Here is a 114,857-nt window from a genome sequence, read left to right on the forward strand (position 1 = left end):
GACCGTTCCCCCGTTATTTTACCAGTTCGAAGACTTGGAACATGGGTAGATACATGGCTACTAGAATAGAACCGACCATGCCCCCCAAAACCACGATCATAATGGGTTCCATAATGCTGGTCATGGCCTTGACAGCCTGTTCTACTTCGTCTTCGTAGAAGTCAGCAACCTTCATTAGCATTTTATCGATTTCCCCGGTTTCTTCGCCCACGTTAATCATTTGGGTTGCCAGTACGGGGAAGACTTTTTCTCTCTGCAATGCCAAGCTCAGCATTCCGCCGCTTTGAACTTCCCGCCTAGCTTCGTCGATGGCATTAGAAATGATTTGATTGCCCGCTGTGTCTCTCACAATTTCTAAAGCTTGTAAAATTGGGACTCCAGAACGAGATAGAGAACCAAACGTTCGACAAAAGCGAGCGACGGCTGTTTTTTGAATGAGATCTCCAAAAAGCGGAACCTTCAAAGAGAATCGGTCGATGGTTTCGCGGCCCGTACGGGTCGTGTAGTACTTTTTGAGACCAAAGACGACTCCCCCCACAAAAATCAGGAATGTAATCCCGTACTGCGGCGTCCGCAGAAAGACGCTCAAGTTAACCAGCACCTGCGTAAAGACTGGCAGTTGACCGCCGAGCTGCTTAAAAATGCCGTCAAAGATGGGAATTAGAAAGATAACCATCCCGAAGAAAATGGTGACGGCAATTAAGCTCACGACCACTGGGTATGCCAACGCAGACTTAATCTGATTGTTGAGTCGCGTTTGATCTTCAAGAAGTTTGGAGAGTCGATTGAGCACTTCATCGAGCACCCCTCCGGTCTCTCCTGCTTGGATCATTGCAACGTAGAGCTGATCGAAGGCCTGGGGGTGCGATCGCATCGCTTCAGAAAGACTCATGCCCTGCTGTACGTCGGCATTGACCTGTAGCAAAATCTTTTTAAACTTCGGATTGGTGCATTGATCGGCCATCACGCCCAGACCGCGAACCATTGCAACCCCAGCGTTAACCAAAGCTGCGAACTGCCTTGAAAAGATCGCCTTATCCTTGATTTTAATACTGCCTAGAAAATCCAGATTGATTTCAAAATTGCCATCGATCTTGAGCCCTTGGTCTTCTTTGACGTCCATGACCTGAAGCCCTTGACGTTGGATCGTCGTGCGAGCCTCCTTGAGAGAGCTTGCAGTAATTTTCTGGCTGCTGCTTTTTCCAACGGAATTTCTGGCACGGACAACGTAGGTTGGCATATCTCAAATACTCTTAGTGCGGGTCGACAAACTAGATGCAAAGGAACGAATTGAAGGCAAAAACGAGAAATCGACGATCCGAGGCGGAACTGATTCTGCTTTCTTGCAGCGCTTAATGCCGTCGTTGGTTGCCAACTGGCTCAGCGCCGACGGGACCTGACCCCATTAAGCGCTGCAACTCATCCGGTCGAGAAGTCTTTGAAACGGCAGACTCGAAGGAAATCAGGCCACCTCGATAGAGATCGGCTAGAACTTTTTCCAGGGTGACCATTCCGACCTTGCCTCCGGTTTGAATGGCGGAGTAAATTTGCGCTGTTTTGCCTTCGCGGATGAGGTTGGCGATCGCTGGTGTAACCACCATGATTTCTTGGGCCAGTGTCCGACCGTACTCTCCAGGCTTCACGTTCTTGCGGGGCACCAGCGTTTGGCTGAACACGGCTACTAAGGAACCGGACAGCTGAACCCGTACCTGCGTTTGCTGTTCTGGCGGGAACACATCTACCATCCGGTCAACGGTTTGAGAGGCGGAACTGGTGTGTAGGGTACCGAACACCAAGTGACCGGTTTCGGCGGCGGTGATGGCGAGCTGAATGGTTTCTAAGTCCCGGAGTTCCCCCACGAGGACGACGTCGGGATCCTCTCGCAGCGCCGCTCGAAGTGCATTGGCAAAACTGCGGGTGTCTTCCCCTACTTGTCGCTGGTGGATGACGCTCTTGATCGGTTCGTATACAAACTCGATGGGATCTTCAATGGTCAGAATGTGTTCGGCTCGAGTCATGTTGATGTTGTTGATCATCGAGGCTAGGGTCGTAGATTTCCCCGAACCGGTAGGGCCCGTTACCAAAATCAAGCCCCTAGGCTTCTCCGACATCTCCCGAACGATATTAGGCAGCCCTAATGTCTCAATGGTCGGAATTTTAGAACTCAGCGCCCGCAACGCTGCGGCGTAGGTACCGCGATCCTTATAGACATTAACCCGAAACCGCGCTAGACCGCGCACGCCGTAGGAACAGTCCAGCTCCCAGTTTTGCTCTAGGTTTTTGCGCTGGGTATTGTTGAGCATGCTGAAGATGAGTTTTTGGCACTGCTCCGGTGACAGCGGATCGCGATCTGTAGGCGTTAGCTTGCCGTTGACTCGAATGTACGGGGGCAGCCCAGCCGAAACGTGGAGATCGGATCCGCCTCGCTCCACCACTTCTTCCATCAAGTCTTCAATCATGTAGTCCATAGCCTTAGAACCCCCAATTATGCGATTAAGATCGTGCCGTTAAATTTCCATCGAATCAGTCGAGTCGCGCTACTCTTCAAATCGGGATGTCATGCAGTACGGACAATCCAGCCACTCCTGCTTCACATCTGCGCTGCAAACGCGGCAGGTCAAAGATGTTTTCCTCCGAGCCTTTAGTTCTGCTTCTAGCCCGGAGTCCGTGAAGGTCACCCGCTCGACTTCTTCTAGGGTAGTCTCGCCTCGTTTGACTAAATTGAGGCTGTAGGCCAATAGCGTCTTCATGCCTTCCTCGACGGCTACCTCTTTAATGCGCTCTGTAGGCGCACCCTCAGTAATGAAGCTTTGGAGCGTTTCGGTCACGCGCATGATTTCGTACACCCCGACGCGACCTTTGTACCCAGCTCCGTTACATTTGATGCAGACGGATTGGCTAGTTTGCAATTCCTCGGGAGAAATTGTGTTGGCGCGATAAAAAGTGATTTCTGTCCCCGACGAGGCAGATAATCCAAATCGGGATAAGTCCGTCGTGGAAGGCTGATAGGGAATGCGACACTCGGTACAGACTCGTCTCACCAGGCGCTGGGCGACTACGCCAATCAACGAAGCGGAGACCATGAATGGCTCTACGTCCATCTCGGCTAGACGGGCGATCGCGCTGGCGGCGTCATTGGTGTGTAGCGTTGTCAAAACCAGGTGTCCCGTCAACGCTGCCTCAATGGCCGTCTTGGCCGTCTCCTTATCTCGAGTCTCACCCACCAGGATGACATCGGGATCCTGTCGCAGAAACGCTCTCAAAATAGAGGCAAAATCCATCCCCTTGTCCCGAATGACCTGCACCTGGGTCAGTCCGGGCAATGTATATTCAATGGGATCCTCTGCGGTGCTAATGTTTTTGCCCGGATCGTTACATTCAGCGAGGGCCGAATAGAGTGTCGTCGTTTTCCCAGAGCCAGTCGGCCCCGTCACCAAAACCAGTCCGAAGGGGCGGCTGACCATATCCCGAACGATATCCAAGCTCTCTGGATCGGTAATGAGCTTATCCAATCCCAACTGGGTTGAGGAATTATCGAGAATTCGCAGCACCACCTTCTCTCCAAAGCGGCTTGGCAGCGTACTCACCCGAAAATCCACTTTGCGTCCCTGGAATAATCGGCGAATCCGACCGTCCTGGGGCTGTCGTCGCTCTGCAATATCCAGCTCCGCAATAATCTTGAACCTGGAGATCACCGCCGCCACAATTTTTCGCGGTAAGGGCGGAAAAGCATAGCCCAACACCCCATCTTTGCGAAAGCGAATCCGGAGATTTTCTTCTTGAGGCTCGATGTGAATATCGGAGACCCCTTCCTGTAGGGCTTTTGCCAGAACCTTATTGACCAAGGCGATAATGGGGGCTGTTTCTGCATCCTGAAGGGCGGTCCCTAAGTCTGTCTCTCCCTCATCAACGGATAGCTCTTCAAACCCAGCAATATTTTCTAGGTCGTCGGCCAGATCGATATTCATCATCTGATCGGCTTCGACCTTTGCCTGTCGCGCGGCATTTTCATCCAGGTAACGCTGGATCAATTGCTGGTAGTCGTCTGCCGCAATCACCATGCGACGGAGCATCGTGCCTTCGGGGCGCAGAAGCCGATTGAGTCGATCCTGCGCCTCTAGATTGTCGGGATTGACCATTGCCACCAATAGGGTGGGAGGGTCTACCTCTTGATTGAGGCTAATGGGAATCAATTCGTAGGTTCGACACACATCTAACGGGATGTAACGTTCGATGAGCTCGCCCACCTGATCTGTCGGAATTTGGTTGACCTCTGGATCGAGAGAGTCAATGCCGTAAATAATTTTGAGTTCGAAGAGCTGCTGCTGCTTGAACTGACGCAATAAATCCGGTGGTAATGGCCGACCGGTCAAGCCCTGAAGGACCTCAACCAGCGACTTGCCCGACTGGCGGCTTTCTACAGAAGCCTTGAGCATCTGCTCTTGATCGATATATCCAGTCTGAATGAGCTTATTCCCAAAGGGAGAGAAGCTTTGTCGGGTAATCAGGGCACGCCGCGAAGAAGAAGAGTTGACCATAAGGCTCCAACTAGAATCTCAAAATAGAGACAACGTATATGGTTAGAGGATATTCCAATTTCTTAAGGCAAGAATGGAAAAAAGCATACAGATTGCAGTCTTTCTCATCGTTCCCACTTTTCAGTCGTTTTTTAGCAAGATGCTATTGGAATAATTCTGACAAATTGGGGAAGAATAGACTGGTGAGTCTATTTTGACTCATATCTACCCATCTCTAGTCAAACAGCGCGATCAAAATATACAGATTGACGAATCAGTGTCGTACAGACCGGGATTTCTATAAGCCGACTGGTTAGAGGGACAGTGCTAAGCTTAGTCTTAAACCTCTACAGTTAATATTTTTTAGTATCCTATATAAGGTATTGAGACACATTTGGCAGTTTTGTTCGAAACATACACCTAAACCCTTCCTTTACGTCTTGAGCCATTATTAACCCTTTCTGCTGCTGAGGTGGCAGAAACGAACTCCATCCAAAGGCTAGAAACTTTTAGACTATGAACACTGACCAAACGGAAACTGTTACATACACTGAGACCATCATGAGCGAGGAAAATCAAGGAAGAGAAACGGAGCCGTCTGCGAACAGCGATGCAGCGATGGATGTCGAGCGTTCCGAATCTGACGCAAATGACGAGGCGGTCAATCTAGGTTTAGAGCAACAAAGCCTAGAGGTTGAGTCCAGCACCGATGCCGAAAGTCTCGATCCGACTGAAGTCGCTACCCCAAGCGTTGAGACTTCTATTGATGCGGAAGCCGATTCCGAAGCGCTGACGCGACTCGCGACCGAGGTTGAATCTTTGCGGCTTCAAGTTGAAGAGCGGACGGGTCAATGCGTCCGAATTGCTGCCGATTTTGATAATTTTCGGAAACGGACAGAGCGGGAAAAAAGCGAACTCGAGCTTCGGGTCAAGCGCGATGCGATCGGCGAGCTACTGCCCGTGATCGATAGCTTCGAGCTGGCAAGAACTCAGCTTAAACCTCAGACCGAGCAAGAAGTCAATATTCACAAGAGCTATCAAGGCGTTTACAAACAGCTCGTAGACTGCCTCAAGAGAATTGGGGTGTCGCCCATGCGGGTGGAGGGTCAGCCGTTCGATCCAAATTTCCACGACGCGATTATGCGCGAATCTACAGCAGACCATCCTGAAGGGACCGTGATCGAGGAGCTGCGTCGGGGTTACTTGTTGGGAGACATTGTACTGAGGCATGCCATGGTAAAAGTTGCGGCACCGTTAGAAAATACGGAGCCTGTTTCAGAAACCTCGATCTCTGAAGTTTCTTCAGAAGCATCGTGACGAGCGATGGGTCGGCGTTACATTCCCCAATGTTGGTAGATATCTTCCAACTCGCGGAAATTTTAGGTTCGGTTCAGACGACTTCAACCTAAATCTATAAAACTCCGTGAAATGAGTGGTTGGCTTTAGAATTTTCCGGGAATATAAACGCTCGATCCAACTCGTTTTACCCTTCTCCGTCAACGATGTAACTGTTATTTACGTGCAAATTTTTTATTTGTTTACATTGGGCTATGGGAAAAGTCATTGGGATTGATTTAGGGACAACAAACAGTTGCGTAGCTGTTCTGGAGGGGGGACAACCCGTCGTCATTCCCAATGCCGAAGGAGGGCGAACGACTCCCAGTATTGTGGGATTTGGCCGCTCCGGCGAGCGACTGGTGGGTCAGCTTGCCAAACGTCAGGCTGTGACCAATGCTGAAAATACGATTTTTAGCATCAAGCGTTTTATCGGTCGGCGCTGGCAGGAAACCGATATCGAGCGATCGCGCGTCTCCTACGACTGCGTTTCGGGTCGGGATGAAACGGTGGACGTTCTGATTCGCGGCAAGGCTTACACGCCGCAGGAAGTTTCTGCAATGGTACTCCAAAAGCTGAAGCAAGATGCGGAAGCTTACCTTGGAGAAACCGTTACTCAAGCGGTCATCACGGTTCCGGCCTATTTTAGCGATGCCCAACGGCAAGCGACCAAAGACTCCGGCACCATTGCAGGGCTAGAAGTCTTGCGCATTATCAACGAACCGACTGCTGCGGCCCTTTCCTATGGTTTAGACAAACAAGACCGAGAGCAGCGCATCTTAGTATTCGACTTGGGTGGCGGTACCTTCGATGTCTCTATCTTGCAGATGGGTGACGGCATTTTTGAGGTTAAAGCCACGTCTGGGAACAACCACCTCGGTGGGGATGACTTTGACGAAGCCATTTTGCGCTGGATGATTGCTAACTTTCAAGATCGAGAGCAGATCGACCTTTCCAAAGATAAGATGGCGCTCCAGCGACTGCGCGAAGCGGCAGAGAAGGCAAAAATCGAGCTGTCCAGCACCATTACGACCTCCATCAATCTGCCTTTTATTACCGCAGATGAATCCGGGCCAAAACACCTAGAAATGGATTTGACGCGGGCTAAGTTCGAAGAACTGGTGAAGGCTTTGGTGGACTCGACGCTAGAGCCCATGGAACAGGCCTTAAAAGATGGCGATCTCGAACCTGCTGCGATCGACCGCATTATTTTGGTGGGCGGCTCCACGCGTATCCCTGCCGTTCAAGAAGCCGTCAAACGGTTCTTTGGTGGTAAATCTCCCGATCGATCGGTCAATCCAGACGAATCCGTTGCCTTAGGTGCGGCTTTGCAAGCTGGGGTCTTGGGCGGGGAAGTGAAGGACTTACTCCTGTTGGATGTCACGCCGCTGTCCTTGGGCATTGAAACCTTAGGTGGCGTGTTTACTCGAATTATCGATCGCAACACGACCCTTCCCACCAGCCGCTCTCAGGGTTTTTCAACGGCCACCGACGGGCAAACCTCTGTTGAAATCCAAGTATTTCAAGGGGAACGGGCGATGGTCAAGGATAATAAATGCCTGGGCAAGTTCGAACTGACCGGTATTCCCCCGGCTCCTCGGGGTGTTCCCCAGATTGAAGTTACCTTCGATATCGATGCCAATGGCATTCTAAACGTGTTCGCTCAGGACAAAGGTACGGGTCGCAAGCAAAGTATTCGGATCTCTAATACTGGCGGCTTGAGTTCCCTCGAAGTGGAGCGAATGCGTCAGGAAGCCCAAATTTACTCCGATTACGATCGCAAACAGCAAGAAGTGGCTCAACTGCGAAATCATATCGACAGTCTGGTCTATAACTACACGTCAACGATTCGAGACAATGGAACTGCTGTAAACGCCGAACTTCAGAAGAGTGCCGTAGCGCTCATCGAAGAGATTAAGGCGATCGCCGCACAGACGGACCCGATGCCCGAAATGCTGCGCCAAAAAACGGATTTGCTCCAGCAGATTCTGCTCCAGATTGGCTCTGCCGTGTATCAGAGCGCGCCGGGGGCAGCTGTTGGAAGCGCCTTCCCTGGTACGCCCTCGGCTGAAACTGCTAACCTAGGTTCTACAACGGAATCGAGTTGGAATAGTATTGGCAATGAAGAAACATTCGTTGGAGACGATATCGACGAAACGGTCATTACAGACTATGAAGTCGTAGACTAGAAAAGCTTGTCGCCCACGTTAGCGCTGTAACCTACTCTTCACCCTATGGCCCGTGACTACTATGAAATTCTAGGCGTTTCAAGAAACGCAGATGCCGATGAGCTCAAGCAAGCCTATCGCCGCTTGGCTCGGAAGTATCACCCTGATGTCAATAAAGCGGCAGAGGCCGAGGATCGCTTTAAGGAGATCAACCTTGCCTATGAGGTGCTTTCCGAACCCGAAATGCGGGCGCGCTACGACCGTTTTGGCGAAGCGGGCGTGAGCGCCAGCGCGGGTGCAGGGGGCTATCAAGATTTTACGGATATGGGCGGTATTGCCGATATCTTCGAGAGCTTTTTTGGCGGTTTTGGCGGCGCAGCCGGACAAGGCAGCACCCGTCGACGCTCGGCACCCACGCGAGGGGATGACCTGCGCTTCGATCTCAAGCTCGAGTTTCGAGAGGCCATTTTTGGTGGAGAAAAGCAAATCCGCATCGCGCATTTAGAAAACTGCGGGACCTGTCAAGGATCGGGGTCCAAGCCGGGGACCCGCCCTCAGACTTGCAGTACCTGCCAGGGTGGCGGTCAAGTTAGAAGAGCGACCCGTACCCCCTTTGGCAGCTTTACGCAGGTTTCGGTTTGCCCGACCTGTAACGGGACGGGTCAAACGATCGCCGATAAGTGCGATACCTGCGGCGGTAAGGGCCAGAATCAGGTTCCCAAAAAACTAAAAATCACGATTCCACCTGGGGTCGATACGGGGACGCGCCTTCGAGTGTCGAATGAGGGAGATGCCGGACAGCGGGGCGGCCCGACGGGAGATTTATACGTTTATCTATTCGTCCAAGAAGATCCCGAATTCCGTCGGGACGGGATCAATATTTTGTCGGACCTTAAAATTAGCTATTTGCAGGCCATCTTGGGTGCTGAGATTGCGGCAAAGACGGTGGATGGAGAGCAGGTATTGACGATTCCAGCAGGGATTCAGCCGGGCACGGTTTTGACGTTAGAAAACCACGGCGTGCCTAAATTGGGGAATCCCGTGAGTCGGGGCGATCACCTGATTACCGTCGCGGTTGAAATTCCGACCCGCGTCGCTCCCGAAGAGCGCGAGCTATTGGAGAAGCTCGCTCAACTTCGAGGGGACAGCACGGGCAAGGGTGGCGGAGTGGAAGGTTTCTTAGGCGGGTTATTTGGTGGAAGATGAGTGAGTTTTCTGCGCTCATGCCCGATGCAAAAATCGATTTGCGGGGGACGCCTTGTCCCCTTAATTTCGTACGGACAAAGTTAAAGCTTCAGCAGATGCAGCCCGGCGAGCTGCTGGAGGTTTGGCTGGATCCGGGAGAGCCGATCGAGCAGGTGCCGGATAGTTTGACGATGGCTGGGTACAATATCGAGCGCCTGGAGGAGAAGACGGACTTTTTTGTGCTTCAGGTGAGAGCGCCCCTTTTTGCTCCCCCGACCGCATGACCTCTGCGGTCGCTATCCAGCCGATTGTCGGTACGGTGTTGGCGGTACAGGCCAATTTTTATCGGGTGCGGTTAGGGTTAGAGGCTGGTGGAACGTCTTTTCCTCAGGTTGAGTTACTCTGTACCCGTCGCGCTCGGCTCAAAAAAATGGGCCAGCAGGTGATGGTGGGCGATCGCGTGGTCATTTCAGAACCGGACTGGCAGGGGCAGCGGGGTGCAATCTCTGAGGTGTTGCCGCGCCGCAGCGAGCTAGAACGCCCTCCTATTGCCAACGCTGACCAGGTGCTACTGGTGTTTGCGATGGCCGATCCCGTCATTGATGTGTATCAGCTCAGCCGATTTTTGGTGGCGATCGAGGGGACGCGTCTCAAGATTTTGATTGGCCTGAGTAAGGCCGATTTGGTGTCTACTGAGGTACAGAAAGACTGGTGCGATCGCCTTCTCACTTGGGGCTATCCTTCAATCCCCCTCAGCATCCGTACAGGGATAGGGATTGAGTCGATCCGCCAGCAGCTTCAGAATCAGATTACGGTTTTAGCGGGACCATCGGGAGTGGGGAAATCTAGCCTGATCAATACCTTGGCCCCGGACCTCGACCTACGGGTGGGCGAAATTTCAGAGCATTGGCGCAAGGGCAAACACACGACGCGCCACGTCGAGCTATTTGAGCTGCCCAATGGCGGCCTGTTTGCGGATACTCCAGGGTTTAGTCAGCCTACGATTCACTGTTTGCCAGAAGAGCTGATTTACCATTTCCCAGAGGGGCGATCGCGCCTTGCTGCCCACTCCTGCCAATTTGCAGACTGCCTGCACCGAGACGAACCCAACTGTGCGGTGAGGGGAGATTGGGAACGCTACAGCGATTATTTAGGATTTTTAGATGAGGCGATCGCCGCTCAAACAGAACGCCATCAGACCCGCAACCCTGAAGCCCGCACGAAGCGAAAAACAAACCGCATGGGCGCTGATAACGACGAACCAATGCTCGAATTCAAGCGCTACCGTCGAACCTCACGCAAAACTCAGCAGCAGTCTCTAGAGAAAATGTACGATGACCTTCAGGAATAGATCGCCAAAGATTGCAAATTGAAGTGAATTTAAATGGAGTTGGCCCTTAAAGGAAGTCTAGCCAGGTGGGGACTGTTGTGTTTTGGAGGCTGAAGTTATGACTGCTGAAGAGTTGTTGCAGCGATATGCCGCTGGGGAGAGAGATTTCAGTGGAACTCGTTTAAGCGGAGTTAATTTGGAAGATGCTGATTTGAGTGGAATTGACTTGAGTGGAGCTATGCTTCGCAGGGCTAGCTTGAGTCGAGCTAATTTTAAGTGGTGCCAACCTGAGTAATGCTGATTTGGCCAGCACCTGGTTGGAAGAAGCATTTTAGGAGACTGTTCAGAATTTTGTGTAAGCGGTCTAAAATCCCTACAACACAGGAGACCGCATTATGCCAAGAACAAAGAAAGAACCCAACCGTACAGATGAGCTGCTAGACGAATTGCTGTTAGATTATCGAACCCCCGACGACATCCTAGGGGAGGGAGGCTTACTCAAGCAACTGAGCCAACGTCTGATTGAGCGTGCCCTATCAGGGGAACTGAACCATCATCTCAAGCCAAACCCTTCAGCCCCCGAAGGCGCCGACCCGGGCGAACCGTCTCGTCCCAATAGCCGAAACGGATACTCCAAAAAGACCGTGCAGTCGCAGCATGGCGAAATGGAACTCTCTATCCCCCGCGACCGCAACGGCGAATTTGAACCTGTCCTGGTACCCAAACATCAACGGCGCTTAGCGGGCCTTGATGAGAAAATCCTAGCGCTGTATTCCCGTGGCCTGAGTACGCGAGACATCAGCGCCCAACTGGAAGAACTCTATGGAGCTCAGATATCAGTAGCGCTCATTAGTGACGTCACCGATAGCGTGAGCGAAGAAGTCAACGCTTGGCAATGTCGTCCCTTGGATGAGGTGTACCCGATCCTGTATCTGGATGCGCTCTACGTCAACCTCAAGGTATCTGGGCGAGTTGCCAAACGAGCCGTCTATGTGGTCTTAGGCATCAATCGCGAGGGCAATAAGGACTTACTGGGGCTATGGACTGGAGAAGCAGAAAGTGAGGGGGCAAAGTTCTGCTTAAAAGTCCTCACAGACCTCAAAAATCGGGGACTTCAGGATATCCTAATTGCCTGTGTCGATGGGTTGAGCGGCTTTCCCCAGGCCATTGAAGCACTTTACCCCAACACTCAGGTTCAACTGTGCATTGTCCATTTAATCCGTAACTGTTTGCGCTATGTGCCTTGGAAAGATAGCAAAGCGGTTGTGGCTGACCTCAAACCCATTTACCAAGCCGCTACCCTCCAAGAGGCCGAAGCGGCACTGGATGCCTTTGCGGCTAAGTGGGATGGCCTGTATCCTGGCTCGATCGTCTGCCTGTGATGCTCATGCCCAAAGGATTTTTGCTCCAGCCCATTCAAGCCAGGGAAGTTGCCAATCGCGTGGCGGAACTAGCGCTTTCAGCCCCTGCTGGACGAGTGACCGATATCGGAGGACCTGAAGTGTGGACAGCAGCAGAGCTTGCTAAAACTTATTTTCAAGCGATCGGGCGGAACCGGAGCGTCATCGAAATTCCTATCCCTGGCAAAGTAGCGCAGGTATTTCGGGCAGGCGTACATCTTTGTGCTGACCAGAAGTACGGCAACGTTCGCTGGAAAGAGTTCTTGAGTCAAATCTCCAACCCAAACTAACAGGAAAGGAAAATCCTTTATGAACAATCAATCCGATCCACATGGGGTACGTGGAAGCTGGTTTCAGGGGAGCTTACTGTTCTTGGCGATCGTTCCCCCGATCGTTGGCTTCTGGGCTTTTTTGCCCCGTCCCACTTTTATGAGATCTTCCCATTCCCTGGTAGAAATTGGATTTCCACCCTAGGTCCCTACAATGAACATCTGGTTCGAGACTACGGGGCAAACAACCTTGATTTCGGTGTGTTCTTGGCTGCAACAGCCGTTCTACTCGAACGACACCCGATCCAAGTTGCTCTGGGAAGTTGGCTTGCCTTTGCTGTGCTGCACTTCATCTTTCACCTAACGCAAACTCACCATTTCTCGCGATTTGATAATGTGACCCAGCTTAGCTCTCTAGGATTTGTGGTTGTATTGCCGATCGTCCTACTCTTTTTCGTGACAACTCAGAAGTAGTAACAAAGTGTGAGAACGTATCAGATCTGCCCTATCTCAGCGTCCAATCTCCGAACGGGGTTCAAACGCTAGGCAAACTTCTCCTGATGTAAGAAGTCGGAATCTAAATCGCGCTCAAGATCGAATTGTTCTACTGATATCTGAATCATGCCTTCCTACTTATTGATAGTTTTGCAGATTTTCCAGCATTCTCATGAGATTTAGCCTTAGCCATAGTAAGCGGGAGTCCCTTCTTAGGAACCCGACGATCTCTCATTTGAGCTTCAACAATGAAAATGCGGCCCAATTTCGTTAAGGCTAGCGCAGACGAGACATAAGATCGTACACTGGAGAGCCTGGGTCTTTTTTAGAAAAGGCCGAGTCTGACCTGCATTCTAAACACAGATTATGACGCAACGTACCCTAGGCGGCACCTGCCGCAAACGCAAACGGACCTCTGGCTTTCGTGCTCGCATGAGAACCAAAAACGGACAAAATGTAATTAAAGCCCGGCGTCGCAAAGGCCGTCATCGCTTAGCGGTTTAGAAAGCTGGGCGAGTTGGGAAATAGGTCTCAATGTTGCCCAAGCAAAATCGACTCAGAGCAAGGCAAGACTTTTCCACGGTTTACCAAAAAGGGATTCGGCTCAATCGTTTTGCCTTAGGTCTAAGAGCCTATCGCCATCCCATCGATGCTCGAGAGCAACCGCCCCTGCGCGTTGGGATCTCAATTAGCAGTAAGGTCAGCAAACGAGCGGTGGTGCGAAATCGCATCAAACGTCAGTTGCGCTCAGCCTTTCGGGAGCTTTTGCCCAAGCTTGAAAACGGCTGGGATCTCGTAATCGTGGTCTATCCCAATGCCCTTCAGTGCGATTATCCAGAATTTCTGCAACAATTAAAACAGTTATTGGCGCAGACGGAGATACTCCATGGGGATTAAAGAAGACGTTTATTTTGAGGGTGGCCCCCATGTTGGAGAGCTGATTTTTGGCCTTCTGCTGGGATTGACCGTAATCTGTCTGCCCATTACGGCAGGAGCCGTAGTCCGGGCGCTGTGGCTGCGCTACCGGATTACAAGCCGTCGCATTACGATAACGGGCGGATGGATGGGACGCGATCGCACCGACGTCGTCTATTCCCAAGTCGCCAAAGTCGTGTCCGTCTCCCGAGGCATTGGACTGTGGGGTGACATGGTCGTAACCCTCAAGGACGGCAGCAAGCTAGAGCTCAAAGCCGTTCCTAAATTTAGAGACGTAGCAGCTTATATCGAAGAAAAGGCAGGGATCGGCACTCCAATGGCCGCTGCCGCCTAAGAATTAAGATTGCCGTTGCGATCCCTTGGCTATAGTGTCGAAGGGACAAGTAAGATTAAGATTGAATGCCAGCGTACTGAGGTCAACTTTAAGCACAATGGATTTTGGGGTTGGATTTCTTTCTAATAACGTCATGCTGCCGATCCTGGATTTTTTCTATGGGATCGTGCCGAGCTATGGTCTAGCGATTGTCGCGCTGACGCTGGTGGTTCGATTGGCGCTGTATCCGCTCAGTGCTGGCCAAATCCGCAACATGCGGAAGATGAAAGTGGCGCAGCCGATCATGCAGAAGCGTCAAAAAGAAATTCAGGAGCGCTACAAAAACGACCCGACCAAAATGCAGGAAGAGCAGGCTAAGCTCATCCAAGAATTTGGCAACCCTCTAGCAGGCTGTTTGCCCTTGGTCGTTCAAATGCCGATCCTGTTTGCGCTGTTCGCAACCTTAAGGGGTTCGCCGTTTTCAGATATTAACTACACCGTCGATCTGCAGGTCGTCCCTAAAGAGCAAATCGAGCAGGTGGCTCAGGTGCAACCCGTCACGACAAAACCTCAAAATATCTACGTTGCCGATGGGGTCCACTTTCCAGTCTTGGCAATGGTTCCAGAGGGCAATAAGATTCCCGTCGGGAATTCAGCAACCTTAGATTTTCAGTCTGTTTCTGGCAAGCCATTTAGTGGATTGCTCAAAGAGTACTCCAATCCCGGCCTGCAGCCCCATTGGCAAGTCACAAAGGGACAAGACCGCATCAAGCTAAGCGATTCCGGTCGGATTACCGCACTTCAGCCCGGTGACGTCACCATTCAGGGCACGATTCCCGGTATTGCTTCTAAAACGGGCTTCCTGTTTATTAAAGCCCTTGGAGACGTGGGCGTGATCGACCCAGACGTTCCCGTCGCCGACGGCAGCTTCAACATCAACGCGGTTCGCTGGGATGTTTTGATCTTGGTCTTAGGGTTCGGAATTTCGCTGTACGTGAATCAACTTCTGTCGGGTCAAGCAGGCGGCGGAGCCGACGATAGCCCCGCGCAGCAATCTCAACAGGCCGTCAATAAGTTTCTGCCCGTTATTTTCTCGGGAATGTTTTTGTTCATTCCGCTCCCCAGTGGCGTTTTGCTGTACATGCTCATCGCCAATATTTTCCAAACCATTCAGAGTTTCATTCTGTCTCGGGAGCCGTTACCGGAAAACTTGCAGAAAATTCTCGACGATGAGGCAAAGCGAACGAAGAGTAGCAGCAGTGCGGACCTGAAAGCGCTCCCCTTTGAACCGAGCCGTTCTAAGAAAAAGCCGTCTAACTAGTCCCTTCCGTTTAGGTCTATGGCAGACAACACCTCGGCACAGACCGCCCAGCAGTGGTTGAGTACGTTACTCAACCACTTTTCTCTGGATGTTTCCATTGACACCACGCCTCCACAGGCCGCCCAGACGCGCTTGAAAGATTTTGGCGGGTATTGGCTGACGATTGACGCTCGAGCGCTCGCTCCAGAACAGGTGCAGTGCCTAGTGGGCGAAAATGGTGCGGTGCTCGATGCCATTCAATACCTCGTGAACGCAACCCTCAATTTGGGGCAAGATTCATCTTCTCAGGCTGCCTATACTGTCGAGCTGTTAGGCCGCCGCGAACAGCGCTACCTTCAGTTAGCAGATATGGCCGATGAGGTTGCAGCTCGAGTTCGAGAGACGGGTCAAGAGGTCGCAATGATGCCACTGCCGCCTGCTGAGCGACGGTTGATTCATACGATTCTGGGCGAGTTGGAAGATTTGCAAACCTACAGTCGCGGCCAAGAACCGCAGCGCTGTCTTGTGGTAGGACCCAAGCAACCAGACGCACCGAGCTAACCTATTGCTAACAGGCATATCGGAACATCAACGGTCATGGATCCAATTTTCTTACCTCAGTTAACCCGCGCCCCAGAGCAAACCGAGGTCATTTCAGTCAATTCTCCCTTGGTGGGGTTGGAAACTTTGACCCCCGTGCAGGGCCAAATTGAAGTCGTCCATCATGGTAACTACCTTCAGGTTTCCGCAACAGCTGAAACGATTGTGACCTTAACCTGCGATCGCTGTCTGCAAAGCTACAACCATCGGCTTTCAACTCAGACAGCGGAGCTGATTTGGCTCCAAGAAGCCGTCCTCGACGATGTTGTAGAAGGCATTACCTTCACCGGAGACTTAGAAGACCCCGCCCTCACTGAATCCATTCCCCCCAACGGGTACTTTTACCCTGAGGACTGGCTCTACCAGCAACTCTGCCTGGCGCTCCCCCAACGACAGCTGTGCGACGCGGCATGTCCCGGCATTGTCGTTGCAACAACCGAGGAAACAGAAAAACAGTCTCTCGATCGGCGATGGTCCGTTTTGGCCGACCTGAAACGCCAGCTCCAAAACGAGACCCCCTAGAGTGCGACTTTAATAAAGTCCTTTGGCAAGAGGAACTGCATGGGTTTGAGTATTATGAGGGTTAGATAGCGGTTTCAAACCCCCCAGCTCTTTGATAGTAAAGAGAGGGCGGCCCTTGACTTCTTCGTAGATGCGGCCAATGTACTCGCCTAAAATGCCGATGCAAATGAGCTGCACGGCGCCTAAGAAGAAGACGCCCATTGTAATAAGGGCAAATCCTTCGAGGCGATGGGAATTGGGAGAGCGGTCGAAAAAGCGCCAGTAAATGGTCAACACCATCATGAGACCTGCAAAGCCGGCTGAAAATAAACCGAGGTAGGTCGCCAATCGGAGCGGAATTTTAGAAAAACCCAAAATGCTGTTAATCGCCAGCGCCAAGGATTTGCGGAAGGTATATTTAACAGAGCCGGCAAACCGCCCCGGACGGTGAAACTGCACGGCAGTTTGCCGAAATCCAACCCAGGCCCGCAGCCCCCGAATATAGCGATTGCGCTCGGGCATCTGATTGAGGAGGTCCGCGACAGCTCTATCCATCAGGCAAAAGTCGCCGGTGTCGGCAGGAATCTCCACGTCCGATAGGCGATTGAGAAGCCGATAAAATCCATAGGCTGTCAGGCGCTTCAGCCAGCCTTCTTTGGTTCGGCTCAGGCGTTGTCCGTAAACCACGTCATATCCGGCCCGCCATTGCTCGCTCAGTTGGGCCACCACCTCAGGGGGGTCTTGCAAATCGGCATCCATGACGACGATCGCCTTGCCCGTCGCAAACTGCAACCCTGCCGATAGCGCAATTTGATGCCCAAAGTTGCGGCCCAAGCTCAGGTAGCGGACTCTAGCATCTTGCGCTTGGAGCGATCGCAGGATCGCCAAAGAACGATCGCGACTGCCATCGTCCACCAAAATCAGCTCGCTGTCGCCATCTAAAGACTCGAACAGGCGCGAGAGCTGCCGATACAGCTCTGGAAGGTTATCTTCCTCGTTGTAGAGCGGAATGACAAAAGAATAGGTAGGTTGCGGCACGGCTCAAATCAAAATTCGTCGCAGATGCGTCCTGGATAAACTAACACAACAATAGCGCGTTCGGAAGCGCTTGTATTTCTCGATCGTCGTGCTGTGAGAAAAAATCGAGAAGGCAGTGTCATTTACTGAGTACTCTCTGGGTCGATCGAGGGACGCTTCGCCGACAAGACTTCCAGGAAAGCCTATATGATGCGAAACAAATCTACATCCTCGATCTCGCAAACATCAATCTTTAACGTTGCGAACATTATAAAATTCGATACGGACTTTACCGCTTGTCTTAAGCCGCAATCCTTACAGAACAACGTTTCCCCTTCAGAGAACGCGTCCCTCAGTTTTCTTAAGCTCGACTGAGGATATGGAAAGGTTAAGAGGCAGTATTATTTTGTAGCCAAGGCTACATTTTTGTTTCAGAATAAATCCTTAAAATCACCCCGATACGTTTTACCAAAGCGGATCGACAGCGGATCCAAATTCACTGTTGCCGAACGTTTTACTAAAAAAGTGCGGAGTGCCATTTAAATGACTCGACCTTTCAAGAGACGCGATTTCCTACTGATGGGTTCCGCTGTCGCGGGTAGCCTATTGATTAAATCCTGCGGCGGTTCTCCAAGCGGAACCGAACCTTCTCCGGGCGGTACCGCATCGCCCAGTCCAGCAGCGGCAGGCGATGGCATTAAAGTTGGGATTTTACACTCCCTGAGCGGCACCATGGCCATTAGCGAAAAGAGCGTCGTCGATGCGGAGGAAATGGCCATTGAAGAAATCAATAATGCTGGCGGCGTGCTTGGCAAAAAAATTGTAGTCTTTAAAGAAGACGGTAACTCCGACTGGCCGACCTTTGCCGAGAAAGCGAAAAAGTTGATCGATCAAGATAAGGTTGTGGCTGTCTTTGGCTGCTGGACTTCTGCTAGCCGTAAAGCCGTGCTGCCCGTATTCGAATCTAAGAACCACATGCTCTGGTATCCGGTGCAGTACGAGGGTCAAGAGTGTTCTAAGAACATTTTCTATACAGGGGCTGCCCCCAACCAGCAAATTGAGCCTTCCGTAGACTGGCTGCTGGAGAAGTACAAGGGACAACCCTTTTTCTTGATTGGGTCAGACTACGTATTCCCCCGTACTGCTAATACCATTATTAAGGCTCAATTAGCTGCCAAGGGCGGTAAGGTGGTGGGAGAAGACTACATTCCCTTAGGGGGGACGGAAGTCACGCCTATCATTGCCAAAATCAAAGCAGCAATGCCCAATGGTGGCGTCATCTACAATTCTCTTAACGGGGATAGCAATGTAGCCTTCTTCAAGCAACTTCAGGGTGCTGGAATGGGACCGGATAAGTATCCTTCTATGTCCGTGAGTATTGCGGAAGAAGAAGTGAAAGCGATTGGAGTGGACTACTTAAAGGGGCATTATGCTGCTTGGAACTACTTCCAAACGGTTCAGAACCCTGCCAGCCAAAAATTTGTAGCAGCGTTCAAGAAAAAATACGGCGACGATCGAGTGGTTAACGACCCAATGGAATGCGCCTATAACGCGGTTTACCTGTGGAAACAGGCGGTTGAAAAAGCAGCCACTGCCGACGATCTAGAGAAGGTGCGGATGGCGGCGCTGGGCCAGACTTTTGATGCCCCCCAAGGCAAAATTACGATGGAAAACAGCCATCACCTCTCCAAATTCGTGCGCATTGGCGAAGTGGGCGAGGATGGGTTGTTTAAAATTGCCTATGAATCCAAAGCAGCCGTCAAACCGCAGCCTTGGAACCAATTTGTGGCCGATACAAAGGGCTTTGGCTGCGACTGGTCCGATCCTAAAAAGGGCGGGAAGTACAAGATCTCGTAGGTGAGTTCTATATTTTGGATCTTGGGCTACAGTTTTTCCGTAGTTCGAGATCCATAATCGCTACATTCATTCCGTCAATCACGTTAAGGAAGAGAACTTTGCTCGCAAACTTGCTGGATGGCCTATTCAACGGCGTTAGCATTGGTGCAGTCCTATTGTTAGCCGCTCTTGGGTTGGCCATTGTGTTTGGGCTGATGGGCGTCATTAATATGGCTCACGGCGAACTCATTATGCTAGGCGCCTACACGACGTTTGTGGTGCAAAACGTGTTTAAGGCTATGGGATCGCCTTGGTCGGACTTTTATATCTTTTTTGCGCTGATTGCTGCTTTTATCGTCACGGCACTGGTGGGTTTATTGCTGGAGCGTAGCGTCATTCGTTTCCTATACGGCAGACCTTTAGAGACGCTTCTAGCCACGTGGGGCGTGAGTTTGATTTTGCAGCAGTTTATTCGCAGCGTGAGCTGGCAGTTTTCGATTGGCGTAGGACTGTTCTGCGTGCTGTTTTTTGGCGCGATCGCCTTCATTGCCAAGCGCCCAGACTACGAGCAAATCCAGGTACGGGTCATTGCAGTTCTGCTGCCGCTCTCGGCGGCGATCGCCTTTATCGTTTCTAACCTCGTTGGCAACAGCTTCAAACTGGCGGTTACAAAACCCTGGTTTGGTACGCAGGGTGTCGATGTCACGGCTCCCAAATGGTTGCGAGGCGGGTTGGTGTTGGGCACCTCTCAACTCCCCTATACTCGTCTCTTCATCATTGCCCTAACCATTGTTTGTCTGATGGGCATTTACTGGTTTCTCAACAAGACCGCTTGGGGCCTGCGGATCCGCTCCGTGACCCAAAACCGAGGCATGAGTGCCTGCTTGGGAATTCCTACCCAAAAGGTGGATGCCATCACCTTTGCCATTGGGTCGGGGTTGGCGGGCGTGGCAGGCGTGGCTGTAGCGCTCCTGGGTTCGGTAAGCTCCAATACGGGCCAAGCCTACATCGTCGATACCTTTATGGTGGTGGTGATTGGGGGAGTGGGTAAGATCGTAGGCAGCATCATGGCCGCAGGAGCGATCGGAATCATTAGCTATATTGTGGGATCTAATGCTTTTGCACCGCTGGCAGCTTCGAGTCCCGTACTCTCCGGCATTCTTGAATTTTTCGCTACGGCTAGCATGGCAAAAGTGGTCGTGTTTGCACTCATTGTTGTATTTCTACAGTTTCGTCCGGCGGGGCTATTTCCCCAAAAGGGACGCACGGTGGAGGCTTAGGAGGTACGGATGACTGCAGTAGAAACCCAAACGTCCCAGGTTCCGTTAGAGACGAGTCTTCGCAAGCGCAAGTCATTGCTGCCGGAAATTGCAGTTGTTGCAGTCCTAGCTTTAGTCTTTATCTTTCTGGCTCCTCTATTATTAAATGCTTTGGGACAAGGGTCGCGGGTGAACCAGCTCGGGCGATTTTTGTCGTTGGCGATCGCCGCCCTCGGTATCGATTTGATCTGGGGCTACACCGGAATGCTGAGCTTAGGCCACGGTATCTTTTTTGCCCTAGGGGGCTATGCCTTTGCCATGTACCTCCAGCTCCAGCTTCCGGCTGGCCAAATTCCAGATTTTTTTAACCTGTACGGCGTCACCGAATTACCTGCATTCTGGCAACCTTTTTACTCCTTGCCTTTCACAGTTTTTGCAATCTTTGCCATTCCTACCTTGGTTGCAGTCATTTTGGGCTATCTGGTTTTCCGAAACCGCATCCGCGGCGTCTATTTTTCCATCCTGACCCAGGCAGCCCTCATCGTTTTCTTTAACTTCTTCAACGGCCAGCAAAAGCTCATCAACGGCACAAATGGTCTAAAAACTGACACTGCAACTTTCTTCGGTTCGCTCGTCAGCGATCCGAAAAATCAAACCGTTTTCTATGCCCTTAGCGTATTGTTCCTGGTTGGAGGTTACGCCCTATGTCGCTGGCTGACCAGCGGACGGCTGGGACGGCTGCTGATTGCGATTCGGGATGACGAACCCCGCGTCAGATTTTCGGGCTACGACCCAACCTGGTATAAGGTGTTTGTTTTTGCGGTGTCTGCTGGGTTGGCGGGCATTGCGGGCGCGCTGTACACCGTCCAGTCTGGGATTATCACCCCTAAGGCCATGGATATTGCTTTTTCAATCGAAATGGTGATTTGGGTTGCGGTGGGCGGTCGGGCTACCCTGGCGGGTGCAGTTTTGGGTGCCCTCGTCGTGAACTTTGCAAAAACCCTGCTCAGCGAGCAGTATCCCGAGGTTTGGCTCTTTTTTCAGGGAGGGTTGTTTTTGTTGGTGGTAACGGTGCTGCCCAGCGGTTTCCTGGGTTTATTCAATCGCAAAACCCTGCTGTGGCTTCGCGCTAACCTGTTGGGTCAAAGACCGAAGCTTTCTACGTATCCCAGCCTTGAAGAAGACCCAGAGGTAGACCATGAGCGAAAAAATATTAGAAATTGAAAACCTAACGGTTAGCTTTGATGGATTCAAGGCCATCAATAACCTCAACTTCAGTATGGATGCTGGAGAGCTGCGGGTGGTAATTGGACCTAACGGGGCTGGAAAAACGACTTTCATGGATGTGATTACGGGTAAGACTAAGCCCACTACGGGCCAAGTTACCTTCAAAGGGCGTAACCTCAGGCCCTATTCCGAACATCAAATTGCCCGGATGGGGATTGGCCGCAAGTTTCAAACCCCTCGCGTCTATCAAAAACTTACCCCTCGCGAAAATCTAGAACTTTCCGCCGCGCAGCACAAAAATGTGATGGCATCCTTAATGGGGCGGGCTGCTTCTGGCGAACGCCGCACCATTGCGGGCCTATTGGAAACCATTGGGCTAGTCCCAAAAGCTGATATCCCGTCTGAGCTATTATCTCACGGTGAAAAGCAGCGCCTCGAAATTGGCATGTTGGTAGCCCAGTCTCCCAATTTGCTGTTAGTGGACGAACCCGTCGCGGGTCTGACAGACGAAGAAACTGAAAATGTGGGCAATTTGCTAATGGCTCTTGCCCAAAGCCACTCCATTATGGTGATCGAGCACGATATGGAGTTTGTGCGCCAGATTGCCCAGCAGGTAACGGTACTGCACCAAGGGACGGTGCTTTGTGAAGGCACCATGGATGAAGTTCAAAATGACCCACGCGTCATTGAGGTCTATCTAGGCCACGAAGAAACCGAACATGCTGAATAGGTATTTGTCATGAGTCAAGCTCGCGGAGCCGTTACAACTCAGGATCCTGAAATTAGCGCTCAGCCGATGTTGGATCTTTCCAATCTGAATGTTTACTATGGCGAGAGCCACATTTTGCGGAATGTGGACATGGGGGTAGCCTCAGGCAAGATGGTCTGTCTGATCGGACGTAATGGGGTGGGTAAAACGACTTTACTCAAGACCATTATGGGGTTATTGAACTCTCGTACGGGCAACATTCAATTTAGGGGTGAGTCGATTAGCCGTAAACCGACTTATCAACGGGCTAAGTTGGGAATTGGGTACGTGCCCCAGGGACGGGAGGTCATTCCGCGCCTGACGATCGAAGAAAATCTGCTATTGGGGCTTGAGGCCCTACCAGGCGGAGTAGGTAAAAATAGGGACATTCCCGAGGAAATTTTTGAGCTGTTTCCAGTTCTTAAAACCATGCTCTCGCGGATGGGAGGAGACCTCAGTGGCGGGCAGCAGCAACAGTTGGCGATCGCCCGTGCTTTAATGGGGAAACCCAAACTGTTAGTTCTAGATGAACCGACTGAAGGAATTCAGCCTTCCATCATTTTAGAAATTGAAGCGGCGGTACGGCGGATCGTTCAAACCACTGGAATTTCGGTATTGTTGGTCGAGCAGCATCTGCATTTTGTGCGTCAGGCTGATTGGTACTATGCCATGCAGAAAGGTGGTATTGTGGCTTCTGGTCCAACCCGTGAGTTAAGTCAAGAAGTTATTCAGCAGTTCTTAGCTGTCTGATGAAATTTTCAGGCTAGGTATTCCTGTTTTTGAAGTGGAAAGTTTTCCCCTTATGGCTTTGTCTGACCGTTGATTCAACTTAGATCGAATGCTGCCCTCAAGGGGGCTGGTTTTGCCGTCGCAACAGCGTGTTTGTTCGGGACCAACACACCGTTGGCAAAGCTGTTTCTGAATGAAGTCCATCCTTGGATGCTTGCAGGTTTGATGTATTTGGGCGGCGGGATTGGATTAGCGCCATTTTTGTTGTTCCGTGGCAAGCAACTCTCGAGCTCAGCGCTCCGGCGCAAAGATTGGAAATCGCTGTTGGGTTCGATGTTAACAGGAGGGCTGGCTGCTCCGGTTTTACTAATGACGGGACTAGAGCACTCTCCTGCTGCCGTCGTCTCTTTACTTTTAAATTTTGAAAGCGTCTTTACGGCCCTGGTGGCTTGGACTATTTTCCGAGAACCGTGGCAATGGCGGGTCTTAATTGGAATTGCCATTATTTCCACGGGTGGAATTTTAGTGTCCTATAGCAATTCTTCTGGTATGAATTTGTCTTGGGGAGCGCTGGCGGTCTTAGGGACTTGTCTGGCCTGGGCGATCGACAGCAATCTCACGGCTCAGTTTGCAACTCGCGATCCGTTTCAGGTGGCAATGTTTAAGAGTGGCGGGGCGGGTTTGGTCAATGTGGCGATCGCCGCTGCAATGGGCCAACCTTTGCCGCCTTTGCCTTTGATGCTGAAGATTTTCAGTGCTGGCTTTATCAGCAACGGCCTCACGTATTGCTTTTTTGTAATGGCGTTGCGAAATATCGGCGCGGCGCGGACGGGTTCGTTTTTTGCTTTGTCTCCGATGGTCGGAGCGGCGATCGCAATTCTATTTCTGGACGAAACACTTACTCAAACGCTGGTCATTGCGGCAGTATTGATGGCTTTTGGCGCAACGCTCTGCGCGTGGGAACCAACGCAAGCATGACCGTGGCGCAGACGCGATCGCCTGCGCCCATGCAGCCTTAAGAAAAACTTCGCTTCCAATCTTGCTGCAACCGCTTGTTGTGCTTCTGGCTCAACCACAATCCTAGGAGCAGGCCAATACCTACCACTCCCGTAAGGTAAGCCAGGGAGATCAACCGAACGGATAATGGCGGCGCAACGCCTTCTACTGGAATCGTCTGCCCCACTTGAAAAGGCTGGAATTTCCGAGTTGCGCCGACTTGGGGTGTAACTTCAACATCGATCCGATGGGGGGCACCATCAAAGAATTGCTGCTTCCACACCAGTTTTCCAGTACTGTCTGGAGCGCTCTCGTAAGCAAATGCAACCCAATTATTTTCGAGCGCCGTTGTCGTGACCTTCAAGGCAACATCCGTGACGGGCTGCTGGGTCTTCGTATCGATAACGCTGACCTGCAATTGGGCAGGCCGACCCACCGCAGCCGTCGTATCGCCCGAGAGTTTCATCTCTAAGCCTTGAGATTGCACCTTGGAAGGCGGGCTGGATCGGGGTAAGTGTTCCCCACGGTCGTGAGACTCGTGGGAATGGGCAAATTCGGCGCTGAGGTTGACAAATAGGAGAGCGGCGATCGCCACGACAATTGCCCCGCTCATGAGGAGCCGCACGGGTTCGGGGACGATTTCTCCCGGCTGAGTCGGTTTCCTGCTCCCGATGACCCAACCGCCGCCGAAACCTGCGACTAACAAAATGCAGACTAAGATTCCAAGGTTCCGATATTTTGCTCCATGTTCTGGCACCGATAGAGCGATCGTCTGCTGCACGGGCGCAAAAGAATTGGGAACGATGGGTGTGACGTCGACCAGGAGTCGATACGTCCCCCGGATCGGCAAACTTTGTTTCACCTGAAACTCGCCCGTTGGTGCGTTCCCCTCAACGTCCAGTAACTTTGTTCCCTCTACGATCGGAAAATCCGTCGTAAACCAGGGACTTTTGGGAGGGGTCAAGATTTGCAGGCGAATCCTAGCATTCTTCAATGCCTGCCCCCGAGCGTCGATCGCCTGTAACGTCAATTGGACGGGAGACTGGTACTTCCCCGAGCCTAACGCTTCTGTCGCTTCCGCTTCAAACGGTCGAATTTTCTCGATGGTCGGATTGGTCGCGAGTCGCACCGAGGGGCGAGAAGTCTGGGAAAATCCAACCCAGCTATAACAAATAATGCCGATCGTGCAAGCAGCACTGATAAGCCCGTAAATTTTTCTAGGCATTTTTCAAACCGAACTCCTACACCGCAGGCACTGACATCCAAGCCCTAATGACAGCTAACCCCAGCTGTATGATGGCGGAGTGTATGTACCGAGTCGTGAATGGCAGGATGGGTAGAGAAACCAATCGTCCAGAGGGTCAGGGCGGTCAGCGAGAGGTAGAGTGCCAATTGAACCGGAACGGATAGCACCCGACGCGCGACTTGTTGGCGAGCTGATGCGTAAGATTGAGTCGTCATTTTGTACCTCGCAGATTAGACGATAGGGTGAGATCGTTCGGCAGGCGTTCTGACTTTGAGAACTGAATCTTGAAAATACAAATATCAAAACGCGAAAAGCAGGACCTTCAGGTTTTGGTGTTTGATTTCCAACGCTTCGCTCTCGTTCACAGTTGCGGGACAGCGGTAGAATCTCACTACACTTTCCCTCTTTCCTCCGACGGGTTTTCCCCGCCAGAACCGACTTGTAGACTTAGCATACTCGATTAGTGAGACCTTAGATAATGTTCCGAGCGCGATCTGCCTCAATTTTTACAGTTGAAGCTTGCTTGACATCTCGAGCGCGGGTGGATTTTTCGCTGTTTCTCGCCGCTCTAGCTACAGCGCTGACCTGCTCGCAGTCGGAGATCGCCCCTTCAAAATCCTCCGGTCGGTAGCGAGCCGCGCAGCGATTGCCATAGATATCTGGATCCTCGGGATGCAGTCGCGCGGTCCGGTCAAATGTGCGATGGCTCCCCGATCGTCGCACCAGTCGATTGCTCTTCCCAATAATTTGAGAACTTTTTGGGCGAGCTCATTACGTCAGGGAATGCCTTCAGCAGTAGAACGGATCGCAGTTTTGTATTTCAAAACACAATGCCGATTCTTCTGGTTAGAGTAATTTCCTTTAAGTGAAGATTATTCAGAAATAACTTTGCTCTAGTGCCAGGAAGTCAATTTTTAGAGGGGTTTTTGCGAGTTTCGAGAGGATATCTTTGAATTTGACCCATGCTCCCTCATTTATGCGGCGATCGAAATCTTGGTTTCAGCACTTTTAGGGATGGTTTGGCGTAGGGGGCGATCGCGGCAATAAGTTAGCGATTTGCTCGTTCAGATCGACCCAGTCCAGAGGGGCTAGGGTCATTATTGGGTGTGTACTTGTGAGGAGTCTGAAAAATGCGAAGTACGTTCTATGGGTGGCTGCTGCCACTCTCTTTGTTGGCTGGATTGCTAACTTCTACATCGGTGCGGGCAACTGAGCAGAACACCGTCGGGCAGGTGACATCGGTCTCTCAACTGTCGGACGTTCGACCGACGGACTGGGCGTTTCAGGCTCTACAGTCTTTGGTCGAACGCTACGGCTGTATTGCAGGGTACCCAGACGGTACGTTTAAGGGAAATCGCGCTGCAACGCGATACGAGTTGGCGGCAGCCCTCAACGCTTGCTTGGACCAAATTAGCGATCGCTTTGCCACAAAGGAAGATTTGGCGACGGTCAAAACACTCCAAGAAGAGTTCAAGGCCGAACTCGCGACCCTGAAAGGCCGCGTGGATGGGTTGGAAGCCCGCACCAAGACCCTGGAAGCACAGCAGTTTTCGACAACAACAAAATTAAGCGGGATAGCAGTATTCTCTGCTGCCTACGGAGATACCATCGGGAGTAAGACCTACATCGACCCGGAAACGGGTCTCGCTAGCTTGGAGGATACTAGGGCAACTGCGATCGCTGCGGTTCAGCTCAACTTTAACACTAGCTTTCAAGGCAGCGACTTACTTCAGACCACGCTATTTGTAGGAAATGCCGGCACAGATCTGTTTGGTACCGCAAACATCGGCGGCACTACGACAAATCCTACCTCCAGCGCGCAATCGCTCTTGGTTCCAGGGCAATACTATTGGTCGGGCTATCCCACGAATGTTGGGCTGTACCGTCTGGCCTACACCTTCAAACCGACGAAAAATCTGTCAGTTACGGTTGGCCCTTTATTTTACGCAACCGATATCGTCGATCTCAATAGCTATACTGCTCCCAGCAACGGTTTTAGTTCCTGGTTTTTCATCAACAACCCGCTGATCAACCCTTACCAAGTTAATTTCTTTGGCGGTGCGGGGGCTGGTATTAATTGGCAAATTGGCGGAGGTCCCTTTGCGTTTCGAGCCGTTTACATTGCGTCTAGCCCGTTTAACTCGGTGGCCAATAACTTCGGCGGCGGTTTGTTTGGCGATCCTTACCAGGGCACGGCAGAACTGGAATATGCCAAAAAATTTGGGAAAGCGGGTGCGAACAATTTTGCCGTGCGATTGCAGTACACCAATTCTGCAACGTCTAATATTTCCCAAAATGCGGGCGGTCTCGATGCCGAACTCAGTCTAGGTCGATTTGGTTTGTTTGCGCGGTACGGTATTGCTGGAGCAAAAGCCTACGGTGGCGCTACGCCACTGCCGTACGATTTCAGCAATGTGAGTGCTGGTGACTTTATCGCCCAAACCTGGATGGTGGGTGCTGGCGTTAAGGATGTTTTTATCCCCGGTTCTTTGTTGGCTGTGGCTGGCGGGCAACCTTTCATCAACGATCTGCCCTCGGCTTTAGGTGTCAACGATAGAACTCAGACTAACTTTGAAGCATTTTATCGCTTTCCAGTTAACGACAATATCTCCATTACTCCCATCGTGATGGCGATCCTGAATCCGAATAACAGCAGCAACACGCCTCCTCTCATTCAAGGGGTTCTGCGAGTTACATTTTCGTTTTAGCTGAATCTGCTCTGGCTCTACTCGCTCTCGGTTGTGGATGGAAGAACGACCTTCCATCCACATTTTTGGCGTTTTACTTGAGCATGCGCTCTAGAAATTGTTGGGCGCGATCGCACTTGGGCCGAGTAAAAAATTCCGCTGGCGGGCTATCTTCTTCTAAAATTCCTTGGTTCAGAAACCACACCCGATCCGAAACATCCCGTGCAAATCCCATCTCGTGGGTGACGATCGCCATGGTCATTCCGGTTTTTGCCAGATCTTGCATGACTTCCAAGACTTCCTGTACCATTTCTGGGTCTAGAGCAGAGGTGGGTTCGTCAAACAAAATGACTTCAGGATTCATTGCTAGGGCGCGGGCGATCGCCACGCGCTGCTTTTGACCGCCGGAGAGTTTGGAGGGATAGACATGGGCTTTTTCTGCGAGTCCCACTTTGCCCAACAGCTCCATGCCAGCTTCTTTGGCTTCTACAGGATGGATCTTGCTGACCTTGATGGGGGCGTAGGTGACATTTTCTAGAACCGTCATGTGAGGAAATAGATGAAAGTGCTGAAACACCATGCCCACTTTCTGCCGGATTTTTGAAATATTTACCTTTGGATCGGTCATGTCCCGATCTCCGAAGTAAAGACGCCCTTTGGTCGGTTTTTCGAGCAGGTTCATGCAGCGCAGCAGTGTGGACTTACCGCAGCCAGAGGGTCCCAAAACGGCAACGACTTGTCCCTTATGCAACTCGGTGGAAATACCTTTGAGGACTTCGAGCGGGCCAAAGGATTTGTATAACGATTCTGTCCGCAGTACAACGTCATTCATTGGAACCTTGTCTCCTTGTTTAGCCGTAATAGGTTTCACTCGCTGCGCTTCAGGCGTCGCTCTAGGGTCGATGCTGCTGAGGTAAGACCCATGACCATAAGGTAGTACAGCAGCCCTGCGGTCAGTAAGGGTTCAAAATAAATGTACTTGTTAGCGCCGACAATTTGACTGGCCCGCAAGGTTTCTACAACGCCTACAGTAGACACCAGAGAAGAATCCTTCAGCAGCGAGACGGTTTCGTTGACGAGGGCGGGTAGGATATTCTTCAATGCCTGCGGTAAAATCACATCCTTCATCATCATGGCGTAAGGCACGCCGAGGGACATGGAGGCTTCGCTCTGGCCCTTGTCTACGGCCTGAATCCCCGCCCGAATGGTTTCAGACATGTAGGCCCCGGAGTTGAGGGTAAAGGTGGTGACGCCTGCCTGTAGGGGAGTGATATCAAATCCGAAGAGCTGAGGAATGGCGTAGTAAATCAGCGAAAGCTGGAGCAGGAGCGGCGTGCCTCGAAAGACGGAGGTATAGGCATTCGCGAACCATTGGAGCGGTTTGAATCGGGAGATTTTGAGGAGGGAAAGGCCCGTTGCGGCAATGAGTCCTAAGAAGACCGAACTGAGCGTAAACAGGAGCGTGGTGGGAATGCCTTTGAGGATGAACAGGTAGTCATCCAGGCTGAGGCGACCGAAATTGATGTTGAGTCCGCCTTTTTTGGGCGCGGCGGCGGTGGCTTTCTGAGCGTCTAGGGCGGTGGTGTTTTGGGAAAACCATTTTTTTGCGAGCGTTTCTAACTCGTTGCTGCCCTTCATTTTATAGAGGACTTTGTTGAAGGGTTCGACGAGTTTGGAACCCTTGGGAAAGACGATCGCAGAGCCAGACTGCTCCTCTGAGGGAATTTCGACATATTCCAAATCTGGGTTGGACTGGATGAAGCCTTGGGCTACGGTATCTTCGACGATCGCCGCTTCGATGCGTTTGGCCCGAATTTCTTGAATGATATCGGGGACTTTGTTGAGCTGCTTGATTTGCATCGGCGTCTTTTTGGCGATCGCCTGGGCGTTTTGCTCTTGAATGGTCCCGAGCTGGACGCCGACGTTTTTGCCTTTGAGGTCTGCGGGCGTTTTGAGGTTGCTCCCCTTGAGAGAGACGATGGTATCTTTTGCTTCGTAGTAAACAATTGAAAAATCGACGTTCTTCTTGCGCTCTGGCGTGGGGGTCATGCCTGCCATGACGAAGTCAGCTCGGCCTGCCTGGAGGGCTGGAATCAGTCCGTTGAAGTCAGACTCTTGGATTTTGAGCTTAAACCCCAACTCGCGAGCGAGGGTATTTGCAATATCCACGTCAAAACCGACAATTTTTCGCTCTCCTCCTGCGGTGTTGTAGAACTCGTAGGGTGGGTAGTCGGGGGATGTAATCATCACCAGTTCGTCTTTGCCGACAGAAGATTGCGCGTTGCCTGGGAAAGTGTTGAAGGGATGGGCGATCGTCCCTACGGCCACCACCATCGCAAGGAGGGTCGGGAAAAGCCATTTTTTAGGGTTCATTTACTTTTTTATGACAATAAATCCCAGCTCATGTTGGATGACAGCGTATCTTGCCGAGCAATGTCGGAAATGTGTGCAATTTTACGGTTTGTCCCCTTTGGCTTGTCAGTGCATCGGCTTGTCAACGGCGATTTAGGTTCGTTCATGCGTTGGATGTGCTTAAATCTGATGCCGTAGATTGCGGAACCCATCTCAGGAAATATCGATTACCGCGTTGCTCTGTTATTTCTGCTCCCAATCGGTGATAGAAATTCAGCCCGCGAGTATTCCGAGCATCGGCATTCCAGGCAAGATGGGTGCAATTATTCTCTGCTGCAATTTCGGCAAGATGCTGCATCAATGCTGCCCCTGCCCCTTGGCTTCTCTGGGCTTCATCGACATACAGATCGTCGAGCCAGATGCTGGGTTGACCTGCAAAGGAAGAGTATCTAAAGTCGTACAATGCAAATCCGATTTCGCGTTCTGAGTGTTCTGCAAACAGGACGTAGGCAAAAGGAACTGCCCTAAAGAGGGTTTTGCGTATTTTTTCTTCAGAGACCTGAAGGACGCTAGAGAATGCGCCCACGCTTCGGTCAAACTCTGCTTTTCTCTGGATGAAGGAGAAAATTAACGACACATCATCAGGTGTAGCGGATCTGATTTTCACGGCTGGCCTCGCTGAATTGACAACCTTGACAAAATTAGGCGGGGATTGCTGCATCTATCGCACATCAAAACTTACGCATATTCAGCACATCGCTGAATATGCAGATTCTGAACCATAACGGCCCGATCTCCGCGATCGAGCGTTTTGACCCTACCTAAGGCCATGCCTTTAGCGCTTTGAAATAAAAAACCGACAAACTAAGCCAGTCTGTCGGTCTGCTGTGTGTTCCCCATTGATGGCTCAGTTTCCCGAACCACTTGTAGTATTGCAAGTTCGCCCGCTTCTCCCTGCGATCGCGATCGCGCGGTTGCGGTGTTCTTCGTCATGCGCGCTAATTTGCTTACGGCAGCGTCAGATTGCGAGAGGGGGGCGATCGCTGCCAAAGATCTCAGGACGTTTTGTTAACTAATGTGAAGCCCAAAGTATGAGTTGAGGATAATGGAGAGGCGCATACCTGAGAAATATCGGCATGGCTTATTTGTGCGAACTAGGCTCCGGCCACAATATTTATCTCGATAACCAAGGTGCCCAGACTACGATCACCACAATGGTCGGTGGCCCCGGTCAGCAGCAGCAGTCGAGCAGTAGCATTGGAACTGGAAGCTGGACGGCTCCGCCGGAAATGTATCGAATGCCCCAGGGTGTCATTCTCAAAATAACAACAGCCCAGGGCGAGCATTTTATTCAGGTACAGGGCAGCAGCACGAGCAGCATGAGCAGTGCTCCATCTCTGAGCAGCGCTCAACAAATGCAAATGAGTCAGATTGGGGGAATGCCTGCAGCTTCGTCCGTTCCTCCAATGGAACTCATGCAACCCATGAGTCCAATGGGATCTATGCCACCGATGCAGCCAATGCAGCCAATGAAAATGGGAAATATGGAAATGAGTTCGAGTCCGATGGAGATGCGGATGGGCAATATGCATCTGAGTATGAGTTCGGCTAGCGCGCAACCGACTCAGCCTCAGGCTAAGGTGCGGCGCTTCTGCAGTCAATGCGGTGCGGCGACGGAGCCGGAAGACCGCTTTTGTTCTAGCTGCGGACATAAGTTGGTGTAGGAACTTTGGATGCCTAACAGACCCAGGATTGGATGAATGCAGTCGTTATACTCAAGTAGTCCGCTTTCTCTGTAACACCCATGAGTTTGGTCATCTCAGATGAATTAGTCCAAGCCTCCGGCCTATCAGAAGTTGAATTACTTCAAGAACTCGTGCTGCTGCTTTATCAGCGCGAGAAAATTTCCCTAGGTAAAGCCAGTCGTATATTGGGCATCTCACAACTAGACTTCCAATCTTTACTCACAAACCATAATCTTTACATTCATTACGATGTAAACGATTTACACGAAGACGTTCAAAATCTACAAGAACTTGGTCTGCTGTGATTGTTGTCAGCGATACCTCGCCTATTTCCAATCTCATTGTGGTTGAATACGCTCACCTACTGCCTGCACTCTTCGGTACTGTCATTATTCCCGATGCAGTTTATCAAGAACTGCTTGCCAATGGTTCCCACCATCCAGTCACTCAATCTGTAAAAACTGCCAACTGGCTAGAGGTTCGTGCCGTTAGCGACCCTCAACGAGTCAGCGATTTAGAGCGCGATAGTAACCTTGACCCCGGTGAAGCAAACGCGATCGTCTTAGCGCTTGAGCTTCAGGCAACGCAGCTTCTCATCGACGAACGACTTGGACGCAAAGAAGCAAAACGACAAGGGTTAAGAATTACTGGAATCCTGGGTATCTTGCTTGCAGCAAAACGGCAAAAACTCATCTCCATGGTCGGCCCCATTATGGATGCTTTGATTTGTCAGGCTAATTTTCGGATTAGGCCCGATCTTTACGCCGAAGTTCTGAAATTGGCAGGGGAGCAATCTTAATGTTAGGCGATCGCCCAGCTCTACGCCAATCAAGACAAATGCTTCATTGGATCGTAAGCAGAGCGTGACCTCATTCGATATATTTAGAGTAACTTCATTGCCTTTTTCTTTACTCGGCTAACATTATGGACATCGCAGCTACCTTACATGAAATTGAAGCCTTAAGCATTGAAGATCGGATTAATCTCGTTCAGGCTATTTGGGATGGCATTGCCGAGGATAGAGCTTGTGCCGATCTAACGGACATGCAAAAGCAAGAACTTGACCGCCGCATTGCTGACTCTGACGACAATCCAGAAAATGTGATGACGCGGCAAGAGATTTAAGAAGCTGACTGATGAGCGGCTCAATTTGATAGACGGCTCAATTCTCGTCTAACCAGGTTATTAAGTCAGCAGGTTGAGAAAAATCCAGCAGGGCTTCTCCGAGGGATTCGAGTTGGGTGAGTGACAGGGTTTGGACTTTGACTGCTAGTTCTGATGTCACATTACCGATGCGGCGCGTGAGTTGGCGGAGGATAAGCGATCGTTCTCCCTCTTGATGGCCTTCTTGGTAGACTTTTGTTTCTCGGAGTTCGCTTAAGCCAAACATACGCTTAATTTCATTACGGCTGAGTTTTGGAAATTTGTAAACCACTATGGTTTCTATGATGTCCATTATCGCAGCTATTTTGGGATCTGTTTGAACCTGGTTTTGGGTCTTTGACAGCAGTGCTTGGGCTTGGGTGATGGCGTCATTGTTATCTGCCAAGATTAACTGCATCAAACCTATACCGAGGGATTCGGTAGCCAAGGCGTTGAAGTCTTCGAGGTCAATTCGGTGAACTTAGTCGCTGTTGAGATTGGCTCGATAGACATGTCGGTTAGTCGGTTCAATGCTGCGACGCGGAAAGATGACGACGGCTTGCCAGTCAACAGTTTTTGGATGGGGGTTTAGGTAAGAATAAATCTCGCCAAAGAAGCGCTGATAGAACAATGGGACATGCTGAAACTGTACTTCTAGAAATCAGATGGTCTGGTCTGCTGCGTTGGGTTTGGGCAGAAACACACCGTCGATTCTGAAGGCGACTTGTTTGATTTCTACGGAGCGAAAGTCGTAGTTTTGAGCGAGGTCGGGGGACTGACCCATTAGCTCAAAGAGGATGCCGGGGTCGGCCTTGAAGATTTGGAAGAATATTGAGTCTGTTTTCACGAGATTTTGTCTGTTGGCGCTTGAGCAATTGTACTGGATGCTGGTTTATGGCTTGCTCTGGTTTTGGCGGCTGTGTTTGACTCTAGCGATCGGCTTAGGCTGGATTGTTATGGGTGGGTTGGCTTATGGTGGTTGAGTGGGTGGGAATGATTGATCGCCAATTCCTACACTAACCAAGACAAATGCTCGAAATGGTTTTGTGGGGAGCTAAAGACAGGAATATACTTCAAAATCTTGGGCTTAAGCGCAGGATCTAGGTAAAAGATCCGTAATTATACGGTTATCTCTTGACGAGAGAAAAATGATGATGTTTTCTGTGTAACTAAAATAAATACTCATCTTAGGTTTGGTTTAAAAATTCAGTCTTTAAAGATGTTATGTGATTATAAGTCGTAATTGGTGATTTTATAGCTATGTTTTTGTGAGAGGGTATTCTGACTCAAGTAAAATATGTCTGCATGCACCAAAGTTTTTACATTTGGGCAACATGGGTTGAAAATAACATAATGGAGAAGAGCTGGGTGTGATGCTCTATAAGACGACGACAATATGCCTAGATCTCTTGCTTATGAACCTCACAACGCACTAAATGCGATTTGTCCGTACTTCACAATGTTCCCTTTGGAGTACCCACTGGAAATATTGAAGGAGCATCGAAAAGACTCGCCAATTGTAATGGATCCTTTCTGTGGGAGGGGTACAACCTTGTTTGCCTCTCGTCAACTCGGACTAGTGGCTCGGGGTATTGATAGTTCCCCAGTTGCAGTGGCCATTGCACGAGCAAAGCTATGTAAAGTAGATATAAAATCTGCATTGAAGTTAGCACGGTTGTATATTAATACCAATTCAGTGTTAGAATTGCCGACCTCCGAGTTTTTTCAGTGTGCATTTACTCCATCAGTTCTGAAGCAGGTTTGCGCTATTCGAAATGAATTACTTAAGGTTAAGCGAGATAATAATGCAACAGTACTCCTGAGGGCGGCGATGCTCGGTTGCCTTCACGGGCCAATGAGTAAGGGACTAGAGACACAGTCCTATTTCTCAAACCAGATGCCACGAACTTTTGCATCCAAACCAGACTATTCAGTACGATTTTGGAAAAATAAGGGACTTATACCTCCAGAAATTGATGTTTTGGCTGTATTGCATCGAAAGCTCTCTCGTATTATGGGTTCTGATCTGCCCAAGAGCGTCACGCTGGCTGATGCTCGCCTAGGAGACTCTAGGTTTACTAGCAGCCTTCCGGTTTCTAAACGAGATTTTTCGGTAGTGATCACTTCTCCCCCGTACTATGGGATGAGAACCTACGTGGAAGATCAATGGCTACGAAACTGGTTCTTAGGCGGCTCAGATTATGTCAAATATGGAGATACGGAACAAATTCAGCATACGGGGAAAGATATGTTCGCGAAGTCGCTGGGTGCCGTGTGGAGAAACATGGCTCGTACGCGTGCGGGAGATCTTCAAATGTATATTCGTTTCGGAATTATTCCATCGTCCAAGATAGATCCGAAGGAGTTAATTCTCAATTCGCTTGAGTCTTCGGGTGTTGAATGGCGAGTTATATCGATCCGAGATGCAGCGACCGCTGCTTCAGGCAAACGTCAGGCTAACCATATGTTGGCTGCTTCAATTGCTGCCACCGAGTATGACTTTCATGTTTGTCGAAAATAAGGAGATATGTAAATGCCATTGCCCCTTTCCATGTCCGCGAAAAAGATCTCAAAGAGCACTCTGTCGATGTTTTTGCGTACCCGCTGCGACAAGGAACTATATTTGTCACTGCATAACAAAGAAACAATGGGTGCAGCCGGACTTCCAGAACCAGTAAAGCGTCCTGGAATTGGTCGATTGTCCACTGATGGTCAAGAGTTTGAGATTGAGCGCAACGACCAATTAGTTAGGTTATTTTCTAACCTTATAAGGTATAATAAAGGTTCTAAATCTTATAACGATGTAGAGCTAGAAACCTATCTGTTGAGCGAAACTATAGCACCAGTTATAATATTACAAGGTAAGTTCTCTATCACATCACAAAAAACTCAGACCTTGCAGAACATAGGGCTATCACCTGCTGATATTGCAAATATTCCTGAAATTGCAGACTTCATTCCCGATGTTTTGATCATCCATGAGCCATATGATGGAGATATAGAAGTCTTAACGAATGGCTTCCGACAGGCTATCAATCAATCGCAAGAGCGTCGTTTAGGAATCGATATCTTTGATGTAAAGCACACGAGCGAAGCTAATCCAAGCTACTGCGCCGAAATCGCTATGTACGCATTAATGCTAGCAAACTGGCTTCATCATCATCCGGTATTAAAGGATCGTTATTACGTTACAACAAACGCATACCTGTGGACGCGGTTCAAACAGGGCGAAAGTGCTCTAGACCAACTCGAACAAACAGGCAGTGCTACGACTGAAGAGCTTTTGAAGGCTTTGGTAGCTGATTCCGAGGATGCAAATTTACGGTTCTATATTGCTTCAGTTCGCAGATTTTTAGAGGATGTGGCAAGAGTCATCCGAATTGGAGATAGTACATTGGGCGCATGGACAAATCTAGAATGGCACGTCAACAGTACATGCAGTAATTGTGACTGGCTGGGGGACAAGCGACACCTAGGCAATGCTCAGAAAGTAAGAGTCGATGCTAATCCTGCCCACTACTGCATGCCAGCAGCCAGCATGAGCGGACATTTGTGTCTAGTTCCTGGCATCACACGCGGAGCGAAGAAAATTCTTCAAAGCAATGCAGTATCAACAACAGGGGATTTGGCGAACGCGGCTGGACATTCTGCTTTACAGGAACATACTGTTCTCAAACGTGATGCTCGAAACTTACCTGTACGTTCGGTAGCAATTCTATCTGGTTCAATATCCAACGACCAAAATGCAGTTATTGCTTCGCTTGTACCAAGTGCCAATCTATTGTTATTTGCAAGTGTCAACTTCGATTCGAGTTCCGGCTTACTTACGGGTCTGGCACTATCTGGTGTGGCCACAAACTTTACAGCAGGTCAAAGTCCGAGGCGCTTTCAATCCGTTCCATACGTGGTTGATGAGAAAACACTCAACGCTGAGTGGGTTGCATTAGAAGCTTTCTTAAGCAACCTTGGAGACTGCATTAATACCGCAGAAAGTCTAGTAACAAGCGGTCTAAAAGGCCAAATTCACTTTTGGGATGAGCGCCAGTTCAAGGAGCTTTGTAATGCAATGGGGCGTCACCTTCCTCGTGTCCTTGCACTATCAATAAAGAAGGTAAAGTCGCTCGCCTGGATTTTCCCACCTGAGGAATTTCTTGCAAGACCTGAATCTTTGGAAGCCTCGACAGTTGTGATAGTTGAAGACATTGTACGGCGGATGGTATTCACGCCCACACCTCACGTCATTACACTTTTCGATACGGCAGAGCATTACCCATCAAACTACGTTCAGACCGAGAGGGACTCTTACTATCGTGAGTACTTAAACAATGGTATCCCACGCGAACGTATCTATGAAATATGGAGTAATACACCGCAACTTAAACGTGGTACGGCTATCTTCCCACGAAACACTTTGATTACAGCATTCTCAAATGCGCTTGCCAAGCAGTCCAAGGCACTTGAATCAGTTTGTGAGAGGCTTCGCACAGATTATAGAGGTCAATTCAAAGCGAAAGCAACATCTATTTCTACGACAATTCCACAGGGTGCTACACAGGTGGCATTCGACGGAAAACTATGGATTTGGTGGGACAGTCTCAATTTTAACGCTTCGCAACTGGAAGCGCATATTCGGTTGTCCTTAGATGGAGAACGTCTTGAAGCAACGTATGAGGCCATCGTATTGAAAAACGGAACACAATTGTCTCAGACGTTGTATGAGTTTGACGTAGCTTCAGGATCAACGGAGGCGAAATTCAAAGAAGATAGTATGCTCACCCTGGGTAAGCTTGGACGGCCTGGTATGCCACTTGAGCATGCAACGGCAATACTTTCATCAACGTCTCCTCCTTTTCTCGGAGATCCTAATGTTCTACATTTTCCTCTATGGTCTGTTCTCAAGGTTAAGCTCAAGCAGTTTGACCGTGTCCAAGCAAAGGCACATGTGGAGATTACTTATGACAACGATCCTCAGTTTGTTCCATACTTAATGGCAAATTCAAGTGTTGACCTTCTAGCAGATGTATTCTTATTGGAATCAAAAAGCCCCAAAAGTTTCGATTGGAGCATTTACAGCAAGGACATTCTAAAAGAAATTGGCAACCCAGCCATAGCAGTTCCCGACCAAAATGCAGCAGACGCAATGGGTCTCGCACCAACAGCTCGGCGTGGCGGAAAGAAAACCACCCCTACAACAATGGCTGCACACGTTTTATGGAACGCCGAAAGTCTTGAACAAAAAACAGTTATATCAAGTCCGGATTCTAACGCCATCGCATCCTACGTTACAAGGATAGATGGATTGAATCCCTCACAGACTGCTGCGGTTGAGCATGCGGCTGAACGTGCCTTAACCATCATTTGGGGGCCACCAGGCACCGGAAAAACAAACACTCTAGCTGCCTTAATTCACGGTCTCACTCAAGATGCCGTTGCCCAGGGCCAATCACTAAAGGTTTTAGTGACAGGCCCAACATATAAGGCCGTCGAGGAAGTGATGAATCGCTCGGCAGATCTTCTCTCTAAAGACTCGACAGCTAGTGGGTCGATGTATGTTGCATACTCACGCGGTCGAGCACTCGGAATAGTTCCCACGGGCTTATCAAATCATGTATCTTATACTCCAATAAGCATTGACCAATCAGATGTCAACTATCAGCAATTTCTTGCAGAGCTGAACAGCAGTTCTGGTGTTGTCATTCTGGGATGCCAGATTCGTCAATCTCGGCGCTTTCCTAATGAGCTAATGGGATCTTTTGTCCAGCCTTTATTTGACGTTGTCATTATTGATGAGAGTTCTCAGGTTCCAGTATCATATGCGCTTTCCGCACTGTGCGGACTTAAAGACGATGCTAGGCTCATCATTGCTGGCGACTACTTACAGATGCCACCGATCACTTCAATTGAGCCACCGACTGATGCAGCATATCTTGTTGGGAGCATCCAGACATATCTCCTTAAACGACAATTTTCACAACCCGTACAGGACTGCATACTAGAGACGAATTATCGTTCAAATGATCACATTGTGGAATTCGCCAAGAAAATTGGATATCCACCAACGCTGCAATCTCATTTCCCGAACACGGCTCTAAATATGATGAGTCCACTCCCACCAAAGTTGGTGTATCCAGCAACGCTCCCTTGGTGTGAAGCTTTTTCAGACATACTGACACCAAATCACAAAGTCGTAACGCTACTTCATGAGGATGATGTGTCTTCCCAAGGCAATCATTTTGAAGCACGAGTAGTTGCAGGTGCTGTTTGGATGTTACGCCAGTCTGTTAGTGCTGAACTCGACGGACGTGGTACGGTGAACCACGTTACTCCCACTCCAGAGCATTTCTGGGACAAGTGTTTAGGAATTGTAACACCACATCGAGCACAGCGTGCTCTCGTCATTCGCGAACTAGAGCAGCTATTTCCTGGAGAGAAAGACTTTATCGACAGTGCAGTGGACACCGTCGAACGCTTTCAGGGCGGTCAGCGGCACACCATTATTGTGACATTTGGCATCGGTGATACGGATGTAATTAGTGGTGAAGAGTCTTTTCTGATGCAGCTTGAACGAACAAATGTTGCCGTGTCTCGTGCAATGGCTAAGTGTATTGTTGTAATGCCCAAAACTTTGGCAGAATATATCCCTGAGGACAGGAAAGCCCTCGCGACTGCCTTTGCACTAAAGGACTATATTGAAGAATTTTGCAACATTAGAATTGAAACAACGCTATCTGATGATAAACAGACCCGCTGGGCACAGGTTCGATATCATCAGTAGGTGATGGTTGTTGCCATGATTGAATTCTTGAACATACCTTCTCTCAAATGTTAGGTGACTTAAGATCTGGGGGAGAACAGTAGCCTAAATCTTACTTATTGGGAGCATCAAGCTAGCTTCAATTTTATAGAGGTAAGATATAAGGTGTATCCTCACAAAGACTTATGACGCTAACCCTTAACCTCTCACCAGAACTAGAGCAATATCTTGTACGGGAAGCCAATCAGCACGGGCTTTCAGTAGAAGTCATGGCAATGCAACTTTTGACAAATTCAATCTCATTAAAGCAAAAGCAAACCGAAGCCGTTAACCTGCTCCAGTCCTGGATCGATGACGAAGATGAGTCAGAACAGCAAGAAACAGGACAGTACTTGATTCATGCCTTAGATGAAGATCGATTGTCTGATCGCAAATTATTTCCCCTTGAGATGAAGGGTATTACCTGGTGAGCCGAGTCATCCTGCTAGATACAGGCCCACTTGGCCTAGTCACCAATCCAAAACTGTCTGCCCAGAGCATTGCTTGCGCCCAATGGCTCCAGACCCATATCACATCAGGGAACCGCGCCATTATTCCAGAGATTGCAGACTACGAAGTTCGACGTGAGCTATTAAGAGCAAATAAGGCCAAAGGCATTGCCCGACTAGATGATTTAGCCAAAATTCTTGAGTATTTACCCATTACAACCATTGCAATGCGTCAAGCAGCTCAACTGTGGGCACAAGCTCGCCAGCAAGGCCAACCCACAGCAGGAGACAACACAATCGACGGCGATATGATTCTGGTTGCTCAAGCAATGACCCTATCAGCCTCAGATATTGTCATTGCCACAACGAACGTAGGACATTTGTCGAGATTTGTTGTAGCCGAGTTGTGGCAGAACATTACCCCCGCTTGAGCACCACCTAACATTTGATAATCTAAAATAAATTGGCACCAGCAGGCAGCACAAAAAAGTAGGGTGGGCATTTGCTCACAAACCGCGATAATAGGCGGATGTCCTCATCGCCACCCTCTACCGTTGCCGTTCGTGTCGCGTCACCCCCCACGACTGGCTCAATCGACCCAATCTGCCCCCAGCAGCCTCCCAATTCCTTAGAATAGCCAACAGACCGTTTTACATTACTGGCCTAACCCTGCTACGCTCCCAGGGCTAGAGAACTGCAAAGGCTATGACATTTTCCGCACTCGTTCGCTCCCTAGGCCGATCGCGCCTCACAGAAGAACTCCTCGCCAAACTCACCCAAACTCAGGATCTCCACCTGAGCGGCTTGGCACGTCTACCCAAAGGACTCGTCGCCTCCGCCCTTGCCCAAGCCCGCAGCCAACACCTGTGCGTCATCACCGCCACCCTAGAAGAAGCAGGCCGCTGGGCCGCACAGCTCGAAGCCATGGGTTGGGCCACCGTCCAGTTTTACCCCACCGCCGAATCCTCCCCCTACGAAGCCTTTGACCTCGAAGCCGAAATGACCTGGGGACAGCTCCAAGTCCTTGCCGAACTGCTCGACCCCAGCCAACCGATCGCCCTAGTCGCCACCGAGCGATCGCTCCAGCCCCATCTGCCCCCCGTGGAGGCATTCCGGCCCTACTGTCTGACCCTTCACAAGGGCATGGAATACAACCTCGAAACCTTGAGCCGTCAGTTAGCAACCCAGGGCTACGAACGTGTCTCCCTCGTCGAAACCGAAGGCCAATGGAGTCGGCGCGGCGACATCATCGACGTGTTCCCCGTTTCCGCAGAGCTGCCCGTGCGGTTGGAATGGTTTGGCGACGAACTGGATAAACTGCGAGAATTTGACCCCGCCTCCCAGCGATCGCTCGATAGCATTACCCAAATCACCCTCACCCCCACTAGCTTTCAACCCATCACCGTCGCCCACCTTACCGACGCCCAGCGCCAGCAAGTTCAAGAGCATCTCTCGCCTCCAGCCCAAGACCAACTGGAGAACGGCACCCTAGAAGGCGCGCGCCGCTTCTTAGGCATTGCCTTTAGACAACCCGCCTCGCTGCTGGACTACCTGCCCGAAAACACCCTCATCGCCATTGACGAACCGGAGCAATGCCAAGCCCACTGCGATCGCTGGGTGGAACACGCCGAAGAACATTGGCAGTCCCTCGATCGAAATGGACTGGCGCTCCCTAAAATCCATCAGTCGTTTGCTGATGGACTAGAACAACTCAGCATCTTTGAGAAAGTTCGGCTGAACGAGCTGGCGGTTGAAAATCAGGGATTGAACCTTGCCAGTCGGCCCGTACCTGCCCTGCCCCATCAGTTTGGGAAATTAGCAGAGACGCTGAGGACAGAACGCGATCGCAAGTTCCAAATCTGGCTAGTCTCGGCACAGCCCTCGCGATCGGTGTCGCTGTTGCAAGAACACGACTGTCCGGCACAGTTTGTGCCCAATCCGAGGGACTTTCCGGCGATCGATAAGCTCCACGAGCACAAAACCCCCGTGGCGCTCAAGTATTCGGGGCTGGCAGAACTGGAGGGCTTTATTCTGCCCACGTTCCGCGTGGTGCTGGTGACGGATCGGGAATTTTTTGGACAGCATACGCTCACCACGCCCAGCTATATCCGCAAACGTCGTCGGGCAGCCTCCAAGCAGGTTGACCCCAACAAGCTTCAGCCGGGAGATTACGTCGTCCATCGCAACCATGGCGTTGGAAAGTTTATCAAACTCGAAAGCCTCACCATCAATCAAGAAACTCGCGAGTACCTAGTTATTCAGTACGGCGATGGCCTGCTGCGGGTGGCGGCGGATCAGTTGGGGGCGCTCTCGCGGTTCCGCGCCACGACGAACCACCCTCCCGAACTCAACAAGATGTCCAGTAAGGCCTGGGAAAAGACGAAGGGAAAGGTTCGCAAGGCGATCAAAAAGCTGGCGGTGGATTTGCTTCAGCTTTATGCTCAGCGATCGCACCAAGAAGGCTTCTCTTACCCCATCGATCAGCCCTGGCAAGCCGAAATGGAAGATTCCTTCCCCTACCAACCCACCCCCGATCAGCTCAAGGCTACCCAGGACGTGAAGCGAGACATGGAAGGCGATCGCCCAATGGATCGGCTGGTCTGCGGCGATGTGGGCTTTGGCAAAACGGAAGTTGCCATCCGCGCCATCTTTAAGGCAGTGACAGCAGGTAAGCAAGTTGCACTCCTAGCCCCTACTACCATTTTGACCCAGCAGCACTATCACACCCTCAAGGAACGGTTTTCGCCTTACCCCATTGAAGTAGGATTGCTCAACCGTTTCCGCTCCGCCGAAGAACGCCGCACCATCCAGCAGCGCCTCCAAACTGGAGAGTTAGATATTGTGGTGGGCACCCATCAGCTCTTAGGCAAAGGCGTAAACTTCAAAGATCTGGGGCTGTTGGTCATCGACGAAGAACAGCGCTTTGGCGTCAACCAAAAAGAGAAAATTAAATCTCTCAAAACCCAAGTAGACGTACTAACTCTCAGTGCCACGCCCATTCCGCGCACCCTCTACATGGCGCTCTCTGGCGTGCGAGAGATGAGCCTCATTACCACCCCACCTCCCGCCCGTCGCCCCATCAAAACGCATCTTTCCCCCTACGATGCTGAAACTATTCGTAGTGCAGTGCGCCAAGAGCTAGACCGAGGCGGTCAGGTGTTTTATGTGGTGCCCCGCGTGGAAGGGATTGAAGAGATTTCTGCCAAGCTCCAAGAGATGGTGCCTAGCGCCCGCATTGAAATAGCTCACGGCCAAATGAACGAAGGCGAACTGGAAGCCACCATGCTCACCTTCGGCAATGGGGATGCGGATATCTTGGTTTGTACCACCATCATCGAATCGGGGCTAGATATCCCCCGAGTCAATACCATTGTGATTGAAGATGCTCAAAAGTTCGGGTTATCCCAGCTCTACCAGTTGCGGGGACGGGTCGGTCGCGCTGGCATCCAGGCCCATGCATGGCTGTTTTACCCCAACGCCCATTCGCTAACTGATGTGGCCCGACAGCGGTTACGGGCACTCCAGGAATTTACCCAACTTGGTTCCGGCTATCAGCTTGCAATGCGAGATATGGAAATTCGCGGCGTGGGCAATCTCTTGGGTGCAGAACAATCGGGTCAAATGGATGTAATTGGCTTTGACCTCTACATGGAAATGTTGCAAGAAGCCATTAACGAAATTCGCGGTCAGGCTATTCCCCAGGTAGACGACACCCAAATCGACCTCAGCCTCACGGCCTTCATTCCCTCAGACTACATCCCCGACCTCGACCAAAAGATGAGTGCTTACCGTGTCGTGGCTTCTGCGAATTCCAAGCAGGAACTCACGCAAATTGTGGTGGACTGGTGCGATCGCTATGGTTCTCCACCGCCTGCGGCCCAGCAATTGGTACGAATTGTGGAACTCAAGCAAATTGCAAAATCCCTAGGGTTTTCTCGCATTAAGCCGGAAGCAAAACAACACGTCATTCTGGAAACTCCGATGGAGGAACCTGCATGGAATTTACTTGCAGAGAATTTACCGGAACATCTGCGATCGCGGTTTGTATACAGCACGGGTAAAGTAACGGTGCGCGGCTTAGGCATGCTGAAAGCCGACCAGCAGCTTGAGCATCTGATTGAGTGGTTGGGGAAAATGCAGGGTGCTTTGCCAGAGACTGCGATCACATAGGCCTAACAGAAATCTTGTGTGGTTATATTTCTAAGGGGTTATTTTGTTAAAGTCGTCGTCTTTTAGAATCAAAAATCGCAAAAAATGCTAGTAGCATAGAAAATTTTACAATTCAAAAATACTAAATTTTTGAAAATCCTAAGCTCATAGACAAACTGAGATTTTACTTGTAAAGATTTTTCCATATCTCTGCATTCACCCTACACTTGAGAATATGACGTGCTTCTTCATCAAAATTTCTTAACTCTCGACATAAGAATTCATAGTTTGAGAATTTATGTCTTAGAAAATCTACGGTAGCATTGAGGCTAACAAAAGAAGTGTCATTATAATGCTCTTGAGCCTTTTGCTTGAGGTTTTCTGGAAATGGATTAAGCTCAATAGATGCCATCCTTGCAAACTTAACATCCCACATATCGTTCGGACGACGGGTCAGTCGTTTATTTTCCAAAGAAGATACTTCTACCTTTTTGTTGTTGTGAAACTCTTGCTCTAAATGTCTGAGTTTTTCTAATAACGCCTGATTTTCGAGTTTATGATTGTTTTTCTCTGTCGTTCGCTGCTTGATTTTTTGAGATAGCCTATTAAATTTTAATTCAAAAGTTTGACGATCTCGAATTAGTTTTTCTTCTAGCCCCTGGGATTTGATTTCATACAAAATTGCTTCATTCAATATTTCTTCACTTAATATTTCTATAGTTGATTTGGGGATATTTTTAAGTTTTTCATTCTCAGATTTGGTGAAATCTAGAAAGATTTTGAGTTCGTGATTTGCTTTCAGTAAATCACTCAATTCACCTTGGTATTTGCTCTTGAGTTTGGCTAGACTTGCTTGAATAGCTTCTATTGTTTTCTTTAATGAATCTTCTTCTGAAGTTCTTTTTTCCCAAAATCTCCGAACTACTACAGATTGAATTAAACTTATTAACGCAAAAATTAAGTAATGACTAAGACAAGACAAAAAAAATGGCTAGAGATAAACCAAAAAAAATAAAAGTCAGAAAACGAATTAAAGGGTGAGCTAATTTAAAGTGCCGCTGTTTAGCAATTATCATTTCTCTCAGAATTATAATGATATTTCTATCATTCCCCATTCAGTGTCAGCATGTACAGTGCTCGTGTCGGATAATTTTCCTCACTTTGCTTTAGCAATGTTCATTGGCTTTGCAGCAACAGTTATTGTCGAATTTTCTGAAAGTCAGTTCAAGGTAGCTCTACAGCAGGGCTGACCAACTCATTATGCGAAATGGATCTGATCTAGGCAAGGCATCGCTCCTCCTAGGCGATCGCCCTTGTCCCAGAACGGCGATCGCGCCCAAAACCTTTCCATGCTTTATGCTAAAAATATCTGCGTTCATGAGGATAGATTGCAAAATGCGTCAGACCCCAGAACCCTTGACCCGAGAAATCTCTCCAGACTCCCTCGGTCAACATGAACAACCAACGGTTCAACCCACCCCAGCCTGCTTTTGGGATAAAGCCGATCGCATTGTAGTGATGACCATTGGGGGCGCATCGATAGGCGGAGCAATTGGGCTTGTTCACGGTGCCATTGTTGGTGCTACTGTCGCGGCATTATATGGGTGGTATATTGGCTTTGCAAAAACGAAGTCTGAACCAACAAATTAAACGCCATCAAATTTTGTTCATATTTGGGTAAGCTTACTGATCGTTGTACATCTTGCTGCACTGCTCATTCGCACCATTAGAGGCCAAAAATCATTCAACCATGAAGACTTTATTGTTACAGAGTGAAAGTGAGGAAAACTAATATGACGATATCAAAATACTTAGAAGCTAAGTACCCTACTCTCACTCGTTTTGTGAACGAGATTGGGCGAGTTGAAATCGGGCTAGGGAATTATATGATTTCAGCTTTTGTAGTTGCCTATGATGAAGGTGGCACAGTTTATGAGGGCAAAGACGCCTACTCCAGTTTAGATGAGGCTTTACAAGATTTAGACGCGGGCATCAAAGAATATCTTGAGGAATTTGGCATCTAAAGCCATTATTTTCCCCTGAGGTTTGCAACCAGCAGTCTCTAAATTTTTCTGATCTGCATCATTTTGAGTCAATTCGTCAATATCAGGTTTGAGTGGAGAGATGATGTATGGCTAATTCTGAAGTTCAATGGAATCCTGGATCCAACCTGCTCGAACGACTCACTCAATTCGCTCAAAAGCGAGGTCAAACCACAGAAGCAGTTATCACAGAGGCAGTGCTCTCTTACCTCCAAATTCAAGCGCTTGATGACAATGCGATTGATGATGACCCTTTAGTTGGCCTGTTTGCAGGATCTCCCAACCTAGCAACTCAGTCTGAAGACATTCTGCAACAGTCAATTACTGAAACATCAGGATGGACATGGAAACAAGAGCAGCCATAGCTGACACGGGCTTTATTGTGGCCTTACTCAACCAGACAGATGCAAGACATCAAGATGTAGCCCCCATTTACAAGCAACAGCAGCCTATCTGGTTTCCTCAAACGGTTCTTGCTGAAGTCGCATATTTACTGGGACGCGATGCAGGTAATACAACAGTCGTTGCCTTTCTTAGAGGTCTTCCAAAAAGTCGATTTTGCGTTGTTGCACTAACCGAAGTCGATTTAATCCGCATCGCTGAGATTTTGGCACAGTACGCCGACAGCCGTATTGATTTTGTAGATGCCAGCGTAATGGCAGTGAGAGCGATCGGAATTTTGTGTAAGGGCGAAAAAGGTCAGTGATTGAAGCGTCCTGGAAAAAGGATAGCAAAATGAGACAGAGCAGCCTTCCAATTTTTGATAGGTCGGCTCTATCTTTTGGCAATATTATTCATCGCTAAATACATCGGCTTAAACACAGACTCCTCATCTGGGAAAACAGTCTTGGTCTTGATGACCTTACGCAGAGAGCGATTAAGAGACTCAATGGCATTGGTGGTGTAGATGACCCGACGAATATCCATCGGATAATCAAAAATAGGAATGACATTCTCCCAATGCCGAATCCAGATTTGGCTGATAGCAGGATACAGGCCATCCCACTTAGCCGCAAAGGCATCCAGCGCTGTTTCTGCCTCTTGGAGGGTAGCGGCTTGGTAAATGGGTTTGAGGTCAGCCACAACCGCTTTGCTATCTTTCCAAGGCACATAGCGCAAACAGTTACGGATTAAATGGACAATGCACAGTTGAACCTGAGTGTTGGGGTAAAGTGCTTCAATGGCCTGGGGAAAGCCGCTCAACCCATCGACACAGGCAATTAGGATATCCTGAAGTCCCCGATTTTTGAGGTCTGTGAGGACTTTTAAGCAGAACTTTGCCCCCTCACTTTCTGCTTCTCCAGTCCATAGCCCCAGTAAGTCCTTATTGCCCTCGCGATTGATGCCTAAGACCACATAGACGGCTCGTTTGGCATCAGAACAAACTCATGAAATTGTGTTGCTCTGAGAATAGTCCACGGGATCGAAGCTTGTTCGATCGTCTGTTCAACTTCATACTTCGCGGCATAGTAGGGATAGACCTGTTCTGCTGCTCGGAGCAAGCGTTTCGTTCCTTCGACATCGACTTGACGCGGATTCGTGGGACTTGACGCGCAGTGAACGATCGTATCCATTCCTTTGACAGCTTGCTCTAAGCCTTGCCCCGTTAGCAAGTCTCCTTGAACAGCGCCGGAACGTTCACTACGACTGAGAATCTGCACGTTGCGATCCGCAGTTTGCAGGCAATCGACCACAAGGGAACCCAGCGCACCAATCCCTCCTGTTACCAAAATATTGGATATATTCATTCCAAAACCTCCTTTGATATCTATCTCCTTAACCTCTCCCTTTCGGAATTTTACTCGCTCGGAATCAGGATGGAGGTTCTCCAACGGATTAAGGTAAAGGTTAGGTTTTATGGTTAGCCCATCGATCTTGCTCATCGAATGACAACAAAAACCGACGGAGCAACTGCGTGAAAGTTTGCAGTTCAGTCTGAGTGAATTGCTGGAGAAATTGCTTTTCCTTCGCAAACAAAATGGGCATGACCCGATCCATTAGTTCAATGCCTTTGGGAGTCAGTTGCACGCTGACGCTGCGCCGATCCTCTGCATCCCGAATGCGGACGACGACTCCCTCCTGCTCCAATCGATCGATTCGATTGGTCATCGCCCCAGAAGAGAGCATTAACAAATCATAGAGATCGGTAAGCCCCTCAATGGAGTTTTACAGGTGGCTTATTTGGAGCCTGGTACATTGCTTCTAGTGCTTACTTTGTCTCTACGCTGGGAGTTGCACTGACGCTGGGATTAGTCGTCGGTGGACAGGCGATCGTCGGTCTCATGACGGATCGCTTTGGTTGGTTAGGAATGCAGCGCCATCGCCTCACGCCTTATCGCCAAATTTCAGTTGGATTGTTAGCCGTTGCGCTCTTCTTTTTGACCCAATAACGACGTGGGACTGATACTCATCATGGATATTTTATTCGCGGTTCTTGGGGCAGGTTCAGCCGGAAGTTTTTTAGCGATCGGCTCGGCTGCCAATGCCCGCTTGAAACAAACACTCGACTCTCCGATCGCAGCCTCGGCAATAAATTTTCTGATTGGATTTAGTATTTTAATGATTCTGATTGTGCTCGGAGTGTTCCAATCTCCCGATTTAGAAAGGTTTATCGATGCCCCTTGGTGGGCATTTTAGGCGGTTTTCTAGGCGCAATGTTTGTCAGCTTAAGTACTGTAACGGTGCCAAAACTAGGGTTGACGACCTCTACATTAGCGGTTGTCTGTAGCCAGATGATCGTGTCACTGGCGATCGATCGATTCGGTTGGTTTGGTGTTCCAACACATCCTCTCAATCTATCCAGAGTTTTTGCAATTGCGTTGCTCATTGTGGCAATCGCGCTGACTCAACTCGATCGTCAGTCTTAGTTCGATGAACTGCAAACAAATTGACTGGAGAATTCCCATGAAACTACTCGAAATTCACTTTAGCGTGGGGTAAGATGGCTCTGTATCGTATATCCTTGTATAGCAAGTAAGCAATGCCGCCGTATAGGAGGAAATAATCAATGCAATGGTTGAATGAACCTCCCAAATGGTCACATTCAGGAAATCAGATCGTCATCAAAACAGCTCCCAAAACTGATTTTTGGCACATCACCCATTACGGTTTTATTCGCGATAGCGGACATTTTTATTTTGATGCGATCGCGACTGACTTCACAGTTTCCGTCAAATTCCGGGGTCAGTACAAAGACCTCTACGACCAAGCGGGATTGATGATTCGTGCGGATGAAAAACACTGGATCAAAACGGGGATTGAATATGTCGATGGGAGTCAACATTTGAGCGCTGTTGTCACTCACGAGTATTCTGATTGGTCGATGACTCCATTGGTCAATCCACCCGAAACCTTTCAACTTCGGGTAGAACGGGTAGGAGACGCAATTCACATTGCTTCCTGGAGTGAAGCGGCAGGCTATCAACTCTTTAGAATGACTTACCTGCCTAGCTTGATTCCCCTTCAAGTCGGCGTAATGTGTGCATCGCCAGAGGGTGACGGCTATGAAGTCGTGTTTGAAGACTACTGTATTGAAACTTCCGTGTGAAATTACTTTCAGGACTTCCCTATCAAATCCAGACTGCCTGACCCGTCACAACAATTCCGCCACTACTGGGGATATCCACATTAATTCGACTGGGGCGACCCATCGCTTCTCCCTGACGAATCAGGATAGTTGTCGGTGTCGTAATCAGCTTTTCTGCTCGAAGATATCCTCCCAAAGCTGCCGCTGCTGCACCCGTCGCTGGATCTTCAACCACACCACCGACCGGAAAAGGATTGCGGGAGTGGAAGACGGTAGCACTCTCCCGCCACACTAGTTGCAGCGTTGTCAGACCATCGCGAAGCATCAGGGTTTTAAGAGCCTCGAAGTCATAATTTAGGTTTGCAAGGCGCTGTGCTTCAGCAACAGCCAGAACTAAATGCCATGCCCCAGCATAAGCTCTGGCAGGAGGAATGGCACCATCGAGTTCCTCTCGCCTCCATCCCAAGGCAGTAAGAGCCTCGGTGACGAGCGCTTCAGGTGCAGCGGTATGCTTTGGCTCAACGGAGGTCAGGGATGCTTCATAATTCCCATCTCGCTTGCGGACGGCCACTGGTACAGTTCCAACCGTTGTTGTTAGCCTATAGAGACCATCTCCAACGCTTTCACCCAGTACGACTCCAGTTGCAATGGTTGCATGTCCGCAAAACGAGACTTCTGCTTCGGAGCTATAGTAACGAACGGTTCGTTCAAGTCCAATTGCGGGAGCCACAAAGGCGGTTTCTGAAAAGCCGACCTCGGCGGCGATACGTTGCATGATTTCAGGAGCTGGAAGTGTTTCTCCAATCCAAACGCCAGCAGGATTCCCTCCATTGGCAGTGGTTGTGAATGCTGTTAGACGATGAAGCGATCCCGAAGTCATATTTAATTCTCTTTCTCCAATAACAACTCTCCCAATTTTGGACTCCACCATCGATCTTGAGACCAGAAAAAAGCAACGTCCTTATGCCTTCCATCGGTTTTAGCCTTTAGGTCAGAACATCGCAGCATTTTTTTAGGCTGGCCGTCCTTACTGTAATAATATTCCTCCAAGGGCTTGCGGCAGACTGGGCAAGGAAAAGCGGTTGCCTGAGAAGGTTCCCGTACAGTCTTAGCGCGAGGGGTTTGCCATGCTTTCTCGCGATCGGACCAAAACAACACGAGATCTGCGCCCTCTTCAGTTTTACAACTTTCCTGTTCGCATTTGAGAAAGTATCCTTTTTTGAGCTTTTTGGTCGGAACTTTCAGGAGTGCTTGGCCGCAATTAGGACATTTTGTTCTAGATTTTTCCAGATCTCGCTTGGGATAGGCTTGAGCCGAACTTGCCGGAAGTTGTTTCTGCGCTCGATCGAGCGCGGGTTCAAAATACTCGCGGTTCCATGCCGTGAGGTAATGCTGCCATTCTTGCTGTCCTAGGGCGATCGCATCCAGTGCCTGCTCCATCTGGGCCGTAAAGTCAGCTTCAATCAGATCCGGGAGGGCGGTTTCCAAAAACGCATCCACTTCTAACCCTAAGGTTGTGGGCTGAAGTTTGTCTTTGAGCAGCGCCACATAGCCGCGTTGCTTGAGCGTGGCGATCGTGGGCGCGTAGGTGGCGGGTCGTCCGATGCCGCGACGCTCCATTAACTGGACCAATTTGGGTTCCGTATACCGAGGCGGCGGCTGGGTTTGCTTTTGCTCGTGGGCTGCGTTCTCTAAATGGAGCGATTGTCCTCGGTTCAATATCGGCAAAACTGCATCGGCACTTAAATCTTTCCAGTATTTTGTATAGCCCGCAAATTCCAGCACCTGTCCTCGCGCCTGCCACTGCAACCCACCGGATTCCGTCAAGACTTTGGTTTTGCGCAGGAGTGCTGGCTTGCACTGAGAGGCGATCGCCCGCATCCAGATCAGCACGTACAGCTTAAATTCGTCGTCCGAGAGCTGCAATTTTAGGGTGGCGGAAGCCTTGAAAATATCCGTAGGGCGAACGGCCTCGTGGGCCTCCTGAGCGTTTTTGGCGCTGCGCTGTTTTGCAACTTGCTTGGGAACGTTAGCTTGGTCGTGGGTTTCGAGCCATTGCCGCGCCGCCGTGCAAAACTCTGGACTGAGCTGCACGGAGTCAGTGCGCATATAAGTAATCAGTCCGGCTTCGTAGAGCTTTTGGGCGACTGCCATGGTGTGTTCCGGGCTAAACTTGAGCCGCGACCCAGCGGCTTGCTGGAGTGCCGATGTCGTAAAGGGGGCGGGCGGTTTCTTGGCAGTTTGCTTGCCTTCAATCTGCACGACGGAATGGGGGTGGGTCTGGGCGATCGCTACCAATTCCTCGGCTTGCTCGCGACTCAGCACCCGCGTCGATTCCGCGACTTTCTCCGCAACGCCCGCATCGTCCACGGTGTCCAATTCTGCGACATCTTTTTCAAGACCGCCGTGGTAGAAGGCGCGGAAGCCTTCGGCATAGTCTACAAATACAGACCAGTAGTCCTGGGGCGTAAAGGCCACAATCTCTTGTTCGCGCTGGCAAACCAGATGCAGCGTGGCCGACTGCACCCGACCGACGCTTTTAGCCCCATTATTAAGCCGCCACACGAGGGGCGACCCGCGATAGCCCACCAGTTTATCCAGTACGTCGCGGCAGCGACCTGCTGCAATGAGATTCATGTCTAGGGTGCGGGGACGGGCGATCGCCGCTTTCACCGCAGCCTCGGTAATTTCTTGATAGACGACGCGCTTCGGCTTTTTGAGACCCAACACTTCGGCCAAATGCCAGGCGATCGTTTCCCCTTCGCGGTCTGCATCGGAGGCCAAGATGACTTCCTTGGCGGCATGGGCAGCAGACTTGAGCTGAGCGATGGTTTGTTTAGCTCGCTCGTCCTTGGGCACGTAGCGACATTGGATGCGATCGTCTGTCAGCTCGAACCCCAGTGCATCGGCACCATCGTTGGCAAGCTGTCGAATGTGGCCTGCCGAGGCGCGGACATCCCAATCGGCTCCCAAAATCGACCTCAGCTTTTTAATTTTTCCAGCCGATTCTACAATCAGGAGAAACTTTGCCATTTTGTCTGTCAAAAACCCAATACCGAGAACCCAGACTCAGAGTCCCTTTAGGTAATCCTATGACCCATTCTATTCCGACGGACTACGGAGAACTATTGGGCGACGTTAAACAGCGGATTCGGTCTGCTCAATACGAAGCCCTGAAAGCTGTCAATAAAGAACTTATTACGCTTTATTGGGATATTGGACGGATGATTTGCGATCGCAAACAAACCGCAGGCTGGGGCAAATCCGTCGTCGAACAACTCGCTAAAGACATTCACGCTGAGTTTCCGTATATCAGCGGATTTTTTGCCGCTAATCTTTAGCGAATGCGGTCATTTTACCTTTAGCCGAACTTACATTGCATGTAGCACCAAAGGGATATCCCGCAAAACGATCTTCAATCCATCCCACTGTTAGAATACCCGATTCATTCCGAGCATCGTGTCCGACACCAGGTAGTCGTATCAATTGCACATTTTCTCCTAGCGCACATCGTCGTTTAACTTCTATCTCACTGAGTTCTAATGGAATCAGCGTATCTGCTGTGCCATGCGTAATCAGCAAGGGTACTTTTACGCGCCCACGAGGTGTATTTTGTTCAATAATTGTACGCCAAGGTTCAGTTTGGAGAAGATTTACACTCAAATATTCAGATGGTTTTAAGAGCGTACCAATGGTCAAAAAAGCAGCGGGAGTAGAAACACATGTTGTTGCCATACGATTGAACTGGGCGCGCTGCTGGGGCCTAATGATGTTATCTAAATTTGCATTTGGATAGTGATGTGCCCATGCATAGAGTGCTTCGCCAATAAAGACCCCACCACCTTGGTCATCCATTTTTGCTTTGATAATGCCTGCGAGATTGATGGCTGGCGCTGAAGCGGCTGCCGCGACCAACTTTAGCTCTGGTGCATATTCTGCCGCAGATTGGACTGCCCATAGTGCCGCTTGACCTCCTTGTGACGCACCCCAAACGACAAAGCGATCGCTAGCATTCACGTCCAACTGTCGTGCCGAACGGACAGAATCTAGAATAGAGCGTGCCGAGACATTTCCAATTAAGTAGGGATGTACGCCAGGTGTCCCCAGACCTGGATAATCAGTTGCAACCACCACAAATCCTTGGTTTACCATGAGGTCTACGACGGGAGTTTGTTTATAGGGATGTGGGGTGTGACTAACGCCGCACTGTGGCAGCACCCCAATGGTTCCATGCGCCCATGCGATGACTGGACGAGATGAGGGGCTTTTTTCTTTGGGGGCTACTACAGTCCCGCTGACCGCGATGGGTTTACCATTCAGATCCGTAGATAGATACAAAACTCTCCATGCAATCGCATTTTTAGGCAAATCGTCTGTCAGCAATTCTTTTCGGATGATTGTACCGGGTACACCTGCTGGAAGCACTTTCGGTGGAGTATAAAAAGCAGAGGGTTGAATTGCAGTTATTTTGCGTTGAAAGAACCCGTACCCTAAGCCAGCTAAAACGATAATGACGCTACAGCCTAAAATTAGCCGACGAACCCACGGATTGACTTTTTTCCATCGCCCCTTTACGGTTAAGAACATCACAGCCTCTCTTTGGCTTGTAAGCTATAGAAAGCAAAATCTCGTGAAATCACAGTTCTGAAGCGGACTGTAGCCTCTAGACTCCCCTAGACTATGGTATCTAGAGGCTCATTAGGGATTAATAAGCAAAAATCGCTCCCTTGCGATCGATTTCTAAGGATCTTTGTCCAGCACCTTTCGCTTTTTTAAGTTCTAAGACGATGGTATTCCTACCTTTGTCAACCGAAACTTTGTATCTAATGTTGATTTTATCCCTTGCGGGGTTGACGGCAATATAGGCAGGTAGAGGAACATTCGTTAATGTTGCAGTTTTGCCGTTTATGATTTGTCTACTACCTGTATGACCTGTGAGAGTGTAGTTAAAAGCTTCTCCAAAGCTATTAATCAGAACGACTGTAACGGGTTTCTTAGGATTAACTACAGCATTAGGTTGCCAGTCTGCACGATCTGGATCTGAAGCTCCATGATACACTTTTGCCAGAGCCGCGTTAGTAGATAGATAGTGAGCTGACAAGCCACTGCATAGCAGCCCTATGCTCAATAAAATCGAACCTGTTTCTCGAACATTCATCTGCTTTCTCCAATCACTCAGTATGATATTAAAAGGAAGCCATAAGTTTTTTCAAGTATACCCAGATTGGGAAATTATAATTACACTTCAATCAATACTATTCATCTTGTTTAAGGAAATATTTTGCTTAATAAAGCTATCGTATTGTATCTAATGCTGCAGAAACTCTCGATTTCTTTTGAACTAAACCACTCTGCACTAAAAGTGCAGAGGTTTCTTAAAGGGCTGAAAGCCTAAGTTAACCTATTCGAGCAAAAAATTATCGTAGTCCTGATTTGACGGGGTTCGATGATGTTCTAGATATTCTGCTACTAGCTCTTCTGTGATATTCCCCGATCCGCTGATTGAAATCTGATAATTTGGATTTTGAACTTATTTAGCCATATTCAATGACATGGTGCGTTTATCTAACGAAAATCCTGCCATTTGCATCATTACTATGTAAGTCGAAAGACCATACTATGTGGAATATGCCCTCCGCGATCGAATACACCGATTGGGGGTGCCACCTATCAGATAGTCTCACCTATTCCGCCAGAGCTGTAAGATCAGCTCCCGGCTACTCAGCAAGTTGCCAAACTCTTGGAAAGGTCGGATTGACAAGGACGCACTGAAAGCTATACTAACGCTCATCGCTTCTTCGAACTTGGCTCAGACTCATCTATCCACTACTTTCTTGCGTTCGCAAAAAAGGCTGTACCCAAATAGGTACAGCCTTAAGTAAAAGACGTTAGCTAATCTTTAGGCCTCTTGGGGCGCAACCCGACCGTAGAAAACGCCTTGAATTCTAACATCCTTGGGTTCGTGGGCACCCATATCGCTATCCGAAGGCTGCTCCGCCTCGAAGGTCCCCGCAATCTCTCCAGTGCGGCCATCCACCTTCGCCACTTGCATCGAAATGGCACCCTTGCCCACGATGAAGCGCTTCACATTGGCGCGGGCCACTTCTTCTTCGCCTTCAGCCACAGCAGGCCGAGCCACAGCATTGTCGTAGCCCGTGGTCAAACCGCGACCCTTCGGATCCAAAAAGTTTGAAGTCCGATAGGACGGGACTTCATACTCCCCTTGAAAATCCGTAGAGGCATTGATAGCCGTCAGTCCGCCCTGGGTTTCGGCAACCAGCCCTTTGAGCGTAAAGAGCATCGGCACCAGTTCCCCATCCGATAGCTTTACAGTAATGGCCTGGAAATCCATCCCATCTTCTTCGTAAAAAGTCAAACCGCCCTTTTCATTGGGTTTCAGAGTTCCGGTGACGCCTTCTAGGGAAGTGGTCAGACGGGTCATGACCTTACTAGGGACAAACTCTGCCTCGCGGCGAGCATTCTTGGGTTCCTCTTTAACAAAGAAATTAATGGGCTCAAGACATAAATCGGTTAGCACGTATTCTTGCCCCGACTCCAGCGGAAATGTCCCCCGAGTCGTCTGGCCTAAGGTTTGGCACTTATTCGCCAATCCCGTTCCTCGAATATCTTCGTAGGTTAGGCTGGTGCGGCTTTGGGCCAAAGCATTGCCGCCACCCAAAGGTAGAACCGTCAGACAGACGGCGAACAGTGCAATGATGAAAGCGCGGAATCTCATTGATCACCCTCGATATCAAAAGTATATAAAGACCTGTTAAACAGGGATATAGACGTTGGCTCTCGCAAAGCTTGAAGGCATTTGGGTAGAGAGCGATGTTTGTTAATCGGACGAGCTGACTGATTAACGGTATGCAGTTGGATTCGGAGTCCGCAGGGCAAGCCTAAACTCAGACATGCATAAGCTTAAAGTAAACCATAAGGCATGTTAATCATCATCTCAGAAAGTGCGGGCCAAACCACATTGTCAATGGCTGAGTTGCGATCGCCCTTTGCCTCGGATAGGATGAAAACGTGCGACTTTAGGGCATTTCACCGATTTCAGTTCGTCCCACTCTAAATGTTAAGAGACATCACGCTCAGGCGAACGTTCTGTTGAGCATTGTTCACAGTTTTGATTCATATGGCCGCTGTCAAGTTTTTTCTGCTTGGGCTGATTCAGCTTTATCGACGGTTAATTTCGCCGCTACTGCCGCCGAGCTGTCGCTATCAGCCTACCTGCTCGGCGTACGCGCTAGAGGCGATCGATCGATATGGGGCGATCTCTGGAAGCTGGCTAGCCCTGAAAAGAATCCTGCGCTGTCATCCCTGGAGTCCGGGAGGCTACGACCCGGTGCCATCCTGCAATTGCCACGAGCGCGAGCTTTCAAAGCCCCAAGATTCGATCCTTAAAACAAAAACTAAATTTTAGCGGTATTGAGCGGCCTGTCAATACCGCAGCCGCACTTTGAGCTAGACCTGCCTTTGCAGATTTTCCGATCGCGGCGATTTCGATTTCCAAGTTTTTGCTTCAATAAATTCCCCAGTCTTTAATTTCGCTAGCCTTTAAAATAGATTCTGCGCTAGAAATCTCATCTTTCGAACCTTCTACAATCATGAGGTAGTTCCCTTCAGCCAAACGATCGCCGTACTGCTTCGCTCGATCGTGGGAGATATCCTCTCCTAAGGCCGCACCCATCAGCGTACCTGCCGCAGTGCCATAAACCCCTCCAGTTGCCATTCCGACTAGGGCGGACTGAATACCCAGCACCGCAACCGAGCCAATGCCGGGGAGCATCAACGCTCCCAAACCCATCAACATCCCGGAAACGCCACCGACAGCACCTGCCGTTAAAACGCTTTTTTTGACGCCGGATTCCTTTTGATTTTCAACAAATTCCTCTTCAGAAATCGCCATACCTTCATCCTGAGATGCCACTTCTTGTTTGACAATGGTTACCCGTTCTGAAGGAAAATTGGATTTTTCAAGCATTTCAATCGCAGCTTCTACATCTTCACGACTTGAAAAGCTACCGACTCCGAATTTGGGTGTCCCTAAAAGCATTATCTTAAATTCTCCAAGCCGCTAAACTTTTATAGATATAATTAATTTTATAATTTACAAAATTGTTCGATCTGAGTTTCAGCCCGCCACACCATGCTTGAATACGAGCAACAGCGATCGAAGCGAGACTCATCTTGCTACTAGATTATAGGTTTCATCGTTGATTTTCCTCTAACTAAGGAGGTAGAGTTCTCAGTCATCATCTAAATATAATTATTGGTAGAGCAAAAGTGCTAAAAGTTAAAATTAGATCGCATTATTAACTATTAGAATAAAAGCTCCTACTATCGCTAAAGCAGTCCGGCAACTAAAATTGCAGCTGCACGAACGCGTTGCGTAGCGAACGAAGTCGCGCTCCTATATGAAACGCCAAGGGAATTTACTTCTCGATTCGTTTACTATTATTAGAAAACAGTCCTCAATCCTTAGTGCAAGAGGTCGCAGATGAATCTTAAATACGCATACACCAGATTGAATGTAGAGAACTACGAAGCCTGCAAACTTTTTTACAAGAATGTTTTAGGCTTAACGGCTCTGTATGAAAACGATGCAGAGGAATATGCCGAACTAGATGCAGGCGAGACTAAAATTACGATTCTCAATCGAGCGAGATTAAAAGAGTATATTGGCCCGACGGAGGCAGTAGCCTACGATTCCCACAATGCCAAAATTGCATTGACCTTTACCGTTCGGAATTTAGACGAGGCGATCGCCCATCTAAAATCCCACGGCGTTGTCATGATTAACGATCCTTGGCAGCGCCCAGAGGATGGACTCATGCAAGGTGGTTTCATTACAACGTGTTTTCGAGACCCGGATGGAAATCTCATTGAATTCGAGCAAATTTTAAGCTGAACCGCAAATCTGACGGTCGGATTCTTTATTTGGGGAGCTGATGGACGAGTCAGGCGAGATCTGTGCTCTCCATCAGCTTGCTAGAATTAACACAGGTCATTGAGACATAGCGATCTTTGGGGTTTGAGTACGACTAAAAAAATTTAGGATTGCTAGAATTTCAGCCAGTACAGTTCAGACTAGTCAAGAGAAATTGCGATCGCTCATCAAAAAGAATGCAAGGATCTAAACCTACTCATTGACGAGAGCCTTATTTTCATCAAACGTACGGGCGCTCTTTTCGGCAGTATTTGGATAAACCTCTCCCAACTCTTTCACTGCCTCTTTTGACTGTTCGGCAATCTTCTTCAATCGCTTTCCAGGTGCGTTTTTCGTTTCTCGAGCGTCTTGATTCCATTCCCCTATAGTCTTCGGGCGAACCGAATTATCTTGATGGATTGCGTTATCTACCCTTTGGCCCAAATCGTTGGGGGTACGGCTTGCAGCGGAACTGGGATTAGCGCAGCCAGTCCCCAACAGGAACAAGCTGCCCACTAAAACAAAACTTAGAACGCGTGTATTCAAAATCGATCTAATCCACGAACCTATACGCGCTCTAATTTCAAGCATTAAACTATTCATTGGAAACTCCTTTAATTTTCAAAATAAAGCCCTTTCAAAAATGCAGTATGCTTGACTTTTCATACAGAGTTGCATGCTGAATTTAGAAAGTAGCTTTAGTAGTACAATTGCTCACACAGAAACTCAACCTAAAGGATAAAACTGTTTTGTATTCAGGCAGGCTTCACCATAACCAGGAATCCATGCAAGCCATTCATCGCAAGAAACTTGATAAAGTAAGAGTGCCCTATCAAAGGAATTTGGCGAGGTCTTTTGCAAGAGCTTAACCCAAGCGTTGCTTTGGAGCTTGGGAGAATAACCGATCTGCATCGATCTGCGCCTTGCTAAAGAAGGAAGTGGAAGGAGGGTGCCCATAAGAACAAGCTGCTCTATGTTGTTATGCAATCATGATTGCAAGCATGACGATCGGCAGCCTCCTGCATTAGACTTATTTTTTAAACTCGGCCTACTGCCTATATCGATAAGCTTAGCGGGTGACAAGGCTACTCTAATGTAAACAGGCCAGAGGTTTGAGAAAATGGTGAGGCAAAAAATAAGGGGCCACAAGGGCTTCCCAAAAAACAAAATATTGCCCTTAACATACCAAACAACTCCGCACGCGCACCTCAACCTCAGTGTTTAACTTTGCAGCTTTTGGTATTGTTTCAGGCTCATCATACTCATCGTATTGATGGGCTGCTTTTTTATATTTGAAGTTTCTGATATTCTAATGAATAGAGAGTCTAACCATACCTTCATAAAAGGAAGATTTTTCTCTTAAGTCCTCGAAAACATCCTTTTTTGGGCATGGTTTTTCGGTGAATGCACCTCGAAAAAGGGTGCTTTCAAGCTTCGCAATTTAAATTTTCAGGCTTATATTTTTGTTATGAAGGTTAATAATATGAAATTCTTAGTCGGTCTTGCTTTAAGTTGTTCTGTTCTGTTCTCGGCGGCTGTCCCCGCTTGGGCGCAAGCCGTTAATGCTGGTTTAACGGGTGGCAAGCAGGTCGAGGGAAAAATCGTAAACCTGACCGATTCTGAAATGACTCTCCAAACTGCTAGTGGAACCCAGGTTTACAAAGTTAATGGAGATATATTAAAAGCGCTTAAGTTGAGTCAAGGGTCTGATGTAATCGTAGACGGTAGCTTGCTCCAGACGGGCCGAATCAGCAGGCTGGCGGCCTATAACGTCGAGGTAGAGTTAGACAATGGTGAATTTATTGACTTCGTGCTATCTCCCGAAGGCCGCCGTACGCTGATGGTTGGCGATCGGGTTGTCATTACTTCTCTCCAGACACCTTCACGCTGTCAGAAAATCTACAGATTAGAGAACTATACGCTGATGGCTCGGGATATTAAACCTAAAATCACCGTTGTTCCGACCGAGCCACCCGCCCCAAGTGTTAAGGAGCCAACTCCTCCTACTCCAGTACAGCCTGCACCTGTCCAGGTTGAACCCAAAGCGCCTGTTCGGGGACTTTGGTAGCTGCAGCAGAATGTTTGGGTAGAAGTATAGGCAACTTGGTGCGAGTTGCCTTACGGCTTTTGAAAACTTTTCAAGGCGACCCTAACAGAGGTTTGATTGCCGCGATCGCAAATTGAAAGAACTTTTCCTCTAGAATTTAAAACGATCGCGCCACAAATGCGCGTCAAAATGGAAGCTCAAACTGTCCGGTTTCTTCCCGAACTCTCGTAGAAGGCTTACCTTTGGGTGGCTTGGACTGACTGCTTTTTCTCAAACCCACCGCAATTTTACTGTGCTTTTCAATCTGGCCCATGACCTGTTTTGCCCGCTGAATTACTGTAGGCGGCAGCCCAGCCAAACGTCCTGCCTCAATACCATAGGAACGACTTGCCCCTCCGGGCTGGACCTGATGGAGAAAGACAATTCGATCTGGCATTTCTTTAACAACGACTTGATAGTTCGCTACATTCTCCACCAATGAAGCTAATTCGTTGAGTTCGTGGTAATGAGTTGCAAAAATGGTGCGGGCTTTGATTTCAACGGCCAAATATTCGGCAACCGACCAAGCGATCGCCAACCCGTCAAAGGTCGCCGTTCCTCGTCCAATTTCATCTAGCAGCACGAGCGATCGCTCGGTGGCGTGGTTCAAAATGTTGGCCGTCTCGTTCATTTCCACCATGAACGTGGATTGTCCGGTCGCGAGATCGTCCACGGCACCCACGCGGGTAAAAATGCGATCGCACACGCCCAAGCTAGCAACCCGCGCTGGCACAAAACTTCCGGTTTGAGCCAGCAGCTGAATCAGGCCGACTTGACGGAGATAACAGCTTTTGCCGCTAGCATTGGGACCTGTCAGGACCACGAGATCGGGCGCGGCATCTTCGCCGAGCAGGGTGGAGTTCGGCACAAAAAAACCAGCGGGCAACGATTGCTCTACGACTGGATGCCGACCCTCTTGAATCTCAATTCTGCGGTCTTTCGTAATATGGGGACGGCAGTAGCCCTGGTAAATCGCAACTTCGGCCAAGCCAGCCAGCACGTCTGCCCCCGCCACTGCTGTGGCAACGGTGCGAATCAGTTCGGCGAGCGCGCCCACTTCCGCGCGCAGTTGCCCGAACAGGTCGTATTCCATCTGAAATAAATCGGTTTGGGCCGTCATGATGCGGGCTTCGCGCTCTTTGAGGTCGGGGGTGATGTAGCGCTCCTCGTTGGTGAGGGTTTGTTTGCGGATGTAGTCTGCGGGGGCTTGGATGCTTTTCCCGCGAGAGATGCTGATGTAGTAACCGAAGGCTTTGTTAAAGCCGACTTTGAGGGTGGAGATTCCGGTGCGATCGCGCTCGACGCGTTCTAGATCGGTAATCCAGTGCTGGTCGGAGGCGACCTGCTGCCGCAGCCGATCGATCTCGGCATCCACCCCATCCCGAATCAGATCCCCCTCGGTCAAGCTGATGGGAGGCGACTCTACGAGGTGGGCGCGCAGTCTTTGGGCCAGTCGATCGAGGTCTGGCGGCACGGTTTGCAGCGCTTTGAGGTAAGGGGACTCGCTGTTGCGCGCGAGGTAGGCAATATCTGTCAGGCGCTCTAGGGACTCTGCTAAAGCGACCAAATCTCGCGCGTTGGCGGTACCGGATCCGGCACGTCCGGCTAGGCGTTCTAGGTCGTAGATGTTCTGAAGCTGTTGCTGGAGCTGTTGCCGGAGCTGGGTGTTTTGGACTAGGTCGGCTAGCGTGTCTTGGCGGGCAATAATTTGTTCGACAGCCAGCAGGGGCTGAAGCAACCAGCGGCGCAGCGCCCGACTGCCCATTGCAGTAGCAGTGCGATCGAGCGCCCACAGTAGGGAGCCGTGAAAGGTGCCGTCTCTCGAGGTTTGAGTAATTTCTAGATTGCGACGGGTTTGGTGATCTAGGACCAGATATTCGCTGAGGGTATAGGTCGTCAGGGGTTGAAGCGGAATGCGGGTTTCTTTTTGCGTATCTTCGAGGTACATCAGCAATCCCCCGGCAGCTCGAATGGCCAGGGGCAAATGGTCGCAGCCCAAACCTTCAAGCGATCGCAGCCGAAATTGCTCTAGCAACCGCTGTTTTGCTTCCGTAAGACCAAAGCTGAACTGCGATCGCAGCGTGTAGCAGAACTGATTTGGCAACCCTTCCGGCAGCAGCGGTGAAGACTCTCCCGGTCGCAGCAGTTGTTGCACGTCCGGCGCATCGGTGGGGAACAAAACTTCGGAAGGCTGGAGCCGCATGAGTTCTTGGACCAGCAGATCGCGATCGCCCGCCTGAGTTGTCGAAAATTCCCCGGTCGAAATATCGGCGTAGGCCAAGCCCCACCGATCGCCTGCCAATACAAAAGCGGCCAGAAAATTGTTGCTGCGGGCTTTCAGCATTCCTTCATCCAGCACCGTGCCTGGGGTGATCACCCGCGTGACTTCGCGTTTGACTAAGCCTTGGGCCAGGGCCGGATCTTCCACCTGATCGCAGAGGGCGATCGCGAAGCCTTTTTCCACTAAAATTCGACTGTAGCGCTCTAGGGCGTGGTGGGGGATGCCCGCCATCGTGACGCGACCGACTTCTTTGCCGCATTCTTTGCTGGTGAGCATGAGTTCCAATGCCTGGGCGATGGTGCAGGCGTCTTCAAAGAAGGTTTCGTAAAAGTCGCCGACGCGGTACAGCAGCAATGCTTGAGGGTACTCGTCTTTGGTTTCGACGTAATGCCGCATCATTGGGGTGAGCAGGTTGCGGTCTACCGTCGAGCGATCGCGGTGCTGCGCGGCATTTTTACCCGTGCGCTGGGTCAGTTCCTCTTCATCGGTTTTGTAGGGCGTAGGTTCGGAATGCATCGAAACGATCATGGGGCAATTTGCGAGCCAAGGTCTTTAAAGACTTTAGCGTGGCGATCGCCTCTAGAGCGCCAACTCGTTAGAATAAAACGCAAGGGCTTCAACAATTTAGATGGGCTAGCAGCCTTGGTAAAGTTCAAGGTCTTTGAATATGGACCGATAGGTTGAGCACGATCGCCCGTACTAATTCATCCGGCTCGATCGGTTTGGATAAGTGCTGTTGGAATCCCGCTTCCAAAGCCTGCTGTCGGTTAAAGTCGCCAGCGTAGGCCGTCAGGGCGATCGCCAAAACTTTCCCGCCCTCTTCCGGCGGCAGCGCTCTCACCTGCCGCACTAACGCATAACCATCCATATCCGGCATGCCAATATCGCTCAGCAATACATCTGGCGTTGTGCGAACCAAGGTCGCAAGTCCCTCGGCTGCGGTCGCGGCAGTTGTAACCCTCGCACCTGCTTGCTCCAGCACAAACGCGACAAACTCGCGCGAATCGATTTCATCGTCGATTATCAAAATTCGAACGCCGCTCAAATCGAGGGATGGCGCTGGCGAACTGCAATCTACGTTTGAAGTTGGTTCTAGGGGCATCAGCGGCAATCGGACGCTAAAGGTAGACCCTAACCCTTCTCCCTGGCTCTCGGCGCAGACTGTACCGCCATGCAGCTCCACGATCTGACGCGCGATCGCGAGTCCCAACCCCAACCCGCCGAACTTGCGCGTGGTGGCCCCATCTTCCTGACGAAAATGGTCGAACACGTGGGGCATGAAGTCAGGATGAATGCCCTTACCTGTATCGCTAACAGAAATGAGCGCCTGGTTCTCAACTCGTGCGAGCCGCACTGCGACTTGTCCTCCTGGGGGAGTGAATTTAACGGCATTGGACAGCAAGTTCCAAACAACTTGCTGCAGGCGCGTTGCATCTCCCGAGACGCGGCCTACCTCAGGATTTAAATCGGCAATGACCTCAATCGATTTGGCGTTGGCCGCCAAACTCACCGTTTCAATGGCGGCTGCGATCGTCGCAGCCAGGTTGACGGGAACGACCGTGAGGCTGAGCTTCCCTCGGAGAATGCGCGAGATATCCAGCAAGTCTTCGATCAGTTCCGATTGCAGTTTGGCATTGCGCTCGATGGTGATAATGGCTTCAGCAGCCTTCGCGGCATTCAGCTTGCCGCTTTGCAGGAGCTTAGCCCAGCCGAGAATGGGATTGAGGGGCGTCCGCAACTCGTGGGAGAGCACGGCCAGAAATTCATCTTTAATGCGGTTAGCGTTTTCCGCTGCTTCCCGCGCTGCTTGTTCTTGCTGTAAAATCTGCTCGCGCTCGCGTTCGAGTCGCACGCGAGCGCTAATATCGGTCGTGAAGCCCACGACACCGACCAATTCCCCTTGCGTGCCGTACTGCAAGTACCCCCGCTCCCACACGTCTACCCAGTGACCGGCTGCGTGGCGGACGCGGTATTCGTATTGGTAGCGATCGATTCGATCGGCAACGATTGACGAAAATCTCAACTCAATCTCCCTCAGGTCGTCGGGATGCACCCGTTCTCCCCACCACTCCTGCGTGGGAAGTGCGTCTTCAGCCCGAACGCCGATGAGGTCGAACAACCCCTCAGAACGGTAAATTTGCTGCGTTTGGAGGTTCCACTCAAAGACAATGCCCTCAACGGCCCGCATTGCCATGTGGAAGCGGGCGTTACTCTGCTTCAGATCGGCTTCATCTCGTTTGCGATCGCTAATGTCGTAGTTAATCCCGTCAAACGAGACGGGCGTGCCATCCGGGGCATAAATCGCCTTCCCAGCCGATCGGATCCATCGAACTTCGCCCGTATCTGGATTTACAACCCGGTGGTCGATCTCGTACAGGGTGCAATCGCGCAGCGCGCCCTCCATTGCAAGGCGAGTTGACTCTCGATCGTCGGGGTGGATGCGACTCCAGAACAGGTCGATCGTCGGCTCGGTCTCCGGCGCGATGAAAAATAGTTCCTTGGTGCGCTCGTCCCAATTTAGCGCGCCTAGGGGCAGCGAGTTCAGCCACAACCCGATGCCAGTCGTCCTCAGGACGAAGGCCAGTCGATCTTGGTTCAGTCTCAATGCTTCCTCAGCCCGTTTGCGATCGGTAATGTCAGTCACAAAAACCGTCAGACTGCTCGATGACGGGTAAAGCCGCAGTTCGTACCAACGATTCCAGGGAACGTAAATATCCTCAAACTGCACGGGCACTCGATCCTGCATCGCCCTATAAAAGCGATCGCAAGCCTCAGTTCCGACGACATCGGGCAATAACTCCCAAATATTGCGCCCCAGGATTTCTGCTTGAGACATTACCATCATTTCGCAGAGGCGCTCGTTGGCATAGGTAATACACCAATTGCGATCGAGGACGTAAAACCCATCATCGATACTAGAAAGTACGGTTTCGAGTCGTTTTTTGGCGGCTTGCTCCGCACGCTGAGCCAATTCACTAGCAGTCCGCGCTTCCCGCTCTCGGCCCATCGCCTCCTGTAACGCTCGCAAATTTGTCTTAGCGCTTTGGAGAGCTTTATACCGGGACTGATTGAGGATGCCGATCGACACTGCAACTGCAAGAAATACAGTCAGTCGAACCACCGCTCCTAGATTGTTTACGGTGAAAGAATAATACGGCTCGAAAAAGAAGTATTTGATGGCTACCGTAGATAGAACGATTGCCACCAACCCAGCACGCAAGCCGCCATACCAGGCACTCACCATAACTGCCATAAAAAACAGAGCTGCTGGGGTGGGATAGAGCCACGGTAAAAGCAACAGGGTTAGCCCCAGTGCCAAGGCAACCGAGAGGAGCGCCACACCGTAGAATCGCAGTTGAGTTGCGCTGGCGATCGCGCTGCTTGCTTTCTGGAGCGATGTCTCCAACACGGGCGTTCTCTTCAGCGTCATATCGTTTTTCTCACTCCAGCTTTCCTACGGCGTACGCGCAAATCAGATGAGCAGGACAGCGATCGCCCGGACCAACTCGTCTGGATCGATGGGTTTGGGTAAATGCTGCTGAAATCCCGCTTGTAAGGCTTGCTGTCGGTTTATTTCTCCGGCGTAGGCCGTCAGGGCGATCGCTGGAACTCGCGCGGTTCCGTCCGAGTTCGATCGAATTTCCTGCAAGAGCGCGTAGCCATCCATGTTTGGCATGCCGATATCAGACACTAAGCAATCCGGGCGCAGTTGTGAGATTGCTTCTAAGGCCGCGATTGCTGAAGGCACGGCCACAACCGCTGCACCTGCGTGTTCTAAAACAAACGCAACAAAGTCGCGGGAGTCGGGTTCGTCATCGACAACCAGAATGCTCAGTCCCGCCAAGGGTAAGGGTTGGGAAGGGGGCAACGCCTCAGCATCGATCTCTGGAATGCATTCTGAAGTCTGCCGCAGCAGGGGCAGAGTCACGGTGAAGGTCGCACCCCGATTTTCGCCCGCGCTTTCAGCGCAAATCTCGCCCCCGTGCAGTTCTATAATTTGACGGGCGATCGCCAGACCCAGGCCGAGGCCACCAAACTTGCGGCTAATCGCACCATCTTCTTGGCGGAAATGCTCGAACACGTACGGCAAGAAATCAGGCTGAATGCCTTTGCCCGTGTCGCTCACGACGACTTGAACTTGGTGCTCGACTTGGGCGAGCCCGACCGTTACCCGGCCCCCCGCAGGGGTGAATTTTACGGCATTGGATAAAAGATTCCAAATGACCTGCTGGAGGCGACCCGCATCACCAGAAACTTTTGCACCCCGTACCTCAAAAACAGTTTGAATCGCGATATTTTTATTTTCTGCCGCCAGCCAAACCGTCTCAATGGCAGAGGCGATCGCCGTTTCCAGACTGACGGGCGCCAAGGTCAAAGAAAGCTTGCCTCGCAGAATCCGCGACACGTCCAACAAGTCTTCGATCAGTTGAGATTGCAGTTTGGCATTGCGCTCGATGGTGATAATGGCTTCGGCAGTCTTCGCGGCACTCAGTTTGCCGCTTTGCAACAACTTCGACCAACCCAGAATGGGATTGAGGGGCGTCCGCAGTTCGTGGGAGAGCACGGCCAGAAATTCATCTTTAATGCGATTGGCTTTTTCTGCTGCCTCCCGCGCCGCCTGCTCTCGCGCTAAGACGCGTTCGCGATCGCGCTCGAGCTGAACGCGATCGCTAATATCGCTGGAAACCCCCACTAATCCAATGACTTCTCCTTCAGCATTGCGGTAGGGTGCTTTCATCGCTAGAAACGTCCGAATGCCGTCGGGAGATTCTTCCACCACTTCTGTCTGCCCGGATTCCATAATCCGCCGATCGTTTTGCGAAACGATGGCACCATCCTCGGGCGATGCGTAAATATCGCAGTCGCGATAGCCAATCACCTCAGAAGCTGGTTTGCCCAGCACTTCAAGGGTCGCTGGGTTGGCGTAAATAATACATCCTTGCCGATTTTTGACAAAAATTGGCGTTGGAGCGGATTGGTTAATTAGATCTAAGATGGCATTCTTCTGCCGCAGTTCTTCTTCAGTGCGCTTGCGTTCTGTGATATCCCGGCAGGTAATCACTCCGCCGTTAATTTCATTGCTGACATCAACGACGGGATAGCCGCTGATACTCATCCATCGACCTTCCAAAGCTGAATCGTGACGGACAAACACTTCCACATCGGTTACGGATTCGCCTCTAATGGCTCTTACCAACGGCAGCTCTTCATTGGGAAAGGGAGTGAGTCGATCTGGCAAAAAGATTCCGTGGGTATCAGACCATTGTTCGCAGGCTCGATCGCCGATTAGCGATCCAAACATATCCCGAGCGGCTTGGTTGACAATCACTATCTCCCCTCGCGGGTTAGCCAGAATCAACCCGTCGCCGATACTATCGACGATGACTTGCCGTAACTTAATTTGCTCCTGGAGGTCGATCTCCGACTGCTTGCGATCGCTGATATCAAAAAAGACGCCGACAGAGCGAACGGCCTCTCCTACTTCGGTGTAGAGAAATCGGCCAAATACGCTGAGCCATCGGATTTGATTGTTATCGGCGCGGACGATGCGGTGTTCTAAGGAAAAAATAGATTGGGTTTGCCTGGCTCGCTCCACCTCCTGTCCGATGCGCTCCACATCGTCAGGATGCACGCGAGAATGCCACATTTCTGAGCTACCTTCGCCCGTCACATTGGGAGGATAGCCCAAAATAGTGAAATGTTTCTCAGACCAAATTCTTTTTTCGGTCTGTAGATCGATATCCCAAGTTGCCATTCCTGCTGCTTCTAGGGCGAGGCTCAGGCGTTCTTCGCTTTGATGGAGAGAAACCTCAACTTGCTTGCGATCGCTAATGTCTTTAAAGCGGACGGCCACCCTGCGATCGGACGGCTCTCCAAAGCGGAACGCAAACACGTCGAACCAGCGGTTCATGACGGCGGAGCGCTCTTCAAAGCGCACGCATTCTCCTGTCAGCACCACGTTGCCGTAAATTTCAAACCAACGCTCCTCTAAATCGGGGAGGAGCTGGCGCGCGGTTTTACCGACTGCCTGCACCAATCCCGTATGTCTCTCAAAGGCCGGGTTGATTTCCAAAAAACGGTAGTCTATCGGCGCCTCATTTTCATCGAAGAGCATTTCAACGATACAAAAGCCTTCATCGATCGCATCAAACAACGCGCGATAGCGCTCCTCCGAGCGGCGCAAAGCTTCCTGCGTCTGTTTTTGAGCCGTTACATCCTGAAAATAAATGGCAAGACCGGAAGCAATGGGATAGGCGCGGACCGCGTACCACCTGTGATGGGGCGGGTAGAACACTTCAAAACTAACCGTAACGCGTTCCGCCACGGCACGACGGTATTCTCGCTCGATCCTACTCCCTACGGATTCGGGAAACACCTCCCAGTGATTCTTGCCGAGGATGCTCTCCGGCGAGCGGTTCAACAACCGCATCGCTTGAGCGTTGACGTAGGTGATTCGCCAATCTGGATCCAAACAACAGAACGCATCTGAAATATTTTCAAGCGTCTCTAATACGTATTGCGATCGCGCTAGAGCATCTCCAGGAATCGAAGATAGGCGTTGCGGCGAAGCAATTTGAGTAAAAGTAGTAACCACCGCATAGGGCGTCGATCCATTGGCTTGAAATAAAGGCTGGGAAGTCGCGTTCAACCAAGCCAATTCTCCGTTAGGAGTACAAATCCCCATCGCGACATCTCGGCAAGGTTGCCCCGTCTGCAATGCCACCATAGCCGGATGGGCCTCGCCCGGAAAGGGAGAACCATCTTCGCGGACGATTTGCCGCAAACCGTCGAGCGAAGTCAATCCCTGCATCTGCTCCGCACTCAACCCCAATAGCTCCTGCGCGCGCGCGTTACACGCCTGAATGCTGCCATCGGCCAACTGAAAGACCATGCCCTGCATTGCTCCAGACAAAGGAGCAGATCCATTACCAATTGGGATTGCATCCGTAGAGGCAAGACGAGAGTTTAGGTCTGAGGAAGGGGAAGCTTCTAACTCTGACATAGATTTGGCTTAAACTACTTATTGAAGTAGTGGCTTAGGGGTTTTCCAGACTCGCGACAGCATTCGCCTCGTAGATCGATCGCTGCTGTCTCAGTTTTGGTCGCAGCACCTCCTTCCGTCTTGGTAAGGCAGCCATCGCGGCGATGGCGATCGAGTTTACCTGAGGGGCTTCAATCCTTCTGCAGAACTCATCTTTCAACTTATTTTAATATCTAAACAATCTCTCTTGGGACGCTCAAAAATCTGTCATTAGGGGGATGTTTGGAGGCGATCGGCCGTAATTTCTTGTCGTTTAACTGATTTCAACTTCAACTCCCCTCTCCCGCTTTGGGAGAGGGGTTGGGGGTGAGGGTCTTAAACTCTTGTCAGTCGATCGGCTAGCAGACCTTCAATTTCATGCAAGGTTGCATTGCTGCTGAAGCAAAGCCCGAAAGACTATCTACTTAGGAATTAGCCTTTAATACTTTTTAGCATGACGGCAAAATAACAGGACCAAAAGGCCGTAAACCCCTATCTTTAAGGGTGAGAACACCGATCCAAGAAATCTCCAATCTCTCTTTACAATGTCAGTACGACCGTACCGCTTGGAGGCAGTACGGCTTACAGGTGCCACTGCTGGGAGGAATAATTATCTATGCAGCCTACAAACCCCAATCAATTTACCGAAAAAGCCTGGGAGGCCGTCGTCCGCACTCCGGATATTGTGAAGCAGGCCCAACAGCAGCAAATTGAAAGCGAGCATTTGTTCCAAGCGCTGCTGGAGCAGGATGGCTTAGCCGCCAGCATTTTTAATAAAGCAGAGGTCAACGTCCAGCGTTTGAGGGATCGCACCACGGAATTTATCAATAAGCAGGCTAAGCTCAGCACCCCTAGCAGTTCGGTTTATTTGGGGCGCAGCTTAGATATGCTGCTAGACCGCGCAGACGCCTACCGTCAAGAATTTGAGGATGAGTATATTTCCATCGAGCACCTCATTCTGGCTTACGCTAAAGACGAACGGTTCGGTCAGGGACTGCTGCGGGAAGTCGGGTTAGATGAAGCCAAGCTGAGAACGGTTATCGAGCAAATCAGAGGAAGTCAAAAAGTGACGGATCAAAACCCTGAAGGAAAGTACGAGTCGCTGGAAAAGTACGGTCGCGACCTCACCCAACTGGCCAAGGAAGGCAAACTCGATCCGGTGATCGGTCGAGATGATGAAATTCGCCGTACGGTTCAAATTCTGTCCCGTCGGACCAAAAACAATCCGGTCCTGATCGGGGAGCCGGGGGTCGGTAAAACGGCGATCGCCGAAGGATTGGCCCAGCGCATCATTGCCGGAGACGTGCCGGAATCCCTGCGCGATCGCCAGCTCATCACGCTCGATATGGGCGCGCTGATTGCAGGCGCGAAGTACCGGGGCGAGTTTGAAGAACGCCTCAAGTCAGTGCTCAAGGAAGTGACCGAATCCAACGGCCAAATCATTTTGTTTATCGACGAAATCCATACCGTCGTGGGAGCCGGGGCCACCCAAGGCTCCATGGACGCGGGCAACTTGCTCAAACCCATGCTGGCGCGGGGCGAGCTGCGCTGTATCGGAGCCACCACGCTGGACGAATACCGCAAGTACATCGAAAAAGACGCAGCTTTAGAGCGACGCTTCCAACAGGTCTTTATCGATCAGCCCACCATTGAAGACACGATCTCGATTTTGCGCGGATTGAAAGAGCGCTATGAAGTCCACCACGGGGTCAAGATTTCCGACAACGCGCTGGTGGCTGCCGCTACGCTATCTACGCGGTACATCAGCGATCGGTTCTTGCCCGACAAGGCAATCGACTTAATGGACGAAGCCGCTGCCAAGCTCAAGATGGAAATTACTTCCAAGCCGGAGGAACTCGACGAAATCGATCGCAAGGTCCTTCAGCTCGAAATGGAGCGACTGTCTTTGCAAAAGGAAAGCGATCGCGCGTCTCAAGATCGGCTGGTACGCCTCGAAAAAGAAATGGCGGATTTGAAGGAGCAGCAGTCTGCCCTCAACGCCCAATGGCAGTCCGAGAAACACGTCATCGACCAAATTCAGAGCGTCAAGGAAGAAATCGATCGGGTCAATATTGAAATTCAGCAAGCCGAGCGCGACTACGACCTCAACCGCGCGGCCGAACTCAAATACGGCAAACTCACCAGCCTCCAGCGCGACCTAGAGCAAGCGGAAGCGAACCTCACCCAAACCCAGACCACAGGCCACTCCATGCTGCGCGAGGAAGTCACCGAGGCTGACATTGCCGAAATTATTGGCAAGTGGACGGGCATTCCCGTCACAAAACTGGTGCAGTCTGAAATGGACAAACTCCTGCACTTGGAAGACGAACTCCACCGACGCGTGATCGGACAGGAAGAAGCCGTGACGGCTGTGGCGGACTCCATCCAGCGATCGCGCGCCGGGCTGGCAGACCCCAACCGACCGATCGCCAGCTTTATCTTCCTAGGACCGACGGGCGTCGGGAAGACCGAGCTGGCCAAGGCACTCGCGGCCTATATGTTCGACACCGAAGAGGCGATCGTGCGAATCGATATGTCGGAGTACATGGAAAAGCATTCCGTCTCGCGGTTGGTGGGCGCGCCTCCCGGATACGTGGGCTACGACGAAGGCGGTCAGCTGACCGAAGCCGTGCGGCGCAGGCCCTATGCCGTCATCTTGTTCGACGAAATTGAGAAAGCCCACCCAGACGTATTCAACATCCTGCTGCAAATCCTCGACGATGGCCGCGCGACGGATTCCCAAGGTCGTACGGTGGACTTCAAGAACGCCATCATCATCATGACCAGCAACATCGGATCGCAGTACATTCTGGATGTAGCAGGGGATGACAGCCGCTACCTTGAAATGCAGGAGCGGGTTCTAGAGGCACTGCGGACGAGTTTTAGGCCGGAGTTCCTCAACCGGGTAGACGAGCTGATCATTTTCCACAGTCTGCGCAAAGATCAACTGCGCAACATCGTGAAGCTTCAGGTCAAACGCCTAGAAGCGCGCTTGCAAGAGCGGAAGATGGCGCTCAAGCTTTCTGATGAAGCATTGGATCTGCTGGCAGATATCGGTTACGACCCCGTTTATGGCGCTCGTCCGCTCAAGCGCGCAATTCAGCGAGAGCTGGAAACCACGATGGCCAAAAGCATCCTGCGAGGCGATTTTGTTGACGGCGATACCATTTTTGTGGATGTTGCCAACGAGCGTCTCAGCTTTAAACGACTCCCGTCTGAGGTGCTGACAAGCGGATAATTGGATTTTTCGTCATCGATTGCGAACTAAAACGAACGGCCAGATTTTAAGCTTTACCAATGCTTGAGGTCTGGCTGTTAGTGTATGGATATCCCTATCCACTTAAAGTCTCATGATCGATCTTTACACGTTCTCAACTCCCAACGGTCGCAAAGCATCCATCATGCTAGAGGAAGTCAACCTTCCCTACGCAACGCACAAAATTGATATTACAAAGGGAGAGCAGTCTACTCCAGAATATATTGCGATCAACCCCAACGGCAAAATTCCCGCCATTGTCGATCGCGAGACTGGAATAACGGTATTTGAATCTGGCGCAATTTTAATTTATCTAGCCGAGAAAGCTGGAAAGTTTTTGCCGATGGAATCTTCCAAGCGCTTTCGCGTTTTAGAATGGCTGATGTTTCAGATGGGTGGCGTTGGACCAATGCTAGGGCAGTACAACCACTTCAATCGATTTGCCCCCGAAAAAATCGACTACGCGATCGCCCGCTACCGCACAGAAACGCTCCGCATCTTCGGCGTACTCGATCGCCAGCTCGCCGATCGCGACTTTATCTGCGACGAGTACTCGATCGCCGATATTGCGACATTCCCTTGGATCGCGTCCTATGAATTTATGGGATTGACATTGGACGCACACCCACATCTAAAGCGCTGGGTAGACACAGTACAGCAACGCCCCGGAGTCCAGCGGGGCATGGCAGTGCCAGCCTGAGTTTTCGGACAAATACTGGATAAATTCTCCGCGCTCTTTGCGCTTCACATGATTTCATAAGCTAGATAGGAACCGAAACTGCGAAGCTAAGAGGCAGTTTGAAAAATTTCTTAGACATTACACTTTCCCCCCAATTCTGGGGGGAAACAAGCATCGTTTTCGGAAATGACCCTAATTTTCGGTGTTCTCCCCCCAGAATTGGGGAGCGGGGGAGCTAATGCAAGGAAGAATGAGGCTTTTAAAGCAGCCTCTAGACCTGTAAATGAGCGCGCAGGAAAGCTAGCCCTAGCTTTTGAAGGGACAAAAATATATCTATTCAGACTTTTAATGACTCGATCGAGCCTGCCGCAGCTGCTCAGAACTGGGACTGGCCCCCCGGACTTGGCACGCGAAGAAATTTTTTCAGCATCTTTAGCAAGCCTAGGTCGCTTAGCCCGAGCCTGACGATCTCGCAACATCGGCAGACAGTCCCATGAAGGGACATAAACCCTAGTGTTTTGGTCTTTAAAAAGAGATAGAAGTCTTGATCGATAGCGGTTTAACCTAAGACAATCCTTATTAACCTCGATAATTCCATTGGAACTTCATCGAAGTATTGGAATTAACAAGTCAACCGACTTGGATAGTGTGTCTCCATATAAAAGCAAGACCTTTCATCGTCAGGCCATTGGTATTTGTCTTGCAGATGAGTGTCGCGGTCGGAAACAAGAGTGGCAGATCGCGCGATCGCCATCTCATCTCAATGCAGGAAGCTAAAGTAATGGAAAACACGACAGTCGAAAAAATTCCATTGTGTCCGAGCGCTCGTCCAACCGTCGATCGGAGCGTTGTTTTTGGCGTAGTCAACGGGACGGCAGATCGTCCGAGGGTGGTTTACCTCAAGCACGCCCAAACTGTTACGGAAGAACTCGTCGCTAAAGTTCACCCCGTCACGCCAGCGGAAGTCTTGCGGGCGGCCTCCCCGTGCGAGACCAAGGCTTGCCAGCACTTTGACGGCACAAACTGTCGCCTAGCAACGCGGGTATCCGCACAGTTGCCCGCTGTTGCCGAACAACTTCCGCCCTGTGCCATTCGTCGAGATTGTCGGTGGTGGCAACAAGAGGGAAGTGCAGTCTGTTTTCGCTGCCCTCAAGTGATTACGGATAACTCCAATCCTTCAACCCTGATGAAGGAAGTTTCAACGCCCGCAGTCTCATAAAGAAAAAACTTACGCTCACTGCCCCAATAGGAGAAAACCCATGGCGCACGAAAAACTCTCTTTACAAGTCCATAACCTCAACGAGGTTGACATGGATGAAGCCCTAGATTTAGCAATCGCAAATGCATCGGCTCGGCGAAGCGCTGCTGAAATTGAAATTTCCCTAGAAGAAGCAGAACAAGTGAATGGTGGCATCGGAGTTTCGACAACAACCATATCAAAAGTACCCTGCCCTATTATAACCGTTGGTCTGATCTACGAGCCTGATGCTTCTCTCATGTAAGTCGATCGCGCCATCTATCTAAAACGAGTATTAAAACCAAGGAGATATCGATGTCTTTACATCACAACAAGTTAGACCTATACGAGCTTGAAGAACTCGACGATCTAGGGCTGCTAGATGAGGCGATCGCAACGGCTACCGCTCGTCGAAATTCATCTTTAGAGCAGAGCGACGCTATCTCAGAACTAGATCCTAAAGAAGCAAATGCAGTGATCGGAGGAATTCGGCCTGGTGGTAGCACCTGCGGAATGATGCCGTGCGAGCCTCTTTAGAGGCTATCTCCGATTTTATGTTCTATTTCATCCATCGCTTCAATCTCTTACTTAAGGTAGTCCTATGTCGTTAGAAAATGTCAAAAAGTTTTACGCTCACTTAGCTATTGACGAAGCTTTCCAGGCCCGAGTCGCAAATGCGAACAGCAAAGAAGAATGCAGCCAAATTGTAAAAGCAGCAGGATACGACTTCACGACTCAAGAACTCGAAGAATATACCGCTCAATTGATGAATCCATCTGATGACTTATCGCCTTTAGACAAGGCCGAATTAGAAACGGTGATCGGCGGATTTACCGCTCTCAGAAAGCCTCTGCCGTGGATTCAGCCACTGTACGGCGTCATCTGGCCGCCGGATGAAAAGGAAATCATGTAATCAGAGAGATTTATGAATATCGTTCACTTATTTTTTCAACAGCTTTTTAAGGATGTAAATTTGCGATCGCAGCTTCAAAATGCCACTTGTCGGGCAACCGGCTGGGCGATCGCCAAAGCGGCTGGCTACGAGTTCACGATGGACGAGCTAGAGACCTATGCATCCCACGTATTGGATGGAACATTACCGCCCGTAGACGAAGCAGAGCTGAGCGCTGTCGTCGGAGGATTTATGACATTGATGAGGCCCATCTCAGGTGCCGTCCAGGAATACGGTTCGGTTCCGCCGCTTTTAGATTGATGCTATTCCCGAAATAAAAACTACCAAACATTCTGTAAGGGCGCAAGGTATGTGCGCCCCTACAACTCGGTCTTCTCTTTTCTAGAAATTACCTAAGACGCATATTAGAGCAATAAATTTATGTCTTTAGAAAATGTCAAATTGTTTTATGCCCGCGTAGCTGTAGACGAAGCTTTTCGCGCTCAAATCCAGCAATTGGAACGCAGAGAAGAAGGCTACCAGCTTGCGAAAGCCATGGGGTTTGATTTCACCTCACAGGAATTTGAAGATTACACGGCTCGAGTTTTAGAAGCAGATGTAAAAGACGAACTTGCAACCATAGATGCGGAGGAACTTGCTGGGGTTGTGGGTGGCATGTTGGGCGATCTCACCCTTCAGGACGTTCAAATTTATGGAAGCGTTCAGCCGGGTCGAGGCAATTCCTGGTCTATTGAGTAAATCCATCGCTCTGGAGTAAAAAGAGTATGTCGATTGAGGCCGTCCAAAATTTTTATCAACGACTGGCAAGCGATCCTGTTTTCTACAGCGAGCTTCAGCAGAGTAAAACGAAGGATGACTGTCGCGCTATCGTGCGAGCGGCTGGCTATGACTTTACGCCAACAGAATTGACGGATTACACTGCTGCTTTGCTCGAACCAAAGACAGCCAAAGCCGAGCTCAACCCACTTGGAGAGAGGGAGTTAGCGGCAGTTGTTGGAGGGGCGATCGCCCTGACCGTTTCGCCTACCGTCATGCCACCCTACGGTCACGTCCCTCTCCGTTTTTAGATCTCGTATCCATTCTAGAGGCTACTTCGATGAGTTATCGCAGAATTAGCTATGCAGTGTGGGAAATTACGCTGAAATGCAATCTTGCCTGTCAGCACTGCGGTTCCCGCGCAGGTCACGAGCGCGCCAACGAGCTTTCTACAGAAGAAGCATTAGATTTAGTCAGACAGATGGCAGACATCGGCATCAAAGAAGTCACGCTCATTGGTGGCGAAGCTTTTTTGCGCTCTGATTGGCTCGATATTGCCAGAGCCATTACCGATGCGGGGATGGTCTGCGGGATGACAACCGGGGGATACGGCATCACCCTAGACACTGCTCAGAAAATGAAAGCAGCGGGCATTCGGGTGGTTTCGGTTTCTGTAGATGGGCTAGAGGCAACCCACGATCGCCTTCGAGGCCGTCAAGGGGCTTGGCAGTGGGCCTTTAAGACCATGGGCAATCTCAAAGCGGCGGGCATTCCCTTTGGTTGCAATACTCAAATCAATCGCCTTTCTGGGCCAGAATTCCCGCTCATTTACGAAAAACTACGCGAAGCAGGAATTTTTGCGTGGCAGATCCAGCTCACCGTCCCGATGGGAAATGCTGCCGATAACCATGAAATTCTGCTTCAGCCTTCCGAACTGCTGGATGTTTACCCCATGCTGGCCAGGGTTACCGAACAAGCTCAACAAGATGGGATTCGGATCCAGGCTGGCAACAATATTGGCTACTACGGCCCCTACGAGCGACTGTTACGCGGTGCGGGCGACCCTTGGACGTTTTGGCAGGGTTGTACGGCGGGTTTATCTGCAATTGGAATTGAAGCAGATGGAGCGATCAAGGGCTGCCCTTCTTTGCCAACGGCAGCTTACGCAGGGGGGAATGTAAGAGACCAAAAACTGCGATACATCGTGGAAGAAACGGAGCAGTTGCGGTTTAATCTAGGGGCCGATACCCCCAAGGGCACCGAACATCTCTGGGGTTTTTGCAAAACCTGCGAGTTTGCCGAGCTTTGTCGCGGTGGATGTAGCTGGACCGCCCATGTCTTTTTCGATCGCCGAGGCAACAATCCTTACTGCCATCACCGCGCCCTCGCGCAAGCCGAGCAGGGCATTCGAGAGCGGTTGACCGTCAAACGCCGCGCGGAAGGCGTCCCCTTTGATAATGGCGAATTTGAGATTCTAGAGGAATCCATTGATGCGGCTTGGCCCGAGGGCGATGCGCTTCACTTTACCAGCGATCGCATCCAGTGGCCTGCGCGCTGGAAGGACGAAAAAGAGAGCGATAAAGTTTTGGCGATCGCTAGCCCGAGTTAACGCTGGAGAAAACAATGACTGAAAAACTCAATCCAACTCTAAAGCTATCGAACGGAGACAATGCAAGCACTGTCGCCCAAGAGCAGCAATACGTGCTGCCACGTCAGGCATGGAACGATCGGGTTGCATATTTTAGGGTATTGTTCAAAACAAAGAAGGCTTTAGATCTTATCGATCGAAAAAATGATATCTCTTCGATCTAAGCACAAAATTTCTAAGTGACAAAAATATTGAATTTTTGGCTCGACCGAGAAAGCTAAATTTATTGCAAACAGAATTTCAATACGATAAATTCATCATGGCAAACCGAAAAGACATAAATTCATCGTCTTTTCAAAAACAAAAACGCTTACTTTTTGCAATCAGAATATGTTCAAACTACTAATCGAAGATATCGAACATCTCTCTTCAGAAGAGATGACTCAGATCTCCAGAAATGACCAAGAGATGACTTTGGGCGGTTGCTGCTGTTGCTGCCCGCCACCGCCACCGCCACCACCGCCTCCTTGCAATCCAAGACTCCCACAGTGCGATCCAGCATTCGTTTTCTAAAGCGTTAGATTCAAAACAAAGCAGGACGACTCATACTTGAAGTCGCCCTGCTTTGTTTTAAACGAAGAATCCTACTTATAATTTTATTTAAAAATCAAACATCAAATTTGTAGGTCGATCTCAATAGAGTATATTATCTCAATTTTATACAGAATATCCATAAAGTGCTTTTAATAAATAAATAATGTCACTCAAGAAAATCATGGACTTTGGTTTGTACTCCGAGCCATAGATATTATCTTTAATAAGCTTAAAAAGCCAAAAACAACGATTCTTTTACTAACTGAAGATAATTTATGGCAACCTTGCTGACTCAAAACCTCGATTCAATCTCCACAAACCGTTCGCTCCAGATTCAAGACATTACTTCTGGGCCAAATGTTGTGCTCGATACCACCGAGTTCTTAGCCAGCGATCTAAGCACTGATGAATTAACCCAGGTCGTTGGGGGAGCAACGATACTTGGAGGAGGGCAGACTGCCCCAGGTCTTTACGAATATACTGTTGCTTCTGGTGGGCATGTCTTTTCGGTTTCGGTAATCTACAGTCCCTTCGACGGTTCTAGACAGACAATCGTTGAACACCTAACCGACCTATGTGAGTAGGTGAATCAAATTAAATTGAAATAGATTGAGATTAAACTTACAATGTCTGAAAATTATTGCAAGTTTAATTTTGTCACACTACTTGTTTCAAGATACTCGATCGGGAGCATCCCACTTTGGCAAAAGTAGCCTAGCGATTGAAATCGCGGCTATAGGAACAAAACCTGCATCCGCAGGTTAAGTCCAAAGTGTGAGTCCGCGCGGCGGGCATCGTTCTTATAGCTGCGTTGGCGTAGCCTGTCCGCAGGACTTATTCAATCGCCAGATTTCAAAGTGAGATACTCCCTACTCGATCCTCTTCCTTCTGACTCGGAAGATCGGACAATAAGCATTGTCTCTATCTTGAGATAGAGAGATAATGCTCTAGGAAAGCACAGCTAACAAAAAACATAAGATAAGAAAGTTCTATTTTATTTCTCATATTTTGAGAGTTCTCGCTTGAGCCATTTAGAAAACAAATCTGAAAGAATTGTATTCTGCATTTGTTCGCTTAAATTAGGAACAAGAATCTCCTCGACATAAATTAGATGAATTCCATCTGCAGCCAAGATGGGCTTTAGAAGCTGGGGTGGAGTACTTGCAAATACAGTACTAGAAATTTCTGCACTCAGCTCTGTTCTTTTTAAGATACCTCGATATCCTCCTCTACGCCGTAACTCTGCATCTTGAATATATTGCTGAGCAACTTCAAAAAACGTAATTTCTCCTTCCTTAAGACCGTAAAATAGTTCCAACGCAATATCTTCATCTTCTAAGACAACTTCATACAACGCCACTGCCATGTAGTCCAATTGATTTGAAGCAAAATAAGCTTCCACTCGATCTTCGAATAAATGCTTAGCCAGCTTAGATTGAAGCACCGAAAATCGAATCATTGCTTCAAAATCTTCAACGGCTAACTCTCGCTGCTGCAACCAAGCTAAAGTATCTTCCGCTCGTTGGAGGTTGTTGGCCTTGCGAAATTCGTCGGCAGAGGTCTGGATTTCTTCCGGTGTGACTTCAATACCTCTGTCTGCGGCGGTCGTTTGGATGATACGACGAATGGCGATCGCCTCCTTTAGCGCTGGTAGTTGGCCAGACAACTTAACGTGGTGCAGCACTTCCTCCGCAGAAATTGCGAGTTGTTCGGTCATGTAGGGCTCCTTTGCAAGTGATAGAAGTGAGACAGACTAAAGCAGCAGAAGGGGAAACCACGCATTGATGGCTACAGGCGCAAGCCGCCTTTCTGGAGTTTTTTAAATGGATCGAGCAAAAAGTCGATAATGCGACGCTGGCGAACGATGACTTCCGCAGTGACAGCCTGCCCTGGGGAGAGCAAAATTTTCTTAGTCGCAGTTTGAATGAAGGGCCGATCTAGCGTGACTTCCAAATCAAAAACCTCGGATTGAGCGCCGTTTGCTTGCACGACCTTAGAATCCGGCGACAACCATTGCAGCCGTCCTGAAACGACTCCATAATCTTGGAAGGGGTAGGCGTCAAACTTCAGCTTGACGGGCTGTCCCACCTTCAAGAAACCGCTGTTGGAACTGGGCACCTGCGCCCTCACAATTAACGGTGCGTTTTGAGGCGCAATTTGAGCGATGAGCTGACCCGTTTGCAAAAAAGCCTTTGGTTTCTTAACCGGGAATTCAAAAATGGTGCCCGCGACGGGCGATCGCACGACTCGTCGTTCTAGTTGTAGATCGAGCGCCTGCAACTGGCTTTGGCTTTGCTTTATGTCTGCCTTGAGCGCATTGGCTTGAGATTCTAGCTGTTTGAGCTGCTCCTGATTTTTGAGCAGTGCCAGTTCCCCAGATTTAGAAATCGTCGTTTGTCCGTTCTGCTGTTCTTGCAGCCTCAAGTCTGCCTGCTGTTGCTCGGCTAGAAGCTTTTGTTTGAGACCCTGATAGCTATTTTGGCGTTCGACCAAGCTTTTTTGGCCTTGCTGAACTTCAGCGGCAGACTGGTCGCGGAGGCGTCGGCTTTCATCGGCAGTGCGCTCTAGCTCGACCACTTTGACCGCAGGGACGACGCCCGCCGTTGCCAACACTTGATAGCGCTTCACCTCATCCAAATCTTTTCGATAGCGATTCTCAGCGCGAATCAAATCCGTTTGGGCCGCATTCAACCTTGCCTCTGCCTGCTCGACTTGAGCCAACTTTTCGGCTTCCTGAAGCGGCGCATTGGCCTGACTCGCCGACAAAGACTGGCGCGCTTGACCCACCTGGGATAATTTCTCCGATGCCTGGGCTTGATTTTGCTGGGCCTGCACGCTCAGGGTGCTCAGCACTTGAGTCTTTAAAATTTCGAGCTGGTTGAGCTGGCTGGTTTGCCCCGACAACTTTGCCTGCGCCTGCTGCCGTTCGGCTCGCAACACGTCGGCCTCCAGCTCTATTAAGACCTGCCCTTTGGAGACCGTTTGACCTTCTTGGACGCGAACGGCTGCGACGGTTCCCGCAGCGGGCGAATCCAGGCGTTGGGTCGCCCCTTTGGGTTCTATTCGGCCTCGGGCAACCCCCGTCTCATCCACGCGCGAGAGCATCGACCAAGGCAAGACGATCGCCGCAAAGATCAGCAAAAAATAGAGCAGTCCCCTCGTCCAAACCTGAGGGAGCGCGTTGATTCGATCTTCTGCATAGGGAGACCACTCTTGCTCGGACGATACGATCTCTGAGGGGACAGTCTCCGCCAATGGCGCTGGCACGGGAGCCGCTTCAAGGATTGTGGGAGCCGAAGAGGGCAGCAAGGACACCGCTCCCGCATCTAACTTTTCAAACAAGCCGGGGCCGAGCTGCAAGTATCCTTTTTGGACGTAGCGAATGGCATGGACGATTTCCTGGGCCGGGGTCCCCTTGAGCAGATAACCTCGCGCCCCGGCAGCTAACGCATCGCGGATATAGCCATCGTCATCGTGGCTGCTGAACATCAACACCTTCGTGTGGGCAAACTGCTCCGTAATGCTCCGCGTAATGGCAATCCCATCCATATCCGGCATTTCAATATCAACCAGAGCGATGTCCGGCTGCAACTCTGAAATTAATTTCAACGTCGCTTTGCCATTATCGGCACTGGCAATGACGTTGATGTCCGCTTCTGGTGTCAAAAAAGACCTCAGCAGTTCCAACACCGATGGCTGGTCGTCCGCCAGCAGAACCCGAATCGTCCGGCAAGACGTATCGGTCGAAATGGGCATCGTGCCAGATGGATAAACGATCGACTTGTTCAAGGGTCACACTCCACATCAATGGGGATTAAGGGACATTGCCAAACTGCTGCTGGGTTAGAAAGTAGTAGTAACCTTTCTTCGCCATGAGCGCGTCGTGGTTGCCGCTTTCCACCAGCACGCCGCGATCGAGCACCAGAATCAGATCGGCATTGCGAATCGTAGAAAGCCGATGGGCGATGACCAGAGTGGTACGCCCGCGCAAAATCTGACCCAGGTTTTGCTGGATGATGCGCTCCGATTCGGTATCCAGATGGCTGGTCGCCTCATCTAAAATCAGCAGCCGGGGGTTGCCCAGCAGGGCGCGGGCGATCGCCAATCGCTGCCGCTGTCCCCCCGAGAGCAGACCGCCACCCTCTCCAATCTGGGTTTCGTAGCCCATCGGCATCCGCTTGATAAATTCGTCCGCCCCTGCCAACCGACACGCTTCGAGAATGTCCTCTAAAGTGGCCTCTGGATGTCTGAGGCTGATGTTTTCGCGGATGGTGCCGCCAAACAAAAATGTATCTTGGTCTACCACCCCCACTTGCTGCCGCAATGACCGCAAGGAGAGGCTCGTGACATCGTGTCCGTCCACTAAGACCTGCCCTTCAGTCGGGGGATATAACCCCAGCAATAGTTTGGAGAGCGTGGTCTTACCGGAACCGCTGCGACCCACCAAAGCTGCCATTTGCCCCGGCTCGATCTGAAAACAGAGGTTTTGCAAAATGTTGACCTCGCTTTCCGACTGATACCGAAAGGTGACATTTTGAAAACAAATCTCTCCTCGGATGCGAGGGAGGGTTTGTCTGACCTGAATGCCTAAATCTTCTTCTGGCTCGGCTTCTAAGACATCGTTAATCCGCTCCACGGCAATCAGCACTTCCTGGAGTTGGTTCCATAACACCGTCAGCCGCTGAAACGGGCGAATGATATTGCCCAGCAGCATATTAACGGCCACCAGTTGGCCGATGGTGAGTTCTTTTTGAATCACCAGGTCGGCCCCGTACCACAGCAGCGTAGTGGTGGCGATCGCCTCAATACTGTTGCTAAAGATCTGTAGGCGATTGCTAATGACCTGACCCGTAAAGGTTTTTTGAATCGATCGGCTAAAAAACTCTTCCCACCGCCATCGCACGCTTTGCTCGACTGCCGAGGACTTAATGGTACGGATGCCCGTCAGCGACTCGATCAAATAGCTGCTTTCCTGGGCCATGGCGTTAAAGATTTCTCTAGAGATGCGCTGTAAAAAGGGAGTGGCCAATAGCGCCAGCAAGAAAAAAGGCGGGACGACCAAAAGTACCAGCAGCGCCAATCGCCAACTGTACCAGAGCATCAGACCGACGTAGATGAAAACCGTAAACAAATCCAGCAAAATGGACAGGGCTTCCCCGGACAAAAATCGCTGGATTTTACGATTTTCCTGCACCCGCGACACCAGATCGCCCACGTAGCGAGATTCAAAAAACTTGAGCGGTAGCCGGAAGGTATGGCGGATAAATCCAACGATCAACGCTAGGTCCAGACGATTGGCGGTGTGGTCGATCAGGTACTGACGCAGCCCCATAATCGCCACCCGAAACAGGCCAAAGAGCAATAGCCCCATGCCGATGGCCGTCAGGGTTAAATCCGAGCCTTGAACCACCACGCGGTCTAGCAACAACTGCGTAAACAGGGGCGTGACCAATCCAAACAGCTGAATGCAAATGGACGCAATCAGCACTTCAAACATGACGAGCTGATGGGGTTTGAGGAGATCGAGGAAGTGCCAGAACGTGGTCTTATCTTCTTTGGCTTCCTTGAAAAATGCTGAGGGGGTTAAGAGAAGGGTATAACCCGTCCAGTCGGCTTCAAATGCGGCATGAGTGAGGTTCCGCTGACCGATGCCAGGGTCTGCGACGATGACGTGTCGCGTTGTGACGCGGTAAACCACGATGTAGTGCTTGCCCTCCCAATGGGCGATGGCCGGCAATGACTGTTTGGCAAGTTGCGGGAGGGTCGCTTTGACGGGCTTGGTGGTAAAGCCGAGCATTTCCGCAGCGGTGGATAATCCCAGTAGCGACGCGCCGTTGCGATCGATGTTGGCAATCTCGCGCAATCGGTTGACGCTAAAGCGTTTTCCCCAGTAGCGCGCCACCATGACCAAACAAGCCGCACCGCAGTCTGAAGCGCTTTGCTGGGCAAAAAAGGGATAGCGCGCGGTGGTTCGCTGCCACAGGTGCTGCACCCGCTGTAGGGGCATCGGGAAATAAGAGCGACGTTTGGGCTGGGCCCGATCGCGGGGCGAGTTCGTTTGCGACAAAGACTTAGGCGGTCCGGGCAATCCTCGCGCGGCATCCCGATCGGAATGAGACGCGGGCTTTTGGAGTAGGAGGTTGCGAGCCTGGGCCGCTTTGAGCAAATGATTTTGAATGCTGCTATGCTGCTGCATTAAAACGGCGAGCAGCGTGGCCGGCATAAAACACAGCTCTACCCCCATCCCCGCTCGCATACAGTAGGGTAAAAACGCGCGATCGCTGAGGAATGTTAATTCTCCAAAGGCTTCCCCTAAGGACAGGGTAGATACTAGCTCATCCTTATCGTCGAGCAAGCGCACCTTGCCTGCAAGGACAATGTATAGCCCGGCTTTTGGGTCTCGACTGTCCCAAAACTTTCCGACCTTCGGGGTAATGAATTGAACTTGAGTTTTACAGGTATTCCATTCCGACGGGGTTAACTCGCATCCAAGCACTCGATCGAGAACTTGAGTCGTGAAGGAATCAGACGTTGAAATTACCATAAAGAAAGTCTGAATCTTTTTCTCACTGTTTCAACAGAGATGCAGCAAATTCAGAAGAAATTGGATTGCTCTCTAGGGCCAGATCGACGATTTTGAGATGAGTTGTAGGGGGTAAGTCAGTTGTCTTCTTGCTTTTGGCCGAACGATTGCCCTGGAGAAGCATTATTTCCGATTGAGATGGCTGCCCTGAATCGGTACTGGAATTCATGGACTCTTTCACTTGTTTGAGCAGACGCTTAAAATGGCGCAGGCTCACTTCAATGTCGCATTCTTGAGCGAGATGCTTGCGCAACCAGTCCGCCGTCCATCGGCTAAAGGGGTATTTATAATCTCTCGGGCTTTGAGTTAGCAACTCGCGCAACCGTTCTAGATAGGCATCGGTCACAATTTTGGGGCGACCTCGGGGAGAGTCTTCCCACAAATGCGCCATCCCGGACCGAGCCATGTGGATCCAATGTCTTGCGGTAGACGCGCAACAGCCCACCTTGAGACAAATTTCCGATTGAGACATGCCTTCGTCTGCCAGAATCATGATTTTGATGCGCTGACGGTTCAATTGGGAGAGCGTGTCTTCGTAAAGTTTTTTGAGAAGAAGTTTGCGCTGAAAGGGTGTTAAGTACAAATTTTCATGCTCCATATCTAAACCTCGCTAATGGCTTAACGTTCCAAAACGATGGAATCTAGGTCACCTTTGATGTTTTTAATGCGTGCTAGCAGTCGATCTATCGAGATGTGAAGCAAGGCTTAGAGTAAGTTCGAAAGACTTAAAATCAGGCAAATTTGACCTAAATAACGCCTCTAAAAATTCCTACCTGGAAATTTAAGCTAATCCTTCGTTTTTGTCCACTCGATTTGAGTTTCCTACGGTTAATGGCATTCAACAGCGATCGAGTAACATAAAAAGTGTGATTTATGTCACTGCTAAGATCGCCAAAGCGATCGCGCTAGGGAAGCCTCTGAAGCAATCGGAGCGAGCAATCAACGGCGATCGCCATCTGACTCAGCCCCAATGCCGTCATCCGATGGGCGGCTTCAGACAATAATTTCAGACTTCAATCGATTGCCAATTTTGTCCTTTGACGAACCAGTATCATGAGATGAGAAATCATGAAGCGTTGGTATGTCTGATTTGCAAACTCCAATAGGCGTCGCGTTAGTTGGCACTGGGTTCGGACAGAAAGTCCACCTACCCGCTCTTAAAGATTGCCCTCATACCCAAGTCGTCGCCGTCTATCATCGCGATCGCGCCAAAGCCGAGGCGATCGCCCAAACCCACCGCATCCCCCACGCCGCCGACAATCTCGAAACATTGCTGGCCTTGCCGGAAATCCAGGGCGTCTGCATTTCTACCCCGCCCTTTTTACATGCTGAGATGGCACGACAATCGCTTGAGGCAGGCAAGCACGTCTTCTTGGAAAAACCGACGGCTATGACCGTCGCCGAAGCCAACGCAATCTACGAACTATCTCGAAGTCAGAAGCTGCAAACCTCTCTTGACTTTGAGTTTCGCTTTATTCCTGCCTGGATGGCCTTAAAAACCCATCTCGAAAACTTTTATGTCGGCAAACCGCGCTCGATTAAAATCGATTGGCTCGTACCCGGTCGTGCCGATCCGACCCGTCCCTGGAGCTGGCACGCCAGCGCAGAAGCAGGCGGCGGCTCCTTAGGCGCGCTGGGTTCCCATACCTTTGACTACATTGCGTGGCTGTTCGGCCCCGTCAAACAGCTCTGCGGTCGGCTGGTTACATCCATCGGCTACCGCCCCGATCCAGTCAGCAGCATGGCCAAGGCAGCAGATGCCGACGATACTTGCTTCATTCTGCTAGAGCTAGCCGATGGCACGCCCGTACAAGTCAGCATTAGCGCAACGGCCTATAACGGTCGCGGTCACTGGGTGGAAGTTTACGGCGATCGCGGTACCCTCGTCCTCGGCAGCGAGCACCCAACAGACTACGTGCACGGCTTCAAACTCCGGGGCGCTCAAAACGGCGAACCACTGGCAGAACTGCCCATCCCAGAGCGGTACGAGTTTACCAAAACCCATCCCGATGGGCGCGTTGCCCCCGTTACCCGCGCCATAACGCACTGGGCCGAATGCATCCACAGCGGTCGGTCTTCTGCACCGTCCATTCGCGAAGGCGTTTACGCGCAACTGCTGATGGATTTAACCCACGAATCCCATGCAACGGGTTGCTGGGTTAATGTGCCGGACTTAGAGAGCTTTTTGAGCTGAGCCTCCACAGCGGAACAGAGGGCGATCGCAACACATCACTGAGTTGTACTGCTGGGACAACATAGGATTAAGACACCTTGAAACGACATCGATGGGCTTGGCGCAACAGACTTGCAGTTTACTTAACCGCCCTATTTGCAACCTTAGGGTTCATTCTCAGCCCTCAAGCTATTTCTAAAACCGCTCCCGCCCCAACTCAGGAACTCCGAGGGGTTTGGCTCACCAATATCGACAGCGACGTATTGTTTTCGCGCGATCGCCTCAAAAAGGGCATCCGCCGTCTGGCCAACCTCAACTTCAATACGGTGTACCCAACTGTCTGGAACTGGGGATACACGCTGTATCCCAGCCCAGTCGCAGCAGCAGCCATCGGCACGCCAAAACGGCTCTACCCCGACATGGGCAATACCGGACAGCCCGATGCCCGCGAAGCAGAACAGGGCGATCGCGACATGCTCCAAGAACTCATAGAACTGGCCCGCGCCAAAAACATGAGCGTCATTCCCTGGTTAGAATTTGGGCTGATGGCTCCAGCCAATTCAGACCTTGCCAAACGCCACCCCGACTGGCTCACCCAACGTCAAGATGGCAGCAGGATCGTGAAGGAAGGTCGGGATCCAAGGGTATGGCTCAATCCATTTCATCCCAAAGTCCAGCAATTGATTGCAGACCTGATGGTTGAAATTGTCACGCAATACGACGTAGAAGGCATCCAGCTAGACGATCACTTTGGCCTGCCCGTAGAACTGGGCTACGATCCGTTTACCGTCAAGCTCTACCAGCAAGAACATCAGGGAAAGAAGCCACCCAAGAACCCCCGCGACAAAGCTTGGATGCGTTGGCGCGCCGACAAAATCACAAACCTGATGTCAAATTTATTTAAAGCAGTCAAGGCTAAAAACCCCAAGGCATTGATATCGCTCTCACCCAACCCAGCAGACTTTTCCTACGAAGTACTGTTGCAGGACTGGCGAACTTGGGAGCAGCTTGGCTATATCGAAGAACTGGTAATCCAGGTCTATCGCCAAGATCGCAACCGCTTTTTAATGGAACTAGAGCGCCCCGAACTTCAGCGCGCGCGGCAGCATATTCCCGTCAGCATCGGCATTCTATCTGGCCTCAAAAATCGAGATGTACCGATGGATTGGATTCAGCAGCAGGTGGAATGGGTGCGCGATCGCAAATTTGCCGGCGTCTCCTTCTTCTTTTACGAAACCCTATGGACTTCAAAAACAGAATCTTTAGACCGACGCAGCCATACCCTTCAAACCCTTTTCGAGCAGTCGGTTCAGCGCCCAACTCTAGCAAAGAAAAGTTAGGCACGCTCAAAACAGGGGTAGAAAAATCGAGTAAAACGCGTATCCTAGTCTAGGAATAGCGATCGACAGGCAAAGCTTCTATGGACGCGCAAGAATTGCTGGCCCAGTATTCTCAAGGCATCAGGCAATTTTCTCAAGCCCAATTGAATGCTGCTCCGCTTTTTAATACAAAGCTCAGTTTTGCAGATTTGAGCTACGCCGACCTCAGTTATGCCGACCTGCGCGGAGCCGATCTGTTTGGCAGCAATCTAAGCTGGGCTAATCTCCGCCATGCTAATTTAGCAGGCACCAATCTCGGACGGGTCAACTTGCGCGGGGCCAAGCTTTTTTTTGCAGACCTTCGGAATGCCAACTTGCGCGACGCGCAGTTCCAAGGCGCGCAGTTCGACGAGACCACCCAATTTCCGCCCAACTTCAAACTAATCGTTCCTCGCAAGAAAGTCTAAAGGGTTCCTTAAGCCCGCATCGGTGGTGACTGAACCTGTCGCAGCGCGATCGCCGAGCTTGTCGAAGCAATTGCAATCGCTAGAATATTCGTACGAGAGATCGGCCAGGCTGCAATCCTGCGATCCATCAAACTCTAGCCTGCATTATTCACGAGGTGTATGAGGAGTTGTAAGTTTCACCAAAATTAGAGCTATAGGATGAGATGAAAAGTAAAAGTAGGCAAAAAAGCGATACAAATCGGCTCAAAAAGGCTAAAAACACCTATATTTCCGACAAATAGAGACAAGAATCCTATGACGGGCTTGGCCTACTCAAATTTGAGGGACTGGGACTGGGATAAGTTCCGAGAAATTTGACGCATCTCCTGGGCATAAGGGCAAAACGCAGCCAACTCCACCAGAATCCGTCGGGTAGAAACCGTTACCTTGGCAGCTCCTTTAATGAGCAACAACCGTAGGCGTTCCACCTGAGCCGTTGCCAGTTGTGTTCCATGGGCCGCTTGGCGAATTGCAATCATCAAAATGTAAGCAGCTTGAGCCAAGAGCAGACGAAACTGATTGGCAATAAAAGTGCTGCAACTGAGACGATCTGCTTTGATGCCGAGTTTGAGTTCTTTAATGCGATGCTCGCTGTCGCCGCCGCGTTGAACGTAGAAGTGGTCGTACAATTCTTGAGGCGGTTGCTCCAGATTGGTCACCACAAATCGAGGATTGGGGCCTTGGTCGAGCCATTCTGCCTTCATGACTAATCGTCTGGGTTCATCCCACGTCCGTGCCGCGTAATAGACATCGTCAAACAAGCGAGCCTTTTGCTGGGTTTGGATGTGTTGCAATCTTGCCCGTTCGAGCAAATCGGCAATTTTACGCTCCAATACCGCATTGCGGATAAAGCCAAGGGCATAGCCCACCTTGGAGCGTTCGCAAACCTGCATGATTTCGGGTAAGGAGAATCCCGCATCGCCTCGCAGAATCAGTCTCACAGACGGCCAAACGCGTTTGAGTCGCCAAAATAGCCAGCGTAAAATGCCTGCGACGCCTTTGCCTGAATGACTATTGCCCGCGCGTAACTGCAAAATCAACGGATACCCTGTACTGGCCTCGTTGATGAGCACTGGAAAGTACATATGATGACCGTAGTATCCATGGAAACAGCTCAATTGTTGATTCCCATGGGTTGGGTCGTCCCAGCCATCGATATCCAACACGATTTCGTCGGGTGCGCTCTTGTAGCGTTGGATGAATCCATCCACCATTCGGCTGCGCATGGCAGCGACTTCTGCTTTGCCAATGTGGTTCTCAAGTCGAGTGATGGTGGGTTGGCTTGCCAGTAAATCTGTTCCGACACTCGGCGATCGTCCGCAGGCAACCTTGAAGATGGGGTCGTGGCGCAGCACGTTACTGTCATTGGCATCTTCGTACCCTCCCACCATTTGATATACGCGTTGACTGACCAACTGATGCAGGTTATGGGTGATTTTGCTCGGGTCGCGCCAGTCCTGGATACACGCTGACAATCCTCGACACACTTGAACCTGCTCTTCTGCTTGTCGAGCCAGCAAGATCCCGGCATCTGAGCTTAATTCTAGATCTGAAAATCGAACGACTAAAGGGCGTGGCGTGGGGAAATTGTAGGGCAGGTCCGAATGACACTCTGTCATGGCACAATGGAGATACTAAAAACTCTAGAGAGCCTGATTCTAAACCGTTTCAGGCTCTCTTTTCTTGTGTTTTCCTATCTCTCATGAATTATCCAGGCTAGCTCGGGAACCATTTCGACCGTCGCAGCGTCTTAACCTACACTTCCTTGCAAAGCTTTAGGCCAACCAATCCTGCGCTGGCGTCTGGCTCCAATCAACAACTTCTCCCGAAGGACGGGTCCCATGAACACTCAAACCAAGCTTTTTACAGGTGCAGTCGCCCTCGCTCTAGCTGCATCGACGGTCTTGACGGCCTCCAGCGCATCAGCCAGACCCTACAACGACCGATACTACGATGACAGGGTTGTCTGGGAGGAACGCGATCGCGACGATCGATATTACGGCAGAGACTATCGATTTAAAAACCGAGGCGACTATCGGCGTTTCCATCGCCGGCTGAACCGCCGCAATATTTACATTTCTCCGCCCTACGGTCGCGCTAGAGGCTACTACGGCAACAGACTCGTGAGACTGCCAGACGGCTGCCGTCGCGTCGTGTATCGCGATCGCGTTTACTACACTCGCGACAACAATGTCTATTATGCCTACGACAATGACAGACGCGATTACTTCGTCGTAAACCTTCCCGGTATACGGATCGGATTTTAGCGCGCTCGCGCTAGGCAGTCTGGACAGGCCCTCAAACTAAGGGAAAACCTTATACACCAAGCGACTCTGGCCGTTGGCTTTGATTTGCCGGACCAGTTTTTCGGTTTCGTCATTGAGGGTTGCAAAATCCTCTGGCATATCCAAGAATGTCACGACTCCAAAAATGTATTCAAGTGGAGTTCCTCCCGATTCGAGCACTTCTTGGAGTGGGGGAAAGATTCGGCTAAGTGCCTGCTGCGCTTGGTTGTCGTCGGTTTGGGGCAGGATAATGGCAAATTCGTTATCGTCGAGACGGGCAACCACGTCGTTCGCTCTCAGCGCTTCGCTGAGCTGCTCGACAAATTGATACAGCAGTTCGTCGCCTAGGGAAGAACCGATGCGGCGATCGATCTCCTCGAAATTCTCAAGCTCGATCCGCACCAACGTGAGGGGGAAACGATATCGCTGGGCGCGGTTGAACTCTGCTTCTAGCAACTCCATGAAAAAGCGCTGATTGATCGCGCCAGTGGAAGCATCCGTACGGCCGAGCTGGCTTTCGATTTCGCTTGCAATTTTGACGCGATGCACCAAATCTGCTGCGATACTCCCCACCAACCCCGCTACGACGGCATTCCAAAGAGATAGCTCTACCTTGAGGGGGGGAACGGTCATTTGCCCGCAGAAGACCGCAATGCCGCTTAAGAATGCCATTAGAAAACCGGGACGCACGCCGACAAACCAAGTGGCGATCGCCACGGGCACCAGATAAAAAATCAGCAGCGATACTTCGACCGGAAGGCTATAGTCTAGGAAGCCAATAGCTGCCACTAAAGCAGCGCTGATGCCCACGACGACAGTCTTTGGCAATGCGTTGAGTACGGATATCGCAACCTTCATCAATTCAACCTAAAATACGTTCAATTGCCACCCCCATCGAGCGACTGGCCATCGCTCGCCTTTAGAGTACCCTAATTTCTCCAAGGATCTTCCGTCTTTGCACAATTGTGACGGTTAAGTGCATGGATGCAGCCCTCCTTTTGCGCGGACTCACCCACAACCTGTAACAAGCGCGAATTTAGCACACCTGCTAAAATCTCGCTAATGCATGTATCAGAAAAATAGGCCGCCTTCGTCGGTCCGCCGCAGCTAACCTATGACAGACTCAATTTTGACCGTCAAAAACCTAGAGGTTCATTTCCAAACGGAAGAGGAACCCATCAAGGCGGTCGATAATATTTCTTTTACGTTGGGGCGCGGACAAACGTTAGGAATCGTCGGCGAATCCGGTTCGGGCAAGTCGGTAACGGCGCTTTCAGTGCTGAGCTTAGTACCCAGCCCTCCCGGTCGAGTGGTGGGTGGAGAATTGTGGTTTCAAGCGGGTGAGGGACCACCCATTAATCTGCTCGCCCTTTCGGAGCGAGAGATGCAACATTATCGCGGCGGGCGGATCGCGATGATTTTTCAGGAACCCATGAGTTCGCTGAACCCGGTCTTTACTTGCGGATTCCAGCTCGTGGAAGCCCTCCAATTCCATCAGCCCATTACCAAGGCCGAAGCGGAGCGACAGGCGATCGCCCTTCTCCAAGAGGTGCGCTTGATTCCAGCCGACGCGGCGCTCCAGCAGCAGATCCTTGCCGAAGCAGACGATAGAAGCGCGGTATTGACCGAGCGACAACTGCTCGAAGCAATCCACGAGCGCAAGCGATCGTTTTTGCAACGCTATCCCCACGAACTATCGGGGGGACAGATCCAGCGCCTCATGATTGCCATGGCCATTTCGGGCAACCCGGCAATTTTGATCGCGGACGAACCCACTACGGCCTTGGACGTGACAGTGCAAGCACAGGTGTTGAATCTGCTCAAGGAACTGCGCGATCGCCGTGGAATGTCGATTATTTTTGTCACCCACGACTTTGGCATTGTTGCCGACATTGCCGATATGGTCGCCGTCATGTATCGCGGCAAAATTGTCGAGTGCGGCCCGACCGCGCAAATTTTCAACCATCCCGTCCATCCCTATACCCAAGGGTTACTGGCTTGCCGACCGCAGCCCGACAAGCAGCTCAAATACTTGCCGACAGTGGCAGATTTTATGGAAACTATCTTGGACGGGCAGGGGTACGCGGCAATCCAACCCAGAACATCTCAGAACAACGCCCGCTTCACCGCAGAAATCAGCGAGGCCGAACAGCGCGATCGCCTCAGGAAGCTCGAGCGCGAAAAACCTTTAGTAGAGGTCAGGGATCTCAAAGTTTGGTTCCCGGTGCGGGGATTGCTGGGTCAAACCAAGCGTTACGTAACGGCGGTCAATGGCGTCTCGTTTCAGATTTATCCCGGCGAAACCCTGGGGCTGGTGGGCGAGTCGGGCTGCGGTAAAACCACCTTGGGAAGGGCGCTGGTACGGCTGATCGAGCCGACGGGAGGTTCGATCCAGTTTGACGGGCAAGATATGACGCAACTCCAAGGCAAACGGCTCCAGCGGCTGCGCCAAGATTTGCAGATCGTGTTTCAAGACCCGTTTAGCTCCCTCAATCCGCGCATGAGCGTGGGAGACACCGTGATGGAACCGATGCAAATTTTTGCCCGGATCGGCGGCACCAAGCAAGATACGCGCGCGCGCGCGAGTTACCTCCTAGAGCGGGTTGGCTTGCAGCCCAGCGATCTGCGACGCTATCCCCACGAGTTTTCCGGCGGGCAGCGGCAGCGGATTTGCATTGCGCGGGCGCTGGCGCTGAACCCCAAATTTATCGTTTGCGATGAATCCGTTTCAGCGCTGGATGTTTCCGTGCAAGCTCAGGTGCTGAATTTGCTCAAGGAGCTACAGCAGGACTTTAACCTGACCTATCTCTTTATCTCCCACGATCTGAGCGTGGTGAAATTTATGAGCGATCGCATTATGGTCGTGAATCAAGGCCGAATTGAGGAAATCGGCCCTGCGGAGCAAATCTACCGACAGCCCCAGCGAGATTACACGCGGCAGCTGATTGCATCCATTCCGGCAGGTCTGCTGCCTCAAGCGAGCTAAAGGATGCGCCGATGCAAACTCAATCGAATTTATCTAAAGGAATCGGGATCGCGGTGCTGGGGCTGAGCGCAATTGCCGTTCTGCTGCCGCTGGCGATCGTGCTGGAAACGTCCTTTCTGCCTCCCGGCGCGGCTCTAACGCTGCCTTGGGCCAACGCTCGGTGGAGCATGGAAAATTACAGTCAGGCCTGGCGCGGCGGCAACTTCTTGCGCGCGTTTGCAAACTCCACCTTGGTTGCCCTGTGCGTCACGGGACTCCAGATCGTCACGTCGGCTTTGGCAGGCTACGCCTTGGCCCGCCTTCAATTTTGGGGGCGGCAGACTGTCTTATTAATTGCATTAGCCACCTTGGTCATTCCCTTTCAACTGTTGGTGATTCCCATTTTCTTGGTCCTCAAGTCCGCCCACTTGCTCAACACCTACGGCGCGTTGATTTTACCCACAGCAGCCAATGGCTTCGGCATTGTTTTAATGCGTCAGTTTTTTACGACCATTCCCGTCGAGCTAGAGGAGGCCGCCCAATTGGATGGGGCGACGAAGCTCCAAGTGCTCTGGCAGGTGCTGCTCCCCTTGGCGCGTCCGGCCTTGGTGACGCTGTTTTTGTTTACGTTTATCGGCGAGTGGAACGATTTATTCAAACCACTGGTGTTCACGACCAAACCAGAGTTAATCACCGTGCAGCTCTCTTTAGCCAGTTTTCAAGAGCAATTCACCAACAACTGGCCCTTGATGATGGCGGCAGCGGTCATTTCCAGCATCCCCATCGTAGTGCTGTGTCTGGTCGGGCAACGGCAGCTCGTGCGCGGCATTGCCGCAACGGGCCTGAAAAATTAACCGAAACTTCAAGCAGGTTTTATGAGGGAGTTGAGGACGATCGCCTGGGCCATCGGCATTTGACCGTAAGAAAATCCGTAGGGGATTTCCGGCGGCAGCAGGGGCAAGAACGCGTCGAGGGTATAAGGACTGCCATAAATGACTAAGCCGCGCAACAGACCTTTTTGCAGCAGTGCGTCGAACCAGTCTTTTGCCAGTTGACTCAACCCAGCGCTCCCCCGAAACGGATTTCCCCGAATAAAAAGCTGGAGAAGGGTGGGTTCTGGATGAGTCTCCACCAGGTCGCAGGGCTGGCTGGGGCTGTGGCGATCGACGAGATACAGCGTAGGATAACCGTGCATCTGCGGCAGGGCGATCGCAGGAGCCTTGCGGTTGAGAAAATCGCATCCGATGAGATCGTCCACTACGATCGCATTGCGGGCAAAGCCCTCCCCTTGGGAGAGCGTGCCTCGAAACTGAGAAGATTTCTCTAGAATCTGGACTGCTGCCTGCTGGAACTGAAATTGAGCCAACGCGTCCAGTTGGATCGGGGCGGGCGGGCGCTGCTCCCAGGCATGACGGTGAGATCCCTCATCGACTTTGAGGGTAAAAATCTTTTGCTTGGCTCGCCAGACCCGTTCCAGCGAAGCTTGGATGCGATCTGCGGTAATGCGCCCGCTCTCCACGGCAGCACAAATGGCCTGGATGGCTCCCGGCGGATCGAGGGGCATCATCAAGACGTCGGCTCCGGCTTCGACCGCCAGGACTGCGGCTTCGTCGGCCCCGTAACGGTCGGCGATCGCCCCCATCACCAGCGCATCGGTGACGATAATCCCATCAAAGCCCAGGGCTTCTCGCAGCTCTCCCGTCAAAATGCGAGGGGATAAAGTCGCTGGATACGTTTCATCCAGCGCCGGGATCGACAGGTGGGCGCTCATGACGCTATCGACCCCAGCGGCGATCGCCGCCCGAAAAGGCAAATATTCTAGGCGCTGAAGCCGTTCTAAGGCGTGAGGAATGACGGGCAGGTCCAAGTGGGAGTCTGTGGTGGTATCCCCGTGGCCGGGGAAATGCTTCGCGGTCGTGAGGACCGGATGTTGGCGCGCGCCCTGAATAAAGGCGGTGGCGAGCTGGCTGACAACTGCCAGGGTTTCGCCAAAGGCCCGCACGTTGATGACGGGATTTTGGGGGTTGTTGTTGACATCTGTAATGGGTGCTAAGACCCAGTTGAGTCCGATGGCGAGGGCTTCCTGGGCAGTCGCGGCCCCCATTTCAACCGCGAGATGCAGGGCGGTTTCGGGATGGGTCTTGGCGATCGCCGCAAGGGCCATGGGCGGTGGAAACCAAGTAGCTCCAGAAAAACGCTGGCCGACGCCTTCTTCGATATCGGCGGCCAGAAAGAGGGGTACTTTGGCCCAGTCTTGAAGTTGCTGCGATCGCAAGGCAATTTCTGCCGCGCTTCCACCCAAGACAATGACGCCGCCCACGGCTAAATCCTGAAGATAGTGGCGCAGCGTATCGGCTTTTGGCTCCCACGTCGGATATAGAATTTGATGGTCGAACAAATAGCCAGATGCGCGCACTACGAGCATTTGAGCCACTCGTTCCGCCAGGGTTAAGTCCTGAAAGTCGGGCAGCAAATGGGTCAAACCGATCGCCTCTCTCTAGCTAGACTTCAAGTTCTTTTGAATCGGACGATGGAGCGCCGACCTCAGTTTCAGACTCAGAAACGGGACGGTCTTGGGAAAGCTGTTCGATGAGCGTAATCACCCGCATTCCGCGCTCTAAAGACCGATCTTCTGCAAAACTAATTTCCGGCGTGCGGCGAAGGTTCACCCGATGGCCGAGCTGTCCTCGGATATAGCCCGCTGCCGAGTGCAGTCCTTCCATCGTGGCAGCTCTGGCTTCATCGGTGCCGTAAATGCTGACAAAAACTTTGGCATGTTGGAGGTCGCCTGAAACGTCCACATCCGTAACGCTCACCATGCCGCTACCCACGCGCTCGTCCTTAATGCCGTGAAGCAGCATCAGGCTAATCTCGCGCTTAATCAATTCCGAAACGCGAGAAACGCGTCGTCCTGTTGCCATAATGTTCTACTTCTTCGCCCTTACGATGGCGATGCATCAAAATTGTCGATTGCCCTAGACTAGTCTATCTCGCTCGCAAGGCAACTGAGGCATTCCTTCACGTTTAGACCGCATCGACGGACAGACCCAGCATGGCTTGCAGGGTCAAGGTCAGAAAAATGAAGCCGCTAATGAGGGCGCCGATCAGGGCGATCGCTGTCGTGGGGCGGCGCAGAAAGGGAATCAGCGGCTCAATCGCATTCCAAAAGACCCCGACCACTAAGGCAATCAAATAGCGGGGATAGCGAGAGACATTTTCAAAAAACTCTTGCATAGTCGTAAAGTAAAAAAATCTTTGCTGTCGCTTGGTTTGATTGTAACCCAAGCCGTTTCCTCCACTGCCCTACCCGACCCATCCACCTTGACTACTCCGCCAAGACCGTTCTTAAAGTGGGCTGGGGGCAAAAGCCGCCTCATCGCTCAATATCAGCCCTATCTACCGATCGACGTTCGAACCTACTACGAACCGTTTTTAGGCGGCGGGGCGCTGTTCTTTCACCTCAAGCCAGAGCGGGCGATGCTTTCGGATATCAATCCCGAGCTCGTCAACGTTTACACCTGCGTGCGGGATTGCGTCGAAGCCGTCATCGACGAGCTGGCGGATCATGCCGCTCGCCACAGCCAAACCTACTACTACCAAATCCGCGATCGCGAACCCGACTTACCTGCCGAAAAAGCAGCTCGATTGATTTATTTAAATAAAACTTGTTTTAACGGCCTTTACCGCGTCAATCGCCAGGGTCGATTTAACGTCCCGATGGGGCGATACAAAAATCCAAAAATTTGCGATCCAGAATTACTCAGAGCCGCATCTATTGCCTTGCAAACGGCAACCTTAACCGAGGAACCTTTCGATCGAATCCTAAACCAGTCGCCCTCCGCACGAGATTTTGTGTATTTCGATCCCCCCTATCACCCTCTCAGCGACACGAGCAACTTTACCGCTTACAGCCGCGTCGCCTTTGGGGAAACAGAGCAAATCCGTTTGCGCGATACTTTTGCCGAGTTGGCCGAACGGGGCGTAAAAGTAGCTCTGTCCAACTCCGATTGCCCCTTTATCAGAGATCTATATCAAGCCTTCCCCATTCATCCGATTGCAGCGACAAGGGCCATCAATTCGCAGCCAGCCAAACGCGGAAAAATAGCTGAAATCCTGGTTACTTCCTATCCAAAAACTCAATTTTTGACAAATTAATATCTTATATTTTGAGAATATAAAATTCTAAATCCAATCGCAGGCCCAGTAAGTCCGTAAAATCCTTTTTAAGGATAATATTCTTCAAAAATATTATCGGGACTCTCAGCGCGGGATAAGTTTTAGAAGTCCTGTCCGATTTCCTCTTGCACTCTGTTAAATGCCTCGGCTAAGCTTTAGGCAGCCGATTGGAGTATTGGACGATACGGTTTGTTTGAGCTTCCCTTCAGCCGCAAGTGTTCACCCTTGACCTAATTGTGCATGGCGATCGCATTAGCCCCTGAGCGTCAACAATTCTATTTCCCCAAGTGCTCTGCCGAACATCGGTTGATCCTGGCCTGTGCGAGATGTCAGCCAGATGAAGCTCTCATCAATCGCGTTCTTGACGATTGCGAATCGGCGCTAGACTGGGCGTCGATCATACAAACAGCAAACTGGCATGGCGTTTTGCCGTTAGTTTATCGAAATTTGTCCGGCATCGTGCCCGATCGCGTCCCGAAGGCAGTCTTGGGCCAGCTCATGAAGCGATACCTCACAAACTCGATACACAATCAGCGCCTGACGTCTACGCTCCAAGAATTGGTCGAGTTATTCAGAAGCCGCAGCATCCCCATCATGTTTTTCAAGGGGCCAGTTTTAGCGGAGATTGCCTACAGCAGCATTCATCTGCGCCGATTTAGCGATATTGACATGCTGGTTCGGGAAGGAGATGTCCCCGCCGTGCGTCAGATCCTGATAGAGCAAGGCTTTCAAACCAAAGAGCTCATTCTTGCGGCAATGCAAAAAGAGGATTCCGGCAGCGCAGCTCAGCCATCTTGGAATCGCAGCCTTTCGCCTCCAGAAACCCTCGCAAACGTCAGCCTTGCCAAAGCGGAAATGCGGCATTCTGGGGAGGAAATGTTTATCCACAAGCAGAGTTCCGTGACCGTAGACCTTCACTGGCAGCTCATGCCCAACTATTTCCCCGTCGCGTTTGACCTCGATCGAATTTGGCTCGCGCGCCAGCCCTTTATCGTAGACCGCACCGAACTGGAGAGCTTCAATCCCCAAGACTTGCTGCTGTATCTCTGCGCCCACGGCAGCAAAGAACTATGGCGGAACTTGATTTGGGTTTGCGATGTTGCCGAAGTGGTGCGGGTTTATCCAGATCTACCTTGGTTAGACCTGTGGCAAACAGCTAAAACGCTTGGCATCGAGCGGATGTTTCTCGTCGGCTTAGCGCTCGCCCACGAACTGCTGGATATGCCTTTACCGCAACCCCTTCAGGACCCAGTGCTCCATCGTGCTGCCATCCAAGATCTCCTTGAGATCTTTAAGCGACGTATTTTTACAGACATCGATACCCTGATCGAACACCAAGAAACCGGATTCTGGCTATTTCACAATCCGCTGCATCTCAAGCTGCGCGATCGCCTCCGCGACCGCATGCCTCAATACTGGCTGACCTTACGCTTTATCGTCACGCCCAACGCGGAAGATCGGCAGTTTTTGAACTTACCGAAAGCGCTCTACCTGCTGCATTACCTGGTGCGCCCGATTCGGATCTTGTTTAAATGGATGATGTTACGCAAACAGTCAACCCCCCTCAAAAACTAACGTCTAGCTCGGTTTTCCGCGCCCAACATCGCGCTAGTCGTGAACTGCCCCATTAGGCAAGATCGTGCCCGTGAGAATTGCGCCCGTCAACTTAACCATCACGCGATCGCCCGTCCCCATTTTGGCACCCGTCAGGTTGGCGTAACTCAAATTGGCCCCGCTGAGGTCGGCCCCGACCAAATTGACCTGACGCAGGTCTGCGTGGCTGAGGTTAGCACCCAGCAAATTTGCCCGAAATAAATTGGCGCGGCATAGAATCGCGTAGGACAGGTCGATATTGTGCAAAAACGAGTCCTGAAGGTTGGCTTCTGTCAAGTCCGCATGGCTTAAGTTGCGACCGGCCAGATCCTTTTCGCGAAGGTCGGCACCGCGCAAGTTGGCATTACTCATGTCCGGCGAAGCAGGTCTCTGATGCGCTGCCGCACGAGGGGGGGCTTGAGGGGGCGGACGATAGTAGGTGGTAGATTGCGCCCTAGGGGGCGGTTTGGGGGCAGCAGAACTGGCTGCTGGCCGCGAATGAGCGGCAGAACTGGCCGCTCGCGAATGCGGATGGGCGCGAGCCTGAGCGGCAGCAGGCTGGGGGGCCGCGCCGTTTTTATGATGCGATCGCAGGGCATCGCGAGCCGCATTGATTTCTTGCAGCTTCTGAAGAGCTTTTTGGTGGAGCCGTTCGTTTTCTTGAGGAATGCGATCTGGGTGCCAGATAAACACCAAATCTTTATAAGCCTGGTTGATGTCAGTCAGTGACGCGCCAGGCTGAAGCTCTAGGACTCGATAATGATGGTCTAGGGAGGTCATGCTTGATATTATGTCGCATTCGCAGCCAGCTCGTAAGGGCGCAATGCCTGAACCCCTATCTTTAGGATTGCAGACTTTGCCATCGCTGTTGCAGATCTGGAATGGCAAATAAAGCCTTGAAGTCCAGACCTGCTTCCTGATAGAGCTTTGCACCACCCTGCTCTCGATCCACCAGCGCCAATACCTGGCTCACCTCGTAACCGACATCTCGGAGACGATGCACGGCTTTGAGCGCCGACTGTCCCGTCGTCACCACGTCTTCGATGACGGCAACGGTGCTACCCGTTGGAGGTAATGGGCCTTCAATGTAGGCTTGCGTTCCATGCCCCTTTGCTTCTTTGCGAATAATCAGACCCGGTATCGGGGATCCTGCATAGGCCGACACGACACTGATAGCACTCACCATCGGATCGGCACCGAGGGTCAACCCCGCAACGGCCTGAGTCTGGGGCGACAGCTCTTGGAGCAGCAGACGGCCTAGGGCGATCGCGCCAATGGGATCTAGCGTCACCAGTTTGCCGTTGATGTAATAGGCACTCTTTTGCCCGGAAGAGAGCGTAAAATCTCCCTCCTTGTATGCCTTGGTACAGAGCAAATCCAACAAAGTCTGCCGGAGTTCGTCGAGAGAGGCGGTTGCTAGAGAAGCGCTGTTAAGTTGAACCATTCAAAAACGTACCTTGTCATGCGTCTATAGCTCACCTGAAAATGTTTTATCTGTTTTGCAGAATGGGTAAGCTAGGATCTATCAGATTAGCGTATAGGGAGTCAGGTATGTTTTATCAGCAGGCAAGTCGCTCGTTGTTTTGGGGTTTGGTGACCGTCGGCGCGTTCTCTTGCGTACCCGCGATCGCCCAAGAAGCGGTCGTCAGCCCAACGCTGAGTCAGCCCTCTGCCTTTGAAGCCGTCGATCGCGCGGCTAAAGCAGATACCTTCTGGACAGAAACCACCCTGCTCAACGATGCCAAAGATTCATTTTTTATCGAAGCAAATGAGGCTCGCATTCAAAAACGAGCGCGACGATTTGAAGGCATATACCTAGACCTCATGAAGCAACAGACCGAAAGCTCCCCGATCGTACGCACCCAAGATATTTCCAATACCTTCGACACGTCTTTGCTCGAACTCCAGAAATAGAGCGCGCGCCATCCCACCCGCAGAACGGAGAAGAATTGGCGCTTGCATTGCACGTCAAATCAAAATCCAGGGTGCAGGAGTTGAACCTGCCTTGCGCGAATTATGAGTTCGCTGCCTCAACCGCTCGGCCAACCCTGGGGGGCAGTCGTTTAGGGCGATGCTGCATTTCCCTCAAGCACGAGCGCCTCGCACCTCAAGGAGCAGCAATGTATCGTCGCACAAAACCATCATATCTGGTATAGTCCAAATTTAGCGAGACACTGCTGCTCGGGCAACAGGGTCTTCTAAGGCATCGACCGTATCATTTAAAAGTGGTTTTGAGTTGTGAAGGTAAACCAGCTCCTTCAAAAGGCGTCTTCTTCAGTCGGGCAACTTCGTCAAGATCCGTCCGTTCGATTGACGCTATACCTCTTGTTCGGGGTCGTCATGCTCGGGGTCCTCAGTGCTTTAGCCGGGTATCTATTCGGCCACGAATCGCTGAAGGGTGTGACTCAACCCAATATGAACCCTTTCACAGCCTCTGCTCAAGGGCAGTACCCTCGCGAAGGCAGCTATTTACTCAAGGAAAGCGACATTCTGGCTAAGGTAGAGCGAGAAACCAAGGGTATCTCGAAGGCGAGCGAGCCAAAGAAGCCGGAGCAAGCCAAGAAAGAGGCTAAGGCGTCCCCTTCACCCTCGCCTGACAAAAACCAACAGACGTCTCTGCCAATCTCCGTGCAGTCTGAAGGGATGCGGCTGGAGGTTCGCGCTTTAACGGTTGCAGGCGATGAGATAACGTTAGACGTGGGGATGCGGAATGAAGGCACAAAGGAAGTTCAGTTTCTATACGATTTTTTAGACCTTTCAGACGACCAGTCTCAGGTATTAAGTTCTGAGGTAAAGGGTTTGCCTACTAAGTTTCCACCCAAGAGCGAGACATATAGCGGTGTTATCAAGGTGTCTGGGGTGCCGCAAAATTCGATTAAATGGTTTTCTTTAGGGCTTGCAGATTACCCCGACCAAAAGGTCGAACTGAAGATTCCTAAAATCTTTATCGAGAAAAAGTAAGGCGATCGATGGGCAAAACAACCTCTTTTTTGCCCATCGTTACATCAGCAAGTAGGTATTCTGGGCGATGCTACCTCAATCCGAGGTGTTTTCAAGACTTTTAACTATTTTGCTGCTGATCGCAATCAATGCATTTTTTGTGGCAGCCGAATTTTCGGTGGTTTCTGTGCGGCAAACACGCATTCAACAGTTGGTGCAGGAGGGGGACCTTCAGGCCAGGACGGTCCAGAATCTTCAGCGCGATCTCGAACGGCTCTTGTCTACAACTCAAATCGGCATCACGCTCTCTAGCTTGGCCCTGGGGTGGATTGGGGAAAAGGCGATCGCCCAAATGCTGTTTGGCTGGATGAATGCGACTCGAATTGCGCCCGACATGCGGAACTGGGTGGCCCATGCCTTTGCCATTCCAGTGGCGTTTATGGCGATCGCCTATCTCCAGATCGTATTGGGAGAGTTATTTCCAAAAACCCTCGCCTTGGCCTACTCGGAAAAGCTGGCTAGGGTTTTAGGCCCCATCAGCCTCAGCATTTCGCGTTTATTTACGCCGCTGGTTTGGGTCTTAAACCAGTCCAATCGCCTTTTGTTGAGGTTATTTCGGGTGCCAGTCGTCCAAGACAATACCTTCAACACCGTGACCGCCAAAGAGCTTCAACTCATCCTCGAGTCGTCTTCCGAGCAAAGCGACCTTCAGGAGGAGGAACGGGAACTCCTCAGAAACGTGTTTGAGTCTGGCGAAGTCTTGGTGGAAGAAGTGATGGTACCCCGCACCAGTATCAACCCCATTGAGGCCCAATCGACCCTGCAGGAATTTTTAGAAGAAGTCTCCAAAACCGGGCATGACTACTATCCGGTGATTGACGAATCCCTCGACCAAATTCGCGGAACGCTCTACTACAAGGACGTCGTGCGCGAATTGCCGTTTCATTCCTTGGACTTCAACGCCTCGATTCAGCCTTGGATTCAAACTGCCTGGTTTGTCCCGGAGGGAACGCCCATCCAAAACGTACTGCAAATGATGCAGAAGTATAAGTTGGGCGTCATTATGGTCCGGGAAAGTGAGTTCAACGGAACGGCAGGCTTGGTGACGCTTCAGGATTTAATCCGAGCCATCATCGGAATTGAGGACGAAGCCCTTTCCCCTGAGGAGGAATCCATTACGGAGCAAGACAACCACACGTTCGTCATTCAAGCCCAAACGGATCTAGAGGCAATCAACGAACAGTTAGGCATCCAGCTGCCCATTCTAGAAGATTATCAAACGCTGGGGGGGTTTATTATGTTCCACCTCCAAAGAATCCCAGAGACAGGGGAGCTGTTTCACTACGAAAATCTTGAGATTAAAATTCTGTCGGCGCAGGGACCTCGAATCGGTCAAGTCCTCATCCACATTGCAGATCTCCCGGACACCTTCATCCCGGAATCGGACGTAAATTGAGATTAGAACTTTAGGCTTGCGCAACTCAACCGTAACGATAGGCTGACCTATCGTCGAAGAAAAAGCATCGCTCCTACTGCTTGGATTCAATCCCTTCTCGAAAACCGCTATTTAACAACTGCTATTTAAACAGCTCTTGCTCGATCGCCGCAACGAGCTCGGCAGCCTCAGGGCCTACGGCACTCTTAAACCGTCCTACAATTTCGCCATTCCTGCCGATCAAAAACTTTTCAAAGTTCCAAGACACGTCCCCTTTCGGTTCGGCTTGAATCAATTTTGCGTAGAGCGGGTGTTGCTCCGCACCGCGAGCGTGCACCTTATCAAACAATGGAAACGTTACGCCAAAGCGCGTCGTACAAAACTGTTGAATTTTTTCATTGGCATCGGGTTCCTGCATGCCGTAATCGTTGCAAGGAAATCCCAGCACTTCCAATCCTTGAGCTTTATATTTTTCGTATAGCTTTTGCAGGCCCGCATATTGAGACGTATGGCCGCAGTAAGAGGCTACGTTGACGACGAGCAGAACCTTTCCGGCATAGGCGCCGAGCAGTCGTTCTTGCCCGTCGATCGTCTTGACCGCAATATCAGAAATCGTCATGCTCATGCTTGTAGAAGCGTAGGGTAAAGAACAAAGGGCCAAACCTACCGTTAGGGTAGGATGCCTGACTCCAGATTTAGCACATCTTTCCGCATTACAAGCTAAATCTGGCAGGACGTCGCGATCGTTCTGCCAGATTCAAAACATTCATAGCCAGCGCCTTCCTCAGCGCCTTCCTATAGAATCCTAAAAATAAAGGGATATCGAAAGGGTTCGTCGGGGGTTGACAGGCATTTGACGATGGCAAAGATTGGAGCGATCCAGGCTAAGAACAAAACCGCACCGAGCACCCACAGGAGCGGCAGAACGACGATGGTCCACCAAAAGAATCCGATAAACCCGGCGATCGCCCCACAGAGCCAAATGTTGAAGTGAAAATTGAGAGATTCGCGCGCGTTGGTTTTGATGACAGGGTCTTCCGAAAGGAGAAGAATCCCTAATGGGATACCTGCTGTCAACACGAGAGGACTGAAGAAAATCGCGCCGTGGCAGAGGGCTGAAAGTAACTTTCGCTTGTCCTTATCGAAGGTGGTTTGCATGGCAACATCCCTGTAACAATACCGTTGCGGTTCAACTCTTATATTGAAGCAAGTGTTTCAGAAAAGAAAGGCGGTCTTGCCCACTTTTTGGGGAGAGCTATCCCTACCTGACCGGACGACCTCAGCGCTAAAAAGTGTTGAATATTTATGCAAAACGGGAGGCCGAGCAAAACACTAGACTAGGATTTGAGTGGCAAGGCCGCTTGGAGCGCGGCTTGCTGTCCGACTCTAACCCTCTTTGTCTTAGCCTTTCAAGTTTGGGAATCTGCCTCATGCCTGTAACGCCGTTGAAATATGCCTACTTTCCTGGCTGTGTGGCTCAAGGGGCTTGCCGCGAGCTAGATCTGTCTACCCAAGCCTTGACCCAGGCGCTGGGCATCGAGCTCGTGGCGCTCAAAAAGGCGACGTGCTGCGGTTCTGGGACATTTAAAGAAACCTCGCAGCTCTTAGAAGATACCGTCAATGCCCGCAATATTGCCCTAGCGGAAGAGCTAAAACTGCCGCTGTTAACCCATTGCAGCACCTGTCAGGGCGTGATCGGCCACGTGGACGATCGCCTCAAGGAAGCCAAGCAAAACCAGCCCGACTACTTTGACGAAGTCAACGGTCTCTTAAAGGAACAAGGTTGCCGCCCCTATCAAGGCAGTACGGAAGTCAAGCACCTGCTCTGGGCGCTCGTAGGAGATTACGGCCTAGACCGCCTTGCGGAGCGCGTCCAGCAGCGTCTCAGCGGGTTGAAGTGCGCTGCATTTTATGGCTGTTATTTGCTGAGAGCGCAGAAAACCCTGCCCTTTGACGATCCCGTACATCCCTCTTCCATGGAGCGCGTCTTTGAAACCATTGGCGCGACACCCATTTACTACTCGGGTAGAACCCAATGCTGCGGCTGGCCCATTTCCAGCTACGCGCCAGAACAATCCTTCAAGATGGCAGGGGGCCGGATTCAAGAGGCGATCGCCGCAGGAGCCGACTGTCTCGTCACCCCTTGCCCGTTGTGCCATCTCAACCTAGATTCGCGCCAGCCCGAAGTCGAGCAAACCATCGGCCAAAAACTGGGGCTACCCGTCCTGCACCTCCCCCAGCTCATCGGCTTGGCCCTCGGCATAGAACCAAAACAGCTCGGGCTCGAGCGCCACATCGTATCCACCCTCCCCGTCCTGCAAAAATTAGGAGTATCCCTGTAGGGGCGCGCATACCTTGCGCCCTTTTCGCATACACCGCCCCCACCCAGCCCTACCTACCATGATTCGGCTCACCCCTTTGCAGTGGATCGTTCTAGCCCTTCCTTTTGCGATCGTCGTTGGGTTTCTGCTCGTTGCCGCCGGCCAACAAATCCACCAGTGGCACCTGAACTGGATTTGGGCCGTTATTGCCCTTCTCTTCCTGGGATGGCGTTTCCTGCTCGTGCGCTGGTTGCGCCCCCCCGCCCTCGCCGCCGCCGAAGCCGCTCTCGCCGAACTGAACGAAACCCCCGATCTATCCACCCTGCCCCCCGACAGCAAAGCCGCCGCACGCCAGCAAGCCGAAGCCAAAATACAGCAGACCCTTCAGGCTGCCCAAGCCGATGGTCCGCCTTGGGAAAACTGGGGTTTATTTTTTCAGCATTGCCAGCAATTGGTAGAAGCGATCGCCCTTCTCTACCATCCCCAATCCAAACGCCCCTTACTCAATATCTACGTCCCCCAAGCCTACAGCCTCATCCGCGGCACTGTAGACGACGTAGACCAGTGGATGCAGAAACTCTCGCCCATTTTGGGACAAGTCACCATCGGCCAAGCCTTTGAAGCCTACGAAACTTATCAAAAGCTAGAACCCGCCGCGCGATTGGCACTCAAGGCATGGAATTGGGCGCAGTGGGTCTTTAACCCCCTCGTGGCACTCGCGCGCACCGCCACCCAAGGGTACAGCGCTCAAGCCAACCAGCAGCTCGTCATGAACCTGGGCCAACTGCTGCGAGAAACCACCCTCAAAGCCCTGGGAGAACGGGCGATCGCCCTTTACAGCGGCGAAACCCTCCAACCCCTTACTCTCAGCGAAGCCCCACCCGAACCCCAAACCCAAACCCTGCGCGACCTCTTTGCTCGAGCTGCCGCCACGACGCAGCAATCCGTTCAGACCCAGCCTGTGAATCTACTGCTGGTCGGACGCACGGGCGCGGGCAAAAGCAATGCGATCAACACCCTCTTTCAGCAGGAACTCGCACAGGTGGACGTGCTTCCCAGCACCGATCGCATCCAGTCTTACACCTACGAAACGCCCATCGGCGAAACCCTGATCCTGTGGGATACGCCAGGGTACGAACAAATCGCGCAGGCGCAGTACGCCCAGGACGTGCTGGACAAAGCTGCCGCCGCAGACCTGGTCCTGCTCGCAACGCCCGCCAACGATCCGACCCTCCAAATGGACCTGGATTTACTCAGCCAGATTCGCCAGCACAATCCAGCATTACCGATTCTCACTGCCGTCACCCAAGTCGATCGCCTCAGACCCCTGCGGGAGTGGGAGCCGCCCTACAACTGGCAAACGGGCGATCGCCCCAAGGAGAAAAACATTCGCGAGGCCGTCCGATACCGAGCCGAACTCCTTCAGCCCTTTAGTGCGATCGCATTGCCCCTCGCGACCGAAGATATCGCCCAAGGTCGAGTCGCCTGGGGCGTATCCGAGCTATCCCAAGCCATTCTGAACGCAGTCGAGCCCGCCAAACAGCTTCGCCTCAGTCGGTTTCTGCGCGATCTCGATACCCGCACCCAAACCGCCGCCGCGCTGATCGATCGCTACGCCTTCCAAATCGGCACCACTCAAGGACTGACCGCGCTGATCAAAAGCCCGATCCTCAAATTTCTCTCTACGATCTTGACTGGCTCTCCGGCCCTAGCGATCGTTCTGGCCGAAAAGCTGCCCCTCGAGCAGTCCCCCGTAGTCCTGGGCAAACTGCAAATGGCCTACGAGCTGTACGCCCTTCTCTCGCCCCCTGCCGTTGCCCTCTCCACAGAAATTCCGATCCTTTGGCCGCTGATGCTGACATCCTCAGCATCGGTTTCCCAGGAAGTTTGGGCCTTAGGTCATACCCTAATCGAGCGTTGGATCGGCAATAACCTCACCCCGTCCTCCGATCGCCCTACCCCCAGCATCCCAGAGCGCTATACTTTTTACCTGCAACAGGCCCAAAATCACCGCGATCGAACTTAATTTTACGCTTGATTCCCGAATATTTTGGGCAAACTAAAACTTGGATAAAGACTTTAGCGGTGCGCCATTGCGAGCTGTTCCGCTCTGCCGAGCCAGAAAAATCTGTCGAATCATCGCGCTGCATATTCACAGTATGCAGCCCGATGATTCGACATTGTTCGAGCCTGTCTGTTCTCCCTCGCCCTGCCCAAGCGTGACTCCTAAGATGCCATGAACCTAGAAAACATCGACAGCCACATTCTTATTATTCACGACCAGCCCGAACCGCGTCAGTTTCTCTTAAAATCTGCCACCTATTCGATCGGTCGAGATAAACACAACTCAATCGTGATTCCCAATCGAGCTATTTCGCGGCAGCACGCCCTGCTCTTGCGCATGCCGCTGCCCAACCGAGCGGGCTACCGCTACCGCATTCTAGACGGAAATGCCTCCGGTCAGCCCAGCCTGAATGGAATCAGCGTAAATGGCATTGAATGCACGCACACTGACTTAATACCGGGCGATATCATTCTCATTGGCGGGACGATCCAAATCGAGTATCAAGTTTTAAGCATTCCCAGCAGCGGCAAATATTTTGACTATCTCAAAATTCAAGACCCGACTTACCAAAGTATTAAAGCCAAACCGATCAATCCCAGCGAAACGTTTGTCAACATCGAAGAGTTTCAGGTGAGCGCGCTCTTAAATAGCGAGCACAATTTACTAGTTATGGATGATTTTGAGGATGACACCCCCGCTACCGAACTCTTTAACAGTCGCGTTTAAGCCCGTTTCTCTCCACTATCCCGATCGTGCCAACTCCCTTTACTGTGGTAATTGCGCCCATGTCCCTGACCGAGGCAGTTCGAACTTTAGTAGAACACCCAGAAACGGGGCGTATTCACAAGCTGCTGTACTGGGTTTATGCCGGTCGCTGGGAGAACGATAGCGCTCGTTTAAATCGTGCTGCTATCGGTCAAATTTTGCCAGAGCTGATCCGGCGAACGCCCTCCTATGACGATTTAGAGCGGCGATTGTATAAAGCAGCCTCTGTACTCACGAAACCAGACAAGTACGGACAAATCGCGACCGTCATTTTACAAACCTGCGCGGCGCTATACCCATCCGCCCAGTCTCCTACATCCTTGGCTTGCGAACCAGAACGGGTGCAAGGTATTGGAGCCACAGATTTTACCGAAGACGCTCTCCCCATCACTACCATTGCCCAACTCGATCGATTTGAACTCCGACGGCGGGTAATGCAGCAAGTGCCCCCCCTCAAGGTCAAAATTCTGCTGTTTTCTGTATTGCGGCATCCGTTTTCCTTTAAGTCGCTGGACTGGCAAGAATTGAAAACTCAATCTCTAGACGGTTGGCTTGCAGAACTCACGCAAACCTTTCCATCCTTTGAGATGTTGGAGGCCAAGCTCTTCGCTCAGGCAGACAACCTCAAGCAGCTCGACCAAGGCGATCGCGTTGCCGAGGTCGTCTTGCAAGCAGTCCGCCATCGCACTCCCTAGCAAAAGCCCCCCAGTATCATGAAATCTTCTAGCCCGCCTCAAATGCAGCCATCGGTCTCTGACGCCAGCGCCTTAGTGCAGATGTACCAAGAAGGGGTTAGAAATTTCCAGTTTCAATCTTTACGGAATTTTGAGCTGACGGGTGCGGATTTGATCGGGGTCGATTTTTCCCACGCCAACCTGTGTGGCACCAATTTCTCATTGACCTATCTGAATCGGGGAATTTTTCGCGATTGTCATTTAATCGGCGCGCAGTTCGATGGGGCAACGCTCAATCAAGCCAATTTAAGCCAAGCGAACCTACGCGATTCTAGCTTGCACGGCGCTTCGCTTCAGCATGCCATTTTATTCGGGGCAGACTTGGGGTTAGCCGATCTGACGGACGCCAATTTGATCGAAGCAGATCTGCGCGCGGCCAATCTATGCAACGCGAATTTGCAAGGAGCCTGCCTGCGCGGGGCAAATTTTAGAGAAGAATCTCTCGTCAACGGCACGATGCTCCAGGGTGCAATTCTAGACAATGCCGATTTGCGGGGCGCAAATTTGAAGGGAGCGAATCTAGAACGGGCCAGCCTCAAAAAGGTGAATTTGGCCCATGCCAACCTGCGGGGCGTTTCGCTGAAGGGCGCTAATCTAGAAGGCGCTAATTTGCAAGAGTCCGTCCTTTCCGATGTCGAAGCATCTCACGCAAACTTCTGCCGCGCTAATTTACAGGATGCAAAACTAGAGCGCATTACTCTCGATCGCGCCGATCTGAGTCAGAGCAATTTAAGCAACGCCAATTTAACAGATGCGAAGTTAAGTTACGCTAATTTTAAGGAAGCAAATCTCAGCAAAGCTAAGTTAAGCCGTGCCGATCTCAGCCATGCCTGCCTTCAGCTTGCCAACTTAGCGGGCAGCGCGCTCATCCGGGCTTATTTAGCGCGTGCCGACCTATCTCGCGTGAATCTTAGCGATGCGAATTTATTTGGGGCTGAGGTCAGCAGTGCGACGATGGTGCGGATTACTTTCTCAAACACGACGCTGCCAGACGGGAGCGTCTCGAGTCCTTAGGCGGTTTCTAAACGTCCGATTTGCTTGGAATCAAGGGAAGAGAGACAGCAGTTGAATTTGTCTTGCTTTTAGAACGAGTTTTCTAGGGCCAGAAGATGAAACATCTGGTATTGATTGGCGGGGGCCACAGCCACGCGATCGCCCTCCGTCAATGGAGCCTAAACCCAGTCCCAGGCATTCGCCTCACGGCGATCGCGGATGTTGCCGATGCCCCTTACTCTGGAATGCTGCCGGGCCACATCGCAGGACGTTACTCCTTTGAAGAATCCCACATTAACCTGAAAACGCTGGCCCAGTCTGCCCGCGCGGCGCTGATTCTAGACCGGGCGATCGGCTTAGACTTAAATCGCAATCGAGTCCTGTGTCTCCATCATCCGCCCTTGACCTTCGATTGGCTTTCCATCGATACGGGCAGTACCCCAGCCCAAAACGAGATTCCTGGGGCCAAAGACTATACGATTCCAGCCAAGCCCGTCCCTCAGTTTTTGGAGCGTTGGAACCAACTGTTACAGTCTTTAAGGCAGGACGATCGCCTGGTCCATCGCGATCGCCCCCTCTGTTTGGGGATTGTAGGCGGTGGCGCTGGCGGGGTGGAATTGGCCTTGGCGATGCAGGCCCGTTTGGCTGCAGAGAGACCCGCACTAACCCTAGAAGTGCATTTGTTCCATCGCGGCGATCTCCTCATGGATAAATTTCCCGCATCGGTCGGGTTGCTATTTCAGGATTTGCTCGCAGCTCGCGGCATTCAGCTCCATTTAGGAGAAACCGTGACGGCCATCGAACTCGCGCGAGACGATCGACGGATCGTGCGTTGCGAATCTGGGCTGCGGGTGCAGTGCGATCGCATTTTTTGGCTCACCCAGGCGGCTGCCCCTGACTGGCCGAGAGAAGCCGGGCTTGCCACCGATGCCGAGGGATTCATTCTGGTCGGGAATACGCTCCAGTCGGTATCTCATCCCCATGTTTTTGCAACGGGCGATATTGCGGCGATCGTCGATCGGCCCAGGCCGAAGGCAGGGGTATTTGCCGTGCGCCAGGGGAAACCCCTAGCTGAAAACCTGCGGCGGGTGGCATTGGGACAAACCCCAAACCCCTTCTACCCTCAAAAGCGATATCTGTCTCTGATTGGCACGGGGGACGGTCGAGCGGTAGCCGTATGGGGAGGGCTTTGCGTTGGCCCCTCGCAATTGCTTTGGGCTTGGAAAGACTGGATCGACCGTCAGTTTATGGCGCAGTTTGAAAGGCGATCGCAGTGAGAGAATATCTGCTATCCCTCTCTACAAACCGATGACCGCAACTGGCACCGTCGCGAAAAATTGTTTGATGATCTTCACCCGATACCCGGAACCCGGCCAGGTCAAAACTCGCCTCATTCCAGCCTTGGGGGCAGAGGGCGCTGCGACGCTCCATCGACGGATGGTAGAGCATACTCTGGCGCAGGCTAGAGCGCTGAAATCGATTGGAGGGCTTTCGGTTGAAGTGTGGTTTGCCAATGGCAGTATCGCGCAAATGCAGGCATGGTTGGGGGAGGATGTGGCGTACCAGCTCCAGCCTGAGGGAGATTTGGGCGATCGCATGGCCCTTGCCTTTGAGTCTGCTTTTGCCAAAGGCCACCAAGCTACCACCATCATCGGCACCGATTGCCCAGATCTCAGCACTGCTGTGCTGGAGCAGAGTTTTAGCGCGCTTCAGCAGGAGGCGCTCGTACTGGGTCCTGCGATCGACGGGGGCTATTACCTGATCGGGTTGGCGCGCCCTGTTCCAGAACTCTTTACTGACATCGCTTGGAGTACGGCCAACGTGCTTCAAGCGACCGTGGAGAAAGCAGCACGGCTGGGTTTAACCCCTCACTATCTCGCGCAATTGAGCGATATCGATCTGCCAGAGGACCTAGAACGGGATTCAGTTCGAGCCTTTTTAGGTTCTATTGCAGAAGTACATCCGTCGAAGTAAACGATTGGGTTTCGACCTCGCTCGACTGTCTTCAATCCAGGATTTGAGGGGCGCGCGCAGCCGAAATCCGCTGCATAGATGTATGCCAACTCAAACTGCCTCTGCCAGTTTTTGATTCAGAGTGGAAAGATCGATCTCATATCGCTGAAACAGATCGCTCAGCGTGGAATGACCCGTTTCAGACAACCGAACTAAGCCCCACAAAAGATGTTCCGTCCCAATCGACTTCTTCCCTCGAAGCCGTACGATTTGCAAGGCCATTTCCATTACAAACCTGCTCTGCGAGCTAATTTTTGGTTTTTCCTTAGATTCAAACGAATGTTCGCGGGTTTCGTGTAACCTCATCCCACTGGCCCCGAGCAAACGCGCAGAAGGAGCAGCGGGATCGGCCAAC

The 114,857-nt window shown here is 51.0% G+C and carries 111 protein-coding genes, 1 tRNA gene, 5 pseudogenes and 1 riboswitch (1 of these 118 cut by a window edge); of the genes and pseudogenes, 74 read left to right on the forward strand and 43 right to left on the reverse strand.

Annotated elements, in window-relative coordinates; translation table 11 throughout:
• Positions 1-13 precede the first annotated feature (13 nt).
• The 3 genes from R6H26_RS22865 to R6H26_RS22875 all read right to left on the reverse strand — a co-directional run bounded on the left by R6H26_RS22865 (position 14) and on the right by R6H26_RS22875 (position 4,538).
• The gene (locus R6H26_RS22865) at positions 14-1,240 is read right to left on the reverse strand and encodes a type II secretion system F family protein (RefSeq protein ID WP_404785831.1); all 1,227 of its coding nucleotides are present in this window, start codon (positions 1,238-1,240) and stop codon (positions 14-16) included.
• Between the two features lie 112 nt (positions 1,241-1,352).
• Positions 1,353-2,468, reverse strand: coding sequence for a type IV pilus twitching motility protein PilT (locus R6H26_RS22870; RefSeq protein WP_404785833.1), 1,116 nt, complete (start codon positions 2,466-2,468; stop codon positions 1,353-1,355).
• Positions 2,469-2,537: 69 nt separating this feature from the next.
• Positions 2,538-4,538, reverse strand: a complete 2,001-nt coding sequence (locus tag R6H26_RS22875) for a GspE/PulE family protein (protein ID WP_404785835.1) — start codon at positions 4,536-4,538, stop codon at positions 2,538-2,540.
• Between the two features lie 540 nt (positions 4,539-5,078).
• On the opposite strand from R6H26_RS22875, the gene grpE reads away from it, so the two are divergent.
• The 15 genes and pseudogenes from grpE (at position 5,079) to R6H26_RS22950 (ending at position 16,370) form a co-directional block, all read left to right on the forward strand.
• Positions 5,079-5,834, forward strand: a complete 756-nt coding sequence (gene grpE, locus R6H26_RS22880) for a nucleotide exchange factor GrpE (protein WP_404785837.1) — start codon at positions 5,079-5,081, stop codon at positions 5,832-5,834.
• A 233-nt stretch (positions 5,835-6,067) separates the two neighbouring features.
• A complete protein-coding gene (dnaK, locus tag R6H26_RS22885) occupies positions 6,068-8,041 on the forward strand; it encodes a molecular chaperone DnaK (protein ID WP_404785839.1) in 1,974 nt (657 codons plus the stop codon).
• Between the two features lie 45 nt (positions 8,042-8,086).
• Positions 8,087-9,226, forward strand: a complete 1,140-nt coding sequence (dnaJ, locus tag R6H26_RS22890; RefSeq protein ID WP_404785841.1) for a molecular chaperone DnaJ — start codon at positions 8,087-8,089, stop codon at positions 9,224-9,226.
• Positions 9,223-9,489, forward strand: coding sequence for a sulfurtransferase TusA family protein (locus tag R6H26_RS22895; RefSeq protein ID WP_404785842.1), 267 nt, complete (start codon positions 9,223-9,225; stop codon positions 9,487-9,489). Before dnaJ ends, R6H26_RS22895 begins: the two co-directional genes overlap by 4 nt.
• On the forward strand, positions 9,486-10,556 hold the full coding sequence (gene rsgA, locus R6H26_RS22900; RefSeq protein WP_404785843.1) for a small ribosomal subunit biogenesis GTPase RsgA: 1,071 nt from the start codon (positions 9,486-9,488) through the stop codon (positions 10,554-10,556). The genes R6H26_RS22895 and rsgA overlap by 4 nt, the downstream gene beginning before the upstream one ends.
• Before the next feature lie 97 nt (positions 10,557-10,653).
• Entirely contained in the window at positions 10,654-10,830 is a 177-nt protein-coding gene (locus tag R6H26_RS22905; protein ID WP_404785845.1) for a pentapeptide repeat-containing protein, read from the forward strand.
• Positions 10,831-10,930: 100 nt separating this feature from the next.
• Positions 10,931-11,899: pseudogene (locus R6H26_RS22910) on the forward strand (IS256 family transposase); the annotation flags it as partial.
• A 23-nt stretch (positions 11,900-11,922) separates the two neighbouring features.
• Positions 11,923-12,225 carry a hypothetical protein gene (locus R6H26_RS22915; RefSeq protein WP_404785846.1) on the forward strand — a complete coding sequence of 101 codons (303 nt, stop codon included), beginning with the start codon at positions 11,923-11,925 and terminating at the stop codon, positions 12,223-12,225.
• 19 nt (positions 12,226-12,244) lie between these two features.
• Positions 12,245-12,409: a hypothetical protein gene (locus R6H26_RS22920; RefSeq protein WP_404785848.1), complete on the forward strand. Its 165-nt coding sequence runs from the start codon at positions 12,245-12,247 to the stop codon at positions 12,407-12,409.
• 656 nt (positions 12,410-13,065) lie between these two features.
• Positions 13,066-13,203 (forward strand): 50S ribosomal protein L34, encoded by a 138-nt coding sequence (gene rpmH, locus R6H26_RS22925; RefSeq protein ID WP_404785850.1) that lies wholly within the window; start codon positions 13,066-13,068, stop codon positions 13,201-13,203.
• Positions 13,204-13,233: 30 nt separating this feature from the next.
• Positions 13,234-13,596 carry a ribonuclease P protein component gene (gene rnpA / locus R6H26_RS22930; RefSeq protein ID WP_404785852.1) on the forward strand — a complete coding sequence of 121 codons (363 nt, stop codon included), beginning with the start codon at positions 13,234-13,236 and terminating at the stop codon, positions 13,594-13,596.
• On the forward strand, positions 13,586-13,969 hold the full coding sequence (locus tag R6H26_RS22935) for a PH domain-containing protein (protein ID WP_404785854.1): 384 nt from the start codon (positions 13,586-13,588) through the stop codon (positions 13,967-13,969). Before rnpA ends, R6H26_RS22935 begins: the two co-directional genes overlap by 11 nt.
• A gap of 97 nt (positions 13,970-14,066) precedes the next feature.
• Positions 14,067-15,269 (forward strand): membrane protein insertase YidC, encoded by a 1,203-nt coding sequence (yidC, locus tag R6H26_RS22940; protein ID WP_404785856.1) that lies wholly within the window; start codon positions 14,067-14,069, stop codon positions 15,267-15,269.
• Between the two features lie 18 nt (positions 15,270-15,287).
• Positions 15,288-15,809 carry a protein jag gene (locus tag R6H26_RS22945; protein ID WP_404785858.1) on the forward strand — a complete coding sequence of 174 codons (522 nt, stop codon included), beginning with the start codon at positions 15,288-15,290 and terminating at the stop codon, positions 15,807-15,809.
• 36 nt (positions 15,810-15,845) lie between these two features.
• On the forward strand, positions 15,846-16,370 hold the full coding sequence (locus tag R6H26_RS22950; RefSeq protein ID WP_404785859.1) for a YceD family protein: 525 nt from the start codon (positions 15,846-15,848) through the stop codon (positions 16,368-16,370).
• Between the two features lie 9 nt (positions 16,371-16,379).
• On the opposite strand, the gene R6H26_RS22955 is transcribed toward R6H26_RS22950, so the two are convergent.
• Positions 16,380-17,387 (reverse strand): glycosyltransferase family 2 protein, encoded by a 1,008-nt coding sequence (locus R6H26_RS22955; RefSeq protein ID WP_404785861.1) that lies wholly within the window; start codon positions 17,385-17,387, stop codon positions 16,380-16,382.
• Between the two features lie 522 nt (positions 17,388-17,909).
• On the opposite strand from R6H26_RS22955, the gene urtA reads away from it, so the two are divergent.
• The 6 genes from urtA to R6H26_RS22985 all read left to right on the forward strand — a co-directional run bounded on the left by urtA (position 17,910) and on the right by R6H26_RS22985 (position 24,143).
• Positions 17,910-19,223, forward strand: coding sequence for an urea ABC transporter substrate-binding protein (gene urtA, locus R6H26_RS22960; protein WP_404785862.1), 1,314 nt, complete (start codon positions 17,910-17,912; stop codon positions 19,221-19,223).
• 98 nt (positions 19,224-19,321) lie between these two features.
• Positions 19,322-20,482, forward strand: coding sequence for a branched-chain amino acid ABC transporter permease (locus R6H26_RS22965; RefSeq protein ID WP_404785864.1), 1,161 nt, complete (start codon positions 19,322-19,324; stop codon positions 20,480-20,482).
• Positions 20,483-20,491: 9 nt separating this feature from the next.
• Complete coding sequence (gene urtC / locus R6H26_RS22970; RefSeq protein ID WP_404785865.1) at positions 20,492-21,685, forward strand: urea ABC transporter permease subunit UrtC; 1,194 nt, start codon at positions 20,492-20,494, stop codon at positions 21,683-21,685.
• A complete protein-coding gene (gene urtD / locus R6H26_RS22975; RefSeq protein WP_404785867.1) occupies positions 21,660-22,418 on the forward strand; it encodes an urea ABC transporter ATP-binding protein UrtD in 759 nt (252 codons plus the stop codon). Before urtC ends, urtD begins: the two co-directional genes overlap by 26 nt.
• Positions 22,419-22,484: 66 nt before the next feature.
• Positions 22,485-23,186 (forward strand): urea ABC transporter ATP-binding subunit UrtE, encoded by a 702-nt coding sequence (gene urtE, locus R6H26_RS22980; RefSeq protein WP_404791424.1) that lies wholly within the window; start codon positions 22,485-22,487, stop codon positions 23,184-23,186.
• Positions 23,187-23,255: 69 nt separating this feature from the next.
• Entirely contained in the window at positions 23,256-24,143 is an 888-nt protein-coding gene (locus R6H26_RS22985; protein WP_404785869.1) for a DMT family transporter, read from the forward strand.
• 37 nt (positions 24,144-24,180) lie between these two features.
• Here the strand turns inward: R6H26_RS22985 and R6H26_RS22990 are convergent, their stop codons facing one another.
• The 3 genes from R6H26_RS22990 to R6H26_RS23000 all read right to left on the reverse strand — a co-directional run bounded on the left by R6H26_RS22990 (position 24,181) and on the right by R6H26_RS23000 (position 26,130).
• Positions 24,181-25,386, reverse strand: coding sequence for a hypothetical protein (locus R6H26_RS22990; protein WP_404785870.1), 1,206 nt, complete (start codon positions 25,384-25,386; stop codon positions 24,181-24,183).
• A gap of 44 nt (positions 25,387-25,430) precedes the next feature.
• Complete coding sequence (locus tag R6H26_RS22995) at positions 25,431-25,622, reverse strand: CbtB-domain containing protein (RefSeq protein ID WP_404785872.1); 192 nt, start codon at positions 25,620-25,622, stop codon at positions 25,431-25,433.
• 21 nt (positions 25,623-25,643) lie between these two features.
• Positions 25,644-25,861, reverse strand: a riboswitch (cobalamin riboswitch).
• Positions 25,862-25,878: 17 nt separating this feature from the next.
• Positions 25,879-26,130, reverse strand: a complete 252-nt coding sequence (locus tag R6H26_RS23000) for a hypothetical protein (RefSeq protein ID WP_404785874.1) — start codon at positions 26,128-26,130, stop codon at positions 25,879-25,881.
• A gap of 407 nt (positions 26,131-26,537) precedes the next feature.
• Between R6H26_RS23000 and R6H26_RS23005 the strand changes: the two genes are divergently transcribed.
• A complete protein-coding gene (locus tag R6H26_RS23005) occupies positions 26,538-28,115 on the forward strand; it encodes an iron uptake porin (protein ID WP_404785876.1) in 1,578 nt (525 codons plus the stop codon).
• Positions 28,116-28,188: 73 nt separating this feature from the next.
• Here R6H26_RS23005 and R6H26_RS23010 read toward each other — a convergent pair whose 3' ends face one another.
• The 4 genes from R6H26_RS23010 to R6H26_RS23025 all read right to left on the reverse strand — a co-directional run bounded on the left by R6H26_RS23010 (position 28,189) and on the right by R6H26_RS23025 (position 31,439).
• The gene (locus tag R6H26_RS23010) at positions 28,189-28,926 is read right to left on the reverse strand and encodes an amino acid ABC transporter ATP-binding protein (RefSeq protein ID WP_404785878.1); all 738 of its coding nucleotides are present in this window, start codon (positions 28,924-28,926) and stop codon (positions 28,189-28,191) included.
• 35 nt (positions 28,927-28,961) lie between these two features.
• A complete protein-coding gene (locus R6H26_RS23015; RefSeq protein ID WP_404785880.1) occupies positions 28,962-30,467 on the reverse strand; it encodes an ABC transporter substrate-binding protein/permease in 1,506 nt (501 codons plus the stop codon).
• 142 nt (positions 30,468-30,609) lie between these two features.
• A complete protein-coding gene (locus R6H26_RS23020) occupies positions 30,610-31,113 on the reverse strand; it encodes a GNAT family N-acetyltransferase (protein WP_404785881.1) in 504 nt (167 codons plus the stop codon).
• Positions 31,114-31,310: 197 nt separating this feature from the next.
• The gene (locus R6H26_RS23025; protein WP_404785883.1) at positions 31,311-31,439 is read right to left on the reverse strand and encodes a hypothetical protein; all 129 of its coding nucleotides are present in this window, start codon (positions 31,437-31,439) and stop codon (positions 31,311-31,313) included.
• 143 nt (positions 31,440-31,582) lie between these two features.
• Between R6H26_RS23025 and R6H26_RS23030 the strand changes: the two genes are divergently transcribed.
• From R6H26_RS23030 to R6H26_RS23045, 4 genes are all read left to right on the forward strand, one after another.
• Positions 31,583-32,170, forward strand: a complete 588-nt coding sequence (locus tag R6H26_RS23030) for a zinc-ribbon domain-containing protein (RefSeq protein WP_404785884.1) — start codon at positions 31,583-31,585, stop codon at positions 32,168-32,170.
• An 80-nt stretch (positions 32,171-32,250) separates the two neighbouring features.
• Positions 32,251-32,496: a UPF0175 family protein gene (locus R6H26_RS23035; RefSeq protein WP_404785886.1), complete on the forward strand. Its 246-nt coding sequence runs from the start codon at positions 32,251-32,253 to the stop codon at positions 32,494-32,496.
• Positions 32,493-32,990, forward strand: a complete 498-nt coding sequence (locus R6H26_RS23040; RefSeq protein WP_404785887.1) for a DUF3368 domain-containing protein — start codon at positions 32,493-32,495, stop codon at positions 32,988-32,990. The genes R6H26_RS23035 and R6H26_RS23040 overlap by 4 nt, the downstream gene beginning before the upstream one ends.
• A 125-nt stretch (positions 32,991-33,115) precedes the next feature.
• Complete coding sequence (locus tag R6H26_RS23045; RefSeq protein WP_404785889.1) at positions 33,116-33,316, forward strand: addiction module protein; 201 nt, start codon at positions 33,116-33,118, stop codon at positions 33,314-33,316.
• Positions 33,317-33,353: 37 nt separating this feature from the next.
• Here the strand turns inward: R6H26_RS23045 and R6H26_RS23050 are convergent, their stop codons facing one another.
• Together R6H26_RS23050 and R6H26_RS23055 are read right to left on the reverse strand one after the other, a co-directional pair.
• Positions 33,354-33,581 (reverse strand): DUF4351 domain-containing protein, encoded by a 228-nt coding sequence (locus R6H26_RS23050; RefSeq protein ID WP_404791425.1) that lies wholly within the window; start codon positions 33,579-33,581, stop codon positions 33,354-33,356.
• 6 nt (positions 33,582-33,587) lie between these two features.
• Positions 33,588-34,181: pseudogene (locus R6H26_RS23055) on the reverse strand (Rpn family recombination-promoting nuclease/putative transposase); the annotation flags it as partial.
• Between the two features lie 549 nt (positions 34,182-34,730).
• On the opposite strand from R6H26_RS23055, the gene R6H26_RS23060 reads away from it, so the two are divergent.
• The 5 genes from R6H26_RS23060 (at position 34,731) to mfd (ending at position 44,746) form a co-directional block, all read left to right on the forward strand.
• On the forward strand, positions 34,731-35,855 hold the full coding sequence (locus R6H26_RS23060; protein WP_404785890.1) for a DNA methyltransferase: 1,125 nt from the start codon (positions 34,731-34,733) through the stop codon (positions 35,853-35,855).
• A 12-nt stretch (positions 35,856-35,867) separates the two neighbouring features.
• Positions 35,868-40,109 (forward strand): DEAD/DEAH box helicase, encoded by a 4,242-nt coding sequence (locus R6H26_RS23065; RefSeq protein ID WP_404785892.1) that lies wholly within the window; start codon positions 35,868-35,870, stop codon positions 40,107-40,109.
• A 164-nt stretch (positions 40,110-40,273) separates the two neighbouring features.
• Positions 40,274-40,558, forward strand: coding sequence for a hypothetical protein (locus tag R6H26_RS23070; protein ID WP_404785893.1), 285 nt, complete (start codon positions 40,274-40,276; stop codon positions 40,556-40,558).
• A complete protein-coding gene (locus R6H26_RS23075; RefSeq protein WP_404785895.1) occupies positions 40,555-41,007 on the forward strand; it encodes a nuclease in 453 nt (150 codons plus the stop codon). Before R6H26_RS23070 ends, R6H26_RS23075 begins: the two co-directional genes overlap by 4 nt.
• Positions 41,008-41,281: 274 nt before the next feature.
• Positions 41,282-44,746 carry a transcription-repair coupling factor gene (gene mfd / locus R6H26_RS23080; RefSeq protein ID WP_404785896.1) on the forward strand — a complete coding sequence of 1,155 codons (3,465 nt, stop codon included), beginning with the start codon at positions 41,282-41,284 and terminating at the stop codon, positions 44,744-44,746.
• Positions 44,747-44,909: 163 nt separating this feature from the next.
• On the opposite strand, the gene R6H26_RS23085 is transcribed toward mfd, so the two are convergent.
• On the reverse strand, positions 44,910-45,707 hold the full coding sequence (locus R6H26_RS23085; protein WP_404785898.1) for a hypothetical protein: 798 nt from the start codon (positions 45,705-45,707) through the stop codon (positions 44,910-44,912).
• Between the two features lie 278 nt (positions 45,708-45,985).
• Here R6H26_RS23085 and R6H26_RS23090 point away from each other — a divergent pair, with 278 nt between their 5' ends.
• The 4 genes from R6H26_RS23090 (at position 45,986) to R6H26_RS23105 (ending at position 47,473) form a co-directional block, all read left to right on the forward strand.
• On the forward strand, positions 45,986-46,375 hold the full coding sequence (locus R6H26_RS23090) for a hypothetical protein (RefSeq protein ID WP_404785900.1): 390 nt from the start codon (positions 45,986-45,988) through the stop codon (positions 46,373-46,375).
• A 143-nt stretch (positions 46,376-46,518) separates the two neighbouring features.
• Positions 46,519-46,749, forward strand: coding sequence for a hypothetical protein (locus tag R6H26_RS23095; RefSeq protein ID WP_404785901.1), 231 nt, complete (start codon positions 46,519-46,521; stop codon positions 46,747-46,749).
• Positions 46,750-46,856: 107 nt separating this feature from the next.
• The gene (locus R6H26_RS23100) at positions 46,857-47,132 is read left to right on the forward strand and encodes a hypothetical protein (protein ID WP_404785902.1); all 276 of its coding nucleotides are present in this window, start codon (positions 46,857-46,859) and stop codon (positions 47,130-47,132) included.
• The gene (locus R6H26_RS23105; protein WP_404785904.1) at positions 47,111-47,473 is read left to right on the forward strand and encodes a type II toxin-antitoxin system VapC family toxin; all 363 of its coding nucleotides are present in this window, start codon (positions 47,111-47,113) and stop codon (positions 47,471-47,473) included. Before R6H26_RS23100 ends, R6H26_RS23105 begins: the two co-directional genes overlap by 22 nt.
• Here R6H26_RS23105 and R6H26_RS23110 read toward each other — a convergent pair.
• The 3 genes and pseudogenes from R6H26_RS23110 to R6H26_RS23120 all read right to left on the reverse strand — a co-directional run.
• Positions 47,467-48,141, reverse strand: a pseudogene (locus R6H26_RS23110) (IS256 family transposase); the annotation flags it as partial. The gene R6H26_RS23105 and the pseudogene R6H26_RS23110 overlap by 7 nt on opposite strands.
• On the reverse strand, positions 48,114-48,650 hold the full coding sequence (locus tag R6H26_RS23115; RefSeq protein WP_404785905.1) for an SDR family oxidoreductase: 537 nt from the start codon (positions 48,648-48,650) through the stop codon (positions 48,114-48,116). The gene R6H26_RS23115 and the pseudogene R6H26_RS23110, both read right to left, overlap by 28 nt.
• A complete protein-coding gene (locus R6H26_RS23120) occupies positions 48,616-48,927 on the reverse strand; it encodes a MarR family winged helix-turn-helix transcriptional regulator (RefSeq protein WP_404791427.1) in 312 nt (103 codons plus the stop codon). Before R6H26_RS23120 ends, R6H26_RS23115 begins: the two co-directional genes overlap by 35 nt.
• Before the next feature lie 2 nt (positions 48,928-48,929).
• Between R6H26_RS23120 and R6H26_RS23125 the strand changes: the two are divergent.
• The 3 genes and pseudogenes from R6H26_RS23125 to R6H26_RS23135 all read left to right on the forward strand — a co-directional run.
• A pseudogene (locus R6H26_RS23125) lies at positions 48,930-49,157 on the forward strand (DMT family transporter); the annotation flags it as partial.
• A 22-nt stretch (positions 49,158-49,179) separates the two neighbouring features.
• A pseudogene (locus R6H26_RS23130) lies at positions 49,180-49,634 on the forward strand (DMT family transporter).
• Positions 49,635-49,774: 140 nt separating this feature from the next.
• Positions 49,775-50,314 carry a DUF1349 domain-containing protein gene (locus tag R6H26_RS23135; RefSeq protein ID WP_404785906.1) on the forward strand — a complete coding sequence of 180 codons (540 nt, stop codon included), beginning with the start codon at positions 49,775-49,777 and terminating at the stop codon, positions 50,312-50,314.
• Between the two features lie 22 nt (positions 50,315-50,336).
• Here R6H26_RS23135 and R6H26_RS23140 read toward each other — a convergent pair whose 3' ends face one another.
• The gene (locus R6H26_RS23140; RefSeq protein ID WP_404785907.1) at positions 50,337-51,173 is read right to left on the reverse strand and encodes a PhzF family phenazine biosynthesis protein; all 837 of its coding nucleotides are present in this window, start codon (positions 51,171-51,173) and stop codon (positions 50,337-50,339) included.
• Between the two features lie 2 nt (positions 51,174-51,175).
• Positions 51,176-53,326 carry a type I DNA topoisomerase gene (gene topA, locus R6H26_RS23145; protein WP_404785908.1) on the reverse strand — a complete coding sequence of 717 codons (2,151 nt, stop codon included), beginning with the start codon at positions 53,324-53,326 and terminating at the stop codon, positions 51,176-51,178.
• A 59-nt stretch (positions 53,327-53,385) separates the two neighbouring features.
• Here topA and R6H26_RS23150 point away from each other — a divergent pair, with 59 nt between their 5' ends.
• Entirely contained in the window at positions 53,386-53,634 is a 249-nt protein-coding gene (locus R6H26_RS23150; protein WP_404785910.1) for a DUF1016 N-terminal domain-containing protein, read from the forward strand.
• On the opposite strand, the gene R6H26_RS23155 is transcribed toward R6H26_RS23150, so the two are convergent.
• The 3 genes from R6H26_RS23155 to R6H26_RS23165 form a co-directional block, all read right to left on the reverse strand.
• A complete protein-coding gene (locus R6H26_RS23155) occupies positions 53,624-54,880 on the reverse strand; it encodes an alpha/beta fold hydrolase (RefSeq protein ID WP_404785912.1) in 1,257 nt (418 codons plus the stop codon). The genes R6H26_RS23150 and R6H26_RS23155 overlap by 11 nt on opposite strands.
• Positions 54,881-54,998: 118 nt before the next feature.
• Positions 54,999-55,451 carry a hypothetical protein gene (locus R6H26_RS23160; RefSeq protein WP_404785913.1) on the reverse strand — a complete coding sequence of 151 codons (453 nt, stop codon included), beginning with the start codon at positions 55,449-55,451 and terminating at the stop codon, positions 54,999-55,001.
• A 741-nt stretch (positions 55,452-56,192) separates the two neighbouring features.
• A complete protein-coding gene (locus tag R6H26_RS23165; protein ID WP_404785914.1) occupies positions 56,193-57,029 on the reverse strand; it encodes a photosystem II manganese-stabilizing polypeptide in 837 nt (278 codons plus the stop codon).
• Positions 57,030-57,431: 402 nt separating this feature from the next.
• On the opposite strand from R6H26_RS23165, the gene yidD reads away from it, so the two are divergent.
• Entirely contained in the window at positions 57,432-57,719 is a 288-nt protein-coding gene (gene yidD, locus R6H26_RS23170; protein WP_404785916.1) for a membrane protein insertion efficiency factor YidD, read from the forward strand.
• 99 nt (positions 57,720-57,818) lie between these two features.
• On the opposite strand, the gene R6H26_RS23175 is transcribed toward yidD, so the two are convergent.
• Positions 57,819-58,280, reverse strand: a complete 462-nt coding sequence (locus tag R6H26_RS23175; RefSeq protein WP_404785917.1) for a hypothetical protein — start codon at positions 58,278-58,280, stop codon at positions 57,819-57,821.
• Between the two features lie 516 nt (positions 58,281-58,796).
• Here R6H26_RS23175 and R6H26_RS23180 point away from each other — a divergent pair.
• Positions 58,797-59,207, forward strand: a complete 411-nt coding sequence (locus R6H26_RS23180; RefSeq protein ID WP_404785918.1) for a VOC family protein — start codon at positions 58,797-58,799, stop codon at positions 59,205-59,207.
• Positions 59,208-59,438: 231 nt separating this feature from the next.
• On the opposite strand, the gene R6H26_RS23185 is transcribed toward R6H26_RS23180, so the two are convergent.
• Entirely contained in the window at positions 59,439-59,771 is a 333-nt protein-coding gene (locus R6H26_RS23185; RefSeq protein WP_404785920.1) for a hypothetical protein, read from the reverse strand.
• Positions 59,772-59,951: 180 nt separating this feature from the next.
• The gene (locus R6H26_RS23190; RefSeq protein WP_404785921.1) at positions 59,952-60,182 is read right to left on the reverse strand and encodes a hypothetical protein; all 231 of its coding nucleotides are present in this window, start codon (positions 60,180-60,182) and stop codon (positions 59,952-59,954) included.
• Between the two features lie 526 nt (positions 60,183-60,708).
• Here R6H26_RS23190 and R6H26_RS23195 point away from each other — a divergent pair.
• Entirely contained in the window at positions 60,709-61,293 is a 585-nt protein-coding gene (locus R6H26_RS23195) for a hypothetical protein (protein WP_404785922.1), read from the forward strand.
• Between the two features lie 163 nt (positions 61,294-61,456).
• Here R6H26_RS23195 and mutS read toward each other — a convergent pair whose 3' ends face one another.
• The 3 genes from mutS to R6H26_RS23210 form a co-directional block, all read right to left on the reverse strand.
• Positions 61,457-64,120, reverse strand: a complete 2,664-nt coding sequence (gene mutS, locus R6H26_RS23200) for a DNA mismatch repair protein MutS (RefSeq protein WP_404785924.1) — start codon at positions 64,118-64,120, stop codon at positions 61,457-61,459.
• 124 nt (positions 64,121-64,244) lie between these two features.
• Positions 64,245-67,022: an ATP-binding protein gene (locus R6H26_RS23205; protein WP_404785925.1), complete on the reverse strand. Its 2,778-nt coding sequence runs from the start codon at positions 67,020-67,022 to the stop codon at positions 64,245-64,247.
• 42 nt (positions 67,023-67,064) lie between these two features.
• The gene (locus R6H26_RS23210) at positions 67,065-70,595 is read right to left on the reverse strand and encodes a PAS domain-containing protein (RefSeq protein WP_404785926.1); all 3,531 of its coding nucleotides are present in this window, start codon (positions 70,593-70,595) and stop codon (positions 67,065-67,067) included.
• 634 nt (positions 70,596-71,229) lie between these two features.
• Between R6H26_RS23210 and clpB the strand changes: the two genes are divergently transcribed.
• The 13 genes from clpB (at position 71,230) to R6H26_RS23275 (ending at position 80,220) form a co-directional block, all read left to right on the forward strand.
• Positions 71,230-73,851, forward strand: a complete 2,622-nt coding sequence (gene clpB, locus R6H26_RS23215) for an ATP-dependent chaperone ClpB (RefSeq protein ID WP_404785928.1) — start codon at positions 71,230-71,232, stop codon at positions 73,849-73,851.
• Between the two features lie 112 nt (positions 73,852-73,963).
• Positions 73,964-74,569, forward strand: a complete 606-nt coding sequence (locus tag R6H26_RS23220) for a glutathione S-transferase family protein (RefSeq protein WP_404785929.1) — start codon at positions 73,964-73,966, stop codon at positions 74,567-74,569.
• Positions 74,570-75,196: 627 nt separating this feature from the next.
• Positions 75,197-75,325 carry a hypothetical protein gene (locus R6H26_RS23225; RefSeq protein ID WP_404785931.1) on the forward strand — a complete coding sequence of 43 codons (129 nt, stop codon included), beginning with the start codon at positions 75,197-75,199 and terminating at the stop codon, positions 75,323-75,325.
• 4 nt (positions 75,326-75,329) lie between these two features.
• Positions 75,330-75,767 carry a hypothetical protein gene (locus tag R6H26_RS23230; RefSeq protein WP_404785932.1) on the forward strand — a complete coding sequence of 146 codons (438 nt, stop codon included), beginning with the start codon at positions 75,330-75,332 and terminating at the stop codon, positions 75,765-75,767.
• 40 nt (positions 75,768-75,807) lie between these two features.
• A complete protein-coding gene (locus R6H26_RS23235) occupies positions 75,808-76,050 on the forward strand; it encodes a hypothetical protein (RefSeq protein ID WP_404785934.1) in 243 nt (80 codons plus the stop codon).
• A gap of 50 nt (positions 76,051-76,100) precedes the next feature.
• Positions 76,101-76,322, forward strand: a complete 222-nt coding sequence (locus R6H26_RS23240) for a hypothetical protein (protein WP_404785935.1) — start codon at positions 76,101-76,103, stop codon at positions 76,320-76,322.
• A 64-nt stretch (positions 76,323-76,386) separates the two neighbouring features.
• Positions 76,387-76,698, forward strand: coding sequence for a Nif11-like leader peptide family natural product precursor (locus tag R6H26_RS23245; RefSeq protein WP_404785937.1), 312 nt, complete (start codon positions 76,387-76,389; stop codon positions 76,696-76,698).
• A gap of 12 nt (positions 76,699-76,710) precedes the next feature.
• Entirely contained in the window at positions 76,711-76,998 is a 288-nt protein-coding gene (locus tag R6H26_RS23250; RefSeq protein ID WP_404785938.1) for a Nif11-like leader peptide family natural product precursor, read from the forward strand.
• A 120-nt stretch (positions 76,999-77,118) separates the two neighbouring features.
• Complete coding sequence (locus R6H26_RS23255; protein WP_404785940.1) at positions 77,119-77,436, forward strand: Nif11-like leader peptide family natural product precursor; 318 nt, start codon at positions 77,119-77,121, stop codon at positions 77,434-77,436.
• Between the two features lie 26 nt (positions 77,437-77,462).
• Entirely contained in the window at positions 77,463-77,765 is a 303-nt protein-coding gene (locus R6H26_RS23260) for a Nif11-like leader peptide family natural product precursor (protein ID WP_404785942.1), read from the forward strand.
• 29 nt (positions 77,766-77,794) lie between these two features.
• Entirely contained in the window at positions 77,795-79,063 is a 1,269-nt protein-coding gene (locus tag R6H26_RS23265; protein ID WP_404785943.1) for a nif11-class peptide radical SAM maturase 3, read from the forward strand.
• Between the two features lie 14 nt (positions 79,064-79,077).
• The gene (locus R6H26_RS23270; RefSeq protein ID WP_404785945.1) at positions 79,078-79,266 is read left to right on the forward strand and encodes a hypothetical protein; all 189 of its coding nucleotides are present in this window, start codon (positions 79,078-79,080) and stop codon (positions 79,264-79,266) included.
• Positions 79,267-79,911: 645 nt separating this feature from the next.
• Entirely contained in the window at positions 79,912-80,220 is a 309-nt protein-coding gene (locus R6H26_RS23275) for a hypothetical protein (protein WP_404785946.1), read from the forward strand.
• Between the two features lie 410 nt (positions 80,221-80,630).
• Here R6H26_RS23275 and R6H26_RS23280 read toward each other — a convergent pair whose 3' ends face one another.
• From R6H26_RS23280 to R6H26_RS23295, 4 genes are all read right to left on the reverse strand, one after another.
• Positions 80,631-81,353: a peptidylprolyl isomerase gene (locus R6H26_RS23280; RefSeq protein ID WP_404785947.1), complete on the reverse strand. Its 723-nt coding sequence runs from the start codon at positions 81,351-81,353 to the stop codon at positions 80,631-80,633.
• A gap of 71 nt (positions 81,354-81,424) precedes the next feature.
• Entirely contained in the window at positions 81,425-83,425 is a 2,001-nt protein-coding gene (locus tag R6H26_RS23285; RefSeq protein WP_404785948.1) for a response regulator, read from the reverse strand.
• Positions 83,426-83,450: 25 nt separating this feature from the next.
• Positions 83,451-86,180 carry an ABC transporter transmembrane domain-containing protein gene (locus R6H26_RS23290; RefSeq protein ID WP_404785950.1) on the reverse strand — a complete coding sequence of 910 codons (2,730 nt, stop codon included), beginning with the start codon at positions 86,178-86,180 and terminating at the stop codon, positions 83,451-83,453.
• Between the two features lie 22 nt (positions 86,181-86,202).
• Positions 86,203-86,817: a transposase gene (locus tag R6H26_RS23295; RefSeq protein ID WP_404785952.1), complete on the reverse strand. Its 615-nt coding sequence runs from the start codon at positions 86,815-86,817 to the stop codon at positions 86,203-86,205.
• A gap of 202 nt (positions 86,818-87,019) precedes the next feature.
• Here R6H26_RS23295 and R6H26_RS23300 point away from each other — a divergent pair, with 202 nt between their 5' ends.
• The 4 genes from R6H26_RS23300 to R6H26_RS23315 all read left to right on the forward strand — a co-directional run bounded on the left by R6H26_RS23300 (position 87,020) and on the right by R6H26_RS23315 (position 90,178).
• A complete protein-coding gene (locus tag R6H26_RS23300) occupies positions 87,020-87,223 on the forward strand; it encodes a hypothetical protein (RefSeq protein ID WP_404785954.1) in 204 nt (67 codons plus the stop codon).
• Between the two features lie 77 nt (positions 87,224-87,300).
• Positions 87,301-88,413, forward strand: coding sequence for a Gfo/Idh/MocA family protein (locus R6H26_RS23305; protein ID WP_404785955.1), 1,113 nt, complete (start codon positions 87,301-87,303; stop codon positions 88,411-88,413).
• A 77-nt stretch (positions 88,414-88,490) separates the two neighbouring features.
• The gene (locus R6H26_RS23310) at positions 88,491-89,732 is read left to right on the forward strand and encodes a glycoside hydrolase family 10 protein (RefSeq protein ID WP_404785957.1); all 1,242 of its coding nucleotides are present in this window, start codon (positions 88,491-88,493) and stop codon (positions 89,730-89,732) included.
• An 80-nt stretch (positions 89,733-89,812) separates the two neighbouring features.
• Positions 89,813-90,178 (forward strand): pentapeptide repeat-containing protein, encoded by a 366-nt coding sequence (locus tag R6H26_RS23315; protein ID WP_404785959.1) that lies wholly within the window; start codon positions 89,813-89,815, stop codon positions 90,176-90,178.
• A gap of 308 nt (positions 90,179-90,486) precedes the next feature.
• On the opposite strand, the gene R6H26_RS23320 is transcribed toward R6H26_RS23315, so the two are convergent.
• Complete coding sequence (locus R6H26_RS23320) at positions 90,487-91,836, reverse strand: IS1380 family transposase (protein ID WP_404783571.1); 1,350 nt, start codon at positions 91,834-91,836, stop codon at positions 90,487-90,489.
• Positions 91,837-92,058: 222 nt separating this feature from the next.
• On the opposite strand from R6H26_RS23320, the gene R6H26_RS23325 reads away from it, so the two are divergent.
• Complete coding sequence (locus R6H26_RS23325) at positions 92,059-92,484, forward strand: hypothetical protein (protein ID WP_404785961.1); 426 nt, start codon at positions 92,059-92,061, stop codon at positions 92,482-92,484.
• 36 nt (positions 92,485-92,520) lie between these two features.
• Here R6H26_RS23325 and R6H26_RS23330 read toward each other — a convergent pair whose 3' ends face one another.
• Complete coding sequence (locus R6H26_RS23330; RefSeq protein WP_404785962.1) at positions 92,521-93,360, reverse strand: GGDEF domain-containing protein; 840 nt, start codon at positions 93,358-93,360, stop codon at positions 92,521-92,523.
• A 256-nt stretch (positions 93,361-93,616) separates the two neighbouring features.
• Between R6H26_RS23330 and R6H26_RS23335 the strand changes: the two genes are divergently transcribed.
• Positions 93,617-95,488: an ABC transporter ATP-binding protein gene (locus R6H26_RS23335; protein WP_404785963.1), complete on the forward strand. Its 1,872-nt coding sequence runs from the start codon at positions 93,617-93,619 to the stop codon at positions 95,486-95,488.
• A gap of 11 nt (positions 95,489-95,499) precedes the next feature.
• On the forward strand, positions 95,500-96,321 hold the full coding sequence (locus tag R6H26_RS23340) for a carbohydrate ABC transporter permease (RefSeq protein ID WP_404785964.1): 822 nt from the start codon (positions 95,500-95,502) through the stop codon (positions 96,319-96,321).
• 8 nt (positions 96,322-96,329) lie between these two features.
• Here R6H26_RS23340 and R6H26_RS23345 read toward each other — a convergent pair whose 3' ends face one another.
• From R6H26_RS23345 to R6H26_RS23355, 3 genes are all read right to left on the reverse strand, one after another.
• On the reverse strand, positions 96,330-97,949 hold the full coding sequence (locus tag R6H26_RS23345) for a glycoside hydrolase family 3 N-terminal domain-containing protein (RefSeq protein WP_404785965.1): 1,620 nt from the start codon (positions 97,947-97,949) through the stop codon (positions 96,330-96,332).
• A gap of 19 nt (positions 97,950-97,968) precedes the next feature.
• Complete coding sequence (gene rbfA / locus R6H26_RS23350) at positions 97,969-98,388, reverse strand: 30S ribosome-binding factor RbfA (protein ID WP_404785967.1); 420 nt, start codon at positions 98,386-98,388, stop codon at positions 97,969-97,971.
• A 103-nt stretch (positions 98,389-98,491) separates the two neighbouring features.
• Positions 98,492-98,701, reverse strand: coding sequence for a DUF751 family protein (locus tag R6H26_RS23355; RefSeq protein WP_404785969.1), 210 nt, complete (start codon positions 98,699-98,701; stop codon positions 98,492-98,494).
• A 21-nt stretch (positions 98,702-98,722) separates the two neighbouring features.
• Here R6H26_RS23355 and R6H26_RS23360 point away from each other — a divergent pair, with 21 nt between their 5' ends.
• Together R6H26_RS23360 and R6H26_RS23365 are read left to right on the forward strand one after the other, a co-directional pair.
• The gene (locus R6H26_RS23360) at positions 98,723-99,622 is read left to right on the forward strand and encodes a DNA adenine methylase (RefSeq protein WP_404785971.1); all 900 of its coding nucleotides are present in this window, start codon (positions 98,723-98,725) and stop codon (positions 99,620-99,622) included.
• A gap of 261 nt (positions 99,623-99,883) precedes the next feature.
• Complete coding sequence (locus tag R6H26_RS23365) at positions 99,884-101,218, forward strand: nucleotidyltransferase family protein (RefSeq protein ID WP_404785973.1); 1,335 nt, start codon at positions 99,884-99,886, stop codon at positions 101,216-101,218.
• A gap of 33 nt (positions 101,219-101,251) precedes the next feature.
• On the opposite strand, the gene R6H26_RS23370 is transcribed toward R6H26_RS23365, so the two are convergent.
• Positions 101,252-102,016, reverse strand: coding sequence for a pentapeptide repeat-containing protein (locus tag R6H26_RS23370; protein WP_404785975.1), 765 nt, complete (start codon positions 102,014-102,016; stop codon positions 101,252-101,254).
• 61 nt (positions 102,017-102,077) lie between these two features.
• Entirely contained in the window at positions 102,078-102,680 is a 603-nt protein-coding gene (gene pyrE, locus R6H26_RS23375; RefSeq protein WP_404785976.1) for an orotate phosphoribosyltransferase, read from the reverse strand.
• 107 nt (positions 102,681-102,787) lie between these two features.
• Here pyrE and R6H26_RS23380 point away from each other — a divergent pair, with 107 nt between their 5' ends.
• Positions 102,788-103,150, forward strand: coding sequence for a hypothetical protein (locus tag R6H26_RS23380; protein ID WP_404785978.1), 363 nt, complete (start codon positions 102,788-102,790; stop codon positions 103,148-103,150).
• A gap of 65 nt (positions 103,151-103,215) precedes the next feature.
• Here the strand turns inward: R6H26_RS23380 and R6H26_RS23385 are convergent.
• A tRNA-Ile gene (locus R6H26_RS23385) sits at positions 103,216-103,288 on the reverse strand.
• A gap of 186 nt (positions 103,289-103,474) precedes the next feature.
• Here R6H26_RS23385 and R6H26_RS23390 point away from each other — a divergent pair.
• A complete protein-coding gene (locus R6H26_RS23390) occupies positions 103,475-104,197 on the forward strand; it encodes a hypothetical protein (protein WP_404785980.1) in 723 nt (240 codons plus the stop codon).
• Positions 104,198-104,264: 67 nt separating this feature from the next.
• Positions 104,265-105,632, forward strand: a complete 1,368-nt coding sequence (locus tag R6H26_RS23395) for a hemolysin family protein (RefSeq protein ID WP_404785982.1) — start codon at positions 104,265-104,267, stop codon at positions 105,630-105,632.
• A 121-nt stretch (positions 105,633-105,753) separates the two neighbouring features.
• Here R6H26_RS23395 and R6H26_RS23400 read toward each other — a convergent pair whose 3' ends face one another.
• Both R6H26_RS23400 and R6H26_RS23405 read right to left on the reverse strand, forming a co-directional pair.
• The gene (locus tag R6H26_RS23400) at positions 105,754-106,236 is read right to left on the reverse strand and encodes a glutathione peroxidase (protein WP_404785983.1); all 483 of its coding nucleotides are present in this window, start codon (positions 106,234-106,236) and stop codon (positions 105,754-105,756) included.
• A gap of 170 nt (positions 106,237-106,406) precedes the next feature.
• Positions 106,407-106,769: a DUF4870 domain-containing protein gene (locus R6H26_RS23405; RefSeq protein ID WP_404785985.1), complete on the reverse strand. Its 363-nt coding sequence runs from the start codon at positions 106,767-106,769 to the stop codon at positions 106,407-106,409.
• 272 nt (positions 106,770-107,041) lie between these two features.
• Between R6H26_RS23405 and R6H26_RS23410 the strand changes: the two genes are divergently transcribed.
• The 7 genes from R6H26_RS23410 (at position 107,042) to R6H26_RS23440 (ending at position 114,463) form a co-directional block, all read left to right on the forward strand.
• Positions 107,042-107,953 carry a CoB--CoM heterodisulfide reductase iron-sulfur subunit B family protein gene (locus R6H26_RS23410; RefSeq protein ID WP_404785986.1) on the forward strand — a complete coding sequence of 304 codons (912 nt, stop codon included), beginning with the start codon at positions 107,042-107,044 and terminating at the stop codon, positions 107,951-107,953.
• Between the two features lie 58 nt (positions 107,954-108,011).
• A complete protein-coding gene (locus R6H26_RS23415) occupies positions 108,012-109,958 on the forward strand; it encodes a GTPase family protein (RefSeq protein WP_404785988.1) in 1,947 nt (648 codons plus the stop codon).
• Between the two features lie 210 nt (positions 109,959-110,168).
• Positions 110,169-110,723, forward strand: coding sequence for an FHA domain-containing protein (locus R6H26_RS23420; RefSeq protein WP_404785990.1), 555 nt, complete (start codon positions 110,169-110,171; stop codon positions 110,721-110,723).
• A gap of 59 nt (positions 110,724-110,782) precedes the next feature.
• Positions 110,783-111,457, forward strand: a complete 675-nt coding sequence (locus tag R6H26_RS23425; RefSeq protein WP_404785991.1) for a hypothetical protein — start codon at positions 110,783-110,785, stop codon at positions 111,455-111,457.
• A gap of 18 nt (positions 111,458-111,475) precedes the next feature.
• A complete protein-coding gene (locus tag R6H26_RS23430) occupies positions 111,476-112,510 on the forward strand; it encodes a pentapeptide repeat-containing protein (RefSeq protein WP_404785993.1) in 1,035 nt (344 codons plus the stop codon).
• A 95-nt stretch (positions 112,511-112,605) separates the two neighbouring features.
• Positions 112,606-113,766, forward strand: coding sequence for an FAD-dependent oxidoreductase (locus R6H26_RS23435; protein WP_404785995.1), 1,161 nt, complete (start codon positions 112,606-112,608; stop codon positions 113,764-113,766).
• Between the two features lie 31 nt (positions 113,767-113,797).
• Positions 113,798-114,463: a TIGR04282 family arsenosugar biosynthesis glycosyltransferase gene (locus tag R6H26_RS23440; protein ID WP_404785997.1), complete on the forward strand. Its 666-nt coding sequence runs from the start codon at positions 113,798-113,800 to the stop codon at positions 114,461-114,463.
• Positions 114,464-114,553: 90 nt separating this feature from the next.
• Here the strand turns inward: R6H26_RS23440 and R6H26_RS23445 are convergent, their stop codons facing one another.
• A protein-coding gene (locus R6H26_RS23445) for a helix-turn-helix domain-containing protein (RefSeq protein ID WP_404785999.1) crosses the window boundary here: on the reverse strand, positions 114,554-114,857 show its 3' end. Its footprint extends 359 nt past the window's final position; 304 of the gene's 663 nt are visible here — the last part of the coding sequence; its start codon lies off the right edge, out of view; it ends in the stop codon at positions 114,554-114,556.

This window comes from Altericista sp. CCNU0014 (assembly GCF_044923475.1).
GTDB lineage: Bacteria > Cyanobacteriota > Cyanobacteriia > Thermosynechococcales > Thermosynechococcaceae > JAAURS01.

Bases quoted from the DNA above. Each gene is read 5' to 3' on its own strand.
- R6H26_RS22865 (WP_404785831.1), bottom strand. From the start codon at position 1,240: ATGCCAACCTACGTTGTCCGTGCCAGAAATTCCGTTGGAAAAAGCAGC.
- R6H26_RS22870 (WP_404785833.1), bottom strand. From the start codon at position 2,468: ATGGACTACATGATTGAAGACTTGATGGAAGAAGTGGTGGAGCGAGGC.
- R6H26_RS22875 (WP_404785835.1), bottom strand. From the start codon at position 4,538: ATGGTCAACTCTTCTTCTTCGCGGCGTGCCCTGATTACCCGACAAAGC.
- grpE (WP_404785837.1), top strand. From the start codon at position 5,079: ATGAGCGAGGAAAATCAAGGAAGAGAAACGGAGCCGTCTGCGAACAGC.
- dnaK (WP_404785839.1), top strand. From the start codon at position 6,068: ATGGGAAAAGTCATTGGGATTGATTTAGGGACAACAAACAGTTGCGTA.
- dnaJ (WP_404785841.1), top strand. From the start codon at position 8,087: ATGGCCCGTGACTACTATGAAATTCTAGGCGTTTCAAGAAACGCAGAT.
- R6H26_RS22895 (WP_404785842.1), top strand. From the start codon at position 9,223: ATGAGTGAGTTTTCTGCGCTCATGCCCGATGCAAAAATCGATTTGCGG.
- rsgA (WP_404785843.1), top strand. From the start codon at position 9,486: ATGACCTCTGCGGTCGCTATCCAGCCGATTGTCGGTACGGTGTTGGCG.
- R6H26_RS22905 (WP_404785845.1), top strand. From the start codon at position 10,654: ATGACTGCTGAAGAGTTGTTGCAGCGATATGCCGCTGGGGAGAGAGAT.
- R6H26_RS22915 (WP_404785846.1), top strand. From the start codon at position 11,923: ATGCCCAAAGGATTTTTGCTCCAGCCCATTCAAGCCAGGGAAGTTGCC.
- R6H26_RS22920 (WP_404785848.1), top strand. From the start codon at position 12,245: ATGAACAATCAATCCGATCCACATGGGGTACGTGGAAGCTGGTTTCAG.
- rpmH (WP_404785850.1), top strand. From the start codon at position 13,066: ATGACGCAACGTACCCTAGGCGGCACCTGCCGCAAACGCAAACGGACC.
- rnpA (WP_404785852.1), top strand. From the start codon at position 13,234: ATGTTGCCCAAGCAAAATCGACTCAGAGCAAGGCAAGACTTTTCCACG.
- R6H26_RS22935 (WP_404785854.1), top strand. From the start codon at position 13,586: ATGGGGATTAAAGAAGACGTTTATTTTGAGGGTGGCCCCCATGTTGGA.
- yidC (WP_404785856.1), top strand. From the start codon at position 14,067: ATGGATTTTGGGGTTGGATTTCTTTCTAATAACGTCATGCTGCCGATC.
- R6H26_RS22945 (WP_404785858.1), top strand. From the start codon at position 15,288: ATGGCAGACAACACCTCGGCACAGACCGCCCAGCAGTGGTTGAGTACG.
- R6H26_RS22950 (WP_404785859.1), top strand. From the start codon at position 15,846: ATGGATCCAATTTTCTTACCTCAGTTAACCCGCGCCCCAGAGCAAACC.
- urtA (WP_404785862.1), top strand. From the start codon at position 17,910: ATGACTCGACCTTTCAAGAGACGCGATTTCCTACTGATGGGTTCCGCT.
- urtC (WP_404785865.1), top strand. From the start codon at position 20,492: ATGACTGCAGTAGAAACCCAAACGTCCCAGGTTCCGTTAGAGACGAGT.
- urtD (WP_404785867.1), top strand. From the start codon at position 21,660: ATGAGCGAAAAAATATTAGAAATTGAAAACCTAACGGTTAGCTTTGAT.
- urtE (WP_404791424.1), top strand. From the start codon at position 22,485: ATGTTGGATCTTTCCAATCTGAATGTTTACTATGGCGAGAGCCACATT.
- R6H26_RS22990 (WP_404785870.1), bottom strand. From the start codon at position 25,386: ATGCCTAGAAAAATTTACGGGCTTATCAGTGCTGCTTGCACGATCGGC.
- R6H26_RS22995 (WP_404785872.1), bottom strand. From the start codon at position 25,622: ATGACGACTCAATCTTACGCATCAGCTCGCCAACAAGTCGCGCGTCGG.
- R6H26_RS23005 (WP_404785876.1), top strand. From the start codon at position 26,538: ATGCGAAGTACGTTCTATGGGTGGCTGCTGCCACTCTCTTTGTTGGCT.
- R6H26_RS23010 (WP_404785878.1), bottom strand. From the start codon at position 28,926: ATGAATGACGTTGTACTGCGGACAGAATCGTTATACAAATCCTTTGGC.
- R6H26_RS23015 (WP_404785880.1), bottom strand. From the start codon at position 30,467: ATGAACCCTAAAAAATGGCTTTTCCCGACCCTCCTTGCGATGGTGGTG.
- R6H26_RS23025 (WP_404785883.1), bottom strand. From the start codon at position 31,439: ATGACGAAGAACACCGCAACCGCGCGATCGCGATCGCAGGGAGAAGCG.
- R6H26_RS23030 (WP_404785884.1), top strand. From the start codon at position 31,583: ATGGCTTATTTGTGCGAACTAGGCTCCGGCCACAATATTTATCTCGAT.
- R6H26_RS23035 (WP_404785886.1), top strand. From the start codon at position 32,251: ATGAGTTTGGTCATCTCAGATGAATTAGTCCAAGCCTCCGGCCTATCA.
- R6H26_RS23045 (WP_404785889.1), top strand. From the start codon at position 33,116: ATGGACATCGCAGCTACCTTACATGAAATTGAAGCCTTAAGCATTGAA.
- R6H26_RS23050 (WP_404791425.1), bottom strand. From the start codon at position 33,581: ATGTTTGGCTTAAGCGAACTCCGAGAAACAAAAGTCTACCAAGAAGGC.
- R6H26_RS23060 (WP_404785890.1), top strand. From the start codon at position 34,731: ATGCCTAGATCTCTTGCTTATGAACCTCACAACGCACTAAATGCGATT.
- R6H26_RS23065 (WP_404785892.1), top strand. From the start codon at position 35,868: ATGCCATTGCCCCTTTCCATGTCCGCGAAAAAGATCTCAAAGAGCACT.
- R6H26_RS23070 (WP_404785893.1), top strand. From the start codon at position 40,274: ATGACGCTAACCCTTAACCTCTCACCAGAACTAGAGCAATATCTTGTA.
- mfd (WP_404785896.1), top strand. From the start codon at position 41,282: ATGACATTTTCCGCACTCGTTCGCTCCCTAGGCCGATCGCGCCTCACA.
- R6H26_RS23090 (WP_404785900.1), top strand. From the start codon at position 45,986: ATGCGAAATGGATCTGATCTAGGCAAGGCATCGCTCCTCCTAGGCGAT.
- R6H26_RS23095 (WP_404785901.1), top strand. From the start codon at position 46,519: ATGACGATATCAAAATACTTAGAAGCTAAGTACCCTACTCTCACTCGT.
- R6H26_RS23100 (WP_404785902.1), top strand. From the start codon at position 46,857: ATGGCTAATTCTGAAGTTCAATGGAATCCTGGATCCAACCTGCTCGAA.
- R6H26_RS23105 (WP_404785904.1), top strand. From the start codon at position 47,111: ATGGAAACAAGAGCAGCCATAGCTGACACGGGCTTTATTGTGGCCTTA.
- R6H26_RS23115 (WP_404785905.1), bottom strand. From the start codon at position 48,650: ATGAGCAAGATCGATGGGCTAACCATAAAACCTAACCTTTACCTTAAT.
- R6H26_RS23135 (WP_404785906.1), top strand. From the start codon at position 49,775: ATGCAATGGTTGAATGAACCTCCCAAATGGTCACATTCAGGAAATCAG.
- R6H26_RS23140 (WP_404785907.1), bottom strand. From the start codon at position 51,173: ATGACTTCGGGATCGCTTCATCGTCTAACAGCATTCACAACCACTGCC.
- topA (WP_404785908.1), bottom strand. From the start codon at position 53,326: ATGGCAAAGTTTCTCCTGATTGTAGAATCGGCTGGAAAAATTAAAAAG.
- R6H26_RS23150 (WP_404785910.1), top strand. From the start codon at position 53,386: ATGACCCATTCTATTCCGACGGACTACGGAGAACTATTGGGCGACGTT.
- R6H26_RS23155 (WP_404785912.1), bottom strand. From the start codon at position 54,880: ATGTTCTTAACCGTAAAGGGGCGATGGAAAAAAGTCAATCCGTGGGTT.
- R6H26_RS23160 (WP_404785913.1), bottom strand. From the start codon at position 55,451: ATGAATGTTCGAGAAACAGGTTCGATTTTATTGAGCATAGGGCTGCTA.
- R6H26_RS23165 (WP_404785914.1), bottom strand. From the start codon at position 57,029: ATGAGATTCCGCGCTTTCATCATTGCACTGTTCGCCGTCTGTCTGACG.
- yidD (WP_404785916.1), top strand. From the start codon at position 57,432: ATGGCCGCTGTCAAGTTTTTTCTGCTTGGGCTGATTCAGCTTTATCGA.
- R6H26_RS23175 (WP_404785917.1), bottom strand. From the start codon at position 58,280: ATGCTTGAAAAATCCAATTTTCCTTCAGAACGGGTAACCATTGTCAAA.
- R6H26_RS23180 (WP_404785918.1), top strand. From the start codon at position 58,797: ATGAATCTTAAATACGCATACACCAGATTGAATGTAGAGAACTACGAA.
- R6H26_RS23190 (WP_404785921.1), bottom strand. From the start codon at position 60,182: ATGGGCACCCTCCTTCCACTTCCTTCTTTAGCAAGGCGCAGATCGATG.
- R6H26_RS23195 (WP_404785922.1), top strand. From the start codon at position 60,709: ATGAAATTCTTAGTCGGTCTTGCTTTAAGTTGTTCTGTTCTGTTCTCG.
- mutS (WP_404785924.1), bottom strand. From the start codon at position 64,120: ATGATCGTTTCGATGCATTCCGAACCTACGCCCTACAAAACCGATGAA.
- R6H26_RS23205 (WP_404785925.1), bottom strand. From the start codon at position 67,022: ATGACGCTGAAGAGAACGCCCGTGTTGGAGACATCGCTCCAGAAAGCA.
- R6H26_RS23210 (WP_404785926.1), bottom strand. From the start codon at position 70,595: ATGTCAGAGTTAGAAGCTTCCCCTTCCTCAGACCTAAACTCTCGTCTT.
- clpB (WP_404785928.1), top strand. From the start codon at position 71,230: ATGCAGCCTACAAACCCCAATCAATTTACCGAAAAAGCCTGGGAGGCC.
- R6H26_RS23220 (WP_404785929.1), top strand. From the start codon at position 73,964: ATGATCGATCTTTACACGTTCTCAACTCCCAACGGTCGCAAAGCATCC.
- R6H26_RS23230 (WP_404785932.1), top strand. From the start codon at position 75,330: ATGGAAAACACGACAGTCGAAAAAATTCCATTGTGTCCGAGCGCTCGT.
- R6H26_RS23235 (WP_404785934.1), top strand. From the start codon at position 75,808: ATGGCGCACGAAAAACTCTCTTTACAAGTCCATAACCTCAACGAGGTT.
- R6H26_RS23240 (WP_404785935.1), top strand. From the start codon at position 76,101: ATGTCTTTACATCACAACAAGTTAGACCTATACGAGCTTGAAGAACTC.
- R6H26_RS23245 (WP_404785937.1), top strand. From the start codon at position 76,387: ATGTCGTTAGAAAATGTCAAAAAGTTTTACGCTCACTTAGCTATTGAC.
- R6H26_RS23250 (WP_404785938.1), top strand. From the start codon at position 76,711: ATGAATATCGTTCACTTATTTTTTCAACAGCTTTTTAAGGATGTAAAT.
- R6H26_RS23255 (WP_404785940.1), top strand. From the start codon at position 77,119: ATGTCTTTAGAAAATGTCAAATTGTTTTATGCCCGCGTAGCTGTAGAC.
- R6H26_RS23260 (WP_404785942.1), top strand. From the start codon at position 77,463: ATGTCGATTGAGGCCGTCCAAAATTTTTATCAACGACTGGCAAGCGAT.
- R6H26_RS23265 (WP_404785943.1), top strand. From the start codon at position 77,795: ATGAGTTATCGCAGAATTAGCTATGCAGTGTGGGAAATTACGCTGAAA.
- R6H26_RS23270 (WP_404785945.1), top strand. From the start codon at position 79,078: ATGACTGAAAAACTCAATCCAACTCTAAAGCTATCGAACGGAGACAAT.
- R6H26_RS23275 (WP_404785946.1), top strand. From the start codon at position 79,912: ATGGCAACCTTGCTGACTCAAAACCTCGATTCAATCTCCACAAACCGT.
- R6H26_RS23280 (WP_404785947.1), bottom strand. From the start codon at position 81,353: ATGACCGAACAACTCGCAATTTCTGCGGAGGAAGTGCTGCACCACGTT.
- R6H26_RS23290 (WP_404785950.1), bottom strand. From the start codon at position 86,180: ATGGTAATTTCAACGTCTGATTCCTTCACGACTCAAGTTCTCGATCGA.
- R6H26_RS23295 (WP_404785952.1), bottom strand. From the start codon at position 86,817: ATGGAGCATGAAAATTTGTACTTAACACCCTTTCAGCGCAAACTTCTT.
- R6H26_RS23305 (WP_404785955.1), top strand. From the start codon at position 87,301: ATGTCTGATTTGCAAACTCCAATAGGCGTCGCGTTAGTTGGCACTGGG.
- R6H26_RS23315 (WP_404785959.1), top strand. From the start codon at position 89,813: ATGGACGCGCAAGAATTGCTGGCCCAGTATTCTCAAGGCATCAGGCAA.
- R6H26_RS23320 (WP_404783571.1), bottom strand. From the start codon at position 91,836: ATGACAGAGTGTCATTCGGACCTGCCCTACAATTTCCCCACGCCACGC.
- R6H26_RS23325 (WP_404785961.1), top strand. From the start codon at position 92,059: ATGAACACTCAAACCAAGCTTTTTACAGGTGCAGTCGCCCTCGCTCTA.
- R6H26_RS23330 (WP_404785962.1), bottom strand. From the start codon at position 93,360: ATGAAGGTTGCGATATCCGTACTCAACGCATTGCCAAAGACTGTCGTC.
- R6H26_RS23335 (WP_404785963.1), top strand. From the start codon at position 93,617: ATGACAGACTCAATTTTGACCGTCAAAAACCTAGAGGTTCATTTCCAA.
- R6H26_RS23340 (WP_404785964.1), top strand. From the start codon at position 95,500: ATGCAAACTCAATCGAATTTATCTAAAGGAATCGGGATCGCGGTGCTG.
- rbfA (WP_404785967.1), bottom strand. From the start codon at position 98,388: ATGGCAACAGGACGACGCGTTTCTCGCGTTTCGGAATTGATTAAGCGC.
- R6H26_RS23355 (WP_404785969.1), bottom strand. From the start codon at position 98,701: ATGCAAGAGTTTTTTGAAAATGTCTCTCGCTATCCCCGCTATTTGATT.
- R6H26_RS23365 (WP_404785973.1), top strand. From the start codon at position 99,884: ATGGCGATCGCATTAGCCCCTGAGCGTCAACAATTCTATTTCCCCAAG.
- R6H26_RS23370 (WP_404785975.1), bottom strand. From the start codon at position 102,016: ATGACCTCCCTAGACCATCATTATCGAGTCCTAGAGCTTCAGCCTGGC.
- pyrE (WP_404785976.1), bottom strand. From the start codon at position 102,680: ATGGTTCAACTTAACAGCGCTTCTCTAGCAACCGCCTCTCTCGACGAA.
- R6H26_RS23380 (WP_404785978.1), top strand. From the start codon at position 102,788: ATGTTTTATCAGCAGGCAAGTCGCTCGTTGTTTTGGGGTTTGGTGACC.
- R6H26_RS23395 (WP_404785982.1), top strand. From the start codon at position 104,265: ATGCTACCTCAATCCGAGGTGTTTTCAAGACTTTTAACTATTTTGCTG.
- R6H26_RS23400 (WP_404785983.1), bottom strand. From the start codon at position 106,236: ATGAGCATGACGATTTCTGATATTGCGGTCAAGACGATCGACGGGCAA.
- R6H26_RS23405 (WP_404785985.1), bottom strand. From the start codon at position 106,769: ATGCAAACCACCTTCGATAAGGACAAGCGAAAGTTACTTTCAGCCCTC.
- R6H26_RS23410 (WP_404785986.1), top strand. From the start codon at position 107,042: ATGCCTGTAACGCCGTTGAAATATGCCTACTTTCCTGGCTGTGTGGCT.
- R6H26_RS23415 (WP_404785988.1), top strand. From the start codon at position 108,012: ATGATTCGGCTCACCCCTTTGCAGTGGATCGTTCTAGCCCTTCCTTTT.
- R6H26_RS23420 (WP_404785990.1), top strand. From the start codon at position 110,169: ATGAACCTAGAAAACATCGACAGCCACATTCTTATTATTCACGACCAG.
- R6H26_RS23425 (WP_404785991.1), top strand. From the start codon at position 110,783: ATGTCCCTGACCGAGGCAGTTCGAACTTTAGTAGAACACCCAGAAACG.
- R6H26_RS23430 (WP_404785993.1), top strand. From the start codon at position 111,476: ATGAAATCTTCTAGCCCGCCTCAAATGCAGCCATCGGTCTCTGACGCC.
- R6H26_RS23435 (WP_404785995.1), top strand. From the start codon at position 112,606: ATGAAACATCTGGTATTGATTGGCGGGGGCCACAGCCACGCGATCGCC.
- R6H26_RS23440 (WP_404785997.1), top strand. From the start codon at position 113,798: ATGACCGCAACTGGCACCGTCGCGAAAAATTGTTTGATGATCTTCACC.